This window comes from Amycolatopsis vastitatis, assembly GCF_002234595.1.
GTDB lineage: Bacteria > Actinomycetota > Actinomycetes > Mycobacteriales > Pseudonocardiaceae > Amycolatopsis > Amycolatopsis vastitatis.
The window spans coordinates 56,290-169,191 of the sequence record NZ_NMUL01000031.1 but is presented as its reverse complement, the minus strand read 5'-3'; the positions used below and the strand labels follow the sequence as shown (position 1 = coordinate 169,191).

The 112,902-nt window shown below is 70.9% G+C and carries 99 protein-coding genes and 2 tRNA genes (2 of these 101 cut by a window edge); 39 read left to right on the top strand and 62 right to left on the bottom strand.

Features of this window, described 5'->3' with window-relative positions:
- The 3 genes from CF165_RS29110 to CF165_RS29100 all read right to left on the bottom strand — a co-directional run.
- Window positions 1-311, bottom strand: partial view of a cysteine dioxygenase gene (locus CF165_RS29110; RefSeq protein WP_093950779.1) — the 5' portion only. Its footprint begins 169 nt before the window's first position; 311 of the gene's 480 nt are visible here — the first part of the coding sequence; its start codon is at window positions 309-311; the stop codon falls past the left edge of the window.
- Between the two features lie 201 nt (window positions 312-512).
- Complete coding sequence (locus CF165_RS29105; RefSeq protein WP_093950778.1) at window positions 513-1,529, bottom strand: NAD(P)H-dependent glycerol-3-phosphate dehydrogenase; 1,017 nt, start codon at window positions 1,527-1,529, stop codon at window positions 513-515.
- The gene (locus CF165_RS29100) at window positions 1,529-2,248 is read right to left on the bottom strand and encodes a lysophospholipid acyltransferase family protein (RefSeq protein WP_093950777.1); all 720 of its coding nucleotides are present in this window, start codon (window positions 2,246-2,248) and stop codon (window positions 1,529-1,531) included. Before CF165_RS29100 ends, CF165_RS29105 begins: the two co-directional genes overlap by 1 nt.
- Before the next feature lie 345 nt (window positions 2,249-2,593).
- On the opposite strand from CF165_RS29100, the gene cofC reads away from it, so the two are divergent.
- The 3 genes from cofC to CF165_RS29085 are packed head-to-tail and all read left to right on the top strand — an operon-like array spanning window position 2,594 to window position 6,655.
- Window positions 2,594-3,226 carry a 2-phospho-L-lactate guanylyltransferase gene (gene cofC, locus CF165_RS29095; protein WP_093950776.1) on the top strand — a complete coding sequence of 211 codons (633 nt, stop codon included), beginning with the start codon at window positions 2,594-2,596 and terminating at the stop codon, window positions 3,224-3,226.
- A 55-nt stretch (window positions 3,227-3,281) separates the two neighbouring features.
- A complete protein-coding gene (locus CF165_RS29090; RefSeq protein WP_205661002.1) occupies window positions 3,282-5,705 on the top strand; it encodes an RNA degradosome polyphosphate kinase in 2,424 nt (807 codons plus the stop codon).
- Window positions 5,702-6,655 carry an NUDIX hydrolase gene (locus CF165_RS29085; protein ID WP_093950775.1) on the top strand — a complete coding sequence of 318 codons (954 nt, stop codon included), beginning with the start codon at window positions 5,702-5,704 and terminating at the stop codon, window positions 6,653-6,655. The genes CF165_RS29090 and CF165_RS29085 overlap by 4 nt, the downstream gene beginning before the upstream one ends.
- An 88-nt stretch (window positions 6,656-6,743) precedes the next feature.
- On the opposite strand, the gene CF165_RS29080 is transcribed toward CF165_RS29085, so the two are convergent.
- The 4 genes from CF165_RS29080 to leuC form a co-directional block, all read right to left on the bottom strand.
- Window positions 6,744-9,539 (bottom strand): AfsR/SARP family transcriptional regulator, encoded by a 2,796-nt coding sequence (locus CF165_RS29080; protein WP_240521844.1) that lies wholly within the window; start codon window positions 9,537-9,539, stop codon window positions 6,744-6,746.
- Window positions 9,540-10,089: 550 nt separating this feature from the next.
- Window positions 10,090-10,785 (bottom strand): HU family DNA-binding protein, encoded by a 696-nt coding sequence (locus tag CF165_RS29075; protein WP_093950773.1) that lies wholly within the window; start codon window positions 10,783-10,785, stop codon window positions 10,090-10,092.
- 249 nt (window positions 10,786-11,034) lie between these two features.
- Window positions 11,035-11,637 carry a 3-isopropylmalate dehydratase small subunit gene (leuD, locus tag CF165_RS29070; protein WP_093950772.1) on the bottom strand — a complete coding sequence of 201 codons (603 nt, stop codon included), beginning with the start codon at window positions 11,635-11,637 and terminating at the stop codon, window positions 11,035-11,037.
- A gap of 21 nt (window positions 11,638-11,658) precedes the next feature.
- The gene (gene leuC / locus CF165_RS29065) at window positions 11,659-13,092 is read right to left on the bottom strand and encodes a 3-isopropylmalate dehydratase large subunit (RefSeq protein WP_093950771.1); all 1,434 of its coding nucleotides are present in this window, start codon (window positions 13,090-13,092) and stop codon (window positions 11,659-11,661) included.
- Between the two features lie 142 nt (window positions 13,093-13,234).
- Between leuC and CF165_RS29060 the strand changes: the two genes are divergently transcribed.
- The gene (locus CF165_RS29060; RefSeq protein WP_051183801.1) at window positions 13,235-13,936 is read left to right on the top strand and encodes an IclR family transcriptional regulator; all 702 of its coding nucleotides are present in this window, start codon (window positions 13,235-13,237) and stop codon (window positions 13,934-13,936) included.
- Window positions 13,937-14,058: 122 nt separating this feature from the next.
- Complete coding sequence (locus tag CF165_RS29055; protein WP_093950770.1) at window positions 14,059-14,310, top strand: hypothetical protein; 252 nt, start codon at window positions 14,059-14,061, stop codon at window positions 14,308-14,310.
- Window positions 14,311-14,388: 78 nt separating this feature from the next.
- On the opposite strand, the gene CF165_RS29050 is transcribed toward CF165_RS29055, so the two are convergent.
- A complete protein-coding gene (locus CF165_RS29050; protein WP_093950769.1) occupies window positions 14,389-16,443 on the bottom strand; it encodes a glycoside hydrolase family 3 C-terminal domain-containing protein in 2,055 nt (684 codons plus the stop codon).
- A 153-nt stretch (window positions 16,444-16,596) separates the two neighbouring features.
- On the opposite strand from CF165_RS29050, the gene CF165_RS29045 reads away from it, so the two are divergent.
- Window positions 16,597-17,067 (top strand): hypothetical protein, encoded by a 471-nt coding sequence (locus CF165_RS29045; RefSeq protein WP_093950768.1) that lies wholly within the window; start codon window positions 16,597-16,599, stop codon window positions 17,065-17,067.
- Between the two features lie 127 nt (window positions 17,068-17,194).
- On the opposite strand, the gene CF165_RS29040 is transcribed toward CF165_RS29045, so the two are convergent.
- The 4 genes from CF165_RS29040 to CF165_RS29025 are packed head-to-tail and all read right to left on the bottom strand — an operon-like array spanning window position 17,195 to window position 24,588.
- Window positions 17,195-18,172, bottom strand: a complete 978-nt coding sequence (locus CF165_RS29040) for a hypothetical protein (RefSeq protein ID WP_093950767.1) — start codon at window positions 18,170-18,172, stop codon at window positions 17,195-17,197.
- Window positions 18,169-21,645 (bottom strand): AAA family ATPase, encoded by a 3,477-nt coding sequence (locus tag CF165_RS29035; RefSeq protein WP_143268693.1) that lies wholly within the window; start codon window positions 21,643-21,645, stop codon window positions 18,169-18,171. Before CF165_RS29035 ends, CF165_RS29040 begins: the two co-directional genes overlap by 4 nt.
- A 1-nt stretch (window position 21,646) precedes the next feature.
- Window positions 21,647-22,807, bottom strand: coding sequence for an exonuclease SbcCD subunit D (locus CF165_RS29030; RefSeq protein ID WP_093950766.1), 1,161 nt, complete (start codon window positions 22,805-22,807; stop codon window positions 21,647-21,649).
- A gap of 38 nt (window positions 22,808-22,845) precedes the next feature.
- A complete protein-coding gene (locus CF165_RS29025; RefSeq protein ID WP_093950765.1) occupies window positions 22,846-24,588 on the bottom strand; it encodes an ATP-binding protein in 1,743 nt (580 codons plus the stop codon).
- Window positions 24,589-25,252: 664 nt separating this feature from the next.
- Between CF165_RS29025 and CF165_RS29020 the strand changes: the two genes are divergently transcribed.
- The 3 genes from CF165_RS29020 (at window position 25,253) to CF165_RS29010 (ending at window position 27,266) form a co-directional block, all read left to right on the top strand.
- Window positions 25,253-25,930 (top strand): HU family DNA-binding protein, encoded by a 678-nt coding sequence (locus CF165_RS29020; protein ID WP_093950764.1) that lies wholly within the window; start codon window positions 25,253-25,255, stop codon window positions 25,928-25,930.
- A gap of 535 nt (window positions 25,931-26,465) precedes the next feature.
- Window positions 26,466-26,660, top strand: a complete 195-nt coding sequence (locus CF165_RS29015) for a hypothetical protein (protein WP_093950763.1) — start codon at window positions 26,466-26,468, stop codon at window positions 26,658-26,660.
- 192 nt (window positions 26,661-26,852) lie between these two features.
- Complete coding sequence (locus CF165_RS29010) at window positions 26,853-27,266, top strand: histone-like nucleoid-structuring protein Lsr2 (RefSeq protein WP_093950762.1); 414 nt, start codon at window positions 26,853-26,855, stop codon at window positions 27,264-27,266.
- Between the two features lie 161 nt (window positions 27,267-27,427).
- Here the strand turns inward: CF165_RS29010 and CF165_RS29005 are convergent, their stop codons facing one another.
- The 5 genes from CF165_RS29005 to CF165_RS28985 all read right to left on the bottom strand — a co-directional run bounded on the left by CF165_RS29005 (window position 27,428) and on the right by CF165_RS28985 (window position 31,890).
- Window positions 27,428-28,027 (bottom strand): TetR/AcrR family transcriptional regulator, encoded by a 600-nt coding sequence (locus tag CF165_RS29005; protein WP_093950761.1) that lies wholly within the window; start codon window positions 28,025-28,027, stop codon window positions 27,428-27,430.
- Between the two features lie 28 nt (window positions 28,028-28,055).
- Complete coding sequence (locus CF165_RS29000) at window positions 28,056-29,147, bottom strand: hypothetical protein (protein ID WP_093950760.1); 1,092 nt, start codon at window positions 29,145-29,147, stop codon at window positions 28,056-28,058.
- Window positions 29,144-30,637 (bottom strand): NAD(P)/FAD-dependent oxidoreductase, encoded by a 1,494-nt coding sequence (locus CF165_RS28995; protein WP_093950759.1) that lies wholly within the window; start codon window positions 30,635-30,637, stop codon window positions 29,144-29,146. The genes CF165_RS29000 and CF165_RS28995 overlap by 4 nt, the downstream gene beginning before the upstream one ends.
- Window positions 30,638-30,752: 115 nt before the next feature.
- A complete protein-coding gene (locus tag CF165_RS28990; RefSeq protein WP_093950758.1) occupies window positions 30,753-31,028 on the bottom strand; it encodes a hypothetical protein in 276 nt (91 codons plus the stop codon).
- A gap of 112 nt (window positions 31,029-31,140) precedes the next feature.
- Window positions 31,141-31,890, bottom strand: coding sequence for a hypothetical protein (locus tag CF165_RS28985; RefSeq protein ID WP_093950757.1), 750 nt, complete (start codon window positions 31,888-31,890; stop codon window positions 31,141-31,143).
- A gap of 695 nt (window positions 31,891-32,585) precedes the next feature.
- Between CF165_RS28985 and CF165_RS28980 the strand changes: the two genes are divergently transcribed.
- The 3 genes from CF165_RS28980 (at window position 32,586) to CF165_RS28970 (ending at window position 34,767) form a co-directional block, all read left to right on the top strand.
- Window positions 32,586-32,825 (top strand): DUF397 domain-containing protein, encoded by a 240-nt coding sequence (locus CF165_RS28980; RefSeq protein ID WP_093950756.1) that lies wholly within the window; start codon window positions 32,586-32,588, stop codon window positions 32,823-32,825.
- 114 nt (window positions 32,826-32,939) lie between these two features.
- Complete coding sequence (locus CF165_RS28975) at window positions 32,940-33,821, top strand: helix-turn-helix domain-containing protein (protein ID WP_158226846.1); 882 nt, start codon at window positions 32,940-32,942, stop codon at window positions 33,819-33,821.
- Between the two features lie 67 nt (window positions 33,822-33,888).
- Window positions 33,889-34,767 carry an SAM-dependent methyltransferase gene (locus tag CF165_RS28970; RefSeq protein WP_093950754.1) on the top strand — a complete coding sequence of 293 codons (879 nt, stop codon included), beginning with the start codon at window positions 33,889-33,891 and terminating at the stop codon, window positions 34,765-34,767.
- 39 nt (window positions 34,768-34,806) lie between these two features.
- Here the strand turns inward: CF165_RS28970 and CF165_RS28965 are convergent, their stop codons facing one another.
- Complete coding sequence (locus CF165_RS28965) at window positions 34,807-35,202, bottom strand: RidA family protein (protein WP_093950753.1); 396 nt, start codon at window positions 35,200-35,202, stop codon at window positions 34,807-34,809.
- A 93-nt stretch (window positions 35,203-35,295) separates the two neighbouring features.
- Between CF165_RS28965 and CF165_RS28960 the strand changes: the two genes are divergently transcribed.
- Window positions 35,296-36,273 (top strand): helix-turn-helix transcriptional regulator, encoded by a 978-nt coding sequence (locus CF165_RS28960; RefSeq protein WP_093950752.1) that lies wholly within the window; start codon window positions 35,296-35,298, stop codon window positions 36,271-36,273.
- Between the two features lie 198 nt (window positions 36,274-36,471).
- Complete coding sequence (locus CF165_RS28955; RefSeq protein WP_093950751.1) at window positions 36,472-37,605, top strand: M48 family metalloprotease; 1,134 nt, start codon at window positions 36,472-36,474, stop codon at window positions 37,603-37,605.
- 115 nt (window positions 37,606-37,720) lie between these two features.
- Here the strand turns inward: CF165_RS28955 and CF165_RS28950 are convergent.
- The 3 genes from CF165_RS28950 to CF165_RS28940 form a co-directional block, all read right to left on the bottom strand.
- Window positions 37,721-37,796 (bottom strand) — tRNA-Glu (locus CF165_RS28950).
- Between the two features lie 101 nt (window positions 37,797-37,897).
- Window positions 37,898-37,969 (bottom strand) — tRNA-Gln (locus CF165_RS28945).
- A 49-nt stretch (window positions 37,970-38,018) separates the two neighbouring features.
- Entirely contained in the window at window positions 38,019-38,753 is a 735-nt protein-coding gene (locus CF165_RS28940; protein WP_167441604.1) for an HAD family hydrolase, read from the bottom strand.
- Window positions 38,754-39,317: 564 nt separating this feature from the next.
- Between CF165_RS28940 and CF165_RS28935 the strand changes: the two genes are divergently transcribed.
- Window positions 39,318-40,556 (top strand): FAD-dependent oxidoreductase, encoded by a 1,239-nt coding sequence (locus CF165_RS28935; RefSeq protein WP_240521843.1) that lies wholly within the window; start codon window positions 39,318-39,320, stop codon window positions 40,554-40,556.
- A 54-nt stretch (window positions 40,557-40,610) separates the two neighbouring features.
- Here CF165_RS28935 and CF165_RS28930 read toward each other — a convergent pair whose 3' ends face one another.
- The 4 genes from CF165_RS28930 to CF165_RS28915 all read right to left on the bottom strand — a co-directional run bounded on the left by CF165_RS28930 (window position 40,611) and on the right by CF165_RS28915 (window position 48,035).
- The gene (locus tag CF165_RS28930) at window positions 40,611-41,381 is read right to left on the bottom strand and encodes a fumarylacetoacetate hydrolase family protein (protein ID WP_093950748.1); all 771 of its coding nucleotides are present in this window, start codon (window positions 41,379-41,381) and stop codon (window positions 40,611-40,613) included.
- A 153-nt stretch (window positions 41,382-41,534) separates the two neighbouring features.
- Window positions 41,535-43,139: a citramalate synthase gene (gene cimA / locus CF165_RS28925; RefSeq protein WP_093950747.1), complete on the bottom strand. Its 1,605-nt coding sequence runs from the start codon at window positions 43,137-43,139 to the stop codon at window positions 41,535-41,537.
- 264 nt (window positions 43,140-43,403) lie between these two features.
- A complete protein-coding gene (locus tag CF165_RS28920; RefSeq protein ID WP_093950746.1) occupies window positions 43,404-44,444 on the bottom strand; it encodes a 3-isopropylmalate dehydrogenase in 1,041 nt (346 codons plus the stop codon).
- Window positions 44,445-44,672: 228 nt separating this feature from the next.
- A complete protein-coding gene (locus CF165_RS28915; protein WP_167441596.1) occupies window positions 44,673-48,035 on the bottom strand; it encodes a S8 family serine peptidase in 3,363 nt (1,120 codons plus the stop codon).
- A 199-nt stretch (window positions 48,036-48,234) separates the two neighbouring features.
- On the opposite strand from CF165_RS28915, the gene CF165_RS28910 reads away from it, so the two are divergent.
- Window positions 48,235-48,765, top strand: a complete 531-nt coding sequence (locus tag CF165_RS28910) for a barstar family protein (RefSeq protein WP_093950745.1) — start codon at window positions 48,235-48,237, stop codon at window positions 48,763-48,765.
- 48 nt (window positions 48,766-48,813) lie between these two features.
- On the opposite strand, the gene serA is transcribed toward CF165_RS28910, so the two are convergent.
- Both serA and CF165_RS28900 read right to left on the bottom strand, forming a co-directional pair.
- Window positions 48,814-50,412: a phosphoglycerate dehydrogenase gene (gene serA / locus CF165_RS28905; RefSeq protein WP_093950744.1), complete on the bottom strand. Its 1,599-nt coding sequence runs from the start codon at window positions 50,410-50,412 to the stop codon at window positions 48,814-48,816.
- 125 nt (window positions 50,413-50,537) lie between these two features.
- Window positions 50,538-51,101, bottom strand: coding sequence for a TetR/AcrR family transcriptional regulator (locus CF165_RS28900; RefSeq protein WP_093950885.1), 564 nt, complete (start codon window positions 51,099-51,101; stop codon window positions 50,538-50,540).
- An 87-nt stretch (window positions 51,102-51,188) separates the two neighbouring features.
- On the opposite strand from CF165_RS28900, the gene CF165_RS28895 reads away from it, so the two are divergent.
- The 4 genes from CF165_RS28895 to CF165_RS28880 all read left to right on the top strand — a co-directional run bounded on the left by CF165_RS28895 (window position 51,189) and on the right by CF165_RS28880 (window position 55,468).
- Window positions 51,189-52,088 (top strand): TIGR03620 family F420-dependent LLM class oxidoreductase, encoded by a 900-nt coding sequence (locus CF165_RS28895; RefSeq protein ID WP_093950743.1) that lies wholly within the window; start codon window positions 51,189-51,191, stop codon window positions 52,086-52,088.
- The gene (locus tag CF165_RS28890; RefSeq protein WP_093950742.1) at window positions 52,085-52,909 is read left to right on the top strand and encodes a TIGR03620 family F420-dependent LLM class oxidoreductase; all 825 of its coding nucleotides are present in this window, start codon (window positions 52,085-52,087) and stop codon (window positions 52,907-52,909) included. Before CF165_RS28895 ends, CF165_RS28890 begins: the two co-directional genes overlap by 4 nt.
- Before the next feature lie 278 nt (window positions 52,910-53,187).
- Complete coding sequence (locus tag CF165_RS28885; protein ID WP_093950741.1) at window positions 53,188-54,516, top strand: ankyrin repeat domain-containing protein; 1,329 nt, start codon at window positions 53,188-53,190, stop codon at window positions 54,514-54,516.
- A 70-nt stretch (window positions 54,517-54,586) separates the two neighbouring features.
- A complete protein-coding gene (locus CF165_RS28880) occupies window positions 54,587-55,468 on the top strand; it encodes a nuclear transport factor 2 family protein (RefSeq protein WP_093950740.1) in 882 nt (293 codons plus the stop codon).
- On the opposite strand, the gene CF165_RS28875 is transcribed toward CF165_RS28880, so the two are convergent.
- The 4 genes from CF165_RS28875 to CF165_RS28860 all read right to left on the bottom strand — a co-directional run bounded on the left by CF165_RS28875 (window position 55,465) and on the right by CF165_RS28860 (window position 59,281).
- Window positions 55,465-55,746: a DUF397 domain-containing protein gene (locus CF165_RS28875; protein WP_093950739.1), complete on the bottom strand. Its 282-nt coding sequence runs from the start codon at window positions 55,744-55,746 to the stop codon at window positions 55,465-55,467. The genes CF165_RS28880 and CF165_RS28875 overlap by 4 nt on opposite strands.
- 101 nt (window positions 55,747-55,847) lie before the next feature.
- Window positions 55,848-56,861: a ketol-acid reductoisomerase gene (gene ilvC, locus CF165_RS28870; RefSeq protein WP_013223583.1), complete on the bottom strand. Its 1,014-nt coding sequence runs from the start codon at window positions 56,859-56,861 to the stop codon at window positions 55,848-55,850.
- A 31-nt stretch (window positions 56,862-56,892) separates the two neighbouring features.
- Window positions 56,893-57,399 carry an acetolactate synthase small subunit gene (gene ilvN / locus CF165_RS28865; RefSeq protein ID WP_086842284.1) on the bottom strand — a complete coding sequence of 169 codons (507 nt, stop codon included), beginning with the start codon at window positions 57,397-57,399 and terminating at the stop codon, window positions 56,893-56,895.
- 1 nt (window position 57,400) lies between these two features.
- Entirely contained in the window at window positions 57,401-59,281 is a 1,881-nt protein-coding gene (locus tag CF165_RS28860; RefSeq protein WP_167441595.1) for an acetolactate synthase large subunit, read from the bottom strand.
- A 333-nt stretch (window positions 59,282-59,614) separates the two neighbouring features.
- Here CF165_RS28860 and CF165_RS28855 point away from each other — a divergent pair, with 333 nt between their 5' ends.
- Together CF165_RS28855 and ilvD are read left to right on the top strand one after the other, a co-directional pair.
- Window positions 59,615-60,064 carry a PH domain-containing protein gene (locus tag CF165_RS28855; protein WP_205661001.1) on the top strand — a complete coding sequence of 150 codons (450 nt, stop codon included), beginning with the start codon at window positions 59,615-59,617 and terminating at the stop codon, window positions 60,062-60,064.
- Between the two features lie 82 nt (window positions 60,065-60,146).
- The gene (gene ilvD / locus CF165_RS28850; RefSeq protein WP_093950736.1) at window positions 60,147-61,991 is read left to right on the top strand and encodes a dihydroxy-acid dehydratase; all 1,845 of its coding nucleotides are present in this window, start codon (window positions 60,147-60,149) and stop codon (window positions 61,989-61,991) included.
- 284 nt (window positions 61,992-62,275) lie between these two features.
- Here the strand turns inward: ilvD and CF165_RS28845 are convergent, their stop codons facing one another.
- Window positions 62,276-62,851, bottom strand: a complete 576-nt coding sequence (locus CF165_RS28845) for a DoxX family protein (RefSeq protein WP_093950735.1) — start codon at window positions 62,849-62,851, stop codon at window positions 62,276-62,278.
- 44 nt (window positions 62,852-62,895) lie between these two features.
- Window positions 62,896-63,804 (bottom strand): 2-hydroxyacid dehydrogenase, encoded by a 909-nt coding sequence (locus tag CF165_RS28840; protein ID WP_093950734.1) that lies wholly within the window; start codon window positions 63,802-63,804, stop codon window positions 62,896-62,898.
- 64 nt (window positions 63,805-63,868) lie between these two features.
- On the opposite strand from CF165_RS28840, the gene CF165_RS28835 reads away from it, so the two are divergent.
- Window positions 63,869-65,077: a PQQ-dependent sugar dehydrogenase gene (locus tag CF165_RS28835; protein ID WP_093950733.1), complete on the top strand. Its 1,209-nt coding sequence runs from the start codon at window positions 63,869-63,871 to the stop codon at window positions 65,075-65,077.
- Window positions 65,078-65,419: 342 nt separating this feature from the next.
- On the opposite strand, the gene CF165_RS28830 is transcribed toward CF165_RS28835, so the two are convergent.
- The 8 genes from CF165_RS28830 to gatC form a co-directional block, all read right to left on the bottom strand.
- On the bottom strand, window positions 65,420-66,562 hold the full coding sequence (locus tag CF165_RS28830; protein WP_093950732.1) for a Gfo/Idh/MocA family protein: 1,143 nt from the start codon (window positions 66,560-66,562) through the stop codon (window positions 65,420-65,422).
- On the bottom strand, window positions 66,559-67,314 hold the full coding sequence (locus CF165_RS28825) for a cupin domain-containing protein (RefSeq protein ID WP_093950731.1): 756 nt from the start codon (window positions 67,312-67,314) through the stop codon (window positions 66,559-66,561). The genes CF165_RS28830 and CF165_RS28825 overlap by 4 nt, the downstream gene beginning before the upstream one ends.
- Complete coding sequence (locus CF165_RS28820) at window positions 67,311-68,231, bottom strand: DUF6807 domain-containing protein (RefSeq protein WP_093950730.1); 921 nt, start codon at window positions 68,229-68,231, stop codon at window positions 67,311-67,313. Before CF165_RS28820 ends, CF165_RS28825 begins: the two co-directional genes overlap by 4 nt.
- On the bottom strand, window positions 68,228-69,322 hold the full coding sequence (locus tag CF165_RS28815; protein WP_167441594.1) for a Gfo/Idh/MocA family protein: 1,095 nt from the start codon (window positions 69,320-69,322) through the stop codon (window positions 68,228-68,230). The genes CF165_RS28820 and CF165_RS28815 overlap by 4 nt, the downstream gene beginning before the upstream one ends.
- Window positions 69,323-69,805: 483 nt before the next feature.
- A complete protein-coding gene (locus tag CF165_RS28810; RefSeq protein WP_093950728.1) occupies window positions 69,806-70,336 on the bottom strand; it encodes a hypothetical protein in 531 nt (176 codons plus the stop codon).
- Window positions 70,337-70,339: 3 nt separating this feature from the next.
- Entirely contained in the window at window positions 70,340-71,845 is a 1,506-nt protein-coding gene (gene gatB, locus CF165_RS28805; RefSeq protein ID WP_093950727.1) for an Asp-tRNA(Asn)/Glu-tRNA(Gln) amidotransferase subunit GatB, read from the bottom strand.
- On the bottom strand, window positions 71,842-73,359 hold the full coding sequence (gene gatA, locus CF165_RS28800; RefSeq protein WP_093950726.1) for an Asp-tRNA(Asn)/Glu-tRNA(Gln) amidotransferase subunit GatA: 1,518 nt from the start codon (window positions 73,357-73,359) through the stop codon (window positions 71,842-71,844). Before gatA ends, gatB begins: the two co-directional genes overlap by 4 nt.
- Window positions 73,356-73,655 carry an Asp-tRNA(Asn)/Glu-tRNA(Gln) amidotransferase subunit GatC gene (gatC, locus tag CF165_RS28795; RefSeq protein ID WP_093950725.1) on the bottom strand — a complete coding sequence of 100 codons (300 nt, stop codon included), beginning with the start codon at window positions 73,653-73,655 and terminating at the stop codon, window positions 73,356-73,358. Before gatC ends, gatA begins: the two co-directional genes overlap by 4 nt.
- 236 nt (window positions 73,656-73,891) lie before the next feature.
- On the opposite strand from gatC, the gene CF165_RS28790 reads away from it, so the two are divergent.
- Window positions 73,892-74,545, top strand: a complete 654-nt coding sequence (locus CF165_RS28790; protein ID WP_167441593.1) for an ACT domain-containing protein — start codon at window positions 73,892-73,894, stop codon at window positions 74,543-74,545.
- Between the two features lie 53 nt (window positions 74,546-74,598).
- Here CF165_RS28790 and CF165_RS28785 read toward each other — a convergent pair whose 3' ends face one another.
- The 4 genes from CF165_RS28785 to CF165_RS28770 all read right to left on the bottom strand — a co-directional run bounded on the left by CF165_RS28785 (window position 74,599) and on the right by CF165_RS28770 (window position 79,103).
- The gene (locus CF165_RS28785; protein ID WP_093950723.1) at window positions 74,599-75,093 is read right to left on the bottom strand and encodes a GNAT family N-acetyltransferase; all 495 of its coding nucleotides are present in this window, start codon (window positions 75,091-75,093) and stop codon (window positions 74,599-74,601) included.
- Entirely contained in the window at window positions 75,086-77,266 is a 2,181-nt protein-coding gene (gene ligA, locus CF165_RS28780; protein ID WP_093950722.1) for an NAD-dependent DNA ligase LigA, read from the bottom strand. The genes CF165_RS28785 and ligA overlap by 8 nt, the downstream gene beginning before the upstream one ends.
- Window positions 77,267-77,277: 11 nt before the next feature.
- Window positions 77,278-77,982: a hypothetical protein gene (locus CF165_RS28775; RefSeq protein ID WP_093950721.1), complete on the bottom strand. Its 705-nt coding sequence runs from the start codon at window positions 77,980-77,982 to the stop codon at window positions 77,278-77,280.
- An 83-nt stretch (window positions 77,983-78,065) separates the two neighbouring features.
- Complete coding sequence (locus CF165_RS28770; RefSeq protein WP_093950720.1) at window positions 78,066-79,103, bottom strand: uroporphyrinogen decarboxylase/cobalamine-independent methonine synthase family protein; 1,038 nt, start codon at window positions 79,101-79,103, stop codon at window positions 78,066-78,068.
- Between the two features lie 134 nt (window positions 79,104-79,237).
- Between CF165_RS28770 and CF165_RS28765 the strand changes: the two genes are divergently transcribed.
- From CF165_RS28765 to CF165_RS28745, 5 genes are all read left to right on the top strand, one after another.
- Window positions 79,238-80,062 carry an LURP-one-related family protein gene (locus tag CF165_RS28765; RefSeq protein WP_093950719.1) on the top strand — a complete coding sequence of 275 codons (825 nt, stop codon included), beginning with the start codon at window positions 79,238-79,240 and terminating at the stop codon, window positions 80,060-80,062.
- A 105-nt stretch (window positions 80,063-80,167) separates the two neighbouring features.
- Window positions 80,168-81,211, top strand: coding sequence for an MBL fold metallo-hydrolase (locus CF165_RS28760; protein WP_093950718.1), 1,044 nt, complete (start codon window positions 80,168-80,170; stop codon window positions 81,209-81,211).
- Between the two features lie 76 nt (window positions 81,212-81,287).
- A complete protein-coding gene (locus CF165_RS28755) occupies window positions 81,288-81,689 on the top strand; it encodes a GNAT family N-acetyltransferase (RefSeq protein WP_093950717.1) in 402 nt (133 codons plus the stop codon).
- Between the two features lie 10 nt (window positions 81,690-81,699).
- Window positions 81,700-82,152, top strand: coding sequence for a GNAT family N-acetyltransferase (locus tag CF165_RS28750; protein ID WP_093950716.1), 453 nt, complete (start codon window positions 81,700-81,702; stop codon window positions 82,150-82,152).
- 302 nt (window positions 82,153-82,454) lie between these two features.
- The gene (locus CF165_RS28745) at window positions 82,455-83,654 is read left to right on the top strand and encodes a DUF222 domain-containing protein (protein ID WP_240521842.1); all 1,200 of its coding nucleotides are present in this window, start codon (window positions 82,455-82,457) and stop codon (window positions 83,652-83,654) included.
- 6 nt (window positions 83,655-83,660) lie between these two features.
- On the opposite strand, the gene mnmA is transcribed toward CF165_RS28745, so the two are convergent.
- The 3 genes from mnmA to CF165_RS28730 all read right to left on the bottom strand — a co-directional run bounded on the left by mnmA (window position 83,661) and on the right by CF165_RS28730 (window position 87,385).
- A complete protein-coding gene (gene mnmA, locus CF165_RS28740; RefSeq protein ID WP_093950715.1) occupies window positions 83,661-84,752 on the bottom strand; it encodes a tRNA 2-thiouridine(34) synthase MnmA in 1,092 nt (363 codons plus the stop codon).
- 4 nt (window positions 84,753-84,756) lie between these two features.
- Window positions 84,757-85,953 carry a cysteine desulfurase family protein gene (locus tag CF165_RS28735; protein WP_093950714.1) on the bottom strand — a complete coding sequence of 399 codons (1,197 nt, stop codon included), beginning with the start codon at window positions 85,951-85,953 and terminating at the stop codon, window positions 84,757-84,759.
- A 64-nt stretch (window positions 85,954-86,017) separates the two neighbouring features.
- A complete protein-coding gene (locus CF165_RS28730) occupies window positions 86,018-87,385 on the bottom strand; it encodes an MFS transporter (protein ID WP_093950713.1) in 1,368 nt (455 codons plus the stop codon).
- 240 nt (window positions 87,386-87,625) lie between these two features.
- Between CF165_RS28730 and CF165_RS28725 the strand changes: the two genes are divergently transcribed.
- Window positions 87,626-88,528, top strand: a complete 903-nt coding sequence (locus CF165_RS28725) for an NADP-dependent oxidoreductase (RefSeq protein WP_093950712.1) — start codon at window positions 87,626-87,628, stop codon at window positions 88,526-88,528.
- A 174-nt stretch (window positions 88,529-88,702) separates the two neighbouring features.
- Here CF165_RS28725 and CF165_RS28720 read toward each other — a convergent pair whose 3' ends face one another.
- The 4 genes from CF165_RS28720 to CF165_RS28705 form a co-directional block, all read right to left on the bottom strand.
- Complete coding sequence (locus CF165_RS28720; protein WP_093950711.1) at window positions 88,703-89,587, bottom strand: lysophospholipid acyltransferase family protein; 885 nt, start codon at window positions 89,585-89,587, stop codon at window positions 88,703-88,705.
- Window positions 89,584-90,366, bottom strand: coding sequence for a GNAT family N-acetyltransferase (locus tag CF165_RS28715; protein WP_093950710.1), 783 nt, complete (start codon window positions 90,364-90,366; stop codon window positions 89,584-89,586). Before CF165_RS28715 ends, CF165_RS28720 begins: the two co-directional genes overlap by 4 nt.
- Before the next feature lie 158 nt (window positions 90,367-90,524).
- Entirely contained in the window at window positions 90,525-91,484 is a 960-nt protein-coding gene (locus CF165_RS28710) for an electron transfer flavoprotein subunit alpha/FixB family protein (RefSeq protein ID WP_086846599.1), read from the bottom strand.
- Window positions 91,485-91,513: 29 nt separating this feature from the next.
- The gene (locus CF165_RS28705; RefSeq protein ID WP_093950709.1) at window positions 91,514-92,299 is read right to left on the bottom strand and encodes an electron transfer flavoprotein subunit beta/FixA family protein; all 786 of its coding nucleotides are present in this window, start codon (window positions 92,297-92,299) and stop codon (window positions 91,514-91,516) included.
- A 244-nt stretch (window positions 92,300-92,543) separates the two neighbouring features.
- Between CF165_RS28705 and CF165_RS28700 the strand changes: the two genes are divergently transcribed.
- Window positions 92,544-93,389: a DegV family protein gene (locus tag CF165_RS28700; protein WP_093950708.1), complete on the top strand. Its 846-nt coding sequence runs from the start codon at window positions 92,544-92,546 to the stop codon at window positions 93,387-93,389.
- Here CF165_RS28700 and CF165_RS28695 read toward each other — a convergent pair.
- Entirely contained in the window at window positions 93,367-93,792 is a 426-nt protein-coding gene (locus CF165_RS28695; protein ID WP_167441592.1) for a hypothetical protein, read from the bottom strand. The two genes, CF165_RS28700 and CF165_RS28695, sit on opposite strands and share 23 nt — an antisense overlap.
- Window positions 93,793-93,845: 53 nt before the next feature.
- On the opposite strand from CF165_RS28695, the gene CF165_RS28690 reads away from it, so the two are divergent.
- The 4 genes from CF165_RS28690 (at window position 93,846) to CF165_RS28675 (ending at window position 98,100) form a co-directional block, all read left to right on the top strand.
- Window positions 93,846-94,619, top strand: a complete 774-nt coding sequence (locus CF165_RS28690) for a class I SAM-dependent methyltransferase (RefSeq protein ID WP_093950706.1) — start codon at window positions 93,846-93,848, stop codon at window positions 94,617-94,619.
- Window positions 94,616-96,127, top strand: coding sequence for a 1,4-alpha-glucan branching protein domain-containing protein (locus tag CF165_RS28685; protein ID WP_093950705.1), 1,512 nt, complete (start codon window positions 94,616-94,618; stop codon window positions 96,125-96,127). Before CF165_RS28690 ends, CF165_RS28685 begins: the two co-directional genes overlap by 4 nt.
- A gap of 15 nt (window positions 96,128-96,142) precedes the next feature.
- A complete protein-coding gene (locus tag CF165_RS28680) occupies window positions 96,143-96,631 on the top strand; it encodes a glutathione peroxidase (RefSeq protein WP_093950704.1) in 489 nt (162 codons plus the stop codon).
- 191 nt (window positions 96,632-96,822) lie between these two features.
- Window positions 96,823-98,100 (top strand): glycosyltransferase family 4 protein, encoded by a 1,278-nt coding sequence (locus tag CF165_RS28675; RefSeq protein ID WP_093950703.1) that lies wholly within the window; start codon window positions 96,823-96,825, stop codon window positions 98,098-98,100.
- 7 nt (window positions 98,101-98,107) lie between these two features.
- Here CF165_RS28675 and CF165_RS53485 read toward each other — a convergent pair whose 3' ends face one another.
- The 3 genes from CF165_RS53485 to CF165_RS28665 form a co-directional block, all read right to left on the bottom strand.
- Window positions 98,108-98,236 carry a hypothetical protein gene (locus tag CF165_RS53485; protein WP_276209745.1) on the bottom strand — a complete coding sequence of 43 codons (129 nt, stop codon included), beginning with the start codon at window positions 98,234-98,236 and terminating at the stop codon, window positions 98,108-98,110.
- Between the two features lie 102 nt (window positions 98,237-98,338).
- Window positions 98,339-99,118 carry a class I SAM-dependent methyltransferase gene (locus tag CF165_RS28670; RefSeq protein WP_093950702.1) on the bottom strand — a complete coding sequence of 260 codons (780 nt, stop codon included), beginning with the start codon at window positions 99,116-99,118 and terminating at the stop codon, window positions 98,339-98,341.
- A 55-nt stretch (window positions 99,119-99,173) separates the two neighbouring features.
- Window positions 99,174-99,632, bottom strand: coding sequence for a nuclear transport factor 2 family protein (locus CF165_RS28665; protein WP_093950701.1), 459 nt, complete (start codon window positions 99,630-99,632; stop codon window positions 99,174-99,176).
- 90 nt (window positions 99,633-99,722) lie between these two features.
- On the opposite strand from CF165_RS28665, the gene CF165_RS28660 reads away from it, so the two are divergent.
- Window positions 99,723-100,256: a TetR/AcrR family transcriptional regulator gene (locus CF165_RS28660; protein ID WP_093950700.1), complete on the top strand. Its 534-nt coding sequence runs from the start codon at window positions 99,723-99,725 to the stop codon at window positions 100,254-100,256.
- Here CF165_RS28660 and CF165_RS28655 read toward each other — a convergent pair.
- Window positions 100,247-101,101 (bottom strand): hypothetical protein, encoded by an 855-nt coding sequence (locus CF165_RS28655; RefSeq protein ID WP_093950699.1) that lies wholly within the window; start codon window positions 101,099-101,101, stop codon window positions 100,247-100,249. The genes CF165_RS28660 and CF165_RS28655 overlap by 10 nt on opposite strands.
- A gap of 10 nt (window positions 101,102-101,111) precedes the next feature.
- Window positions 101,112-101,603 carry a SigE family RNA polymerase sigma factor gene (locus CF165_RS28650; RefSeq protein WP_093950698.1) on the bottom strand — a complete coding sequence of 164 codons (492 nt, stop codon included), beginning with the start codon at window positions 101,601-101,603 and terminating at the stop codon, window positions 101,112-101,114.
- A 137-nt stretch (window positions 101,604-101,740) separates the two neighbouring features.
- Between CF165_RS28650 and CF165_RS28645 the strand changes: the two genes are divergently transcribed.
- Window positions 101,741-105,349 (top strand): S8 family serine peptidase, encoded by a 3,609-nt coding sequence (locus CF165_RS28645; RefSeq protein ID WP_093950697.1) that lies wholly within the window; start codon window positions 101,741-101,743, stop codon window positions 105,347-105,349.
- Window positions 105,350-105,472: 123 nt separating this feature from the next.
- On the opposite strand, the gene aceB is transcribed toward CF165_RS28645, so the two are convergent.
- A complete protein-coding gene (gene aceB, locus CF165_RS28640; RefSeq protein WP_093950696.1) occupies window positions 105,473-107,080 on the bottom strand; it encodes a malate synthase A in 1,608 nt (535 codons plus the stop codon).
- A 95-nt stretch (window positions 107,081-107,175) separates the two neighbouring features.
- Entirely contained in the window at window positions 107,176-108,456 is a 1,281-nt protein-coding gene (aceA, locus tag CF165_RS28635; RefSeq protein ID WP_093950695.1) for an isocitrate lyase, read from the bottom strand.
- A 228-nt stretch (window positions 108,457-108,684) separates the two neighbouring features.
- Between aceA and CF165_RS28630 the strand changes: the two genes are divergently transcribed.
- Window positions 108,685-110,109 carry a short-chain fatty acyl-CoA regulator family protein gene (locus tag CF165_RS28630; RefSeq protein ID WP_093950694.1) on the top strand — a complete coding sequence of 475 codons (1,425 nt, stop codon included), beginning with the start codon at window positions 108,685-108,687 and terminating at the stop codon, window positions 110,107-110,109.
- An 8-nt stretch (window positions 110,110-110,117) separates the two neighbouring features.
- Here CF165_RS28630 and CF165_RS28625 read toward each other — a convergent pair whose 3' ends face one another.
- Both CF165_RS28625 and CF165_RS28620 read right to left on the bottom strand, forming a co-directional pair.
- Complete coding sequence (locus CF165_RS28625; RefSeq protein ID WP_093950693.1) at window positions 110,118-111,104, bottom strand: hypothetical protein; 987 nt, start codon at window positions 111,102-111,104, stop codon at window positions 110,118-110,120.
- Entirely contained in the window at window positions 111,101-111,598 is a 498-nt protein-coding gene (locus CF165_RS28620) for a SigE family RNA polymerase sigma factor (RefSeq protein ID WP_093950692.1), read from the bottom strand. Before CF165_RS28620 ends, CF165_RS28625 begins: the two co-directional genes overlap by 4 nt.
- Window positions 111,599-111,685: 87 nt before the next feature.
- Here CF165_RS28620 and ilvA point away from each other — a divergent pair, with 87 nt between their 5' ends.
- Window positions 111,686-112,902 carry the 5' portion of a threonine ammonia-lyase IlvA gene (ilvA, locus tag CF165_RS28615; protein WP_093950691.1) on the top strand. 40 nt of this gene lie beyond the right edge of the window, so the window shows 1,217 of its 1,257 coding nt (coding positions 1-1,217); it begins with the start codon at window positions 111,686-111,688; its stop codon lies off the right edge, out of view.

Below are 112,902 nucleotides of genomic sequence, written 5' to 3'. Positions count from 1 at the left end.
TCGGTGACCGCGCGGCCGCCCGGCGCCCGGCGCGCGACGGCCTCGGTCAGGTGGCCGCTGACCACGGTGAACGCGCCGCTGGCGAACGCGTGGTCGTGCAGGTCGGTGCGCTGGCCGGGCAGCCAGCTCATCAGCCACACCTCCTGCTGCTCGTCCTTCGAGACCAGCGTCGCGAAGCGCCCTTCGGGGTCGTAACGCAGCAGGTGGCGCCAGCGGCCACGGTCGGCGGCGACCTCCAGCGCGACGCGCACCGGGTGGCGCAGCGCGGGGTTCTCGGGACGCAGGAGGGTGTTGTCCGGAACGGCGAACATGAGGGTCCTCACGGAAGGAAAAGGGTGTCGACCTGGGCCGGGGCTGGGTTCACCGACAACAGCGACACGCGCGCACGCTCGAGCCGAGGCCCATGAGGCCCCGAAGCTCAGACATGGCGTACGCGAACATGGCGACCAGAGTCCCAGCGCACCCGGCCCCGGTCAAGCCACTCCCACCATCCGGGCGGTACGGCACCCTCGTCAGGACCACTCGTGTTTCTGCGACCGTCCCAGCAGCTCGGCCCCGGCCCGCCGCGGGTCGACGCCCTCGTGGCAGACGCGGTGCATGGCGTCGGTGATCGGCATGTCGACACCGAGGCTCTGGGCTAGGGCCCGGATCGACGAGCACGACATGACGCCCTCGGCGACCTGCCCGCCGGCCGCCGCCTGCGCTTGTTCGAGGGTCTCGCCGCGGCCGAGGCGCTCGCCGAAGGTGCGGTTGCGCGAAAGCGGCGACGAGCACGTCGCCACCAGGTCGCCGACCCCGGCGAGCCCGGCGAACGTGAGCGGGTCGGCGCCCAGTTTCGCGCCGAGGCGGGCCATCTCGGCCAGGCCGCGGGTGATGAGCGTCGCCATCGTGTTCGTGCCGAGCCCGAGGCCGGCGGCCATCCCGGTGCTGAGCGCGATGACGTTCTTGCACGCGCCGCCGAGCTCGCAGCCGACGACGTCGGTGTTGGTGTACGGGCGGAAGTAGGAGTTGGCGCAGGCGCGCTGGATCGCGACGGCGCGTTCGTGGTCGGCGCAGGCCAGCACGGAAGCGGACGGCTGACCGGCGGCGATCTCCTTGGCCAGGTTCGGCCCGGTGACGACGACGACGTCGCCGGCGTCGATCCCGACGATCTCGCCGATCACCTCGCTCATCCGCATGAGCGTGCCGAGCTCGACGCCCTTGGCGAGGCTGACGAGGATCGCGCCGGGCGGCAGCAGCTCGCGCCACGCCGTCAGGTTCGCCCGCAGGCTCTGGCTGGGCACGGCCAGCACCACGGCTTCGGCGTCGTGCAGGGCCTTCGCGGGATCGCTGGTGGCGGTGATGGTCTCCGGCAGCGCGATCCCGGGCAGGTAGGCGCTGTTGGTGTGCCGCTCCCGGATGTCCTCGGCGACCTGCTCGCGGCGCGCCCACATCGTGACGTCACGGCCGGCGTCGCCGAGCACCTTCGCGAAGGCGGTGCCCCACGAACCGGCCCCGAGCACGGTGACCCGCTGCACGTCGGCGCGCATCAGGCGGTGTCCCCCGGCTTCACCGACGGCGGTTCCTCGTGCCGGATCTCGCCGAGCAGCCGGGTCACGTCGTCCATCATGATCTTGGTGACTTCCCGCAGCTTCGACGCGCTGCGCGTGTTGCCGCCGCGGTAGGCGGACAGGTCGAGCGGGTCGCCGACGGAGTGGGTGATCGTCTTGCGCGGGAAGGGGGTGAACTTCTTCGTGTAGCCGTTGAAGATCTGGCTGGTGCCCCAGCGCGCGATCGGGATGACGGGGACGTCGTTCTGGAGCGCGAGCCGGGCGGCGCCGGTGAAGGACTCCTTCGGCCAGCCGGCCGGGTCCTTGGTGATGGTGCCCTCGGGGTAGATGACGACGATCTTGCCGTCCTGGAGCGCCTCGTGAGCGGCCTTGAGACTGTCCCCGGCGGCGGCCGACCCGCGCGAGACGGGGATCTGCCCGGACCCGGCGACGATCGGGCCGAGGATCGGCGCGCGCATCAGGCTCTCCTTGAAGAGAAACCGCGGAACGCGCTTCTGCCGGTGCACGAAGACGGCGTCCACGGCGGGGTCGAGGTGCGAGATGTGGTTCATGACGAGCAGCGCGGGCCCCTGCCGGGGAATCTTCTCGGCCCCGACGTACACCCGCCGGGCGATCCCCGTCAGCGGATAGAACAGTACGGCGGCGACCCCCACCCAAAAGCCGCCCTTTTCACGCCGGGCCACGATCTCCTCCTCCACAGCTGACGTCCGCCCCAGATCCTGCCGCGCCGGGGTCAGCGCGGTCCAGGGAGGGTCGGTTGAGCCTGGCCAGGAGCGGTCCCGGCCCGATCTCCGAAGGCCCCGCCGGGCCCCTGCGCCGGTCGGGCAAGTCCTCCCGAGGCAGGGTCCGGCATATCGCTACCGCGGTACTCGGCGATCGAAGCTCGCGGCGGGCAGCACCGGCGTGAACGGCACGCTGAGGCATGACCTGCGCCTCACCCAGACCTCCCGCCCCCCGGCTCGAGTTGTCCACAACACCCGTCGCCTGTGGACAACTCCGTCCGGCGGCCGCACCCGTCGCGCCTTTCCGGTAAAGATGGACGGGTGGACGTGGATCTGGTCGTGCCGATGAAACACCCCCGCGACGGCAAGTCGCGGCTGCGTGGTGCCGTCGCGGCGGACCGTCATGCCGGGCTGGTCCTGGCGCTCGCCGCCGACACGCTCGCCGCCGTCGTCTCGGCCGGGCGCGTCCGGCGGGTGCTGCTCGTCGCGGCCGATCCGCTGGCCGTCGCCGAGCTGGGCGAACTCGGGGTCGAGATCGTCGCCGAGTCCGGCGAAAGGACCCTCAACGCCGCCTTCCGCCACGGCGAAGCCCTGCTGAAAGCCGACGATCCGGGCGCCGTCGTGGGCGCGCTCCAGGCCGATCTCCCGGCCCTGCGCGCCGGCGACCTGACGGCCGCCCTGACGGAAGCCGCCGGGCGGCGGGCCTTCGTCGCCGATCGCCAGGGCACCGGCACCACCCTGCTGCTGTCCGCGCCCGGCGAGCCCCTCGCCCCGGATTTCGGGCCCGGCTCGGCGCGGAAGCACGCCGCGTCCGGGGCGATCCCGCTCGGCCAGGCTCTGCCGACCCTGCGCAGTGACGTCGACACCCCGGATGATCTCGCCCACGTCCGCGCGCTCGGTGTCGGAAAACACACCGCCGCCCACCTCGGCGAACCGGACGGGATACCGCGTTGAGCTGTTCATCCGACCTTCACCGCGGCCTGCGCAATCCGGCGTGGCTTAGTGAACAATGGGGGCCGTGAGCACAGACGACGGCAGCACGCCCGCACCGCGGAGGCGACGGAACCCGGCGAACGAATCTTCGGAGACGGCGAAGAAGACGACGGCCCGGGCGAGCACGGCCAAACCGGCCGCCGTCAAACCGGCGGCGGCGAAACCGGCCACGGCCAAGAAGGTCCCGTCGAAGTCGACCGCGCGCGACACCGCCGCCCGTGCCACCGCCGGCAAGGCGAGAACCCGCAAGACCACCGCGGCCGCCGCCACCCCGGCGACGACGCGGCGCCGCAGCTCCACGCAGGGCAACCCGCGCGGCGCCGAGGAGTTCCGCGCCGTGCCGTCGGCGCCGCCCGCGGTCACCGCCGCGCCGACCGCCGTCGAGACGCTGCCGGACGACCGGTACTTCAACCGCGAGCTGTCGTGGCAGGACTTCAACGCCCGCGTGCTCGCGCTGGCCGAGGACGAGTCGCAGCCGCTGCTGGAGCGGACCAAGTTCCTCGCCATCTTCGCGTCCAATCTGGACGAGTTCTACATGGTCCGCGTCGCCGGCCTGAAGCGCCGCGACGAGACCGGCCTGCTGGTGCGCAGCGCGGACGGGCTCACCCCGCGCGAGCAGCTGGACTACATCTCCAAGCGCAACCAGGACCTGGTCGAGCGGCAGACCGGCGCGTTCGAGAAGCACCTGCGCCCGCAGCTGGCCGAGCACGACATCCGGATCGTGGGCTGGACGGACCTGTCCGGCGCCGACCAGCTGCGGCTGTCGAGCTACTTCTCCGAGCAGATCTTCCCGGTGCTGACGCCGCTGGCCGTCGACCCGGCGCACCCGTTCCCCTACATTTCGGGCCTGTCGCTCAACCTCGCGGTCACGGTGCGCGACCCGGAGGGCGGCACCGAGCGCTTCGCCAGGGTCAAGGTGCCGAGCAACGTGCCGCGGCTGATGCGCGTCGAGACCGAGCGCACCAGCCGGACTGCGACGTTCCTGCCGCTCGAAGAGCTCATCTCCGCGCACCTGGGCGAGCTGTTCACCGGGATGGACGTCACCGAGCACCACGTCTTCCGCGTCACCCGCAACGCCGACTTCGAGGTCGACGAGGACCGTGACGAGGACCTCCTGCAGGCCCTCGAGCGCGAGCTGGCGCAGCGCCGGTTCGGCCCGCCGGTGCGCCTCGAGGTCGCGCAGGACATGAGCGAGCACATGCTCGAGCTGCTGCTGCGCGAGCTGGACGTCGACCCGGCCGACGTCGTCGAGGTGCCCGGGCTGCTCGACCTGACCTGCCTGCACCAGCTGTCCGGTGTGGACCGCAAGGAGCTGAAGGACCGGCCGTTCGTGCCGGCGACGCACCCGGCGTTCGGCGAGCGCGAGACGCCGAAGAGCGTCTTCGCGACGCTGCGCGAGGGCGACGTGCTGGTGCACCACCCCTACGACTCGTTCTCGACCAGCGTGCAGCGGTTCATCGAGCAGGCGGCGGCCGACTCGAAGGTCCTCGCGATCAAGCAGACGCTGTACCGGACGTCCGGTGACTCGCCGATCGTCGACGCGCTGATCGACGCCGCCGAGGCGGGCAAGCAGGTCGTCGCGCTGGTCGAGATCAAGGCGCGGTTCGACGAGCAGGCCAACATCACCTGGGCGCGGACGCTGGAGCGCGCGGGCGTGCACGTCGTGTACGGACTGGTCGGGCTGAAGACGCACTGCAAGGTGTCGATGATCGTGCGCCAGGAGGGCTCGACCATCCGCCGGTACTGCCACATCGGCACCGGCAACTACAACCCGAAGACCGCGCGGCTCTACGAGGACATCGGCCTGTTCACCGCCGACCCGAGCATCGGCGCGGACGTCACGGACCTGTTCAACGTGCTGACCGGCTACTCGCGGCAGGACACCTACCGGACGATCCTGACCTCGCCGCACGGGATCCGCCGCGGCATCGTGCGGGCGATCGGCGAGGAGATCGAGCTGGCCAGGGCCGGGCAGCAGGCCGGCATCCGGATCAAGTGCAACTCGCTGGTCGACGAGCAGATCATCGACGCGCTCTACCACGCGTCACAGGCCGGGGTGCCGGTCGAGATCGTGGTGCGCGGAATCTGCACGCTGAAGCCCGGCGTCGAAGGGCTTTCCGAGAACATCCACGTCCGGTCGATCCTGGGCCGGTTCCTGGAGCACTCGCGCGTCTTCCACTTCCGCGCGGGCGGCACGCACTGGATCGGCAGCGCGGACATGATGCACCGGAACCTGGACCGGCGGATCGAGGCGCTGGTGCGGGTGAAGGACCCGAAGCTGACCGCGCAGCTCGACAACATCTTCGACTCGGCGCTGGATCCGGAGACGCGGTGCTGGGTGCTGACCGCGAGCGGCGAATGGGCACCGTTCCCGGCGGGCGGCTCGCGCGTGCGGGACCACCAGGTCGAACTGGCGAAGCTCCACGGGGCCGCCGGATGACCCAGGAGGTACGGGCGGCCGGCGCGGTGCTGTGGCGCCGCGCCGGGCGGGCGACGGAGGTCGCCCTGGTCCACCGCCCGCGGTACGGCGACTGGTCGTTGCCGAAGGGAAAGCTCGACCCGGGCGAGACGATCGCCGAGGCCGCGGTGCGCGAGGTGCGGGAAGAGACCGGGTTCACCGTGGTGCTCGGCCGCTACCTGGCCCGGACGGAGTACCCGGTGCCGTCGCGCCACGGCTCCGGGACGGTGCCGAAGACGGTCGACTACTTCGCCGCGGAAGCGGTCTCCGGCGAGTTCGTGGCGAACGACGAGGTCGACGAGCTGCGCTGGCTGGAGCCCACGGCGGCGGAGAAAGCGCTGACGCGGCCGGAGGACGTGCGGGTGCTGCGGGCCTTCTGCGAGCTGCCGATGGGCCTGACGACGGTGCTGCTGGTGCGGCACGCGAAGGCGGGCAAGCGGGACGCGTGGTCGGGCGACGACGACCTGCGGCCGTTGTCGGAGGCGGGACTGCGGCAGGCGGCGGCGTTGCGGCGGGTGCTGGGGTTGTTCGGACCGGACCGGGTGTTGTCGGCGCCACGGCTACGGTGCGTGCAAACGGTGCACGGCGTCGCGGAGGACGCCGGCGGCGAAGTGCGGCACGAACCGTTGTTGTCGGAAGAAGGCTATTGGCCGGACCCGGTCCTGGGCGTGGCGCGGTTGCTGGCGGTGGCAGGCGACGGCGGGACGCCGGTGGTGTGCAGCCAGGGCGGCGTGATCCCGGACCTGGTGAGCGCTTTGGCGGACCGCGACGGCGTGGAGCTTTCGGCGGCGCGCGGCGGAGTGGTGCCGAGCAAGAAGGGCTCGTTCTGGGTCCTGTCGTTCCGCCCGCCGACGGCCGAGGAAGGCCCGCTGCTCCTGGCCGCGGACTACCACCCGAGCGCGCTCCCGGCCCCCTCCCCCAGCCGCCCCTGAGCGCGGGTCCGCACCCCGCTGTCACGAGACAGCGTCCTGACAGTCGATCTTGGTGTACTTGTTCCGGGTCCCGCCGGGCTGCGCCGGGCTAGGGGTACGGCGCATCCCCGGGCGAGGGCCTTTCTGTCGGCACTGTGGCCAGCAGGGCTTGGATCTCCGTCACGCGGGGGTCTCCGAGGCGCTGGCTGACCGTCAGTGCCTCGGCCCAGTGGCGGCTTGCTTCGGCGAAGCGTCCGGTGCGGTGTTTGAGGCGGCCGAGGGTGATGCGGACGTCGATCGTGCCGTAAGCGGCGTTGAGGTCCTTCAGTTCGGCGAGGGCGTCGCTGCCTGCCTTCTCCGCTTCGTCGTGCCTGCCTGCTCCGGCGAGGGCTTCGGCGACGTTTCCGAGGGCCAGCGCCGCGTGGTAGCGGTCGCCGAGCTCGGCGAAGGCTTCGTGGGCCGCTTGGGCGGCTTCGGCCGCGTGGTCGTAGTCGTGGAGGCCGATGCGGCTGGCGCTGACGTTGAGGAGTGCGTGGGGGACGAACGTGCGCTGGCCGTGGTCGCGGGCGAGGTGGACGGCTTGGAGCGCGTGCCGTTCGGCTTCGGCGTATTCGGCACGGACGTAGTAGGCGCCGGCGAGGTTCGAGAGGATCGCCACCGTCAGCGCGGTTCCTTCGCCGGCCTCGGAGGCGGCGCGGGCTTCCTCGAGCGCTTCGAGTGCCTTGTCGGGCTGGAGGGTGCGCAGGTAGGCGGAGCCGAGGTTGTTGGCGCTGTACTGGAGGCCGGTGCTGTCGCCGGCGTCGCGGGTGGCGGTGACGGCCGTGCGCGCGGTGGTGATCCAGTCGTCGCGGTCGTGGCGTTCGGCGAAGAACCCGCGCAGGAGCCACGCGAGCTTCCAGGCGTGCGCGGTCCAGCCGTGGCCGGCGGCGATGCCGACGAGCGCGGTGAGGGCCGGGCGTTCGGTCGTGTACCAGGCGGTCGTCTGTTCGTGCTGGGTGAACCGGACGGCGGGCAGCGGCGGCGGGTCGAGGGTGATGTCCTCGGTGAGCAGGTCGGGGCGGACGAGCTTGTTCGCTTCGGCGACGCTGGCGAGGTACCAGTCGAGGAGCCGCCGCAAGGCCGCGGCGCGTTCGGCAGGCGTCGTTTCGGTTTCGACCAGCTCGGCGGCGTAGACACGCAGCAGGTCGTGGAACTGGTAGCGGTCGGTGCGGGGCTGGTTGAGCAGGTGCGCGGCGGCGAGCTGGTCGGCGAGTTCGCGGGCCTCGCGCACGTCGACGCCGGCGAGCGCGGCGGCCGAGGACAGGCTGAAGCCGTGCCCGGGGTGGAGGCCGAGCAAGCGGAAGAAGCGAGCCGCGGCCGGGCGCAGTGCCTTGTAGGACCAGGAGAACGCGGCCCGCAGGTCGGTGCCGGCGTCCTCGGGGTCTCGCAAGGTGTCGAGCCGCAGCCGCTGGTCGCGCAGTTCTTCGACGATCCCGGCGAGCGAAACGCCGGAAAACCGGGAGGCGCGTTCCCCGGCGAGGGCCAGCGCCAGCGGCAGCCGGCCGCAGAGCTGGACGAGTTCGGCGACCGCGCCGGGCTCGGCGGCGAGGCGCTGCGGGCCGACACTGCCGGCGAGCAACGCGGTGGCGTCGCGGTCGTCGAAGGAGCGCAAGGCGATGCGGCGGGCGCCGTCGCGGGCGACGAGCCCGCGCAGCTGGTTGCGGCTGGTCACGACGACGAGGTTGCCCGTTCCGGGCAGGAGCGGGCGGACCTGGTCGGCGTCGCGGGCGTTGTCGAGCAGCATCAGGGTGCGGCTGCCGGCCAGCCTGCTGCGCAGCAGCGCCGAGCGTTCCTCCACTGTGGAAGGCACGGAATCGGACGGGACGCCGAGGGCGCGCAGGAAGCCGGCCAGCGCGACGTCCGGCGTGACGGGGGTTTCGGCGGAATGGCCGCGCAGGTCGAGGAACAGCTGGCCGCCGGGGAAGCGGTCGCGGACGCGGTGGGACCAGTGCACGGCCAGCGACGTCTTCCCGACCCCCGCCGTGCCTTCGATGACGACGATGCCGGAGGCCCCGCCCGGCGGCAGCCGGTCCAGTTCGGCGAGTTCCGGGCCGCGGCCGGTGAACCCGGCGACGTCGAAGGGCAGTTGCCGCGGAACGGTGTGGACGGCGGGTTCGGCGTCCACGGCGAGCAGTTCGGCGTGCAGGCGGCGTAACCCTTCGCCCGGCTCGACACCCAGTTCGTCGGCCAGCAACGCGCGAAGCCCGGCGTAGCGGGCCAGCGCTTCGGCGCGGCGCCCGGAGCGGGCGAGGGCCCGGACCAGCCGTTCCCACAACGACTCCCGCAGCGGGTGCTGGGCGACGAGGTCGGTCAGCTCCGCGACGAGCCGCGCGTCGGGGACGAGCCCGGAGTCGAGGTCGATGCGCTGTTCCACGGCGAAGAGGTAGCGCTCGGTCAGCAGCGGTCCCCATTCCGCGGTGAGCGCGGGCGATCCCACGCCTTCGAGAGGAGCGCCGCTCCAAGTGGCGAGCGCGGTGGTGAGCAGATCCCGGCGGCGCGCCGAATCCGTCGTGGCCGCGGCCCGGTCGAGGGTGCGGAGGAACCGCAGGGCGTCCACCCGGGACGGGTCGACGACCAGCCGGTAGCCGTCCGGTTCGGTGACGACGGTGTCTTCGCCGCAGAGCCGGCGCAGCCGCATGACGTAGGTCTGGAGGCTGCCCCGGATGTGCGCGGGCGGCGTTTCGCCCCACACCCCGCGGGCGAGGGCGTCGATCGACACCAGCCGGCCGGCGGCCAACGCGAGGGTCGCGAGCAGCGCGCGCTGACGGGAACTGGTCAGCACGACCGGCGAACCGTCGACGAGCACCTGGAACGGGCCGAGTAGCCGGATGTCGATGGTGGTCGCCCCCAGGTTCGCCTCGCGCACCGCCGGCCCCGCCGGACGCGGGCCCCGAGGAAGGCAGCGTGGCATCACTCGGCCGGGCGCTCAAGCGAGTTCGGGAAATTCGGCGGAACCGCTTTCGGGCGCGGGGTTCCGCCGTGCGGGTGGTATACGGGCGGCGATCCTCGGCCCTCGGTCGTCTCTCCGCGGCGACCGCCGCACGCCCCGGACGGTCGGTTCGCGTACCTGGACGGTCGGTTCGCGCACCGGAAGAGTCGGCTCGCGTATCTGGACGGTCGGTTCGCGAGCCGACCACTCGAGTACGCGAGCCGACCGTCTGGGTACGCGAGTCGACCGCGCAGGTACGCGAACCGACCATACGGGTACGCCGACTGCCGTCTCGGTACGGCTGATCAGGTACGCGGGCGCGAGGAGAACGGGGTCTGCGGATTGCTTCCGGCCCGGAGACGCGGCAGGGCCCCGCGCGACATCCGCGCGGGGCCCTGCCGAAAAACCGCTCGCCTGGCGGCGGGTCGCCCGCCAGGGGGACCCCCGGATTTCACGTTACCGCAGGGGTCCGACAGTTTCGGGCGGGTCAGTCCTTCTTCGCCGCCGTCGAGGTGCGCCTGGCCGGGGCCTTGGCGGTCGTGGTCTTGGCCGCCGTGGTCTTGGCTGCCGTGGTCTTGGCCGCCGTGGTCTTCCGGGCCGTGGTCGTCTTCGCGGCCGTCGGCTTCGCGGCGGTCGTGGCCTTCGCCGCCGTGGTCTTCGCCGCCGTTGTCCTCGGAGCCGCCTTCGCCCGCGTCGTGGTGGACTTCGCCGCCGTGGTCTTCGGGGCCGCCTTGGCCGCCGTCGTCCGCGTGGCCGCGGGCTTTGCCGCCGTCGCGCGGGTGCGCGTCGTCGTCGAGCGCGTGGTCGCGGGCTTGGCCGCGGCCGTGCGGGACGTCGTCGCCGTGGCTGCCGCGGTGCGGGTGCCCGTCGTGGCGCGCTTGACCGGGGTCGCCTTCGGCAGCTTCTTCGCGCCGGAGATCACGTCCTTGAAGGTGGTCCCGGCGCGGAAAGCCGGCACGTTGGTCTTCTTGACCCGCACCGCCTCACCGGTCCGCGGGTTCCGGGCGGTCCGCGCCGCGCGGGCGCGCTTCTCGAACACCCCGAAGCCGGTGATGTTGACCTTTTCGCCCTTGTTGACCGTCCGGATGATGATGTCGACCAGACCGTCGACCGCCTCGGAAGCGGCCTTCTTGTCGCCCAGGCGCTCCGTCAGCGCCTCGATAAGCTGGGCCTTGTTGGCCATTCCAGTCCTCCAAGAAGGAACTACCCGTCCACGGCCGCGTCGGCCGACTTAGCGACACGGTATTACCAAGGCAGCACAAATTCCAAACGGTACGCGGAATCTTTCCCTTGTCCCGGGACGGGTTCCGCCTCGCGAAGGAAGCCTTCGCCAGGACCGTTCGGTGGGTGCCCGCGGCCGCGGACGAGGCCGGTGCGGGGGCGGAACGCCTGATCAGGCAACGGATCCACCCCCGCGCACCGGCGGGCCGGGCTAGCCGGCGGTGATCGGCGTCGTCGTCGGCTTCCAGGACGGGCGGCTCGCCTCGAACGCGTCGATCTCACCGGCATGGCGCAACGTGAGCGCGATGTCGTCGAGACCTTCCAGCAGCCGCCAGCGGACGTAGTCGTCGATCTGGAACGGCGCGGTGAAGTCCTTGGCCCGCACGGTCTTGGTCTCGAGGTCGACCGTGACCTCGGTGCCCGGCTCGTTCTCGAGCAGCTTCCAGAGCAGCTCGACGTCGTGCTGCTCGCACTGGGCGGCCACCAGGCCGCCCTTGCCGGAGTTGCCCCGGAAGATGTCGGCGAACCGGGCGGAGATGACGACCTTGAAGCCGTAGTCCATCAGGGCCCAGACGGCGTGCTCGCGGGAGGAACCGGTTCCGAAGTCCGGCCCCGCCACCAGCACGCTGCCGTTCCGGAACGGCTCCTGGTTGAGGATGAAGTCCTCGTCGCCGCGCCAGGCGGCGAACAGGCCGTCCTCGAAGCCCGTCCGGGTCACCCGCTTGAGGTAGACCGCCGGGATGATCTGGTCGGTGTCCACGTTGGACCGGCGCAGCGGGACGCCGACGCCGGTGTGCTGGGTGAACGGTTCCATGGCAGTAGCTCCTCGGGTGGGTCAGCGGGCGGCGGTCAGCAGGTCTTCCGGGGACGAAAGCGTGCCCCGGACGGCCGTGGCGGCGGCCACGAGCGGCGAGACCAGGTGCGTCCGGCCGCCCTTGCCCTGCCGTCCCTCGAAGTTGCGGTTCGACGTCGACGCGCTGCGCTCGCCCGGCTTCAGCTGGTCCGGGTTCATGCCGAGGCACATCGAGCAGCCGGCCTGGCGCCACTCCGCGCCCGCCTCGGTGAAGACCTGGTCGAGTCCCTCGGCCTCGGCGGCCTTGCGGACCCGCATCGAGCCGGGAACCACCAGCATGCGGACCGAGTCCGCCACTTTCCGACCACGCAGCACCTCGGCCGCGGCACGCAGGTCCTCGATCCGGCCGTTGGTGCAGGAGCCGAGGAAGACGGTGTCGACCGCGATCTCCCGCAGCGGCGTGCCGGGCTTGAGATCCATGTAGGACAGGGCTTTTTCAGCGGCGATGCGGTCGTTCTCGTCCGGGATCGCCTCCGGGTCGGGCACCTCGGCGCCCAGCGGGAGGCCCTGGCCGGGGTTGGTGCCCCAGGTGACGAACGGCGTCAGCTCGCTCGCGTCGAGGTGGACCTCGGCGTCGAACTCGGCGCCGTCGTCGGTGCGCAGCTGCCGCCAGTTTTCGACCGCCGCGTCCCAGTCCGCGCCCTGCGGGGCGTGCGGACGGCCCTTCAGGTACTCGAACGTCGTCTCGTCGGGGGCGATCATCCCGGCGCGGGCGCCGGCCTCGATCGACATGTTGCAGACGGTCATCCGGGCCTCCATCGAGAGGGCCTCGATGGCCTTGCCGCGGTACTCCAGGATGTAGCCCTGGCCGCCGCCGGTGCCGATCTTGGCGATCACCGCGAGGATGACGTCCTTCGCCGTGACGCCGGGGCGCAGCTCGCCGTCGACGGTGATCGCCATCGTCTTGAATGGACGCAGCGGCAGCGTCTGGGTGGCCATGACGTGCTCGACCTCGGACGTGCCGATGCCGAAGGCGATGGCGCCGAACGCGCCGTGCGTCGAGGTGTGGCTGTCGCCGCAGACCACGGTCATGCCGGGCTGGGTCAGGCCGAGCTGCGGGCCGATGACGTGCACGATGCCCTGCTCGGCGTCACCCATCGGGTGCAGCCGGACCCCGAACTCCTTGCAGTTGCGGCGAAGGGTGTCGACCTGGGTGCGCGAGACCGGATCGGCGATGGGGAGCTCGATGTCGACGGTCGGGACGTTGTGGTCCTCGGTCGCGATGGTGAGGTCGGGGCGGCGCAGCGGCCGCCCGGCCAGGCGGAGGCCGTCGAAGGCCTGCGGGCTGGTCACTTCGTGCAGCAGGTGGAGGTCGATGTAGAGCAGGTCCGGTTCGGCGCCTTCGCCTCGGCGCACGAGGTGGCTTTCCCACACCTTCTCCGCCAGCGTGCGGGCCTTGCCGGTCGGGGTGGTCATCTCCGGCTCCTTCCACGGTTCGACGTCGGAACTCGGGCGCGCACCTGCGGAACGGATGCGAGCCGCGAAGGAAGGGCGCAGCTCGAGTTCGGGGTTTCCCAGATGCTGGACTTCCCAAAGTGCGGGACGCTAGTATCGGGTCGTGGGACAGCATAGCGGTATCGGAGTACTGGACAAAGCAGTGGCCGTCCTGCAGGCGGTCGCGGACGACCCCTGCGGCCTCGCGGAACTGTGCACGCGGACCGGCCTGCCCCGGGCCACCGCGCACCGGCTCGCGGTCGGCCTGGAGGTGCACCGGCTGCTGCGCCGCGGTCCGGACGGGCGCTGGCGCCCGGGTACCGCATTGGCCGAGCTGGCGGGCGGCTCGACGGACCCCCTGCTCGACGCGGCCGGGGTCGTGCTGCCCAAGCTGCGCGACGTCACGGGCGAAAGCGTGCAGCTGTACCGGCGTGACGGCGTCCAGCGCGTGTGCGTCGCGACGGCGGAGCCACCGAGCGGGCTGCGCGACACGGTGCCTGTGGGCTCGCGGCTGCCCATGACGGCCGGTTCGGGCGCGAAGGTGCTCGCGGCGTGGGCCGATCCGCACACGCAGCGCACGATCCTGGCGGACGCGGTCTTCGGCGAGCGGACACTCCTGGAAGTGCGGCGGCGCGGCTGGGCGCAGAGCGTCGCCGAGCGCGAGCCGGGCGTGGCGAGCATCTCCGCGCCGGTGCGGGACTCCGCGGGCACGGTCGTGGCGGCGGTGTCGGTGTCGGGCCCGATCGAGCGCATCGGCCGCAAGCCGGGCGCCCGCTGGGCGGCGGACCTCCTCGCCGCGGCGGACGCCCTGCAGGAACGCCTGTGACCCCTGCCTCGTGACCTCGCCGAGGCCGGGGTGCCCCCGTTCGGGGGAACCTCGCGAAAACCGCGTATTCGGTGACGCCGGTCACGTCTCCTAAGGGTCAGCACCAACCGAGGGGGACGACCATGGTGAACCGAAGGGCGATGGCGATGCTGCGGGCGGTCGGCGCCGGACGCGCCGAGCTGACCTGCAGCTGCGAGCCCGACCTGCGAGTCGACGGCCTGCCGTGCTGCGACCAGGCGACGGCACACGAGCTGGCGCGGGCCGGGCTGATCCGGCCGGCGCGGGGAGCGGTCGTGGCCGTCGGGCAATGGACGCGCGCGGAGCTGACCGACGAAGGCCTGCGCGAACTGGGCGGGACGCTCGCGGCGGCTTGAAGACCGGAAAATTCGTGAAGGCCACCTCGAGGAACTCGAAGTTCCTCGAGGTGGCCTTCACGAAGTTCGTTTGGCGGGTCAGCGCCGGACGAGGGGCGCCCGCAGCGGCAGGGACCGCGACGAGTCGCCGACCTGGACCGTGAACCCGCCCCGCACCGGCTGCCACGCGTGGCTCGCCGTGTCCCAGACCGAGAAGTCGCGCGCGTCGAGCCGGATCGTCACCCGCCGGGACTGTCCCGGCGCCAGCTCGACCCGCTCGAAGCCCTTGAGCTGCCGCGGCGGCTCGCCGGCGGCCGCCGGGAAGCCCAGGTAGAGCTGGGCGACCTCGGCCCCCGCCCGGTGGCCGGTGTTGCGCACCGTGAACGTCGCCGTCGCGCCGTCGCCGGTGTTCCGCACCGACAGCCCCGAGAACGCGAACGTCGTGTACGACAAGCCGTGGCCGAACGGGAACAGCGGCGTGCGGCCCTGCGCGTCGAACCACCGGTAGCCGATCTGCAGGCCCTCCGAATACGTGGCGACGCCGTCGACGCCCGGGAACTGCGCCGGCGTGTTGGCCGGGGTGTCCGCGTCCGCCGCCGGGAACGTGATCGGCAGCTTCGCCGACGGGTTGACGTCGCCGAAGAGCACCGCCGCCACCGCCGCGCCGTCCTGCTGGCCGGGGTACCAGGCCTGGAGGATCGCGGGCACGCTCGACGCCCACGGCATGAGCACCGGGCCGCCGCTCTTCACCACGACCACCGTGTGCGGGTTGGCCGCGGCGACCGCGGCCACCAAGGCGTCCTGGTTGCCGTCCAGGGCGAGGCTCGGCCGGTCCTTGCCCTCGGCCTCGTTGTCCCCGACCATCACGACGCTGACGTCCGCGCCCCGCGCCAGCTCGGCCGCCCGCGCCGGGTCACTGCCGTCGTCGAGGGTCACCGAAGCACCGGGAACGCGCTGCCGGAGCCCCGGCAACGGGTCCACTGTGGACGTCGGAATGACGGCCGAGCTGCCCCCGCCGCCGGTCTTGGCCTTGGTGGCGAACGGCCCGATGAGGGCGATCGACCGCACGGCGGGATCGAGCGGGAGCTGGGCGTGTTCGTTGCGCAGCAGCACCATGCCCCGTTCGGCGAACTGCTTCGCCGCGGCGTCGTGCTCGGCGGTCGGCAGCGGAGTGAGCACCGGTGGGTGGTCGAACTGCCCGAAGGCGAACATCGTGCGGAACCGCGGCAGCAGCAGCTGGTCTACGCGCTGTTCGGTCACCTGCCCGGCGAGCACGGCCTGCTTGAGCTTCTCGCCGTACCAGGTGCCGTCGATCATTTCGAGGTTCATGCCCGCGTTCGCCGACCCGACGGTGCTGTGCGCGGCACCCCAGTCGGACTGGACGAACCCCTTGAAGCCCCAGTCGTCGCGCAGCTTGTCCTGCAGCAGCGCGGGGTTCTCGCACGTGAACACGCCGTTGATCTTCGGGTAGGCGCACATCACCGAGCCCGCGCGGCCTTGCACGACCGCCTGCTCGAAGTGCGGCAGGTAGATCTCGTTGAGCGTCCGCTCGTCGATGCGCTCGTCGACGTTGTGGCGGTTCGTCTCCTGGTTGTTCGCCGCGTAGTGCTTGACCTCGGCGATCGTGCCGTTTTCCTGGATGCCGCGGATGTCGGCGGCGGCCAGCGTCCCGGCGAGCACCGGGTCCTCGCCCATCCCCTCGAACGTCCGGCCGTTGCGCGGGACGCGGGCCATGTTGATGTCGGGCCCTTCGGAGACGTTGTGCGCGAGCGCGCGGGTCTCGTCGCCGATCAGGCGGCCGTACCGGCGCGCGAGGCCGGTGTCGAACGTCGACGCCAGCGCCATGGTCGCCGGCAGCGCGGTCGCCGGTTTCTGCGGTTTGTCGTCGGCCGGGCCCATGCCTGCCGGGCCGTTGGCGATCCGGAAGCCGGGCACGCCCAAGCGCGGGATCGGCGGCACGAACCGCTGGTGCTCGGCGTCGGGCTGCAGGTGCAGCTGGGAAATCTTCTCGTCGAGGGTCATCGCCGAGACGAGCTCGGCGGCCCGGCGGTCGGGTGACTGGCGGGCGTCGCGCCAAGGTTGCGCCTCCGCCACCGCCGGTGCCGCCAGCGACAAACCCAAGACCACGACGAGAACCAGGGGGCTGCTGCGCATCGAATCTCCCTCGTCGAAACGGGAGCCCAAGCTAACGCATATGTGACCGTGAAACATAGGCTCGATTGTCGTTCATATTTGTGAATGCAGCGTCCGGACAACCATTTGCCCGGCTCAAGCGTGGAACAGGTACCTGACGAGAGGGGACGGACGATGGTGAAGAAGACCCTGATCGGCCTAATGGCCGCGAGCACGGCGACACTGGCGCTCGCCGCACCGGCGAGCGCGGCCGAGGTCAGCTGGGGCCTGACCCAGCACGTGGAGCCGGGCGGCCAGGTCGACGCGGAGACCCACGCGGCGATCGGCGGCTGTGGCCCGGCGACGCCGGTGACGTCGGCGGGGTTCACGGCTCCGCTGCAGTGGACCGAAGGCGGGAACTATGGCCGCGCCGGCGGCCACACCACGGCGATCAAGAAGCCCGGCCGGTACACCGCGAAGTTCACATGCTCGGACGGGCGCGTGGCCACCGGCTCGTTCGTCATCCTGGGCACCCCGATGCCGTCCAGGACGGCCAAGCCGAAGCCGCCCGCCAGCTCGCGGCCCGCGACGCCGAACCCGGCGAAGCCGCAGGTCGCGGTCAAGCCGGCGGGGGCGCCGCAGACCGGGGACGGCTCGCTGGGCTGACCCTCCACAAAGGACACCGGGTCGGCGGCAGGACCGCGGGCCGCCGTCCCGGGCCCGATGTCATGAACGACTCGTTCATGTCGTCTGACGTCATGAACGAGTCGTTCATGACACCCGGCGCCACAGCTCAGCGCGTCGCGGCCAGGCGCAGGGCCCGGTACACGAACTGCTGGTCCCCCAGCCGGTGCCGCAGGTCGCGCTCCAGCCCGGCGATCGGGTAGAGGTTCTGCGGCGCCCGCGAGTCCTTGTACGGCACCGACGCGAACCGGCCCAGCACGGACTGCGTCAGGTTCGCCAGCGCGGCGACCTCGGGCCGCCCGAGGTGCGGTGCCGCCTCCACCCGCACGACCCCCGACCACGGCGGGCCGCCCGCCGACGGCAGGCGCAGGTACCACGAGTGCCGGACCCACGTCGTGCCCATCAGGAACACCGGGGTGCGCTGGTGCGGGCCGAGCCTGCCGACCAGCGCGTTGAGCTCGCCGGGCAGGTACGTCGTCTGGTGGCTCTTGATGAACCCGACCGCCCGCGGCAGGTGCGTGCGGCCGCTCAGCGGGCCGTCCACGACCAGCAGGTCGTCGCCGGCGTGCCCGGCGATCGCCTTCCGGGCTTCGGTCGCCGTGTCCAGCTCGGTTTCGGCCAGCTGTTCCTGCAACGCCGACGACAGCACCACCGCCAGCGGCTTGTCCTCCTTGGCCGTCGCGCGGAACGCCCGGTAGACGCCCGCCGGGGTCGCGATGTCGTCCGCCTCGGCAGCGACCGTGAACAGCCCGCGCCGGACGTCGGTGCCGACGACGTGCGCCCGGCCCGCGCAGCAGCAGACCACTCCGGCGGCGTAGGACGCGCAGACCCCGATGGACGCGGAGTTCGCCGCGCCCGGGTCGTCGATCCAGACGCGGGCGTCGATCCGGCGGACGCCGTCGACGAACAACACGGCCTCGGGCGGCGAAACCGGCGAAGGGTCGATCGGGGCCCATTCGGCCGCCGGGACCTCGACGTCGAGCTCGACCTCGGCGCCCGACCGCGCCAGCTCCTCGGCCTCCATCGAGCTGCCGTAGCCCGGGTCCCAGGCGTCGATGCTGAAGTGCATCCCGGCGACCGCGGTCACGCGCCCTCCCTGGCGATGTGCGAGCCGGTGCCGTCGCGGGTCACCAGGAACCGCACCGGGACGCGCTCGGCGAGCGCGGGCACGTGCGTGATCACCCCGACCATCCGCGAGCCGGTGGCGGCGAGGTTCTCCAAAGTGGACGCCACGACGTCGAGGGTAGCTTCGTCGAGCGTGCCGAAGCCTTCGTCGAGGAAGATCGACTCCAGGCGTGTCGCGCCCTCCGAGTTCATCCCAGGCATCGCGCCCAGCTGCGACGACAACGCGAGGGCCAGGGCGAGCGACGCCTGGAACGTCTCGCCGCCGGACAGCGTCTTGACCGGGCGGCGGGCGTCGGCCTCGTTGTGGTCCACCACCAGGAAGTCGCCCTTGTCGTGGGTCAGCTCGAACTGGCCGCCCGACAGCTCCAGCAGCGACGCCGACGCTTCGGCGACCAGCGTGTCGAGAGCCCCGGCGATGAGCCACCGCGGGAACTTGTCCGAGCGCAGGAGATCCGCGAGCAGCCGCGCGACCTGCGCTTCGGACTCCGCGGCCGCGATGTCGCCGTGCAGGCCGGCCACGCGCGCCACACGCCTTTTCATCTCCGTGTGGTCGGCTTCCGCGCGGGCCCGCGCGGTGGCGACGGCCACCGGAACCCGGTCTCGCACCGGCCCCGGGTCCAGGGGGACTTCGAGCGCGGTGACGTCGTCGGCGACGGCGCGTTCGGCGGCCCGCAACGCTTCGGCGGCTTCGCTCTCGGCCGTCTTCGCGACGGCCAGGCTCTCGCGGTGGGCGTTCGCCTGCCCGGCCGCCCAGTCCGTCAACGCGATCCAGGCGCCGAGGAGGCTTTCGCCGTCGATCGGTGGGGCGCCGAGGCCGACTAACGGGTCGCGCGCCCGGGACAGCTTCTGGCGTTCGGCGTCGACCTGTTCGGCGATGCGCGCCTGGGCTTCCGTGGCCTGTTTCGCGGCGGCGCGCGCTGTGCGCAGGCTCGCGTCCGCCTTCTTCGCTGCTTCTTCCAGAGAAGCGACCTTCGCAAGCTGCTCGGCGACGGCGTCGGCGGACGGCGCTCCCGCCAAGGTCTTGACCAGTTCGCCGTGGCGGCGCCGGGCCGTCGTCAGCGCGGTGCCCGCCGACTGCTCGGCCAGTCCCGCGTCGACCGCCCGGGTGCGCCGCTGCTCGGCGTTCCGCTCGGCGGCCGCCAGGTCGTCCGCCGCGACGACGGCTTCCTTGCCCGCGGCTTCGGCGGCCGCTTCGAGCGCGGCCAGCGCCGTCCGCCGCTCCTCGAGCGCGGAAGCCGCCCAGGCGGTGAGCCGCTGCCAGCCCGCCGGGACGTCGCCGGTGTCGACCGCCGGCGCGCCCAGCTCCACCAGGGGATCGCGCGCCGCCCGCAGCGCTTCCCGGGCGGCCGCGAACGACTTCTCGACGACGTCGGCCTCGTGCTGGGCCGCCGCACGCTCGGCGCGGGCCGCCGCCAGTTCCTTGTCGGCGGCGTTCGCGGCCTCGGCGACGCTGGTACGGCCGTCGATCGTCGAGGACAGCCACTCGCCGCGCTCGCGCACGGCGGCGACGAGATCCGCGTAGTCCTGTTCGGAGAAGGAAGCCTCGACCGGCCGCCGCAGGGCCGCCGACTCGGGCGGGCCATCGACACCGGCTTTTCGGGGGTCCGGGTGGCGGAGCCCCCGACCCGGGGCGAAGCCCCGGTTGTCACTGACCTCGGCGAGCACCGCACGCAGTTCTTCCGCCTGGGCGGCCGCCGACGCGGCCGAGTCGGCGTCGCGGTCCACGGCCCGTTCCAGCTTGCGCAGCACCGACTCGGCCGCGACGCGGTCGCTCTCGGCCCGTTCGAGGCGTTCGCGGGCCTCGGCCAGGTGGGCGTGCCCGCCCGCGTCGGGCAGCGCCGGAACTTCCTGCTCGCACACCGGGCACGGGTGGCCGACGGCGAGCCCGGCGCGCAGGCTCAGCGCCTGCCCGGCTCGCTCGGCTTCGGTCACCGCGGTCTTCGCGGCGGTGACTTCGCCGTCGGCGCGGGCGAACGCGCTTCGCGCCGCTTCGAGTTCCTTTCGGTGCGCGGCCTGCTCGGGTGCGGCCTTCCGTTGCGCTTCGCACAACGCGTAGAGCGTGCGGGCGTCGGAGCGCGCAGACGCGAGCGGAGCGACGTCCGGTTGGGCCGCCAACGCGGCGCGTGCCCCGGCGTCGGCGGCTTCGGCAGCACCGAGACGGGCGGTTGCGTCCGCCGTGCGCTTCGCCACCCGCGTCGCTTCCGCGGTCAGGTCCCCGAGATCCGACGGCGGCCGCAGCCCGGCCAGCCGGTCGCGGTCCTGACGGGCACGCGCCGCTTCGGCGGTCGCCTCCTCGGCCGCGCGAGCCGTCTTGTCCCGGGTCGCCCGGGCCGTCTCGGCGACGGAAACGGCTTCGGTCACGGCCGCGGCGGTGGCCTCCTTCTCGGCCGACGCCTTCTTCGCCGCTTCTTCCAGCCCCGGGAGGGCCTTCTCGGTTTCGACGAGTTCCGCGCGCGCGGCGCGGATCCGTTCCAGCTCGGCGCGGTCGGGTGCGGCGGCCAGCGCGGCACGGGCCGTTTCGTCCGCCGTTTCGGCTTTTTCCAGCCCTGCCCGCGCGGCCGTCGCCGCGTCCGCCGCGGTCCGGCGCCGGGTTTCCAGGTCTTCGACGCCGTCCGGACGCTTCACCGCGTCGAGGACGCTCAGCTCCTTCGTCAGCGTGGCGACGCGTTGCTGCGCGTCGTCGTACGCGCGCGTGGCGTCGTTCAAGCCCGGCAGGGCCGAGTTCACCCGCGCGTCCAGGTCCGCGAGCGCCGTCATCCGCGCGGCCAGCTCTTCGACGGCTTCCTCGGTGGCGTCGGCGTAGCTGCCGAGCTGTCCGGCGAGGACGCCGGCGCGAAGCTTCTGCTCCTTCGCCGTCGTGTCGGCGCGGCGGCCGACGCGCTCGTAGACCTCGAGGCCCAGCAGCTTGATGAGGATCTTCTGCCGGTCGGCGGCCTTCGCGTGCAGGAACTCCGCGAAGTCGCCCTGGGGCAGCGCGACGCAGGTGCAGAAGTGCTTGAACGTCAACCCGAGCAGGCGTTCGACCGCCGGGGTCACTTCCGAGTCGGCGGCGACCGCCTCGGCGTCGTCGTCGGGACCGCCGAGGGCGGTGGGGTCGGCGAGCCGTTCCAGGCGCACGTTCTTGACGCTGACCGTGGGTTTCTTCCCGCCGCCGCGCCGGACTTCGCGGACGACGTGGTACCGCGCGCCGCCGGCGTCGAAGACCAGCCGCACGGTGGCGCGGTTGGTCGTCGGGGCGAGCGCGGGCGCGACGAGGCCTTCGTGGTCCCAGCGCGCGACAGAGCCGTAGAGGGCGAAGGTGAGCGCGTCGATCACGGTGCTCTTGCCCGCGCCGGTCGGCCCGACGAGCGCGAAGTAGTCCGTGTCCTCGAAGCTGACTTCGGTCTTCTCGCGGAAGGACGCGAAGCCGGTCATCTCCAGCAGCACAGGCCGCATGTCACACCCCGCTCGTCTCTTCGTCGTGCAGCCGCGCGAAGAGCGCCTGCACGCGCTTGTCCTCGACCGTCCGCTCTTCGCAGTAGGCCGCGAACAGCTCCCCCGGCGAACGGTCCGCGACCGCGCGGTCGCCGCCCGACGTCGTCACCGGTGCGGCGAACTCCGGGTCGATGCGGATTTCCAGGGCGTTCGGCAGGGCTTCCTGGATCTCCTCCCGCAGCCCGGCCCTGGTCGCTTCGCGGACGTAGACGCGGAGGTAGTCGTCGCCGAACTCCCCGGCCCGGCCGACGAGTTCCGCCACCGTGCCGTGGACCGTCCGCAGCTTCCGCCCCGCGGTCAGCGGGATCTCGGTGATCTTCGCCGGTGTCGACGGCGTCACCTCCACCGACAGCACGACGCTGGTGTTGTCCTGCTCGCCGAAGTCGACGGCGAACGGCGAACCGCTGTAGTGCACCGGGCACGCGGCGGGCAGCGACTGGCGCCGGTGCAGGTGGCCGAGGGCGACGTAGTGCGGTTCGGCGCCGAACGCCGTCGCAGGCACGTGGTACTCGAAGATGGACTGCGCCGCGCGCTCCCCGCCGCCCATCGTCCCGCCGGTCACCGTCAGGTGGGCCATGACGAGGTTCACCGCGCCGTCGGTGAACCCGGACTTGAGGTGGTCCAGGATGTCCCGCACGCGCTGGTCGTACTGGCCGGCGTTGTCCGCCGGGGTCCCGGTGAGCAGCTCGGCGGCACGCACCGCGTAGCGCTGGGAAAGGAACGGCAGCACGGCGACGTTGACGCGCTCCCCCGTCGAACGCGCGTCGAACGAGTGGACACCGCCGTCGTGCACCGGGCGCGGGTCGCCGGTGAGCTGGATGCCCGCGGCCCTGAGCAGCGGCCGGTACGCCTCGAACGTCGCGGCGTGGTCGTGGTTCCCGGCGATCGCGACGACCTCGGCCCCGGTTTCGCGCAGCGCCATCAGCGCCCGCACCACGAGTTCCTGCGCGGCCGCCGACGGCGCCGACGTCTCGTAGAGGTCGCCCGCGACGAGGATCGCGTCGAAGGCCTCTTCGCGTGCGATCCGGACGATCTCGCCGAGCACGGCCCGCTGCTCGTCGAGGCGGTTGCGCCCTTTGAGCGTCTTGCCGATGTGCCAGTCGGAGGTGTGCAGGAACTTCACGCGGCTTCCTTCCGTTTCGGTAGCGGGCGAAGACGGGCTCAGAACGGAGGCGGGTCGTCGTCGAACGGGTCGGCGCCGCGCGTGGGCAGGCCGGCGAAGGGATCGGCCTTCTTCGACGTGGCGGTGGCAGCCGGGATCTTGCCCGCCTCGGAAAGCCGCGTGGCCCAGGCCGGGAACGGGAAGCCGACGGCGATCGGCACCGGGATCTCCGGCTGGCTCACGAACATCGTGCCCGGCGTGGCGAGCGTCGCGCGGACCCGCTGGCTGGCCGGGAGGAAGCCGTACTCGGGCCGCGAAGCCTCCGCGGCGTCGAGGCGGCCGACGATCCGCACCGAGCTGTTGCTGACGATCCGGCGCTCGACCTCGCTGGCGGTCTGCTGCGCGCCGATCAGGATGACGCCGAGGGAACGGCCGCGCTCGGCGATGTCCAGCAGCACCTCCTTGATGGGGCTGCTGCCTTCGCGCGGCGCGTACTTGTTCAGCTCGTCCAGCATGGTGAACAGCAGCCCGCCCGGCCCGGCCGCTTCCTTGCGCGCGGTCTCCGCGGCGAGCGTGACACCGACGACGAACCGCTGCGCGCGCTCGACGAGGTTGTGGATGTCCACGACGGTCACCTGCTGGTTCTCCGTGGACAGGCTGCGCGCCGGGTGGTCGGCGAGGTCGCCGCGGATGAGGCCGGAAAGCGCGCGCTGGCTCGAGCGCAGGCGGCGGATGAAGGCGTTGACCGTGCCCGCGCCGGTGACCGCACCCGCCCAGCTCGCGCGGGTTTCCTCGTCGGTGACGCGCTCGCAGATGACGTCGACGAGCTCGGCGTAGGTGCGGCACAGGACGCCGTCGACGTTCGCGGCGCCGTCCGTGCCCGCCGGCGTGCTGTCCAGGCGCAGGCGGTTGGCAACTTGGTGGATGACCATCGTGTACTGGTTGCGTTCGTCCTCGGCGTCGGCGAAGACGTACGGCAGCAGGTCCTTGGCGCAGAACTCGGCGATGGTCCACCAGAACGCGCCGACGCCGGAGGTCCGCCCGGTGACGTAAGGCTTCCCCGTGGTGTCCGACGGCGTCGGCGGCGCGTAGAAGCCGACGGAGGCGAACGGCTCGGCGGGCAGGCCCAGCTTGAGGTACTCGCCGGTGAGCTTCTCGTCGAGGTGGACGTTCGGGGTGTCGAGGAACAGCAGGTCCTCGCCCTTGACCGAGAAGACGAGGGCCTTGGCGTTGTGGGCGTTCGGCAGGGCGCCGCCGCGGAAGATCGAGTGCAGCAGGAACAACGCGAACGACGTCTTGGTGGCCACGCCGGAGACCCCGCTGATGCTGACGTGCGCGCCGCGGGTGCCGTCGAGGAAGTCCATGTTGAGGTAGACGGGTTCGCCGTCCCGGCCCAGGCCGACCGCCACCTGGCGGGTCATGTTGTCGAAGTACAGCGCCTGCGCGCGATCCTCTCCCACCGCACGGGACACGACGGCTCCCGGCCGCGGCGGCACGTAGCATTCGGGCTCGACGCGGGTGGTGGCGATCTCGGCGATCTCCTGCACCTGCGCGGGCAGGACGCCGTCGGAGATCAGGAAGACGTCGCTGCCGAAGCTGGCACCCTCGTGCCGCGCGCTCACCTGCGTCACGACGCCGTAGGAGGTGACTTCGCCGAGCCCCGGGAGTTCCCGCCGGGTCACGACGACGTCGTCGAGCTGCAGGTAGGCATCCGGGTCGATGGCCACGCAGAACTGCAGCGGCGTCGAATCCTCCGTGCCCGCCACCCGTCCGACCACGGTGGTGAGCGTCTCCTGGTCCACGGTTCTCCCTGTCCGCCCGGCGCTTCCTCCGGGCCTGCTCCGAGCGGCAGACTAGCCCGCCGGACCGACAGTCCCGCGCCCAACACGGGCGTTGTGGCTGCTGTGACGCCCGGGATTTCGCCGGGCCCCGGCTGCGCCGAACGAGTGAGTTCACCCTTCGGGGAAGATCTTTCCGCCTCGCGCGGGCATTCCGGTGGATCCCCCCGGCGGGCCGCACCGGTTGCGCCACAACGCCGGTCCGGCCGCGCCGGGCCGGCCGCGTCCCGCTTCCTCCTGGCTCCACGGCGAAGCGGCGCAGCCGGCCCCTCCGGGCGGCCCGCGATCCTCCGCCGCCGCGCGGGATCGGGCCCGGGGTGGGTCCGGTCACCCGCTCCGACACCCCGGACCGGCGTGTCGGCCGAAAAGTTCTCGGGAGGAGCCTCGGGTCCTATATGGACGACCACAGTGGACGGCGCAGGCAGTGCGTTTTGCCTGCTCAGAGCCGTGCCAGGGATCCGGCCCGCGTTCCCGCGGGTGTCCCGCGAGGGGCCGCCGGGAGGCGGAACCCGCCCTCGCACAAGGAAATATTTCGACCCCCAGTTGGATTTTGTGCGGTATTGGTAATACCGTGTGCAGTGTCGGCCGAGATGGGCCGTGACTAGTAGTTCCACTATGGAGGACTGGAATGACGAACAAGGCCCAGCTGATCGAGGCGCTGTCGGAGCGCCTGGGCGACAAGAAGGTGGCTTCGCAGGCCGTTGACGGTCTGGTGGACATCATCATCCGGACGGTCAACAAGGGCGAAAAGGTCAACATCACCGGCTTCGGGGTGTTCGAGAAGCGCGCCCGCGCCGCTCGCACCGCGCGCAACCCGCGCACCGGTGAGGCCGTGCGCGTCAAGAAGACCAACGTGCCCGCCTTCCGTGCCGGCACCACGTTCAAGGACGTCATCTCCGGCACCAAGAAGCTGCCCAAGGCCACGCCGGTCAAGCGCGCCACCGCGGCCACCACCAGCACGCGGGCGACGGCCACCAAGACCGCCGCCGCGGCGGCCCCGGCCAAGGCGACCACGACCCGCACCACGCGGGCTGCGGCCGCGAAGCCGGCCACCACGCGTTCGACGACCACGCGGACCCGCGCCACCGCGGCGAAGCCGGCCGCCAAGGCCACCACCGCCACCAAGGCGGCCCCGAAGGCGGCCGCGGCCAAGACCACGGCGGCCAAGGCCACCACGGCGAAGGCGACCACCACGCGGGCCAAGACCGCCGCCGCCAAGCCGGCCGCGACCAAGACCGCCGCCGCCAAGAAGCCGGCCGCCGCCAAGGCCCCGGCCAAGCGCACGTCGGCTGCCAAGAAGAAGTAACACCGTTCCATCTCCCAGAAGGGTCCCGCACCAGGCTTGGTGCGGGACCCTTCGGCATTCCGGGGCTGTCTCGCCCGCAGCGAGACCGACAGCGGTGGCCGGAGCCGCGTGTCTCATGCGCCCCCAATGTGGCGTTGGTTGCGTCCAACGCACCCAATGTGGCGTTCGGTGCGTCCAACGCACCCAACGCCACATTGGGTGCGTCGGCCCACACGCGGCCTCATCGGCGCTGTACGGCCGTTCGCGCCCCCGGTCGACCGGAAGCGCGCTTGAACGCCGTTCTCCGCTCCTCGGCCGCCATAGCGGCCCGGAACCGGTCCCGGCCCGGGTTCCCTCGCGGAAGAATTCCTCCGGCCGCTCCTCAATGGCTCATTCACGGCGCCCACTCATTGGGGTGAACACAGCCCGGCCCGTTTCCGCCGGGAATCACCGGCCGGGCCTCACCCCGCACCGGGGGACGGACGGTTGCGTTCCCGCCTTCCGGGGTAGCCGTTCCTGTGAGAAAGCTGTGTGACGACCTCGGCAAGGAGTGGCGATGACCGCGAACGAAAACTCCCCGGAAGGCCCCGAAGCGGAACTCGCCAGGAGCCGGCAGCAGATCAAGGAGGCGAAAGAGGCGGCGAAGGACGCCGATCTGCGCGATCCCGTCGAAGGCGACGACGGCGAGGTGCCGGTCACGGATCCGCCCTACCACCACGGCGAGCAGGGCTCCACGCCGTCGGGGACCTGAGCCGCGTTTACGCCTTTTACGGCCGCCGGCCGGTCCTTTCCGGACCGTCCGGGCCACCGGCCGTTCCGCGAGACCGGTGGGAAATTGCCGTACCTATCCTCGGGTGGATACACTCCACCGAAGAACGCCGACCATTGTGCAACTTGTCACACGTCGCGTTCCCGGACGCACATCCAACTGAGGAGCATTCACGTGGCCCAGAAAGTCCTCGTCGAGATCCTGGACGACATCGACGGCAGCACCGCCGCCCAGACCGTTCAGTTCGGTCTCGACGGCGTCACCTACGAAATCGACCTCTCGGACGAGAACGCCAGTGCCCTGCGCGACGAACTGGCCCGCTTCATCGCGGCCGGCCGGCGCATCGGTGGCCGCAAGGTCCGGGTCGCGACCGGGCAGTCCACCACGACCAGCACGACCGACCGCGAGCGCAACCAGCAGATCCGTGCCTGGGCCAACGCGAACGGCTACGAGGTCTCCGAGCGGGGACGCCTTTCCTCCGAGGTGATCGCGGCCTACGAGCAGGCCCAGGTCGAGGAAGCCGAAGCGCCCGCCGCCGCGCCGCGCAAGCGGGCCCCGCGCAAGAAGGTCGCCGCAGCGAAGAAGTAACGCGGTGGCCGGAAGATCGCTGGGGAAGATCACGGCAGCCGGTCCGTTGGCGGCCAGGGCCGAACACCCTCGCCGCCAACGGAGGCCGGTGCCTTCGTGCCCGACATCACAACCGTCGTCCGCCTCCGCGAGGTTCGCGAAGATTCCCGCGCGCGGCGGAATCACCCGCGCAGGGCGGGTCCGATCCACCGGCGGACGAGGGCTCGCAGCCCGTCATCGGTGAGCGCGTGCGCCGACGGGTACTGCAGGAACGACATGAACAGCCGCATCAGGACTTCGGCGAGTCCCCGCAGGTCGTCCTCGGTCGTGATGCCGGCGCCCGCCCAGTCGACCGGCACGTTGCGGAGGATCCGCGCGCCGAACGAAAAGGCCAGGGGCGAAATGACGCCGTCGGTGAAGAAGTCGGCTTCGCCCGCCTGCAGCAGAAGTCCCAGGTGGGGCTCACCGGGGACCGTCCGGACGGCGTACACCACGGACTCGACCGCGGCTTCGGCCGCGCTGCCGAACGTGGCCAGGTGGCGTTCCATCCGCCCGGCGAACTCTTCGACACCGGCCAGCGCGACGGCGCGGAGGATGTCTTTCAGGCTCGGGAAGTAGCGGTAGACGGTCTGCCGGGTCACGCCGGCCTCGGCGGCGACGTCGGACAGGCTGGTCTTGGCCAGGCCGGCGCGGTCGAGGCACGCCGTCGCCGCGTCGACGATCCGGCGGCGTGCCTCGTCTTCCGTGCCGGGCGGGTTGCCCTGCCATCCGTGGTGCCCCATGCGCTCCATCTTCCCCGAGCACGGCCGTTCAGGCCGGAGCAGGGGCCTTGGCGTGGTGCTCGCGGTACAGCGCGACCAGCAGCAGACCGGCCCCGGCGAAGCAGGCGAGCGCGTAGAGCCCGCTTCCGGTCGGGGTGCCGTCGCCGGTGACGCCGTCGTGGGCGGCGAAGTACGCCGGGAGGGTGCCGATCCAGAACACCGCCATCCCGCCGAGGTAGCCGGCCGGGTAGAACCGGGCGAAGGCGGACAACGGCTCGCCCGGCCCGTGGTCCGGGGACCGCAGGTGCGAGACGACGATCGCGGCGCCGGCCAGCCAGACCAAAGCCAGTTCGACGCCGAGGATCCAGGCCCGCGCCGTGGTGTTCGTACCCGCCAAGCTCGACGGGATGCCGGCGACCGCCATGGCGAGCGGGGTGAGGACGCCGGCCGCCAATGTCCGCCACACCAGCGGCCACCCTCGGCGCCAACCACGGGTCAGGCGCACGACCAGGTATGTCATGGCCGCCATCGAAACGGACGCGAACAGCAGCATGCTGGTCATCGGCACCGAGGCCAGCGCGGGGTGGTTGACGACGTCGTTGCCCGGGTTCCAGGCCCACCACTTCAGCTGCGGGCCGAGCTGGTCGAAGACCTCGTAGAACACCTGGCAGGCGAACGCGACGGCGACCGAGCCCGCCAGCGCGCCACGGCGCCGGAAGATCCCGAGCGACCGCACGAGCTCGTAGACGAGCTGGCTGAACGCCGGGTAGAACGCCACGATGTAGAGCGGCAGCCGGTCCCCCATGAACTGCACGGTGAACCGGTTGTGGGCGAAGATGAAGCCGTACAGCCGGTCGAGGCCGAACCACTCCGGGAAGTACAGCGGCGGTTCGGTGACGAAGAGGTAGACCAGCGAGGCGAACCACAGCGCCAGGTTGACCGGGTCGCCCGCGCGGTACCGGCGAAGGGCGTGCACCAGCGCGAAAACCGCGCCGCCGACGACGAGCACCTCCAGCAGCGGCATCGTCCAGTGGGCGAGAGCCCACGGCGGGCGGACGGACACCACCGGCGCGACGTCGTGGCAGTCGAAGCCAAGTCCGCGGGTGACGGCGTCGGCCTCCGGTCCGCAGCCGGCGCTCACCTCGCCACCGCTGTCGTCACGCTGCTTTCGCGGGCGCCGGGTGAGTAGTCGGTGGCCGGCGGTTCGGCCTGCGGGTCGAACCCGAAGGGCACGCGGTGCTTGCCCAGTGCCGCCCGGACGCGGTAGCGCACGAGCCCGGCGAGCACGCGCGGGTTGCGCATCATCTCGCCCAGCGACTCGTCGAGGTTGAACACCTTGGCGAAGTGCTCGTCGACCACGTCGTACTCCCGCGCGGCCCCCACGATGAGACTGAACGCCGGGGCGGACACGGCCGCGACGATGCGGCGCCGCCACTCCGGCAGCTGCTCGGTGCCCACCGCGCACGCGTACCCCTGGTCCCTGGCCATCGCCAAGCGCCACGGCACGCGGAGCAGCTTGCGCTGCGCGGCGAGGAACCGCGCGGAGAACTTGTCGTCGAGCCGCCCCGCGCGGGCGAGGTGGCCGCGCAGCAACAGGGCCGAAGCCGCCGCCGAGCTGATCCCCTGTGCGTAGAACGGGTTGAACGCGCAGATCGAGTCGCCGACGAACACAAGGCCGGCCGGCGGGGTGCGCAGGCGGTCGTAGCGCCGCCACTTGTTGCCGGTCGACCGGGTCAGGTGGACTTCCGAGACGGGCTCGCACCGATCCATCGCGGCGGCGAACAACGGCGTTCGCACCCGGCGCGCCGTCTCGACGAACGCTTCGGTGTTGCGAGGCATTTCGAGACCCCACGAGCCCATGCACGCGATGACGCGGTTGCCTTCGATCGGGAAGAAGTTGACCAGGAACTCGTGCTCGGCGGGGTGTTCGCCCTTGTCCGGGGTCGGCATGATCACCAGGTGCTGCCACCACCAGGACGCGGGCCGCGGCGCGGGCAGGTCGTACCAGCGCGAGGTGTAGGTCACCTTCGCGTCGAGGGTTTGGATTTCGGGCCGCGACCAGCCCGCGGCCGCCAGCCAGTCGCCCACCGAAGAGCCGCGGCCCAGCGCGTCCACGACGAGGTCGGCCTCGACGTGCTCGTCGCCGGTGGAAGCGGTGAACTCGACCCCGGTGACGCCGCCGCCCGCCGTGCCGCCGCCCCGCGTGGACAGGCCGGTGACCGTGACCCCTTCGCGGACAGTCACGTTGGCCAGCTCCCGCACCTTGTCCCGCAGCACCCGCTCGATGAGGATCCGCGAGCCGTAGACCATGGTCATCGACCCGCGCTTGCGGGCCGACCACCCCTCGCCGTCGAGGTAGGCGGCGTCCATGGACGGCATCAGATGCAGCCCGCCGGCGGCGATGAGGTCGTCCTCGAACCCGGGGAAGAGCGCCCCGATCGCGCGCCGTCCCGAGTTCAGCAGGAAGTGCGGGTGCTTGCTCTGCGGCACGCCGCGGCGGTGCTCGGCGCCGGCCGGAAGCTCGTCGCGTTCCAGGACCAGCACCCGGTCGAAGCGCCCGGCGAGCGCCCCGGCGGCGCACAGACCGGCGGCACTGCCCCCGAGGACGACGGCGGTCTTGCCGAGCCGCATGCGGACCAACTCCCCACGTCATTCATACAAAGAGACACTGAATGTATGAATGACAAGGGTCGCGTGTCAAGGACCGGTCGCGGCCGGCGGCCAAACCGTCCACAGTGGAGTGTTGTCAGGGAGCCCCGGCGTCCGCCGCCGGCGGCACCGATGCCAGGCAGCGGACACAGGGCATTCCCGCGACGGAGTCGAGCAGATCCGTCGCCTCCCGGGCCAGCGGATCCCCGCACAGGGTTCTCAGCACCAGCGGAACCGGCTTGTCCGCGGGCAACGCGACGAAATGGACCTGCCGGTCGCGTTCTCCCACCCGGCGTCCGTCGGCGCGGGGAACGCCGAGCCGGATCCGGGCGGCGACGACGCGGCAGTTTCGGGCGCGGTGTTCGGCGGGCATGACGTTCTCATTCCTCGATAGGTATCCGGGCACTTCCGTTTCACTGGTCGGCGGCTATTGCGCTCCCGAATCGCGCATCAGTGTCTTTCACTCCCTTCACAGGTCACGGGGATCACCCGTGCAACGTCCGGGGATGGGGCGGGTCGGCGGTGATGACGGCGCGAAGCCGTTCGTCGATCAGCTGCCGGACCGTGTCCGCGGAAGCGCCGGGATACTTTTCCCGCAGCAGTTGCTCGAGCAGGCTCCGCAGCCGCTGGTTCTCCGACCGGAACTTCCAGTTGTCGGCCCGTTCCGCGTCGAGGGCCGTGTTGAGCTCCTCGAGCTTGCCGTCGAGTTCACAAGCCACCTCCGGGCCGGTCTCGATGCCGTCCCGGATCATTTCGACGGTGACCACCGGCTCGTCGATCCAGGGCGGCACCGAGAACGGCCCGTCGTAGTCGCGGACCGGCCGCTCCTCCCCGGCGATCCGCGCGGACAAGGCCGCGGCCTGGCCCAGCACGACCGCCCGGCGCGCCGCCGGCACCGCGACGTTGACGATGTCGGCGACCCGGTCCCACGGCGGCGGGTTCGCCGCCGCCTGCCCGAGGGACTTGGCCAGCAGGTGCAGCAGCGCGTCCGGGGTCTTGCCGGCGCACCAATGCCCCTCCCGTTCCCCGTAGGCGTCGACGAGACGCCGCCGCGTCCTGGCGAGGCTCTCGCGGTCGTCGGCCAGGGCGACCAGCAGGAACAGCACCAGCTTGCGTTCGTCGGGGGTGAGCGGGGACTTCTTCTCGGCGGTGTCGAACTCCGCGGTCGACGGAAGTCTCCCCAGTGCGGTCCGCCCCCTGGTGCGGCGGGATCGCCGCGGTCCGCGGGAACTCACAAGCTGCCCTTCCGGGGGTTCGGGCGCGCCGGCGCCGGGCGCCGGCCGGCGCACAAGTGGTTCGCCTTGCTTCTGCGTGTCCGCGTGGTCGCTCGCCCGCGACGGCGAGTTCCGCGGCTTTCCGCCCGCCGGTCAGCCCCGCGGCTTCCCGGCACCGATCCGGACAGGACCCGGCAGGTCGGGCGGAAGAATGAATCGCATGTCGGGCACTCCGGGGAAAGAGGAACGGGGGTGCGCGACCGGCGCGCGTGAAATCCCAACTTAGCGGTTCGATCAGGGCGATGCGCACGGCACGGCCGCGCGGTCCGGCACCTCCGGACCTCACCCGAAAGCACCAAGGTGTCACACTTTCGCGACGGTGACCTGCACCGTTGGCCCACCGCGCCACCACCATCGGTGCCACCCGGCGGACACGCGGCTCACCACAACGGCGTAGCGACCACTACTCCCCCGGCAGCACTCGGCCGAAAACGGGAAATATTCAGATCCACGGCGGAATATGCAGACCGCACCGGCAGACCCATCGGCATCTGCACACGCACGTGCAGCTTCGCGCGCAACGCGCCATTCGAGTGAAACTTTCCCACGTCCCGGCAGCAATTCCGCCCGCTCGCTTGCCATCGGAATATGCGGGATCCAAGACTGAATAAGTCCCATATTCGAACCTGCCACTTCCGCTTGACACAGGGGGAGACATGGACATCCGCAGCTACGACCCGATGGCCGCCGGGGCCGCGTTCGACACGGCCGGCTGGCAGCGGAGCGCGCTGTGCGGCCCCGACCAGGGCGACTGCGTCGAGCTCAACTTCAGCAGGCCCGGCCTGGTCGCGCTCAGGGACACGAAACTGGACGGCGGCCCGGTCCTCGTGTTCACCACGGCCGAGTGGGACGCCTTCACCCGCGGCCTGGACCGAGGCGGCTTCCGGCGCGGGTGATCCCCGCCGGGTCCCCTCTCGGCGGGGTGGCCGCGCGGTCAGCTCACCGTGCTTCTCCGGTGGCCCAGCCCCCTATCATCGGGGGCACCATCCCTCCCGATTGGACGACCTGAAGTGGCGCGGGCGCCCTCCTCCTCACCGGACGACAACGAGCTGCGCCGGCAGCTCGGTCTCAAGGTCCGCATCCTGCGCCGCCGGGCCGGGCTGACCCAGACCGAGCTGGCCGAGCGGATCAAGTACCACCAGACCGTGATCTCCCGGCTGGAGAAGGGGTACAACCTCAGCGCGAGCGTCCTCGAGAAGGTGCTGACGGCCCTCGGTGCCACTCCCGCGGAGGAAGCCGAGCTCCGCCGGATGAACGCCGTCAACGAGCGCGGGCGGGAGGAACGCGACCGGCACCTGATCGAGTCCGGCGCGCCGTGGTTCCGCCGGATCCTGAGGTACGAACCGTCCGCGACCGCGATCCTGAGCTGGACCGGCGAGCGCCTGAAGGGCCTCCTGCAGGCCGAGAGCTACATGATCGCGCAGTTCGCCGAACACGACGTCGACGACATCGCCAACGCGGTCACCGAACGGGCGGCGCGCACGATCAGGGCGTTCACGGAGAATCCCGGCTGCCGGTACGAATTCCTGATCAGCGAAAGCGCGGTCGAACGGCTCGTCCAGTGCGAAACCGTGAACAAGTACGTCGCCGTCGACCAGCTGAAGCATCTCCTCGCGCTTTCCGACCGGAATCCGAACATCGACGTCCGCGTGGTCCCGTACGCGCACCGCCTGCACGTCAACCCCGATTTCACGATCATGGAGTTCGCGGAACCGGAACCGCCGCTCGGTTACAGCGATCTCCTGCGCACATTGGTGACGACCGATCCGGGCGGATTGGACATCGACCACCTCTACGAGTGCTGGAACCGCCTGCGCGAATCCGCGCTCGGAACCGAGCAGACACGCGAAGTCCTCGAAAAAGCACTCGACCGGTGCCAGGGGTCACCCTGATGCCGCCTGCACCGGGCAAACGGCCCGAATAAGATGATCCGACCACACACGCCACGGGAGCGGAAAAGTGACGACTGCGGACAGCGAACCATTTCCCCCGGCCGGCGTCGACCTCAGCCAGCCCAGCGTCGCCCGGATCTACGACTACTTCCTCGGCGGCGACACCAACTGGGAAATCGATCGCCGGTTCGCCGAACAACTGCTCGGCAAGTTCCCGATCCTGCGCCCGATCGCCCGGTCCAACCGGCTGTTCCTCCACCGGCTCGTCCGGCACCTGACGAAACGGGGGATCCGGCAGTTCGTCGACCTCGGGTCGGGCGTGCCGACGATGGGGCACGCCCATGAAGTCGCCGACCAGGTGGCTCCCGGCGAGGTGCGCGTCGCCTACGTCGACCACGAACCGGTCGCCGTCGCGCACTCCCGCAGCCTGCTGCGCCAGTACGGCGACGAAGAGCGGCACACCGCCATCCACGGGGACCTGCGCGATCCCGGACGCCTGTGGGAAAGGATCGCGGAAACCGGTGTCATCGACCTGGACCGGCCGGTCGCGCTCCTGATGATCGCGGTGCTCCACATCCAGCAGCTGCCGTCCCCGGACAGCCCTGAATCCGCCGACCTCGGGCCCCAGCTCGTCGCCACCTACCGCGACCTGCTGGCCCCCGGCTCGTACCTGGGCATTTCGCACGTCACCGGCGAAGGAATACCGGACGAGTTCGCCGGCATGCTGGAGGACATCAAAACGATGTACGACGGCGCGGGCAACCCGGTCATCTGGCGGACGCGGCAGCAGATCCGGGAACTGTTCGGGGACTTCCGGATGATCGAGCCCGGCCTGACCTGGACACCGCTGTGGCACCCCGAAGAAGCGACGGTCACCGACGAGACGCCGGATCTCGGCGAGGCGAGCGAATCCATCGTCCTCGCCGGGGTGGCGCAGAAGGAATAAGGCCTCGCCGCCCGCGCCGGCACGGGCGGCGAGGCCGTCTCACGCGACGGCGGTTCCCTCCAGCTCGACCAGCTGGCCGGGGATCGCCAGCCGGGTCACCCCGAGCAACGTCGTGGCGGGGGCCACCCCGGCGGCGCCCAGCCGCGACGCCAGCACGCCGTAGTGCGGGAACAGCAGGTCGACGTCGGTGGTGTAGACGTTCAGCCGGACGAGGTTCGCCAGCGACATGCCGGCCTCGCCGAGCACGGCCTCGAGGTTGTCGAGGCTCAGCGCCAGCTGGGCGGCCGGGTCGCCGTCGTGCTCGGGCTTGCCGTCGCCGTTCATCGCGGTCTGCCCCGAGCAGTACAGGGTCCGCGTGTGCCCGGAGACGAGTTCACCCTGGTTGAACCCCATCTCCAGCGACCACGTCACCGGGTTGACCGCGGTTCGTTCCACTGCCACTTCAGCTCCATTCGGTTCGTCGAGTACCTGCGGGAGCCTCTCGGTGAATCACGACATCCTGTGTCGGGTATTCGCTAGGGTTTCGCCATGCGCGCCGACCGGCTGGTTTCGCTGGTGCTCCTGCTGCGTCAGCGTGGCCGGCTGACCGCGGACGCGCTGGCCCGCGAACTGGAGGTGTCCACGCGGACCGTGCTTCGCGACATCGAGGCGCTGTCCGCGGCGGGCGTCCCGGTCTACGCCGAACGCGGCAGGCACGGCGGTTTCGCGTTGCTGCCGGGGTTCCGGACCGAGCTCACCGGGCTGAACCACGACGAGGCGCTGGCCTTGCTGGCCGCCGGATCCGGGCGTGGCGAGCAGGTGTTCGGCCTCGGCCCGGCGCTCGCTTCGGCCAGGCGCAAGGTGGTCGACGCGCTGCCGGAAAGCCACCGGGCCACGGCGAACGACGCGGCCCAGCGGTTCCTCGTCGAGCCGGAGACCGACCTGCTCTCCCGCCGCGCGGTCACCGAAGAGCTGCCCGGCACGACGATGCCGGCGGTCCGGCGCGCGGTGCTCGCCGGGCAGAAGCTGCGCATCCACTACGCCGCCACGGACCAGGCACCCCGGTGGCGCACGGTGGACCCGATCGGCCTGGTCACCGTCCGGGACCGGACGTACCTGCTGGCCACGAGATCCGGCGCGGACCGCACCTACCGGCTGTCACGGGTGCTGGCCGCCGAAGACCTCCCCGAACCGGCCGAGCGGCCGAACCGGGTCGACCTGGCCCGGATCTGGCGTCAGCGCTGCGCGCGGTTCCTTTCCGACGGCCACCTCACCGTGCTGGTCCGGGTGCGCCCGGCCCGGCGGGAGGACTTGCTGAACACCGCGGTGGCCGTCCGCGCCGAGGAACCGGACGCGGACGGCCGGCTGCGGTTGGAGGTGACGTTCCAGGACTCCCGGCACGCCGAGTGGGCGCTGTGGCAGCTCGGCACGGACGCGGAAGCCCTGGCCCCGCCGTCGTTGCGCACCGCCCTGCGCGACCGGGCCACCGCGATCGCCGCCCGTTACGAGGATTCACCTCGAGGCTGAGTCCATAAAGGACAGACCGGTTACGAGCCTCCGACAGGGCAGCTCCTAGTACTTTCGGCCGATGCCCGCACGGTGAAAACCCTCCGAAAGACGTGGGCCATCTCGGGGTTCTCGTCCCGGCGCCGGTTTCACCGTCAAGAACCGCCCTACTGTGGGGTGTTTCGTGATCTTGAACCGGGACAGAAGAGGGGAACCACCTTGCCCAACCGGACCAGATTCCTCGGCAAAACGTTCGCGGCAGCGGGCACCGTGGCGGCGCTGGCGCTCGCCACGGCCGTTCCCGCGGCCGCGGCCGCGCCATCCACCGTCGAACAGGACGTCGCGCAGCTGTACCAGTACGTCAGCGACCTCTACAACGGCCTGCCCGCGGACGCGCTGCGCGGCGTCGACCGGCTCATCGAGTCGCCGATCCCGCAGATCGGCCCGCGGAGCCGGGCCGCGCAGGACCCGATCCCGGGCTGCACCGAGGGTTCGCTGCTGACCTACGCGAACAAGCTCGCCGCACAGCTCACGCCGCTCGAGAACCAGGCGATGAGCGCGCTGTCGGGGCTCAGCCAGCTCTACGTCCAGGGCGTCGCGACCGACAAGGCCCCGCAGGTCTTCGGCACCGACGGCCAGTACACGGCGCGCGCCACCGACACCATCCGCAAGCTGCGCGACTTCTGGGACATCGAGAGCTGGAACATCCAGCTCGTCGCCTGGAAGGGCACCGATCTCGGCAGCCAGGCGAAGATGGCGCAGACCTTCAGCCTCGGCCTCGCGCCGGCGAAGGTGAAGAACGCCGCCACGCTCGCGACCAAGGTGCTCTACGAAGTGCCGGCCCTGCAGGGCGGCCGCCACCCGCTGCTCAGCCTGAACGCGTTCTCCGCACCGGCCGACAGCCTCGGCGGCAAGCGCGTGGCGCTCGGTGACGGCCTGCTCGACACGGTCGACTTCCTCGGGTTCGACGACGTCTCGGTGGAGGCTGTCGTGGGCCACGAGTACGGCCACCAGGTCGATTTCGCCCACGAAAACCACCCACGCAACGAGTCTTCGGAGATGGGCCCCGACGCCTATGGCGGCTACTTCGTGGCGCACCCCAAGGGCTTCGGGTGGGACTCCCGCACCCAGCAGGAGGTCACCTACCTGGACGCCTCCGTCGGTGACTGCTACCACAGCCACGGAACTCCGGACCAGCGCAAGGCCGCCGGCGCCTGGGGCGAGAAGCAGGCAACGAGCCAGGGCAACCCGAACCGGATCATCCCGTCCGCCACGATGATCCGGAAATTCCAGGAGGAATACCCGAAACTGATGCCCCCGGCCGCGGCCACGGTGGCCGCGGCTCGCGGTTGAGCATCGGTTACCCGAAAACGGGCCGTCTCCCCGAAGCAAGGGAGACGGCCCGCTCCGGCCGACCAAAGCAAAAAGCCCGGCTGACCTGGGTCAGCCGAGCTTGGGTGGTAACTGCTGGTACCCCCGATGGGATTCGAACCCACGCTACCGGCGTGAGAGGCCGGCGTCCTAGGCCGCTAGACGACGGGGGCTTAGGATCTTTCCCTGGTTTCCCAGGGGCTTTTCTGTTTTCTTGCTGGAGAGAACTTACCAGAGGCGATTTCTCGCCCCGCAGGGGGGTCACTCTCCGCAGCTGGGGTACCAGGACTCGAACCTAGACTAACTGGACCAGAACCAGTCGTGCTGCCAATTACACCATACCCCAGTGAGGTACTGCTCCGGCTGGCCGGTTCAGCGCCGCACGAGGAGAAATACTAGAGCACGCCGTTCCGGACGGTGAACGCGGGGGTGCCCGTGCTGCGCTGAGCGGGGACCCCGATCGTGGCGTACTCCGAAACCAGCAGCTCAGGCAGCTCAGCGAGGCCGGCGACCGTGTGGACACCTTCGGGCGCGCGCTCGCCGATGCCGTCGCGGTCGAGCCACACCGCTCCGAGGCCCGCGTCGCGGGCGCCGATCGCGTCGGTGTCCAGCTTGTCCCCCACGTGGACCGCCTGGGCGGGGGCGCAGCCCAGGCCCAGGCAGACCGTGTGGAACATCACCGGGTCGGGCTTCGCCACCCCCAGCTCGCCGGCGATGGCGACGTGGTCGAAGAACGGCGCCAGGCCCAGGTCGGCGATCTTCTTCCGCTGGTGGACACCCGAGGCGTTCGTCACAGCAGCCAGGGTCAGCCCGGCGGCGCGCAGCCACTCCAGGCACGGGACGACGTCGTCGAACAGTTGCCAGGAGTGGTCGAGCAGCTCTCTTCGGCGACGCTCGAAGGAGCTGACCTGCTCGGCGTCGGCGAGGATGCCGATCTCGGCGAGGAAGCAGTCGGTGCGCCGCTGATGCATGGTCGCGTAGTCGAGCTCTCCCGCGACGACCAGGGCGACGTGCTCCTCGGTGATCAAGTCCCACAGCGGCCACAGGTCGCCCCGCCCGGTGAGGATGTGGAGGCTGCGGCGGATCGCGGCGGTGCAGTCGATCAAGGTGTCGTCGATGTCCAGGCACACCAGCCGGAGCTCGGGCGGCGCCCAGGGCTCGGACGCCACCGCGGCGGGCGGGGCGGTTCGCGAAGGGGTCCGGGGTGCCAGGGCGAAATCCACCCAGTGAGGCTAGGGCAACCGCCGCGTTCGCGACGCTGCCAAAGAGGTGATTGCCACTCGCCTGTTCCGGCGCATCGGCTCTACTCCCAGTTGGCGGACCGTCTTCTTTCGGTTATCCGGCCACGGCGCGACTCCTCGGCGCGCACCCCGACGGACGGGCAGCCGAAGACACGCTCTGAACAAAAAGTGTTGCAGCCCAACGGAAATCGTTCTGTCCACAAGGGTCCGTCGGCGACTCGGGACGACGCCGCACCCACAGTGGTTGACGAGATCCGGCAAACGGTCGCGTTTGGACGGTTTCTCGCGCCGTCCCTCCCCGAAACGCGGATGAAACACCCCGGACACGGACGGACCACCGCCGCCCCGTCCGTCGCCCGATCAGCGTATCCCTCGCCACATCGCTTGACGCCGGCCTCGTGGAGGTGCATTCTCAGGTTATTCAACAAGCGATGAATAAGGGAGATGGTCGAGATGGCCGAACGCACGACCTGCGTCGTCATCGGTGGCGGGCCGGCCGGGATGGTCGCGGGGCTTCTGCTGGCCCGGGCCGGCGTCGAGGTGACGGTGCTGGAGAAGCACGCCGACTTCCTGCGCGACTTCCGCGGCGACACGGTGCACCCCTCGACGCTCACCCTGCTCGACGAGCTGGGCCTCGGCGAGAAGTTCCACGCCCTGCCGCACAGCGAGCTGACCGCGGCGGGCTTCCCGATGGAGGACGGCACGCTGATGAAACTCGCGGACTTCACCCGCCTGCGGGTGCCGCACCCCTACATCGCGATGGTGCCGCAGTGGGACTTCCTCGACCTGCTCGCCGAGAGCGCGCGGAAGGAGCCGACCTTCGTCCTGCGGACGGAGACCGAGTGCACCGGCCTGGTCCGCGAGCACGGCCGGGTCGCCGGCATCACCTACCGCACGGCGGACGGCGAAACCGGTGAACTGCGCGCCGACCTGGTCATCGCCGCGGACGGCCGGTGGTCGCTGGCGCGGCGTGAAGCCGGTCTCGTGCCGCACGAGTACGACTGCCCGTTCGACGTCTGGTGGTTCCGGCTCTCGCGGCACGAGAACGAGGAGGGCGGCATGCTGATGCCGAGGATGCGGGACCGCCGGTTCGCGGTGCCGCTCCCCCGCCCCGGCTTCTTCCAGATCGCCTACCTCAGCCCCAAGGGCGAGGACCTGGGCAAGCAGGGCATCGAGGCGTTCCGCCACAACGTCACGCAGATCTGCCCCGAGTTCGCCGACCGCGTGCACGAACTGGAGTCGATGGACGACGTCAAGATGCTCGACGTGCGGCTCAACCTGCTGCGCAAGTGGCACGTCGACGGGCTGCTCTGCATCGGCGACGCGGCGCACGCGATGTCGCCGATCGGCGGCGTCGGTATCAACCTGGCGGTGCAGGACGCGGTCGCGGCGACGACGCTGCTGGCTGAGCCGCTGCTCCGGGGCCGTCCTTCGGAGGCGGACCTGGCGAAGGTGCGTTCGCGCCGGCTGGCGCCGACGCTGCTGGTGCAGGGCCTGCAGCGAGTGCTGCACCGGACCGTGATGCGCGCGGTGATGGCGGGCAAGCGCAACGGCCCGCCGGCACCGATGATCAAGCTGTTCGCACGGTTCCCCCGGCTGTCGTACCTCCCGGCGCGGCTGCTGGGCCTGGGCCTGCGGCCGGAGCACGCGCCGGCCTTCGCCCGCCGCCCGATGGAGCCGGTGGGCCGCTGAAAAGCGTGAAGGCCACCTCGAGTTCGCCGAGGTGGCCTTCACACGGACTTCGGGTCAGACGTTTTCGACCGGGTTGGTGAGGGTGCCGATGCCTTCGATGGTGATCGAGACGCTCTGGCCGCCCTCGATCGGGCCGACGCCCTCCGGGGTGCCGGTGAGGATGACGTCGCCGGGCAGCAGCGTCATGACCCCGGAGACGAACTCGACGAGCTCAGGGATCTTGTGGACGAGGTCCGAGGTACGGCCGTCCTGCTTGAGCTCGCCGTCGACCTCGGACTTCAGCGCCAGGTCGGACGCGTCGAGCGACGTCTCGATCCACGGCCCGAGCGGGCAGAAGGTGTCGAAGCCCTTCGCGCGGCCCCACTGGCCGTCGGACTTCTGCAGGTCGCGGGCACTGACGTCGTTGGCGACGGTGTAGCCGAGGATCGCGCTCGCGGCGCGGGCCGCGGGCACGTTCTTGACCGGCTGGCCGATCACGATGGCGAGCTCGCCTTCGAAGTCGACGCGGCCGACGCCGGACGGGCGGCGGATGGCCGCGTTCGGGCCGATGACCGTGGTCGACGGCTTGAGGAACAGCATCGGCGCGGCGGGCACCTCGTTGCCGAACTCGGCCGCGTGCTTGGCGTAGTTGCGGCCGACGGCGATCACTTTGGACGGCAGGATCGGCGCGAGCAGCCGGACGTCGGCCAGCGGCCACCGCTTGCCGGTGAAGTTGGGCTGGCCGAACGGGTGCTCGGCGATCTCCAGGACCTGGGCGTCGTCACCGTCCCCTTCGACCGAAGCGAACGCGACACCACCGGGATGAGCAATTCGGGCTAGGCGCACGCGGCCAGTCTACGTGCGCCCGCCCAACAGCCTGCGGGGGTTCCGGGTGGCGGAGCCCCCGGCCCGGGCCAAAGGCCCGGATGTCACAGCCTGCGGGGGTTCCGGGTGGCGGAGCCCCCCGGCCCGGGCCGAAGGCCCGGATGTCACCGTGACTCAGGCCACGGTGGTGCTCTTGTGCACGAGCGCGTCGCACAGGGCGAGCCAGCTGGCCTCGACGATGTTGCCGTGCACGCCGACGGTGGTCCACTCGCGTTCGCCGTCGGTGCTCTCGACCAGCACGCGCGTCACCGCGTCGGTGCCCGGGTGGCCCTGGAGGATCCGGACCTTGTAGTCGGCCAGCTCCACACTGTCCAACCAGGACAGGTGCGGGGACAGCGCCTTCCGCAGGGCGGCGTCGAGGGCGTGCACCGGGCCGATGCCCTCGGCGGTGGCGATGACGCGTTGCCCGCCGACGTGCACCTTGACCGTCGCCTCGGCCATGACCTCGCCGTCCGGGCGGTGGTCGAGCACCACGCGGTAGGACTCGAGCTCGAACGGCGCCTCGGCCGGGACGTCGGCTTCCTGGCGCAGCAGGAGTTCGAGGGAGGCGTCGGCGGCCTCGAAGGACCAGCCTTCCGCCTCGAGCCGCTTGACCTTCGTGATCGCGCTCGTCAGCGCCTCGGGCCGGCCGGCAAGGTCGACCCCGAGCTCACGTCCCTTGAGCTCGAGGCTGGCCCTGCCGGCCATCTCGGTGACCAGTACCCGCATGTCATTGCCGACGGAAGACGGATCGATGTGGTTGTACAGCAACGGATCCACCTTGATCGCGCTCGCGTGCAGTCCCGCCTTGTGGGCGAAAGCCGACGCCCCTACGTAAGCCTGGTGGGTGTAGGGGGCGAGGTTGGCGATTTCGGCAAGGGCATGGGAGACCCGGGTGAGTTCGGCGGCGCCTCCGGTCGGGAGGACGTCCATGCCGAGCTTGGTCACCAGATTTCCCGTCACGGCGAAGAGGTCGGCGTTGCCGGCCCGCTCCCCGTAACCGTTGGCGGTGCACTGGACGTGCGTGGCGCCGGCCTGCACCGCGGCGACGGAGTTCGCCACGGCGCAGGAAGTGTCGTCCTGACAGTGGATCCCGAGGCGGAACCCGGTCTTTTCCTTGACGCTCCCGACGGTTTCGGCGAGGCCGAGCGGCAGCTGGCCGCCGTTGGTGTCGCAGAGCACGAGGACGTCGGCGCCCGCGTGGGCGGCCGCGTCGAGGACCTTCAGCGACGTGCCGGGGGAAAACGCGTAGCCGTCGAAGAAGTGCTCGGCGTCGAGGAAGACCCGCCGGCCTTCTTTCGTCAGGAATTCGACGGTGTCCCGGACCATGGCACAGGCCTCGTCGACGTCGACGCGGAGCGCGCGTTCGATGTGCCTGAGGTCGGACTTGGCGACGAGGGTGATGACGGGCGCCTCGCTGTCGAGCAGCGCCCGGACCTGCGGATCGACGTCGGCGGTGGTGCCGGCCTTGCGCGTCGCCCCGAAGGCGACGAGGGCCGCGTGCTTCAGGTTGAGTTCGCCCTTCGCGGCGCGGGCGAAGAACTCCGTGTCCTTGGGGAGCGCCCCGGGCCAGCCGCCTTCGATGAACCCGACGCCGAGCTCGTCCAGCAGCCGCGCGACGGCGAGCTTGTCCTGGACGGAGTAGGAGATGCCCTCTCGCTGCGCACCGTCGCGCAGGGTGGTGTCGTAGAGGTGGAAGGCATCGCCGAGCGGGGTATCGGCGGGCTCCTTGCGGGTCACGATGGTCTCCTGGGGGCGAAGCGGCGTTTCGGGGCAACAAAAAAACCTCCCGCGTGGGTGCGAGAGGTTGCGCGCCGGGGGCTCTTGTGGAGCTATCGTCCGGCGCGCTCGTCGATAATGATCGCGAAGCTGGTCACGCTCGCATCATGCCACAGGCTCCCGGAAGAGTCCACAAGCTGGGCCAAGCTCCCACCATCCGGGAAACGCTGCCCCGAGCATGAAAAAGCCCCGCACCCGGCAAGGGCACGGGGCTTCCCCGAAAAATCAGCCTGCCGTCCGCACGTTGGACGAAACCAGCGCCGCGAGCCGGTCCCCGATCGCCTGGGTGGCGCCCGGCGAAGACTGGTCCCGCGTCGCGAGGTCGAACGCCACCGAAGCCTCGATCCGCCGCGCCGGTTCCTTCTGTCCCAGGTGGTCCAGCAGCAGCGCCACCGACAGCACCGCGGCCGTCGGGTCCGCGAGCCCCTGGCCCGCGATGTCCGGCGCCGACCCGTGGACCGGCTCGAACATGCTCGGGTTGCGCCGCGTGATGTCCAGGTTGCCGCTGGCCGCGAGGCCGATTCCGCCGGTCACCGCCGCGGCCAGGTCCGTGATGATGTCGCCGAACAGGTTGTCCGTCACGATCACGTCGAAGCGGGACGGGTCCGTCACCATGTGGATGGTCGCCGCGTCCACGTGGGAGTACGCGACCGTCACCTCCGGGTGCTCCAGCGAGACCTCTTCGACGATCCGCGACCACAGCGAACCGGCGTACTCGAGCACGTTGGTCTTGTGCACCAGCGTCAGGTGCTTGCGCGGGCGGGCCTCGGCGCGGTTGAACGCGTCCGCGACCACGCGGCGGACGCCGAACGCCGTGTTGACGCTGACCTCCGTCGCGATCTCGTGCTCGGTGTCCTTGCGCAGCAGACCACCAGTGCCCGCGTACGGGCCTTCGGTGCCTTCGCGCACGACGACCATGTCGACGTCGCCCGCGTCGGCGAGCGGGCCCCGGACACCCGGGTACAGCCGCGCCGGGCGCAGGTTGACGTGGTGGTCCATTTCGAACCGCAGGCGCAGCAGCAGGCCGCGCTCGAGGATTCCGCTCGGCACCGTCGGGTCGCCGACCGCGCCCAGCAGGATCGCGTCGTGCTGGCGGAGCTCGCCGAGGACCGACTCGGGGAGCAGCTCGCCGGTCGAGTGCCATCGCGCGGCGCCGAGGTCGTAGTTCGTAGTCTCCGCCGTCGGTGCTACCTCGCCGAGCACCTTCAGCGCCTCGGAGACCACCTCGGGCCCGATCCCGTCACCTGGGATCACCGCGAGCCGCATCCACACACCTCCGTCGACCGGACCACCGACCGCACCGATGGCCCACCGCAACAAAACGCCAGCAGCCGGAAGGTTACCGGCCGTAGACAAACGGCCGTAGCCGCACCACCCTTATGCCGCATCCTCCCGCAGGGTGAGACACCCGATCGGGGGAACGTGAAAGGGGCGCTCCCCGCGGAAACCCGCGAAGAGCGCCCCTGGTCCTGCGTCAATCGATCTTGCCGCCCGTCAGCGGTGACCAGCCCCGATCGGCTGACGGTCGTTCCCCGGCCGGGCGCCCTGCGTCGCGTCCACCTTGACCACGTTCGCCCGGTTGCCCGCGGCGTTGTGGTGCTCGATGGCCAGCAGCCCGAGGGCGTTGTCGGCCGCGGCCGACGCCGCGTTCCGGGTGACGACCAGCGCCGTTCCCGGCTTCGCGACGTAGCCCAGTGCGGCGTCGCCGCCACCCTGCACCGCGTAGCCAGGCGCGAGCGCGTCGAACGAAAGCGGCGTGCCGACGTAGTCGATCAGCCCGTTCGTCGTGCCCGGCGCGACGTAGAAGCCGCTGACGCCCACCGTGTAGGAGATCCGGTGGCTGTCGGCGCTCGCGTCGATGCCCAGCGCGGAGAGCGAAACCGGCAACGTGATCACGTTCGTGTCGAACACGTTCGTGTCGACGTCGCCGAGCTGGCCGTTGACCGCCTGGACGTCGACGGTCGGGAAGCCCGCCGTCAGCGCGACCGTGGTGGCCAGCAGCACGTCGGTCGACGTCGCCTTGGTCACGTAGGTCTCGAAGTCCGGCTTGCCGTCCCCGGTGGTGTCGATGTCGACGAACGGCGAGGTGTTGCTGCCGATGTTCGCCCAGTCGCTCCAGGTGGACAGGCCGAACGCGAGCATCGCGTTCTCCGGCTCACCCTGCGCCTTCGCCAGCGGAGCGGTCGACGCCGCCCCGACGTAACGGAGGTCGCCGCCCTTGGCCGTCTTGTTCAACGTGCAGTCGGTGACCACGTCCGCGTCGCACTCGGGCAGCTGCGGGGACTCCGCCTGCAGCTCGAGCACGCTGATCAGCGAGCGGTACCGCTGGGCGCCGGCACCCTGGTCGACGCCCTTGCCGCCGAGGTTCAGCACGGCCTGGGTCGCGTCCGCGCCGAACTTCACCGACGCCGGCGTCGAAATCGTCGAAACCGGCTTGGGCGCGGAGTAGACCGAAACCCGCAGCGGCACCGTCGCCCCGCTCTTCGGGGTGAAGGCGACGCGGCCGGAAGCGTCCGCGACGAACTGCCGGGCCAGGCCGGCCTGGGTGGCCGACATGGTCGGGTCCATGACCTTGCGCAGCGCCTTCGGGTCGGTGATCTTCAGCGTCACCTTCACCTTGGCCGTGCCGCGCGGGGTCAGCTTCACCGACTGCTTGTCCACTGTGTACTCGACACCCGGCAGCGCGTTGACCGCCTGGTAGGCCACGGTGTACTCGGCGGGCGTGACACCCTTGTTGACCAGCTTGATCGTCTTGGACAGGGTCACCGGCCCGGCCGCCTCGACCGTGCCGAAGCTGACGCTCACCGCGCCCGGGTCGTCCACGACGTAGGCGAGCACCTGGTTGTCCAGCGCGGCCTTCGCGTCGATCCGGCCGCTGCCGACGCGCTGCGGCGCGTAGGTGTGGCCCTTGCCGTCGGAGACGTCGTGGCCGGCGGTGTCGATGACCGACGCCTTGACCTCCTCGACCGACCAGTCCGGGTGGGACTGGCGAACCAGCGCCGTGATGCCCGCGGTGTGCGGGGCGGCCATCGACGTGCCCGACAGCACGGTCCGGCCGTTGCCGCTGCCGCGGAACGCCGAGGTGATCGTGTCACCGGGCGCGGCGACGTCCGGCTTGAGCGCCGGGCCGCGGGTGCCGCGCGAGGTGAACGAGCTCGGGGTGTCGACGATCGTCTTGTCGTAGGTCTGGATCGACGCGCGGCCGGCGCCGAAGAGCCGGACCTGCAGCGTGCCGGCGGTCAGCGCCGCGCGCAGCGACGCGGTCGCGGAGCCGGTGAACTGGAACATCGGGATCGCCGCGTTGCCCGCGATGCCGGCGCTGAAGTGCTCCAAAGTGGACGACAGCAGCGCGCCCTTCGCCCCGGCGGCCTGCGCGTTGTTGGCGCGGGCGGCCGAACCGCATGCGCGGGTCGAGTCGTTGTCGTCCCATTCCAGCCAGACGAACTTGCCGGCGGCCTTCGCCTTGTCCGCGGCCGAGTACGGCGCACAGCCGGCGGCGTTCGCCGCCGACAGGGCGACGACCGGCGCGGCCAGGTCGAGGGTGTCGTAGCCGGTGTAGTTCTGGCTGTACTGGCCGGTCTTCTGGCCGGCGGCGCCCGTGGGTGCCTTGACCTCGGCGGCGTCGCGCAGGACACCCGCGTCCCGTGTGCTGGCCACGGTCAGCGCCTCGGGGGTGTTGCCCGGGGAGCCGGCGATGTCGTTGATGTCGCCGCCGTTGCCCGCCGAGATCACCGGCAGCACGTTGTTCGCGGCGAGCTTGCGCACGAACAGCGAGTCCGGGTCGTCCGGCGCGCCGAAGTCCGAGCCGAGCGAGAGGTTGACGATGTCGAGGTGGTCGGTGAAGTCGCCGTCGCCGTCCGGGTCGAGCGCCCAGTCCAGGGCCTGCGAGGTGACGTTCGTCGAGCCCGTGCAGCCGAACACCTTGATGGCGTACAGCAGCGACTTCGGCGCCGTGCCCGGGCCGATCTTCATCGCGTCGACCTTCTTGGCGTCGAGCTTCTTGTAGTCGCCCTTGAAGGTCTTGCCGTCGGCGGTGACGCCGAAGCCGCCGATGGTGCCGGCCACGTGCGTGCCGTGCTCGCCGCAGGCGAGCGGGTTCGGGTCCGGCTTCGGAGTGGTCTTGCCCGCCGTCGCGGCGTCGTAGTCGTTGCCGACGAGGTCGGTGCCGCCGACGACCTTGGCGCTCGGGAACAGCGGCGTCGGCTTGGTGCTGTCGACGCCCTGGTATGCGGCCTGCGTGCCGGGACCGCCGAAGTCGGCGTGGGTGTAGTCGATGCCGTCGTCGATGACGCCGACGCGGACGCCGTCGCCGAACTTGCCGGTCTGCTGCCACGCGGCGAGGGTGTTGGTCAGCTGCTCGGCGCTGGCGTTGGTGCGGGTCTTCGGCACGACCGTGCGCACCGCGACGACGTCCGCCCGCTTCGCGACTTCGCGCAGCTTCGCGGCGTCGGCGGTGACGACCACACCGGGAACGGCGTTGGCGGTCTGGGTGACGACCTGCGGCTTGGCGTCGGCCGCGCGCAGCTGGCCGACGACGGAGTCGACCGCGGCGGCGGTGTCGGCCTTCGCGGCGCGGGCGGCCCGCTTCGCCTGGTCCTTGCCCTGCGGCTCCGCGGCGGTGAACGCGTCGACGGCCGGCTTCTTGGCCAGTTCGACGAACGCGGTGACCCGGCCCTGCGCGGCCCCCAGACGCGGCGACAGCTTGCCCTGCAGCAGCGCGTCGGCGATCTTGGCCGGTGCGACGCCGTCGGCGAGCGGAGCATCCGCCGCGCTCGCGACCGGCGCCCCGAGCGCGGCCGCCAGAACGACGGCGAAGGCCGCCGTCGTGGCGCGCGCGGGGAGGCGGGATCTGTTCATGAGTCGGCCCCTTACTCGAGGTCTGGACCCGAACCTGCCTGCCGCTCCTGACACCCCCGACGGTGAAGCGCGGCACAGCGCCGTGCCCTCGACGACGCGTGGTTCGACCTCGCGGAGAGAACCTAATGCCCCAAAACACCTACTTAGGTAGGCAAAGAAGTCCGTTATGTGAATGTGATTGCCGCTAACCTCACGTTCCGTGCACCGATACGAGCCGCGCGACGACCTCGCGTTCCGCCTGCTCCGCAGCGGTCCAGTCACCTTGTTCTGGCGCGCCCGGCTCGCGGCCGAAGCGGCGGAATGGCTGGACGAGCACGGCTACCAGGTCATCCCCCTGGCCGCGCGCGAGTGGACGTCCGATGACGACATGCACACCGCGGTCGCCGCGGCGCTGGACTTCCCGGCCTACTACGGGCGCAACCTCGACGCGCTCAACGACTGCCTGCGTGACGTCGTCAGCCACGACTACGGGTGGTCGCCGGACTCGGCCGGCCTGGCGATCGTCTTCACCGGCTACGACGCCTACGCCACGCGCAGCCCGCGGTCGGCCCAGATCGTGCTGGACATCCTCGCCGATCACTCGCGCGTGGCGATGCTCTTCGGCCGTCCGCTCGTGGTCCTGGTCCAGAGCGACGATCCCGATATCCGGTTCGAACCGGTCGGTGCCTCGGCGGTGCACTGGAACGAGGCCGAGTGGGCCGACGCCGGCCGACGGCCCGGAAAAGCGTGAAGGCCGCACCGGGGAGGTTCCCCCGGTGCGGCCTTCACGGCGATCACGTCAGTTGAAGTCCACCGCGCGGATCGTGTGCGCCCCGACCGAAGCGCCGATCGGGTCCAGCAGGTGGGCGTCGATGTGGCGGTCGACGCGCAGCAGCATCACCGCGTCGGAGCCGTCGGTGGTCTGGCTGATCTGCGCGGCCTCGATGTTGATGCCCGCTTCGCCGAGCAGCGTCCCGACGCGGCCCATCACGCCCGGACGGTCCGCGTACTCGACCAGCAGCACGGTGCCCTCGGCGCGCAGGTCGAACCCGCGGCCGTTGACCTCGACCAGCTTCTCGACCTCGTCCAGGCCGGTGACCGAACCGGACACGGTGAGCACCGCGCCGTCGGCGTGCACCGCACGAACGGTGACCAGGCTGCGGAACTTCGGGCTTTCCGGCTCGGTCTCCAGCTCGACCTGCACGCCCAGCTTCTCCGCCAGCTGCGGCGCGTTGACGAACGTGACCTGGTCCTCGACCACGCCGGTGAACACCCCGCGCAGCGCCGCCAGCTGCAGCACGCCGGTGTCCTCGCTGGAGATCTCGCCCTTGACCTGCACGGTGACCGACGTCGGCGACGTCGGGTTGAGTGCGGTCAGCAGCTGGCCGAGCTTCTGGACCAGCGACAGGTACGGGCGGACGTGCTCGCCCACCGCGCCGCCGCCGGAGACGTTCACCGCGTCCGGCACGAAGTCGCCGCGCAGGGCCAGCAGCACCGACTTCGCGACGTCGGTGCCGGCGCGGTCCTGCGCCTCGGCCGTCGAGGCGCCCAGGTGCGGCGTCACGACGACGTTCTCCAGCTCGAACAGTGGGCTGGAGGTCGTCGGCTCGGACTCGAACACGTCGATGCCGGCACCGCCGACGTGGCCCGAGCGCAGCGCGTCGGCCAGGTCCTGCTCGACGATCAGCCCGCCGCGGGCGGCGTTCACGATGATGACGCCCGGCTTGGTCTTCTTCAGCGCCTCGGCGTCGATGAGGCCCTTGGTCTCCGGCGTCTTCGGCAGGTGGATGGAGATGGCGTCGGCGCGGCGGAGCAGCTCGTCGAGGGTGACGAGCTCGATGCCGAGCTGCGCGGCACGCGCGGCCGACACGTAGGGGTCGTAGGCGATGAGGTGCGTGTCGAAGGCGGCGAGGCGCTGGGCGAACAGCTGCCCGATCTTGCCGAGGCCGACGACACCGACCGTCTTGCCCTGCAGCTCGACGCCGGAGAAGGAGCTGCGCTTCCACTCGCCGCCGCGGAGGCTCTGGTCGGCGGCCGGGACCCGGCGCGCGACCGACAGCAGCAGGGCGACGGCGTGCTCGGCGGCGGAGACGATGTTCGACGTCGGGGCGTTGACGACCAGGACACCGCGCTCGGTGGCGGCGGGCACCACGACGTTGTCCAGCCCGACGCCGGCGCGGGCGACGACCTTGAGCTGGGTCGTGGCGCCGAGGACCTCGGCGTCGACCTGGGTGGCGGAGCGGACCAGGAGCGCGTCGGCGCTCTTCACCGCCTCCAGCAGCGCGGACCGGTCCGTGCCGTCGACGTGCCGGACCTCCACCTCGTCACCGAAGACACTCAGCACGGAGGGGGCGAGCTTCTCCGCGATGAGGACGACGGGCTTGCTGGGCTTGCTCACGATGCGGCTCCCACTATCTGGTCATTTCCAGGACGCTCTGTGTCGTCAAACGGTCTCTGCACGTCGTTGTGCCCCGGTCGTCGCGGAGTTTAACGCGCAGGAGTGCCCGTTGGCGTCCCCCGGTGTTAACTCGCCCGTAATCCCTCGAAAACAAGAGCGAGGAGGCGGTGCATGCCCCCTTCTCCCGGCAGGTGGCGCCCCGCCCAGGATGCCGCGTGCAGCAACAAAAGCAGCTCCTGCGCGGTGACGTCTCCGCGGAGCTCCCCCGCCACTTTCGCACGTTCCACCAGATGGGAACCGGCCTCGCGCATCGCGTGGCAGGACGCATACAAACGGGATGATTCGTCGTTCAACGCGTCGGCGGTCAGCTCCACCAGGCCGCGGAACGTGCCGGTCGCGTCGCCGATCCCGGCCAGCCACGCCTGCAGCGCGTTCAGCGGCTCGGGGTGCGCGAGCAGTTCGCGCGCCCGCTCGGCCTGGGCGTCGAACCGGGCCCGCAGCAGCGTCTCGAGCAGCGCGTCGCGCGTCGGGAAGTGCCGGTAGAGCGTGCCGATCCCGACTCCGGCGCGGCGCGCGATGTCTTCCAGGGACGCCTCGACGCCGTGTTCGGCGAAGGCGCGTTGCGCCACTTCGAGGAGGCGCTCGTAGTTGCGGCGGGCGTCCGCGCGCATCGGTTTGACGTCGGTCATCGCACTCCCGACCATACCGGGTAGCCAATCGGAGGCTGCCTCCGTATATTAACCGGAGGCAGCCTCAGCTTACTGGAGGGAACGAGGATGACCATGATCGAAGACACGCGTGCCCGGCTCGGCGCCATCGGCGCCTGGCTGCCGAGCGCGCCCATGCAGCCACCCCCGGACGTCGAGCGCGCGGCGACGCGCCGGCTGGCCGGACTCGGCCACCGCTCGGTGTGGAGCGGCGAAGGACCCGGCACGCGGGAGGTGTTCGCCCACTTCGGCGACCTCCTGGCCTCGGTACCGGACGTCGTGCTCGGCACCGGCATCGCGAACCTGTTGGCCCGCCGCGGGGCGACCGCACACAAGGGCGGCGCGACGCTCGCGCAGGCCCACCCCGGCCGGTTCGTCCTCGGTATCGGCGCCGGGCACGCGTTCCAAGCGGCGAAGCTCGGCGAGGACTACCGCCCGATCGACCGCATGCGGGCCTATCTGTCCGAAATGGACGCGGCGGAAGCCGAAAACCCCTCGCCCGTGGCGTTTCCGCGAGTGCTGGCCGCCGTCGGACCGCGGATGCTGGAGCTCTCGCGCGACCACGCCGACGGCGCGCACCCGTTCGCCCAACCGGTCTCGCACACGCCGTACGCCCGCGAAATCCTCGGGCCGGACAAGCTGCTGATCCCGCAGCAGACCGTGCTGCTCGGCAGCCGGGAGGATGCTCGCGCGAGCGTCCGGCGCCGGGTGGCGCAGTCACGCGAGTACCAGGTGACGGCCTACCTCGCGGGCTGGAAACGGCTCGGGTACACCGAAACCGACATCGCCGGGCCGAGCGACCGGTTCGTCGACGACCTGGTGATCTGGGGCGACGCCGCGACGATCGCGAAACGCGTCGGCGAGGTGCTCGACGCGGGCGCGGACCACGTGCTGCTGACGCCATCCGCGACCTCGTTCGAATCCACTGTGGACATTCTGGCCGAGCTGGCCCCGGAGGTGCTTCGATGAGCGTCGGGATCTGGCGGTTCTTCGACGGTGCCCCGATCGGCGTCGTCCGCGAGACGGCCGCCGAGGTGGAGGAGCTGGGCTTCGACGCGCTCTGGTTCGGCGAATACGCCGGCCGGGACGCGTTCACGCAGGCAGCCCTGATCCTGGCGGCGACCTCCCGGCTCACCGTCGCCACGGGCATCGCGCGGTTCGACCGCCGCGCGCCGATCACGGCGGAGGCGGCGACCCGGGCGCTCGGCGAGGCGTACCCGGGCCGGTTCACCGTCGGCCTCGGCGGGCACTTCCCCGGCGCGCGGCCCATCGCCGCGATGCGCGAATACCTCGGCGGCATGGACGAAGCCGACCTGCCGGGCCTGCCGCCGCCATCACCACGGCCGCGACGGCTGATCGCGGCGCTCGGTCCCCGCGCGCTGGACCTGGCGGCCGAACGGGCCGACGGCGCGCACCCGTACTTCGTCCCGCCGGAGCACACGGCGATGGCCCGCGAACGGCTCGGCCCGGGCAAGTACCTGGCCGTCGAGCAAGGGGTGATCCTGGACGCTTCGCCCGACGCCGCTCGCGAAGCAGCACAGGAGCACGTAGGCCTGTACGTCCGGCAGGCCCCGCACCACCAGGCGAACCTGCGCCGCCTCGGCTTCACCGACGAGGACCTCGCCGACGGCGGCAGCGACCGCCTGGTCGACGCCATCGTCGCGACCGGCGAGCAGGCCGCCGCCGACCGGATCCGGGCCCACCTCGACGCGGGCGCCGACCACGTCTGCGTCCAGGTCCTGGCCCGCACGGAGAAGTCCTACCGCCTCCTGGCCGACCTCCTCCCGTGAGCGTCGCGTGATCAGGAAGCCGACTCGCGTGATTGAAGCGACGACACGGCGACGAGCCCAAGCTTCGCCGTGTCGACCTGCCAATCACGCGAGTCGACCCTCCAATCACGTGTGATGCCCTTTCCTTCACGGCGGCGGTAGGGTGGCGGGACGCGGTGAGGGCCGCGTCCCGTCCGCGGAAAGGGCCGAGCCCACCCCTGCAGCACCGCACCACCAGCTCCGCACCTTCTTTCCTGCCCGGTGCCGGCGGACCACGGGCGACGAGGGAAGGAGGCACCATGGGCACGTTGCCCGCGAAACCCAGCCTGGACCAGCTGCGCAAGCGCGCGAAGGACCTCGCGCGCGCCGAAGCCGTGAAGCTGTCCGAAGCGCAGTTCCGGATCGCCCGCGAACACGGCTTCCCGAGCTGGCCGAAGCTTCAGGCGTACGTCCGGCGCGTCACCGAGCACGGCGAAAACCTGCAGCACCCGTACCACCAGGACGTCGGGTACTACGCCGGGCGCGCGCTCGGGCTGCTCGCCTCCGCCGAGGACGGGACGCCCGGCGCGCGCGAGCCGTTCGACCGCTGGGGGCAGCCGCTCACCCGGGACGGCGCCCGCGCGGTCGTCGCCCGGGAACACGGTTTCGGCTCCTGGAAAGGACTTCGCGACCACGTCAAGTCCCTTGAGGACAGTGGTGAGCCGTTCGCCCGCGCGTACCGGGCCGTCGAAGACCGGGACCCGGCCGCACTCGAGTCGCTGCTCGACGAGTTCCCCGGGCTGGTCGCCGCCCGCGGCACCAACGGCAACGACCTGCTCGGCATGGCCGGCGCGACCTGCGACGAACGGCTCAGCCGGATCCTGCTCGACCACGGCGCCGACCCGTCGCGCGGCAACGTCCACGGCTGGACGCCCCTGCACCAGGCCGCCTACAGCAACCTGCCGCTCCTGCTCGACCTGCTCCTCGAAGCGGGCGCCCCGGTCGACGTCTCCGCCCGGGGCGACGGCGGCACTCCCCTGGTCGTCGCCCTCTTCTGGGGTCACCGCGAAGCGGCGGAGAAGCTGGCGGGACACAGCCGGGCGCCGGGCAACCTGCGTGTCGCGGCCGGGCTCGGCGACGCGGACCTCCTCGACGAGCTGCTCCGGCCGGGTCACCCGGCCGCCGGCGCGCACCGCGGTTTCTACCGGCCCCACAGCGGTTTCCCGCGCTGGCAGCCGACGGACGACCCCGCCGAAGTCAAGAACGAAGCCCTGTCGTGGGCGGCGCGCAACGACCGCGTCGACGCGCTGAGAACCCTCGTCGCCCGGGGCGCCGAGGTGGACGCCGACGTCTACCGCGGCACCGCGCTGACGTGGGCGGCCGCGCAGGGCAAGCTCGACGCCGTCCGGACGCTCCTCGACCTCGGCGCCGACGTGAACCACCCCGGCACGTTCGGCGGCCCGAACCACGGCGAAGGCGCCACGGCCCTGCACCTGGCCGCGCAGTCCGGGCACCTCGACGTCATCCGCACCCTCGTCGAAAACGGCGCCGACCGCGAAGCGCGGGACAGGCTCTTCGACGGCACCCCCGAGACCTGGGCCGACGTGTGCGAGCAGCCGGCCGCCCGAGACCTCCTGCGAACCCTGTAGACAACCGGAGTCTGTAGTCCGTATCGTCGAAGACGGACTACAGACTCCGCTTTGCCCACTGGGAGGATCCATGACTTCACCCCGCGACGTGTTCGCCGCGCTGTCCGACGGCATCAGCGAAGGACGCTGGGACGAGCTTTCCGCGCTCTACGCCGAAGACGCCGTCGTCGAACACCCCCAGGCCGTGCCGCGGCCGGGCCGCATCACCGGCCGCGCCACCGTGCACGAACGGTTCACCGGCGCGCTCGCCACCAGCCTGCGGCTCAAGCGCAGGAACGTCGTCGTCCACGAGACGACCGACCCCGAGGTGATCGTCGCCGAATACGACTACGACGCCGAGTCGGTGGCGACCGGCCGGACGTTCACGGCGGCCAACATCCAGGTGCTGCGCGTCCGCGACGGCCTCATCGTCCATTCCCGCGACTACCACGACTACCTGCGGCTCGCCGCCATCCGCGACGGCGTCGACGACCTGGTCAAGGCCTACGAGCAGGCGCCGCCCCGCGAGTTGTCGCCGATCGGACCGCGAACGTCGAGCGACCCGAACAGCCGGCGCGGGGTGTTCGAGCGGCTCGTCTACGGCGTGTGCGACAAGGCCGGACCGCACCTGGCGGAGCTGTACGCCGAGCCGACCCACGTCACGCACCCGTTCCTGCCGGGTTCGGCCGTCGTGCGCACGCGCGAGGAGCTACGGACGCACTTCGGGCAGGCCGCGGCCATGGGCGTCGACTTCGAGGTCGCCGATCTCGTCACCTACGAGGGCACGGACCCGGAGATCCTGATCGCCGAGTTCGCCTACCAGGGCAGCTACGGCGGCCACCCGGTCCGGATCGCGAACATCTTCGCCATGCGGATCTCGGGCGGCCTGGTCGTCGAATCCCGCGACTACGGCGACCACCTCGGCATCGCCGGCGACCTCGGCAAGATCCCCGAACTGGCCGCGAAGCTCTAAGCCTCCGCGGCGAGGTCCTCGGGCAGGTCGAACTCGCCGTCGCGGACGCCCTTCACGAACGCGTCCCACTCCGACGGGGTGAAGACCAGGATCACGCCGTCCGGCTTCGACGACTGCCGCATCGCGGTGTAGGTGACACCGTCGGTGTGCTCGATGAAGGCGTACTCGACGCAGTCTTCGAGGGTGACGCCCTCAGGCTCGGCCCGGATCCACTCGGCCTTGGTGAAGTCCAGGTGGTGCCGGATGTGCGCCTTGTCGTCGACCGGCTGATCGCTCATGTCACCAGCGTAGCGACCCGGCCACCGAACGCACTGAAGGGGACGCCCGCGACGGGCGTCCCCTTCAGCGTTCACCGGAAAAGCTGTCCTGCCGAAAAGACTCAGGCGGTCTCGGTGATCGGCCGGTCCACCCACGACATCAGGTCGCGCAGCTTCTTGCCGGTCGCCTCGATCGGGTGCTGGTTGCCCTGCTCCTCGAGCTTGGTGAAGTTCGGCCGGCCGGCCTCGTCCTCGGCGACCCATTCGCGGGCGAACGTGCCGTCCTGGATCTCGCCGAGGATCTTCTTCATCTCTTCCTTGACCGCCGGCGAGATGACGCGCGGGCCGCGGGTCAGGTCGCCGTACTCGGCGGTGTCGGAGATCGAGTAGCGCTGGCGGGCGATGCCGCCCTCGTACATGAGGTCGACGATCAGCTTCAGCTCGTGCAGCACCTCGAAGTAGGCGATCTCCGGGGCGTAGCCGGCCTCGGTGAGCACCTCGAAACCGGTCTGCACCAGCGCGGAGGCGCCACCGCAGAGCACGGCCTGCTCGCCGAAGAGGTCGGTCTCGGTCTCCTCGGTGAACGTCGTCTTGATGACGCCGGCGCGGGCGCCACCGATGGCGGCCGCGTAGGAGAGGGCGAGCGCCTGGGCGTTGCCGGAGGCGTCCTGCTCCACGGCGATGAGCGCCGGGACGCCCTTGCCGTCGACGAACTGGCGGCGGACCAGGTGGCCCGGGCCCTTCGGGGCGACCATCGCGACGTCGACGTTCGCCGGCGGCTTGATCAGGTCGTAGCGGATGTTGAAGCCGTGCCCGAAGAAGATCGCGTCGCCGTCCTTGAGGTTCGGCGCGATGTCCTGCTCGTAGATGAAGCGCTGCTTGGTGTCCGGCGCCAGGATCATGATCAGGTCGGCTTCGGCCGACGCCTCGGCCGGGGTGAGCACGCGCAGGCCCTGCTCCTCGGCCTTCGCCCGCGACTTGGACCCCTCGGGCAGGCCGATGCGGACGTCGACGCCGGAGTCGCGCAGGCTCAGCGAGTGGGCGTGGCCCTGGCTGCCGTAGCCGATGACAGCGACCTTGCGCCCCTGGATGATCGAGAGGTCGGCGTCGTCGTCGTAGAAAATTTCCACTGCCATGGGGGTACTGCTTCCTTTCCTGACTTACTTCTCAACGCGGTGATGTAGCGGTGATCGAACGGGCGCCGCGACCCACCGCGACCATGCCGGACTGCACGAGTTCACGGATGCCATACGGCTCCAGCATCCGCAGCAACGCACCGATCTTGTCGGACGTCCCGGTGGCCTCGACGGTGAGTGCCTCAGGAGAGACGTCCACCACCTTGGCCCGGAAGAGCTGGACGGTTTCGAGGACCTGGCTGCGCACGGTGTTGTCGGCGCGAACCTTCACGAGCAGCAGTTCACGCTGCACGGCGGTCGACTGCTCCAGCTCGACGATCTTGATCACGTTGACCAGCTTGTTGAGCTGCTTCGTCACCTGTTCGAGCGGTAGCTCTTCCACGGCGACCACGATCGTCATGCGGGACACCTCGGGGTTTTCCGTGGGCCCGACGGCGAGGGACTCGATGTTGAACCCGCGGCGGGAGAACAGGCCCGAAACGCGCGCGAGCACACCGGGCTTGTTCTCGACCAGGACACTCAGCGTGTGAACGGTCATCTCAGTGCTCGCCTTCCGCGGCGGAGTCGGCTGCTTCCACCGAAACCTCGTCGTCGTCGAACAGCGGCCGGATGCCCCGGACCGCCATGATCTCGTCGTTGCCGGTGCCGGCCGCGACCATCGGCCACACCTGGGCATCCTTCCCCACGACGAAGTCGATCACGACGGGGCGGTCGTTGATTTCCATCGCGCGGCGGATGGTGGCGTCGACGTCTTCCTTCGTTTCGCACCGCAGGCCGGCGCAGCCCAGCGCCTCGGCCAGCAGGACGAAGTCCGGGATGCGGTGCTTGTGCGTCCCGAGGTCGGTGTTGGAGTACCGCTCCGAGTAGAACAGGTTCTGCCACTGGCGGACCATGCCCAGGTTGCCGTTGTTGATCACGGCGACCTTGATCGGCGCACCCTCGATGGCGCAGGTGGCCAGCTCCTGGTTGGTCATCTGGAAGCAGCCGTCGCCGTCGATCGCCCACACGGCCTTGTCCGGGACGCCGAACTGCGCGCCCATCGCCGCGGGCACCGCGTACCCCATGGTGCCGAGGCCGCCGGAGTTGATCCAGGTGCGCGGGTTCTCGTACTTGACGAACTGCGCGGCCCACATCTGGTGCTGGCCGACACCGGCGGTGTACACCGCGTCCGGGCCGACGAGCTCCCCGATCCGCTGGATGACGTACTGCGGTGACAGCGAACCGTCGTCCGGCCACTCGTAGCCAGCCGGGTAGGTCTTGCGCCAGTCGTCGGCCTGGGTCCACCAGTCGGACAGGTCCGGCGTGCCGCCGTGGTCGAACTCCGCCTTCACGGCGGTGATCAGCTCGCCGATGATCTCCTTGCAGTCGCCCACGATCGGGACGTCGGCCTTGCGGTTCTTGGAGATCTCGGCCGGGTCGATGTCGGCGTGCACGACCGCGGCGTCCGGCGCGAACGACTCCAGCTGGCCGGTGACGCGGTCGTCGAACCGGGCACCGAGGGCGATCAGCAGGTCGGCGCGCTGCATCGCGGCGACCGCGGCGACCGAGCCGTGCATGCCCGGCATGCCGAGGTGCTGCGGGTGCGAGTCGGGGAACGCGCCGCGCGCCATCAGCGTGGTGACGACGGGGATGTTCGTCAGCTCGGCGAGCTGCTTCAGCTGCTCGTGCGCCTCGGCCTTGATCACGCCGCCGCCGACGTAGAGCACCGGGCGCCGCGACTTCGCGATCAGCTTCGCCGCTTCGCGGACCTGCTTGCCGTGCGGGCGCAGCGTGGGGCGGTAGCCCGGCAGCCGCAGCTCGGTCGGCCAGGAGAACGAGGTCATCTCCTGCAGCACGTCCTTGGGGATGTCCACCAGGACCGGGCCAGGTCGGCCCGTGGACGCCAGGTGGAACGCCTCGGCGATGGTCCGCGGGATGTCCGCGGGGTCCGTGACGAGGAAGTTGTGCTTGGTGATCGGCATGGTGATGCCGCAGATGTCGGCTTCCTGGAACGCGTCGGTGCCGATCAGCGCACGGGACTGCTGCCCGGTGATGGCCACGACCGGGACCGAGTCCATGTTCGCGTCGGCGAGCGGGGTGACCAGGTTGGTCGCGCCCGGGCCGGAGGTGGCCATGCAGACGCCGACCTTGCCGGTGGCCTGCGCGTAGCCGGTGGCCGCGTGGCCGGCGCCCTGTTCGTGGCGGACCAGGACGTGGCGGACCTTCGTCGAGTCGAGCAGGGGGTCGTAGGCGGGCAGGATCGTGCCGCCCGGAATCCCGAAGACCACCTCGGCGCCGACCGCCTCGAGCGAGCGCACGAGGGACTGCGCGCCGGTGACGCGCACCGGCGTTCCCGCGGGTGGCGCCGGCTTCGGACGTGCTCCGGGCGTTCCGGGCGTCGGCCCGGGTTTCGCGTCGCTGCGCGACGTGGCACTGGTCATCGGTTCTGCCTCGTCAGTCTCGGTGTCACTCGTTCGGGTCGGTTTTGTGCGGTGGGGCGGGGAATCGCTTCCTAGGGCAACAAAAAACCCTCGCCGACCGTAAGGTCGCACGAGGGTCGCGCGTCGACGCAGCGGAAAGTCTTCCCTAAGCGTCGACGCGCTTGGGAAGTACGAGGCCGGTCAGCGGTGTCACGGCGATGACGCTAGACCGAACGCCGCTCGGGTGTCAACTCTGCGGGACGGCGCGTCCGCATGCTGGACGCCGCCGCGGCGCACGTCACTGGCGTCCGACCCGGCTCCGGGCCGGTCCGCGCGGCGGTGCACCATTTCCGCGTGGCCGAAAAACAGCAGGACGAAGGCCGGAAGGCCGTCTTCCGCATCCCCCGCACGTCGTTCATGGCGATCGCCCTCCTGACGATCTGCGTGACGCCGATCGCGCTCGGGGAGATCCCGTACCTCGAGTGGCTCTACCTCTTCCCGATCGCGCTGGCGGTGTACGTGGTCCGCACCCGCACCGTCGCCACCCGCGACGGGCTGGCGATCCGCACGATGTTCGGCAAGCGGGACGTGCCGTGGTCGGCGTTGAAGGGGCTGGCGATCACCAAGAGGGCGCGCGTGCAGGCGGTGCTGAAGGACGACACGAAGGTGCCGCTGCCGACCGTGCGGACCCGGCACCTGCCGGTGCTGTCGCTGGTGAGCGAGGGCCTGGTAGCGGACCCGAGCGGGCAGCTGAAGGCCGAGGACATCAAGGCCGCCGAGCCCAAGGCGTCGCCCGGCGAGTGACCCCCGTCGCGGCCGAGCGGCCCCCCGCGGTCTAAATTGGTAGGACCAGTTTCGCCGGCCACCCTTTGACCTGGGAGTTCCCGTGCCGTCTCTCCGTTCCCGGACCACCACCCACGGCCGCAACGCGGCGGGCGCGCGCTCGCTCTGGCGCGCCACCGGCATGACCGACAGCGACTTCGGCAAGCCGATCGTGGCGATCGCCAACTCCTACACCCAGTTCGTGCCCGGCCACGTGCACCTGAAGGACCTCGGCGAGATCGTCGCGGGCGCGGTCAAGGAAGCCGGCGGCGTCGCGCGCGAGTTCCACACCATCGCGGTCGACGACGGCATCGCGATGGGTCACTCCGGCATGCTCTACTCGCTGCCTTCGCGCGAGATCATCGCCGACTCGGTGGAGTACATGGTCAACGCGCACCAGGCCGACGCGCTGGTGTGCATCTCCAACTGCGACAAGATCACCCCGGGCATGCTGAACGCGGCGATGCGGCTGAACATCCCGGTCGTGTTCGTCTCCGGCGGGCCGATGGAGGCGGGCAAGGCGGTCGTGGTCGGCGGCGTCGCCCAGGCCCCGACCGACCTGATCACGGCGATCGCGGCGTCGGCGAGCACCGAGGTCGACGACGACGGCCTCGACGTCGTCGAGCGCTCGGCCTGCCCGACCTGCGGTTCGTGCTCCGGGATGTTCACCGCGAACTCGATGAACTGCCTCACCGAGGCACTGGGTCTCTCGCTGCCGGGCAACGGTTCGACGCTGGCGACGCACGCGGCGCGCCAGGCGCTGTTCGAGGAGGCCGGGCGGACGGTCGTCGAACTGTGCCGCCGCTGGTACGAGGAGGACGACGCCTCGGCCCTGCCGCGCTCGATCGCGTCGAAGGCGGCGTTCGAAAACGCGATGGCCCTGGACATGGCGATGGGCGGCTCGACGAACACGGTGCTGCACATCCTCGCCGCGGCACAGGAGGGCGAGGTCGACTTCACGATCGCCGACATCGACGCGATCGGCCGCCGCGTGCCGTGCCTGTCCAAGGTCGCGCCGAACTCCGACTACCACATGGAGGACGTCCACCGCGCCGGCGGCATCCCCGCCATCCTCGGCGAGCTGTACCGCGGCGGGCTGCTGAACACCGACGTGTGGTCCGTGCACTCGCGCGATCTGGAGTCGTGGCTCGGTTCCTGGGACATCCGGGCCGCCTCGCCTTCTTCCACGGCTGTCGAACTGTTCCACGCGGCGCCGGGCGGAGTTCGCACGACGCAGGCGTTCTCGACGTCGAACCGCTGGTCCTCTTTGGACACCGACGCGGCGGGCGGCTGCATCCGCGACGTCGAGCACGCGTACACGAAGGACGGCGGCCTGGCGATCCTGCGCGGCAACCTCGCGGAGAACGGCGCGGTGATCAAGGCCGCGGGCATCGACGAGGACCTGTGGCACTTCGAGGGCCCGGCGCGGGTGCTGGAGAGCCAGGAGGAGGCGGTGTCGGCGATCCTCAAGAAGGAGATCCAGCCGGGCGAGGTGCTGGTGATCCGCTACGAGGGTCCGGCGGGCGGCCCGGGCATGCAGGAGATGCTGCACCCGACGGCGTTCCTCAAGGGTTCGGGCCTGGGCAAGAAGTGCGCGCTGATCACCGACGGCCGCTTCTCGGGCGGCTCGTCCGGAATCTCGGTGGGCCACATCTCCCCCGAGGCGGCGGCGGGCGGCCTGATCGGCCTGGTGGAGAACGGCGACCGCATCCTGCTGGACATCCACGAGCGGCGCCTGGAACTGCTGGTGGAGCCGGAAGTCCTGGCCGAGCGCCGCGCGAAGATGGAGGCGTCCGAGCGGCCGTGGCAGCCGAAGGACCGCCAGCGCCCGGTGACAGCGGCGCTGCGGGCCTACGCCCGGATGGCGACGTCGGCGGACACCGGCGCGGTCCGTGATGTGAACAAGTAGCCCGGAAAACGCCTGAAGGCCGTCCCGTTTCCGGGGCGGCCTTCACGGCTTTCGGGGCCCTGGCCGTGAGGGGACCCCCGATTTCAACGTTACCGGCAGCCACCGACAGTTCCGGTCCGGCGAGCACGAGTTGTCCCCAGCCCCGCGAAGTTCCGGAACGAACTTTCCCCCCGCGCGTTAGGGGGACCCCCGGTTTCAACGCTACCCGAAGCCACCGACAATTCCGCTCCACGCAAGCGAGTTGTCCACAGGCCGCGGCCGGACGGCGAAGTTGTCCCCAGGCTCTAACGCGTCAGAACGATGACCACCACCGCGGCCGCCGCGGCCAGCAGCAGTGACACCAGACCCAACGGCAGCGGCCGCCTCCGCCAGGGCGTGTTCCGCTCCAGCGAGATCGGCCCGGCGCCGGTGAACAGCAGGCTCAGCGCCGACGCCGCGACCAGCAGCTCGAACTCGAAACCCTGCCCCTGCCCCTCGAAGAACCCGCCGTGGAACTTCGCGTACACGGCGTTGGCGGCGACCCCGAGCAGGCCCGCCGCCGCCAGTGGCGTGAACAGCCCGACGATCACCAGGATTCCGCCGCCGAGTTCGGTGATGCCGGTGATCCACGACAGCAGCGTCGTCTGTTTGTGGTAGCCGAACGTCTCCAGCATCCGCGCGAACCCGCCGATGCCCGGCCCGCCGAACAGGCCGAACAGATGCTGGAGACCGTGTGCGCCCATGGTCGCGCCGAGCGCCAGCCGCAGGATCAGCAGGCCGAGGCCGAGCCCGCCCTGGCGCGGGGAGTCGTCCGACCGATCGTCCTCGACGCCCGACAGGAGGCTGGTGGGCTGCTGCGAAAAGTCGTCTCCACTGCTCACGGGCGAAGGGTAGGGGATACGGGCTGACCTGGCGAGCCGCCGCGCTAGTACTCCCCGTGCACCAGGTTGTCCGGCAGCTCGCCACCGGCGTACCGGGCGATTTCCGCCGCCGCGACGGCGTACGAACGGCTTCGCGCCCCGCGTACGGCCCCGCCGACGTGCGGCGTCAGGACCAGGCCCGGCACGGTCCACAGCGGGTGCCCGGGAGGGAGGGGTTCCGGGTCGGTGACGTCGAGCGCGGCGCGCAGCCGGCCCGTGGTCAGTTCGGCGACCAGGGCGTCGGTGGACACGACGGCGCCACGCGAAGCGTTGACCAGGACCGCGCCGTCGCGCATCTCGGTCAGGAACGCCGCGTCGACCATCCCGCGGGTGCGCGAGGTCAGCGGCACCATCAGCACCACGACGTCATGCAGGCCCAGCAGCCCGGACAGCTCGCGCACGCCGTGCACGCCTTCCCGCGCGGTCATGGCCACCATCGTGCACCGTGCTTCGAACGGTTCGAGCCGGCGCCGCAGGTGCTGCCCGAGGTCGCCGGCGCCGATGACGAGCACCCGCTTGCCCTGCAGTGTGTCCGCCGTCTGCCGCTCCCACCGGCCTTCGCGCTGCGCCGCGGCGAAGACGTCCAGCTTCCGGTACAGCGACAGCAGCGCCGCGACGACCCACTCGGCGGTGCTCCCACCCTGCGCGCCCCGGCAGGTGGACAGCAGGACGCCGTCGGGCACCTTGCCGACCCAGTCGTCGGCGCCGGCGGCCAGCAGCTGGATCAGCTTGAGGTTCGGCAGAGTGCGCCACAGCTGTTCGCCCGGCGGGTGCTTGCCGGGGATGAGCACCTCGGCCTTCGATGCCTCCGCCGGCACCGGCTCGCCCCACTGGTAGCGCACCGGCAGGACCCGCGGGACCTCGGCGAGCACGGTCATGCCCTCGTCGTCGGGCACCAGCACGGTCAGCGTCATGATCCCAACGTAATCGAGGAGTACTCACCCATGGTTCACGCACCGGCCCCTAGGCTGGGGGATCATGCGTACTCGGTACCGCTCGGCCCTGCTGGCGATCCTGGCCTGCGGCGTCCTGCTGCCCGCGGGGTGCGCGCGGTTCGACGACACCGCGGCGGGCCAGACGTTCAGTCCCGCCCCCGTGCCGAGCCCCGAGTCACCGCCCGAGGTCCGGGGTCCCGGCGAGGACTCCGGCGGCGACGGCAAGCAGGTGCAGCCCGGGGCCCCGGCCACGCCGGTGCCGCCGCCCCAGGGCTGCAAGGACTTCAACCAGTCGGTGATCGCGACCTGCCTGGACACCGTCGCGGCGGTGGCCGGCCTGCCGGGCGACGGCTCGACGCCGAGCGCACTGGCCGGCGAGCGCAAGAGCGGCCGGGTCCTGCTCGCGACCGCGGGCAAGGACGCGACGGACTTCGCGAGGCTCGACGTCCAGGCGGCCGGAGACGGCGGGCTGACCGGGCTCGCGCTTTCGCCGTCGTACGTCGAGGACCAGCTGGTGTTCGCCTACGTGACGACGGCGACGGACAACCGGGTCGTGCGGTTCGCCAAGGGCCAGCCCGCGAAGCCGGTGCTCACCGGCATCCCGAAGGGCGCGACCGGCAACCGCGGCACGATCAGCACCGACAACCGCGGTGCACTGCTCGTCGCGACCGGCGACGCGGGCAACCCGAACGCCGCCGCGGACCCGAACTCGCTCGCCGGGAAGGTGCTGCGGATCGACACGTCCGGCAAGGCCGCCGCGGGCAACCCGAACGGCGCTCTGGTGGTGGCGGCCGGGCTGCACGCTCCGGGCGGGCTGTGCGCGTCGGCCGACGGCGGCCGCGTCTGGGTCACCGACCGGCTCGCCGACAAGGACGCCCTCTACCGGGTGCAGGTGGGCCAGCCGCTGGCGGCGCCGGCGTGGACGTGGCCGGACAAACCGGGCGTCGCGGGCTGCGCCGACTTCGTCGACGCGAACGGCTCGCTCTCGGTCGGCACGTCGCTGGCCGGGAACCTGCAGAACCTGCCGGTGACGGCGGAAGGCGCGATCAGCGGCAAGCCGACGGTGAGCCTCGACGGCAAGACCGGCAAGCCACCGGCGACGTTCGGGCGGCTCGCCGGGATGAGCATGATCAACCCGCAGGTGGCGGTGGCCGGCACGGTCAACAAGGACGGCGGCACCCCGATCTCGAGCGACGACCGGGTGGTGCTGATCACCCCGGCCACCTCCGGCGGCGGCAACGGCAAAGACTGACCCGGCCGCCACCCGGCTTGCCGGATAGCGGGATTGCCCTGCTCCGCCACCTTCTCGCGGCGGTTCCACACCCAGCGTTGTCGATCGCCGACCACGCCTGCAGCAGGTTGCCACCGCGGCCCGCTCGCCCGAAAGCAGCCCGGATCCGCCCAGCACCCCTTCGGGCCGTGGTCCCCATCCGCGACAGACACGCGGTGGCTTCACCGACCCGAGCCCGGGATGCGGTCGAATTCGTCCGATCATCCCCTTCACCCCGGGCGGTCTCGACCCGCGCAGCGGTTCACCTGCCCTGGCCAGGGGATGGTCGAAATTCGTCCGACCATCCCCTCTTTCGCTCAGCCGTCAGCTCAGCGGCTTCAGTTCCACGCGGCGCCCCTCCGCCGACGACATCAGCCCGGCCTCCGCGAGCTGCAGCCCCCGAGCGGCCGAGAAGAAGTCGTAGCGGTGTTGCCGTCCGGCGACCACGTCCCGCACGAACTCCTCCCACTGCGCCTTGAAGCCGTTGTCGAACTCGGTGTTGTCCGGGACTTCCTGCCACTGGTCGCGGAACGGCTCGGTCGCCGGCAGGTCCGGGTTCCACACCGGCTTCGGCGTCGCCGAGCGGTGCTGGACCCGGCAGCGCCGCAACCCGGCGACCGCGCTGCCTTCGGTGCCGTCGACCTGGAACTCGACCAGCTCGTCGCGGAAGACCCGCGTCGACCACGACGAGTTGATCTGCGCGATCGCCCCCGACTCCAGTTCGAAGATGCCGTACGCGGCGTCGTCCGCCGTCGCCGCGTACGCCTCGCCCTGTTCGTCCCACCGGCGCGGGATGTGCGTCACCGCCTTCGCCGTCACCGCCGAGACGCGGCCGAAGAGGTTCTCGAGCACGTAGTTCCAGTGGCAGAACATGTCGAGCACGATCCCGCCGCCGTCCTCGGCGCGGTAGTTCCAGCTCGGGCGCTGCGCCTCCTGCCAGTCCCCCTCGAACACCCAGTAGCCGAACTCGCCGCGCACCGACAGGATCCGGCCGAAGAACCCGCCGTCGATCAGGCGCCGCAGCTTCCGCAGCCCGGGCAGGAACAGCTTGTCGTGCACGACGCCGTGACAGATCCCGGCGTCCCGCGCGAGCCCGGCCAGCTCCAGCGCCGCCGGCAGCGTCTCGGAGAGGGGCTTTTCGGCGTAGACGTGCTTGCCCGCGGCGATCGCCGCCCGCACCGACGGCTCGCGCGCCGACGTCAGCTGCGCGTCGAAGTAGATCTGGACGTCGGACAGCGCGGAGCCGGCGTCGGTGGTCCACGCCGTCAGGCCGTGCCGGTCGGCGAGTTCCTTGAGCTTCCCGGCGTTGCGCCCGGCGAGGACCGGTTCGAGCTGCACGCGGCTGCCGTCCGGGAGGAGGACGCCACCCTGCTCGCGGATCGCCAGGACCGACCGGAGCAGGTGCTGCCGGTAGCCCATCCGGCCCGTCACCCCGTTGAGCAACACCCCGATGCTGGACTGGTTCATCTCTGGCGGCCTTCCTGATCGATGGTTCGTGCCTCGCCGGGTGGTGAGACCACACCCGGGATGTCGTATTCCGCGCGGTATCCGCACATGCCGTAGCCGTCCGGGTTCGACGGCGTCGCGACCCGGACGCCGGACTGCTCGAGATGGCTCCCGTCGCCGTCGGCGAGTGCCTTGAGGTGCGCACCGGTCAGTTCGGCGGCCCGCAGTGCCCCGGCCCGCCAGCGCGGTACCCACTCTGCGACCTTCGGCGCGACGAGCGCGACGGCCGCGCGGTGGAATGTCCGCAGCGGTTCGGGATCGCCGTCGCGCAAGGCGTCGCGCAGCGGCAGGTACCCGCGAACGGCCAGGTCACGGCGGTGCCGCGCGGCGTCGTCGGTTTTCGGCAACGCCGAGGCCTCGGCGTAAGCGGCGGCGTCGGCGAGCACGTCGGGCGGGAACGTGAAGACGGCGTCCCCGGCCTCCGGCAGCCCGCTGTTCTGCATGAGGACGGTGACGCGCAGGCCGTCGTCCTGGACCATCCGGTGCACGGTGCCGGGCGCGAACCACGCGATCACGCCGGCTTCCAGGGGCGTCTCCGCATAGCCGCCGACACTCAGCGTCTGGACGGCACCCCGGCCGCCGGTGACGACGTAGGCCTCGGTGCAGGCGAGGTGGACATGCGGGCTGCCGCCGCAGACGCCGTCCTCCGCCGTCCAGTCGTAGGCGCGCAGGTGCGAGACGCCGACGCCACCCGGAAGAGGGAATTCGTTCATGACCATCCGTGCCCGTCGAGGTAGCGGGTCACCCGGTCGCGGTCCCAGGCTCCGTCGGCGACGACGATCCGATAGCGGTAGGTGAAGCTCTCCCCCGGCGGCAGGGCGAACTCTTCGAAGAACGCCCACGAGAAGGCGACCATGGGCGTGTCCTGGGAACGGACGAACCAGTGCGACTCGTGGATCGCCTTGTCGTTCTCGGGCGCGTGCGCGAAAACGAGCGTCGAATGCGCGTCGACGTCGTCGTGCTCGCCGACGAACGCCAGCCACGGCGCCTGCGCGCCCATCATCTCCTCGCCCTCGAGGTCGCCGGGCCCGAGTACCCGGCCACCGCCGAAGTCCCGGGGCCCACGCCAGTGCAGGCCGGTGTACCCGGCCAGTTCGCGGCCGGCGGTGGTCGGGCTGCCGAACTCGAGCGGGGTGTCGCGGGTGTTGGTCAGCTCGATCCCCCAGTCGAGCGTCCAGGCCCCGTTGTCCGGGTCGACCGAGTGGACGGCGATGTCGCGCCGCTCCCGCGCCCACTCGTCGCCGCCGTTGGCGACCCAGGTCAGCAGTTCGGTGAAGCCCAGACGGTCGCGTCCGACGGCGAAGTCGGCGAACTCGTCGTGCCGCATCGAGCCGATGCGGTCGGGCAGCTCCCGGTACCAGTCGCCGGGGACGTAGGTGTGGCCGCCCCAGAAGTTCTGGCCCGACAGGTGGCTCGACGTCATCTGCAGGCCCTTGTGCCACCGGTGGTCGGAAGGCCGGTAACCGCTGACGTGCCGGCCGCCGAGCGTGCGGAGGGGGTGGACGTAGGGCTTGCGCGACTCGTAGGCCACCGGATCGGGCTTGTACACATAGGACATCAGCCGGACACCGCCCGCCTCGACGGCCACGTGTTCGCCGTGCCGGTGGGTCACCGTGATCTCCGCGCTCACGCTCCTGCTCCCGTCCCGGCGCCGGCCATGGACCGGTAGAAGGCGTCGCCCGGGCCGATCTCCCCGCGGCGCACGCCGACGCCGGTGAACGCGGACTTGTAGAGCGCGGCGACGAACTCCAGCACCCGCCGCCCGTCGTCCCCGCTGCACGGCGGCCGTCGCCCGGCCCGGTAGGCGGCGAGGACCGGCGTGAACGCGGCAGCGTGGGAGCTGGGGACGTCGTCCGGTGGTGTGTGCCACCGCGCCGCCGCACCTTCGGCGACCTGCGGCGCGGGGGTATAGCGCCAGTCCTTGACGCCGTACCCGTAGAGGTGGGTCAGCTCGGCGGTGGCCTGCTCGCAGTCGATCCGGATGCGGCTCACCTCGTCCGGCGACAGGACACTGTTGACGACGGTCGCGAGCGCCCCCGACTCGAACCGGACGACCGCGGTGGAGACGTCCTCGGTCTCGACGTCGTGCATCAGCCGCGCGGTCATGGCGCGCACCTCGGCCCACTCGCCGAGCAGGTGGAGCAGCAGATCCATCTGGTGGATGCCGTGGCCCATGGCCGGGCCGCCGCCCTCGGTCTCCCACCGCCCCCGCCACGGGACGGCGTAGTAGGCGGCATCGCGGTACCAAGTGGTCTGACAGTGCGCGACGAGCGGGCGACCGAGCTCCCCGTCCGCGAGCAAGCTCCGGAAGTGCGTGGCGGCGGACCCGAACCGCTGCTGGAACACAAAGGACGCGTACGGCCCGCCCTCCCGTTCGGCGGCGGCCATCTCGTCGTATTCGGCGAGTGACCGGCACGGCGGCTTCTCGCACCACACCCAGGCACCGCTCTCGAGCACCTTCTTGGTCTGCTCGACGTGCAGGCCGGGCGGCGTGCAGATCGAGACGAGGTCCGGTTCCTGCTCGGCGAGCAGGGTGTCGAGATCGCGGTAGGGCTTGGCGTGCCCGGTCCCGGCACAGAACGCCCGCACGCGGGTCTCGTCGACATCCGCGGCGGCCACGATGTCGACGTCCTCGCGGTGGGCCTGGTAAGCGGTCCGGTGACTGTCCGCGATAGCCCCGGTTCCGACGACGGCGACCCGCAAGGGCTTTCCCTGAGCCAACCCGGCTCTCCTTCCTCGGCGACGACGGCCCCGCAACGGCGAGCGACGCCCCGCCTCCACCTCGCACGACGGCGAACCACGTGGCGAGCCGCGCCACTCCGACCGTTCCAGAAAGCGCTTTCTCACGCAACGGCCACGAGGATGACAACGTTGTCAGCGGCGTCGATCAACCGGACGGACGACTCGGCCGCCCCGGTAACCGGCACAACGGGGAGTCACCATCCGGCGCCGACGCGGCCGGCCGCAGATCGTTGCCCAACGTTCGGCCTTCGCGACAAGCCCACCTGCTCCGCGATCGGGGTGCGAGCCGCCGAACAGGCAATCGGAGTTCTGCACGGCCAGGTTTTCCGCGTCCAGCTCCGCAATGTCCGAACTTCACCCAGGCTCGCCGTGCTCGGCCTGCCCGTACCGGTCGCCGGGAACTCACGAGCGGTAAGCCCTTACCGAACTCGGCGCCGAGCGCACCGGCCAACGGCCCGGCGATCAGCGGCTCTTGCTGCGGGGTGCCCGTTTCCGCGGCTCCCGGCTTTCGGCACGCGCTGCCCGCATGTCCAGGAAAGCGGCAACAGCCGACACGAGGGCGGCGAGCACCCCGAGAAACCGGCCGAAGCCGGGCTCGACGGCGATCGCGGCGGCCTCGAAGATGCCGCGCTGGTCGGCGTCGAACTCCCAGTCGAGGGTCACCCAGCCCAGCACCAGCAGCAGCAGCGACGCCGCGGCGACCACCAGCCACAGGTGCGGCAGGCCGCTGGCCCGCAGCTTCCGGATTCGCCCGAAGACGACCACGACGAGCCCGGCCAGCAGCAACGGCAGCGGCGGGCACCACGCGAAGAAGCTCGCGTGCCACGCGTCGCGGACGACGTCACTGTGCGGCAACGTCGAGAGGACGAGCTCGATGTCCGCCTTGTTGGTGCTCAGCGTGGTCCACGGCAGGAACGTGGAACCCAGCGCGAGCAGCCCGGCCGCCAGGCCGAGCCACTCGCGCCAGGTGACGCTTTTGACAGAGAAAGACACCGGTCAGGAACCGACGCGCTCGATGATCAGCTCGCGGACCCGCTTGGCGTCGGCTTGCCCCTTGGTCGCCTTCATGACCGCGCCGACGATGGCGCCGGCCGCGGCCACCTTGCCGCCGCGGATCTTCTCCGCGACGTCCGGCTGCGCCGCCAGGGCCTCGTCGATCGCCGCGAGCAGCGCCGAGTCGTCCGAGACGACCTTCAGCCCTCGCTTCTCGACGACCTCACGCGGCTCGCCCTCGCCGGCGAGCACCCCCTGGACGACTTCCTTCGCCAGCTTGTTCGTCAGCTCGCCGGAGCTGACCAGCCCGATCACCTCGGCGACCTGCGCCGGGGTGATCGCCAGCTCGGCCAGCTCGACCTCGCGGGCGTTGGCCTCCTGGGCGAGGGTGTTGACCCACCACCCACGGGCCTCGTCCGGTGACGCGCCGGCCTCGACCGTGGCCGCGACGAGGTCGACGGCACCGACGTTCAGCAGGTCACGCAGGGCTTCGTCGGAAAGCGACCACTCCTGCTGGATCCGCTTCCGCCGTTCCGACGGCATCTCCGGCAGCGTCCCGCGCAGCTCCTCGACCCATTCGCGCGACGGCGCGATCGGGACCAGGTCGGGCTCCGGGAAGTACCGGTAGTCCTCCGCGGTCTCCTTCGTCCGGCCCGACGACGTCGTGCCGTCGGCCTCCTGGAAGTGCCGCGTCTCCTGCTTGATCGAACCGCCCTCGGCGAGGATCGCCGCCTGCCGCGTCATCTCGTAGCGGACGGCGCGCTCGACGCTGCGCAGCGAGTTGACGTTCTTCGTCTCGGTGCGGGTGCCGAACTCGGTCGCGTCCTTCGCCATCAGCGAAACGTTGGCGTCGCACCGCAGCGACCCCTGGTCCATCCGGACGTCGGACACGTCGAGCGCGCGCAGCAGGTCCCGCAGCGCGCTCACGTACGCCCGCGCGACCTCGGGGGCTCGCTCGCCGGTGCCCTCGATCGGCTTCGTCACGATTTCGATCAGCGGCACGCCGGCCCGGTTGTAGTCGAGCAGCGAGTGCTCGGCGCCGTGGATCCGGCCGGTGGCGCCACCGACGTGCAGCGACTTTCCGGTGTCCTCCTCCATGTGCGCGCGCTCGATCTCCACGCGCACGATCTCGCCGTCGTCGAGCGTGACGTCGAGGTAGCCGTTGAAGGCGATCGGCTCGTCGTACTGCGAGGTCTGGAAGTTCTTCGGCATGTCCGGGTAGAAGTAGTTCTTCCGGGCGAACCGGCACCACTCGGCGATCTCGCAGTTCAGCGCGAGCCCGATCCGGATCGCGCCCTCGACGGCCTTGCCGTTGAGGGCCGGCAGCGCGCCGGGCAGGCCCAGGCAGGTCGGGCACACCTTCGTGTTCGGCTCGCCGCCGAACTCGTTGGCGCAGCCGCAGAACATCTTGGTGTTCGTGTTCAGCTCGACGTGGACCTCGAGCCCGAGCACGGGGTTGAACCGCTCGACGACGTCGGCGTAGTCCATCAACTCGGCCACGGCAGTCACTTCGTTCCTCCCAGCTCCGGGACCTTGTGGATGAGAGCCCCACCGGCGGCGGCGTCGCGGGCGGCCTCGTAGGCGGCGCCGACCCGGTAGAGCCGGTCGTCGGCCAGCGCCGGGGCCATGATCTGCAGGCCGACCGGCAGCCCGTCCTCGTCGGACAAGCCGCTCGGCACGCTCATCGCGGCGTTGCCAGCCAGGTTCGACGGGATCGTGCACAGGTCGGCGAGGTACATCGCCATCGGGTCGTCGACGCGCTCGCCGATCTTGAACGCCGTGGTGGGCGTCGTCGGCGACACGAGGACGTCGACCTGCTGGAAAGCGGCGTCGAAGTCGCGCGTGATCAGCGTGCGCACCTTCTGCGCCGAGCCGTAGTAGGCGTCGTAGTAGCCGGACGACAACGCGTACGTGCCGAGCATGATGCGCCGCTTGACCTCGGCGCCGAAGCCCTTCTCCCGCGTCAGCGACATGACCTCTTCGGCGCTGTGCGTGCCGTCGTCGGCGACGCGCAGGCCGTAGCGCATGGCGTCGAACCGCGCGAGGTTCGACGAGCACTCGCTCGGCGCGATCAGGTAGTACGCGGGCAGCGCGTAGACGAAGTTCGGACAAGACACCTCGACGACGTCCGCGCCGAGCGCCCGCAGCTGCTCGACCGCGGCCTGGAACGACCGCAGCACGCCCGGCTGGTAGCCGTCGCCGCCGAACTCCTTCACGACGCCGACCTTGACACCCTTGAGGTCACCGGTCATGCCCTGACGGGCGGCGGCGACCACGGGCGGCACCGGCGCGTCGATGGAGGTCGAGTCCCGCGGGTCGTACCCGGCGATGACCTCGTGCAGCAGGGCGGCGTCGAGCACCGTCCGCGCGCAGGGCCCGGCCTGGTCGAGTGAGGACGAAAAAGCGACAAGGCCGTAGCGCGACACCCCGCCGTAGGTCGGCTTGACCCCGACGGTCCCGGTGACCGACCCGGGCTGCCGGATCGACCCGCCGGTGTCGGTACCGATGGCGATGGCCGCTTCGAACGCCGCGATCGACGCCGACGAGCCACCACCCGACCCGCCCGGGATGCGGGCGTGGTCCCACGGGTTGTGCGTCGGGCCGTACGCCGAGTTCTCGGTCGACGAGCCCATGGCGAACTCGTCCATGTTCGTCTTGCCGAGGATGACGACACCGGCCTCGCGCAGCTTGCGCGTCACGGTCGCGTCGTACGGCGGGATCCAGCCTTCGAGCGTTTTCGAACCACAGGTCGTCGGCACGCCCTCGGTGGTCAGGACGTCCTTGAGCGCGAGCGGCACACCAGCGAGCGCCGACGCGGGCGCGTTGCCGTCGGCGAGACCCTCGTCGACGGCCTTGGCGGCGGCCAGCGCGCCCTCGGTGTCGACGTGCAGGAACGCGTGGATGTGGTCGTCGACCTCGGCGATCCGGTCCAGGTGCGCCTGCGTGACCTCGACCGCGGACACCTCGCGCGCGTGGATCTTCTCCGCCAGCTCCGCGGCGGTCAGCTTGATGAGTTCGGTCACTGCTCTTCCCCCAGGATCCGCGGCACCCGGAACCGGCCGTCTTCGGCGGCCGGCGCCCCGGCCAGCGCCTGCTGCTGCGAGAGCCCGGGGACGACGACGTCCTGTCGGAAGACGTTCGTCAGCGGCACGGCGTGCGACGTCGGCGGCACCTCGTCGGCGGCGACCTCGCTTACCTTGGCCACCGAGTCCAGGATCTGGTCGAGCTGGCCGGCGAAGACGTCGAGCTCGTCGTCGGTCACGGCCAGCCTGGCCAGCTTCGCGAGGTGCGCGACCTCGTCTCGGGAAATGTTGGGCACGCGGGTGACTCCCGGGTTGTGCTGTGCGGGTTGTCTCGGAAGCTGCAAGTCTATGGTGGCGATGCGGGCGGACTCGACTGGGTTACGCCCGGCGCAGGCCGGCTGCCGTCCGGCGACGCTCGCGTCCCGCCCGGCGGACAGCGGGTCCCGCGAGCCGGGTGGGTCTGTCACAATCGGCGACCGGCATCGAGCGTCCCACGGCAAGGCTGGGACGCCAGAGGTGAGAGGGGCGCGTGGTGTCGTTCCTGATCCGGGTCATCCTTCCGGACAGCCCGGGGACCCTCGGCGCGGTCGCCACGGCCCTCGGCACGGTAGGCGCCGACATCCTCAGCGTGGACGTCGTCGAACGCGGCACGGGCGTCGCCGTCGACGACCTGGTGGTCGAGCTGCCGTCGGGACGCTTGCCCGACGCGCTGATCACGGCGGCGGAGAGTGTCGAAGGCGTCGAAGTGGACGCGGTCCGTCCCTACGCGGGCGTGCTCGACACGCATCGTGAGCTCGAACTCGTGGAGGAAATCGCCGCGCAGCCGAAGAGCGGCCTCGACATCCTGGCGGAGGGCGTTCCGCGGATCGTGCGGGCCGGTTGGGCGATGATCGTCGAACACTCCGAAACCGGCGCGGTCCGGCTGGCTTCGTCCAGCGCGGCACCGGAGACGCCGATCACCGACCTGCCCTGGCTGCCGCTCGAACGCGCGACGGTCCTCGACGGCGAGGAAGCCTGGATCCCGGAGACGTGGAAAGAGCTCGGCACGGAGCTGGCCGCGACCCCGCTCGGCAAACCGGGCAAAGCACTCCTGGTCGCTCGTCCCGGCGGCCCGGCCTTCCGCGCGGCCGAGGTCGCCCGGCTCGCCCACCTGGCCGGGATCGTCGCGGTCGTCCTCGACGGCTGACACGTTGCCGGGCAAGGGGACGAGGTCGTCCCCTTGCCCGGACCGATCCCAGGTCAGACGTCGATCTGGTAGGCGATCAGGGTGACCTGCGGAGACACCTGCCAGTCCCGCTCGGCCAGGCGCGCGAAGCCGAGCCGCTCGTAGAGCCGGTGCGCGCTGCGCATCCCTTCCTGGCTGCTCAGCACGACCTTGCGCGCGCCCAGCTCCCGTGCGCGGTCGAGCACGGCCCTGGTCAGGGCCTCACCGATGCCACGTCCGCGCGCCGACGGCGCTACCGCGAGCATCCGGAACTCCAGCTCGCCCGGCCGCGACACCTCGGCGTAGTCGGATTCCGGACGCACGACGGTCACGGTGCCGAGCACCTCCCCCGTGTCGTCGACGGCAACGAGCACCTCGGCCTGTCGGACCCGCCGCGCGACGTCGCGCAGCTCTACGTCGTACCCCATGCCGGCGACCAAGTGACCGTCGGTGTCGTAGGCCTGCACGGTGACCTCACCCGCCGCGGCGTACTCCTCCGGCCGGGGCGGCCGGATCTCGACATCAGCCATTCGTTCCCCCGGGTTCTTCTTCGGCGCTCTCGTCGCCGGTCGGCAGCGCCACTTCCCGCGCCGCCTCGGGGCCCTGCTCCAGCAGGACGCGGAAGCCGGCTTCGTCGAGCACCGGCACCTTGAGCTGCACCGCCTTGTCGTACTTCGAACCAGGCGAGTCCCCGACGACGACGAACGCGGTCTTCTTCGAGACCGACCCCGCGGCCTTGCCGCCGCGGGCCATGATGACCTCCTTGGCTTCGTCGCGGGAGAAGCCGTCGAGCGAGCCCGTCACCACGATCGAGAGCCCTTCGAGGTTGCGCGGGATCGAATGATCGCGCTCCTCTTCCATCCGGACGCCGGTGCGCCGCCACTTTTCGACGATCTCCCGGTGCCAGCCGACCTCGAACCACTCCTGCGTCGCGCGGGCGATGGTCGGGCCGACGCCGTCGACGTCGGCCAGCTCTTCCTCGGTGGCCTGCTCGATCCGCTCGATCGAGCCGAACTCCCTGGCCAGCGCCTGTGCCGCGGTCGGCCCGACGTGCCGGATCGACAGGGCGACCAGCACCTTCCACAGCGGCCGGTCCTTGGCCACGTCGAGGTTGGCGAGCAGTTTTCGCGCGTTCGCCGACAACTCGCCCGCCTTGGTGCGGAACAGCTCGACCTCGGCGAGGCTGTCCTCGTTCAGGTCGAAGACGTCGCCCTCGTCGGCGACCACCCGCGCGTCGAGCAGCGCGACAGCCGCCTCGTACCCGAGGACCTCGATGTCGAAGGCGCCACGCCCGGCCAGGTGAAAGAGCCGCTCCCGCAGCTGCGCGGGACAGAACCGGGTGTTCGGGCAGCGGATGTCCTTGTCGCCTTCCTTCTGGTAGGCGAGCTCCGTGCCGCATTCCGGGCAGTGGGTGGGCATGACGAACTCGCGTTCGTCGCCGGTGCGCGCGTCCACCACCGGCCCGAGGACCTCGGGGATGACGTCGCCGGCCTTCCGGATGACGATCCGGTCGCCGATGAGCACGCCCTTGCGCTTGACCTCCTCCTGGTTGTGGAGGGTGGCCCGGGCCACCGTCGACCCCGCGACCTTGACCGGCTCGGTGACCGCGAACGGTGTCACCCGTCCGGTGCGCCCGACACCGACCTGGATGTCCAGCAGCTTGGTGACCGCCTCCTCCGGCGGGTACTTGTAGGCAATCGCCCACCGCGGCGCGCGCGACGTCGTGCCCAGCCGCCGCTGCAGCGTCACCTGGTCGACCTTGATGACCACGCCGTCGATCTCGTGCTCGGCGTCGTGCCGGTGCTCGCCCCAGTAGGCGATGTGGCCGGTGAGCTCGTCGGCCGACGTCAGGACCTTGCTGTGCGGCGACACCGGCAGCCCCCACGCGGCCAGCGCGTCGTAAGCCTCCGATTGGCGCTGCGGTTCGAAGCCCTCGCGCTTGCCGAGCCCGTGGCAGATCAGCCGCAGCCGCCGCTCGCGGGTGATCTTGGGGTCCTTCTGGCGCAGGGACCCGGCCGCGGTGTTGCGCGGGTTCGCATACGGCGGCTTGCCGGCTTCGACCATCTTCGCGTTCAGCTCGAGGAAGTCCTCGACGCGGAAATAGACCTCGCCCCGCACCTCCACCAGGGCGGGCACCGGAAACTGGGCGGTGCCGGTCAGCGTCTGCGGTACCTGGTCGAGGGTGCGGACGTTGAGCGTGACGTCCTCCCCCGTCCGGCCATCACCCCGGGTGAGCGCCCGGGTGAGGTGACCGTTCTCGTAGAGGAGGTTGATCGCCAAGCCGTCGATCTTCAGCTCGGCGAGGAACTCGGTCCGCCCGACCTCCTTCTCGACGCGCTCCACCCAGGCCAGGAACGCGTCCTGGTCGAAGACGTTGTCCAGGCTGAGCATGCGCTCGAGGTGGTCGTGCGCGGTGAACTCGGTCGAGAACGTGCCCCCGACGCGCTGGGTCGGCGAATCGGGCGTGACCAGCGCCGGGTGCGCTTCCTCCAAGCGCTGCAGCTCACCGAGCAGCTCGTCGAACTGCCCGTCGGAGATGATCGGCGAGTCCAGGACGTAGTAGCGGAACTGGTGGTCACGCAGTTCCTCAGCGAGGGCGCTGTGCCTCTCACGAACGTCGGCCGGGACGTCGGTGACGTCCTCGGCGGCGACCGGGGCGTCGACCGCCGCGACCTGGTCCTGGGGAAGTTCGGTGCTGCTCACGGGTGGTAACCCTAGCCGGAGGCACCGACATTTTCGGCCGGTCCGCTGCCCAGTCCGCGGACCAGGTCACGGAACTCCAGAAGAGTGATCGCACCGGCGGGCTCGGCCTCGGCGGTCTCGACGCGCCGTAACCGTTCGGCGGCGAGCCGTTCACCCAATGTCGCGTCGAGAGGCAGGAACGTCATGGTTTGCCGGGTGGCTTCGTCGAGGTCGCCGAACCCCGGGTGGAAGACGGCGACGTCGACGACCTGCTCGGCGTCGTCCACCTGGACGACGACCCGGACATCGGCCAGCGCGATCCGGTGCTCGCCGAGGTTCACCGTGACCTCGGTCGGATCGGGCACGGGCGGGACCGAGTCGTGGTACTCCCAGATGGCGTCGTCCGGCGGGGCGGCAGCCCGCCACGCGTCGGTGAACGGCCGCAGGTCCGGATCCTCCTGGCCAGTCACGACCAGGGCGTAGATCGCCTGGCGGCCACGCTCGAGCGAGAAGTGCAACCGCGGGTGCAGCGCCTCGACGAGCCGGCAGAGCTCGTGCTCGACGCGATGGGGCTCGCCCTCGCCCAGCGCCGCGCTGACCATCGGGAGCAGGTCGAACCAGCCGTGCCAGAACGCCTCCGCGGCGGCCGCCGGGTCCTCCGGCACGTGCTGCTCGGGCCACGCCGTCCGTGGGTCGGGCGGGTCGGCGACGGTGTTCTTGCGGCGGAACAGGCGCATGGTCAGGAAAGGTCCTCGTTCGGTCGGCTACCCGACACGCTACTGGCCGGCCGGGACGGACGTCGGCCGTTGCCGGATTTCCGTCACCAGCCTTCCGGCGGCTCCACGAAGGCTTTGCCGAGATCACGGGTCAACGCGAGCGCACGGCGCATCCAGTCCGGCGTCGCGCCCGCGAGGCCGCAGGTGGGGGTGGGCACCGCCCGCTCGGCGAGGACACTGCGGTTGAAGCCGAGCCGGTCGGCCAGCCGGAATGCCGGCTCGCCGATGTCCTTCAAGCTCGGCGGAGACCCGGGAGCCGTCGTCGGAACTGCGCCCAGGAACAGCGTCGCCCCGCTGTCCCACACTTCGCCGATCTCGTCGAGGAAGGCGGCGGACGCACCACCGAGCGCGGCGAGATCGAACGCCAGGGCATCCGCGCCCGCCTCGCGCAGCAGTCCGAGTGGCGGTTTCGCGGCGCAGCAATGCAGGATCACCGGCTGGTCTGTGATCCGCCGGGCGCCCTCGATCACGGTGGTGAGCAGGTGACGGGCCTCAGGCGCCGGAACCGCCGCGACGTTCCCGTAGCCGGACGGCGTCGACAGAGCACCGGCCAGCACCGCGGGCAACGACGGCTCGTCGAACTGGACGACCACCGGCGCTCCGATCCTCGCCCGCACTTCCGCGACGTGTTCGGCGAGGCCGTCCAAGAGGGACGACGTGAAGTCTCGCAACGCGCCACGATCGGTCAGCACCCGATGGCCACGGGGCAGCTCGATCCCGGCACCGAGCGTCCACGGTCCCGCCAGCTGAATCTTGAAGACCGGAGGCGTGACGCCGGCTTTTTCCCGCGCCTCCTGCAGCGCGTCGAGATCCCAGCGAAGGAGGTCGACGGCCCGGCGGTGCTCGTGGCCGGCCCGGTCCGCGACGCGATAACCGCTGGGCACGACGTCGACGGCCAGGTCGACCAGCAGCGCGGCGGTCCGGCCGAGCATGTCCGCCCCGACGCCGCGGGCCGGTAGCTCGGGCAGATGGGGGAAGTCGGGCAGCTCGCCGAACACGACCGCCGCCGCCTCCGCGGGATCGGTACCCGGCATCGAACCGATCGCCGTCGCGGCACCGTTGGGCCAAAGTCGCTCACTCACGACCGCCGATTCTGGTCGACCGGCCGCGGACGACGGTGACCGGGCTGCCGCACCAGGCCGCCGGGATGCGGACATTCACCGCATTTCCGTTCGGGGCCACCACGAACAGGTCTCCGCCGATAGGCTGATCGGCCATGACGAGTTCGCCACCGCAACCGGGCTGGTATCCCGACGCGCGGGACCCCCGTCTGCACCGCTGGTGGGACGGCCAGGCCTGGACGGCCAACACCCGGCCGGTCCACCAGTCCCCACCACCGAGCGACTCCGAGCCGATCGAGCTGGACATCGAGCGCCCTCACGACCCGGCCCGGATCCAGGACCAGGTCAACCGCGCGACGCGTGGCCGAGGTGGTGCGCGCAACGGCGGCGGAACTCTGTTCACCGAGCCGGTCCTGGTGGTCAACCAGCGCGCCAAGCTGATCGAGATGGCCAACGAGTTCGGCGTCTTCGACCAGCACGGCAACCGGCTGGGAGGGGTCGTCGAGGTCGGCCAGAGCACGCTGAAGAAGGCGATTCGGCTCCTCACCAACTACGACCAGTTCCTGACCCACAAGTTCGAGGTCCGCGACGCCAACCACAGCACCGTCCTCAAGGTCACCCGGCCAGCGAAGGTGTTCAAGTCGCGGTTCCTCGTCACGAGGGCCGACGAGACCCCGATCGGCGAAATCGTCCAGGAGAACGTCTTCGGGAAGATCCGGTTCGGCTTCGTCGTCGACGGCCGCTCGGTCGGCGGCATCTTCGCCGAGAACTGGCGTGCCTGGAACTTCTCGATTCGCGACCACGCCGGCACCGAGGTCGCCCGGGTGACCAAGACGTGGGGCGGATTCCTCAAAGCCGCCTTCACCACGGCCGACAACTACGTCGTGGAGATCCCCAACCCGCTTCCGGATCCGCTCGCCAGCATGGTGGTCGCCGCAGCCCTCACGATCGACACTGCCTTGAAGCAGGACACCGACTGATCGAGTGACCGGCGTCTCATCTTCTCCAGGTGGACAGCGGGCCCGGCACGGCTCAGGGTGAAGAAGAGGCCGGGACGCCGCAGTCTCGCCGGGACGGAGGTCACCGTGGAACCGTTGCCGGAAAGCAGCGACAGGAACTGGACCGAGCCCGGGATCTACGAGGTCTCCGCCGGCGTCTACCGGATTCCGTTGCCCTTGCCCAACGACGGCCTGCGCGCGGTCAACGTCTACGCAGTCACCGACGGCGAGAAGCTGGTCCTCGTCGACTCCGGCTGGGCGCTGGCTGTGGCCCGGCAGCAGCTCGCGAACGCTCTCGGCGGGATCGGCGCCGAACTCGCCGACGTCAGCGAGTTCCTGGTCACCCACGTGCACCGTGACCACTATTCGCAGGCTGTGGTCCTTCGTCGCGAATTCGGCTCGAAGATCGCCCTCGGCCAGGACGAAGAGCCGTCTCTCAAAGCCTCGGGAAATCCCGACCGCCTGCCCATGGAGGCACAGGTCGATCTGTTGTTCCAGGCCGGCGCCGGCGACGTCGTCGAAGCGCTGGCTCGCGAGTTCGGCACGAACCGGCGGCACACGGAAGCCGACCTCTGGGAAGCGCCCGACGAATGGCTGACATCGGGCCGGCGGCCGATCCTGCCCGGCCGTGAGTTCGAGGTCGTCGCCACGCCCGGACACACCGCGGGACATGTCGTCTTCGTCGACGACACCGCCGAGCTGTTGTTCTCCGGTGACCACGTACTGCCGCACATCACGCCTTCGATCGGGTTCCAGCCGGTGCCGGCCGAGTTGCCGCTCAACGACTTCATCGAGTCGCTGCGCCTGGTGCGCGCCATGCCGGATCGTCGGCTGCTTCCCGCGCACGGACCAGTGGCCGAAAGTGTCCACACCCGGGTCGACGAGCTGCTGGAACATCATCGGCAACGTCTCGAGACGACGGGCTCGCAGATCGCGGCCGGTGCGAGCACCGCGTACGAAGTCGCGCACCGGATCGGCTGGACGCGCCGCAATCGCAAGCTGTCCGAAATGGACTCGTTCAACCAGATGCTGGCGGTGCTCGAAACCGCGGCGCACCTCGACCTGCTGGTCGCACAAGGCAAACTGAACGCCCAGGTCGTCGACAGAATTCGGCATTACACGATGGTCTGAAGGACACAAGTGGGCACCGTGGGCAGCAGCTCGCGGTAGTTACGATCGTCGCCCAGCTTCCTGCATACTGGGCGCAATGGATGTCATCAGACGTGCCCGGGCAACGGACATCGAGGCGCTCGTGCGCCTGTTCGGCGCACCGGGTGAGCCGCTGGCAGCCGCGCTCAACGAGCTCATGAACACCCCTCACGTGACGCTCGTCGTAGCCGAGGACGACAACGGCGTCGCCGGAACCGCACAACTGACCGTGTTGCGAGGGCTCGCCTGGGAAGGCGCCACCCGTGGACTGCTGGAGGGCATCCGCGCCGCCCGGCGCGGCGTGACGAGCGCGCTCCTGACGTGGGGGATCGACGAAGCCCGCCGGCGAGGTTGCACCCGCCTGCACCTGGATTCCGGCTTTACCCGCGGCGACCTGCGAGACTTCTACGCACGCTTCGGATTCGAACACAGCTACCAAGGATTCACCCGAGCCCTGTGATACTGGCGCCGTGACCGACTACACCATCCGCAGGGCACGGCGTCACGACATCGGTGCGATCGTGCACATGTTGGCAGACGACCAACTCGGCGCGACCCGGGACGACCCCGGCAACCTCGATCCGTACCTGCGCGCCTTCGACGATATTGACGCGGACCCGAATCAGCTCCTGGTGGTTGCCGTCGCCGAGGGCGAGCCAGTCGGGACCTTGCAGCTGACGATCATTCCCGGCCTGGCCCGACGTGGCTCGCTGCGCGGGCAGATCGAGGCCGTGCGGATCCGTGCCGATCACCGCGGTTCCGGGCTCGGCACCGGCATCATGGAGTGGGCGATCGACGAGTCACGACGACGCGGGTGCTCCCTCGTGCAACTCACGTCGGACATCTCCAGGACGGAAGCGCACCGATTCTACGAGCGGCTCGGATTCACACCGAGCCACACGGGGTTCAAGTTCAAGCTCTGAGTAGCGATATCGCCGACTCACAGCCGGATCAAGTCTGTCCACTTCAGACATCTCTCGTCAAACCTCCTACCGGGACAGCAACGCGGACGCCCACGCACGCGAACGATTCACAATCAATTGGAGTACGTCAAGTCCCGATGGGCGCGAACGGACCGTTCGCTCCCTTCTACCACCCTTTCCATCGAATCCCGGTGACTTTCCTCGTGGGCCGTCGTACGGTCGGACTCATGGCACCTTCACAACCAGTCCACGAGCTTTCCCCTGCGACTGAACTCCAGAACACCGACGACAAGCTCCCATTCATGCTGCAATCGGTCCGGTCCGAGCCGGATACGTTGCAGCGCATGAAAGACGACCAGCTCATCGATCTCATCCGCGATACCGACGCCGAAATTTCCAAGCTGCAAGCCCTTCAGCTGAGAGCGATCGCCGACCTCAGCGTGCGCCGGAGACGGGCGCCCAGCGCGTCTTCGGAAGTCGCGTTGGCCTTGTCGATAACGGAACACCGCGCCAGTGCGATTGTTTCCGCGGCCAACGCCCTGATCGCCCGTCTCCCGCGCATGCTCAATCTCATGGACGACGGCAGACTCGACCTCTATCGCGCCATGAAGGTCACGGATGCGACAGCCTGGCTGTCAGGAGATCATGTAAGCGTCGTCGACGCGGCGCTCGAGGACCGGGTTCCGGGCCGGAACGCCACCCAGGTCCGCCGGGCCGCGGCTTACGCGGCCGCGAAGGTCGATCCGGAAGGGGCCGCGCTCCGCACTGAGCGCAAGTTCGTCGAACGGCGATTCGCCTTGCACCACCAGGACACCGGCGTGACCCATTTGTCGGTCAACAACGCACCCACCGAGAAGGCGACCGCCGCCTACGCTCGCATCGACCGGGCCGCTCGAGCGCTGAAAACTGCGGACGAGCCCCGAACGCTGGATCAGCTCCGGGCGGACGTGGCCATGGATCTGCTGCTCAGTGGGACAGGTGGGCCGAGTGAGCGCACCGAGGTGTTCCTGCACGTCGATCTAGAGACCTACCTCAACCTCAACGAATCCCCGGCAGCCTTGGCCGGCCGCGGCCCCATCGCGGCTTCAGTGGCCCGCCACATCATCGGCGGACCCGACACGACGCTGCGACGGGTCCTCACCGACCCACGCACTGGTCAGGCGGTCGAGCTTTCCCCGACGCGCTACCCGCTCAAGGGGGACGAGTTCATCCGGGTCCGGGACCAGGAGTGCCGGCAACCCGGCTGCACGCGGCCCGCGCAGAATTGCGGGATCGAAGCGACTCGCACGAAGGGCAAGGCCGAAGGAGCCGCAGATCAGCCGATCACCTACTGCTCGCGGCACCGCAGGCTGAAGGGGCAGCCCGGCTGGGACTACGAGGTCACCTCAAACGGCACTGTGAACGTCGCGACACCTGCCGGACAGGTGCATTCGACAACGCCACCGTCGCTGAACCCAGGTCGCCGTCGGCCGAACCGAATCCTCAAGAAGCCGCTGAATTGACCGTGGTCAGCGGGTACCGGAGATCTTCGCACTGCCTAAGACGACGTCCCCGCCCTCGGGATCCGGGCGATAGAGCACGACGACCTGGCCCGGGGCGACCCCCCGGAGCGGCTCACGCAGGTGCACCGTCATGGTGTCGGAGTCCACGTCGGCGACCGCGTCGGTGATGCCGCCGTGGGCCCTGACCTGCACGACGCACTCGGTCGGCTCGGTCAGGGGGCGTCCGCTGGGCCAGATCGCGCGATCAGCCTCGATCATCTTGACGCCGAGCCCGGCCACGGAGCCGACCTTTACCGAACCCGACACCGGTTCGAGTGACAGGACGTACCGGGGACGGCCATCGGGCGCCGGAGCGTCGATCCCCAGGCCCTTGCGCTGACCAACCGTGAATCCGTGCACGCCGGTGTGCCGCCCGAGAACCGCACCAGTCTCGGCGTCCACGAGCTCGCCCGGGCGCTGTCCGAGCCGGTTCTCCAGGAACTTCTTGGTGTCGCCGTCGGGGATGAAGCAGATGTCATGACTGTCCGGCTTGTTGGCGACGGAAAGGCCTCGTCGCTCCGCTTCGGCCCGCACGTCGGTCTTCCACGAGTCACCGAGGGGGAACATGGCGTGACTGAGCTGCTCCGCCGTGAGAGAGGCGAGGACGTAGGACTGATCCTTGCCGCTGTCCGCACTGCGACGCAGCTCAGGCACGCCGTCTACCACGGAGAGGCGCGCATAATGGCCTGTCGCGACGGCGTCGAATCCGAGCGCCATCGCCTTTTCGAGAAGTGCTTCAAACTTGATCTTCTCGTTGCAGGTGACGCACGGGTTAGGGGTGCGTCCGGCGGCGTACTCGCCGACGAAGGTCTCGACGACCTCTTCGGTGAAGCGCTCGGCGAAATCCCAGATGTAGAAAGGAATCCCGAGGATGTCAGCCGCCCGCCGGGCGTCGTGGGAGTCTTCGATCGTGCAGCATCCGCGTGAGCCGGTCCGCAAGGTTCCTGGTTTGGCCGACAGCGCCAAGTGCACGCCGACGACGTCGTGCCCAGCGTCGACCGCCCGTGCCGCGGCAACCGCCGAGTCGACTCCTCCGCTCATCGCGGCCAAAACCCGCATTGCCTTACACCTCTTGCTTCTGGGTCTGCTTGCGCATTCCGGCAAGTCCGGCCTGCCTGGCGCGCATGACGACGCCGCCGATCTCGGCTGCCACTGCCGCAACGTCCTCGGCGGTGGACGTGTGGCCGAGAGAAAAACGAAGGGAGCCCCGGGCCGCTGCCGGGTCGGCACCCATGGCGAGCAGTACGTGGCTCGGCTCGGCGACACCTGCCGTGCAGGCGGACCCGGTCGAACACTCGATGCCCTTGGCATCGAGCAGCATCAGCAGGCTGTCGCCGGCACACCCGGGGAATGTGAAGTGGGCGTGGCTGGGCAGCCGCTCGCCAGCTCCACCATTGAGAACGGCGTCGGGTACTTCGCGCTGGATGACCTCGATGAGCCCATCTCGGAGATCCTCGACGCGCTTCGCGTATTCAGCACGAGCCGCGACGCTGGTTCGGAAAGCAGTCGCGAAACCCACGATCGCCGGGACGTCCAGGGTGCCCGACCGGACGTTGCGTTCCTGACCTCCGCCGTGCAAAAGGGGCACGCATGTCACGTCGCGTCCCAGCAAAAGTGCGCCCACCCCGAATGGGCCACCGAGCTTGTGTCCGGTGAGGGTGAGCGCAGCGGCGCCGCTGGCCGCAAAGTCGACCGGGATGGCACCGACGGCCTGGACCGCGTCGGTGTGGAACGGGACATCGAACTCCGCGCAGACCGCGGCCAGGTCAGCGATCGGATTGATCGTGCCGACCTCGTTGTTCGCCCACATCACGGTCGCCAGCGCCACGGTTTCGGGATCCGCCGCGATGGCGGCACGGAGAACATCAGGCGAGACCCGCCCCGCACCGTCCACTTCGAGGAGAACGACCTCGGCACCGCAGTGAGCTTCAAGCCATTCGACGGTGTCGAGCACAGCGTGGTGCTCCGCGGCACCGCACAGAATGCGACGACGCTGTTCCTGCTGCTCTTGGCGGGCCCAGTAGATGCCCTTGATCGCGAGGTTGTCGCTCTCCGTGCCGCCGCCGGTGAAGATCACTTCGGAGGGGCGAGCGCCAAGGGCTTCAGCGATGGTCTCGCGAGCTTCTTCGACCATCCGCCGAGCCCGGCGGCCCGAAGAATGCAAGGCGGAGGCGTTGCCCACGGTGGACAGCGCCTCGGTCATCGCCGCTATGGCTTCCGGCAACATCGGAGTGGTCGCCGCGTGGTCGAGATAGGTCATCGCCTCTTCAGGGTAGTCCGCTCCGGCGCGTGACGAAGCCCACCCTGGTCGTCGAAGTGGGCTGTCACACCTTTGACGGCCACCGTCCGGTCAGCCGGACACCCAGCAGCGCGAGCGCGACCAAAGCCATCGTGAGCAGGGCCATCGCCGGTGAGGGATCGAGAACCGAGCCGACTGCACCGAGCAGGACACCGCCCAAGCCGATGAGCAGGGCCGAGCCCACCCAGTCCGCGAGCTGCATTGCCGAGGTGTTGAACCCGCGCTCACCTTCCGGTGAGTAGCGGAGCAGCAGGACGGAGGTCGCGGGCATCGCGATGCCCATGCCTGCGCCGCCGACGACGCAGGCCACGAACGCCGGCCAGCCAGGGAACCACGGTTGCGACACCAAGCCGAAGCAGACGAGACCCGTCGCGACCAGCCAGAACCCGGTGCGCAGCGATGCCTCTCTCGACCAGCTGAGGTAGCGCCCTTGCGCTGCTGAGGCCGCGGACCAGCCCAAAGCCGTGATCGTCAGCGGCAGACCGGCAAGAGCCGGGCTGTAGCCGTGGACCGCGCTCATCGTCAGAGGGAGGTACGCCTCCATCCCGGCGTAGGCCCCGGCGATCAGAGCACGGGCGGCTACGACCGTCGGCAGGCCGGGACGGGAGGTCAACGTCCCGGCCGGCAGCAGCGCCCGCAGGGCGTACCCCAGAGCCACGAGCCCGACCGTGCCGTAGCCGAGGGCCAGGAGCGACTGGTGCTGGGCCGCCCATGTCAATGCCGCGACTCCGAGCGCGGCGATGATCGCTTGGGGGACGCTCGCGCGGCGACCGCCCGTGGCGGGCGTATGGGTAGGCAAGCGCCGGACGACCACCACCAGCATGATCACGCCGACGGCCACGAGCGGGACCAGGCCGAGGAAGACCCACCGCCAGCCGGCACTGACCGTCACGACTCCGGCGACCGAAGGCCCGATGACCGCGGGCAGGACCCAGGCGGCGGCGTTCGCTGCGTAGATCACCGGGCGTTCGTGGTCGGTGAACGTGAGTGCGATCAGGAGCGCGACGGAAACCAGGAGCAGCCCGGAGCCGAAGCCCTGCAGCGCGCGACCGAGGAGGAAGACCGGCATTCCACCCGCCGTCCCGGCGACGACCAGGCCGGCCGCGAACAGCACGGGTCCCGCCAGCAGTGCCGGCGCAGGGCCGCGGCGGTCGCCGATCCGGCCGGAAAGTACCGTCGCCACGACGCTGGAAATCAGGAAGATCGTGAACGGCCACGCATAAAGTGATAGCCCGTGGAGGTCGGCGACCAGGGTCGGCATCGCCGTCGCGACGCCCATGTTCTCGAACGCGACCAACGTGACCACGAGCAGCAGCGCGATCGTGGTCAGCCGGTGTTCCGCACTCCAGAGCACGCTCCGTCGACGAGGTGCCGAGTCGATCGTCGAGGCCATGATGTGCAGCCTGCAATCTCCAGCACAGTGGAGGTCAAGCAGGTCAGGCGGAGCGGCGCGGGCCCAGCTCGGCGAAGAACCGGCTGAGCAACTGGGTGGGGATCCATGATCCGGTGGCCTGCTCGTCCGGCCGGTGAACACCGCTCGTCCGGGCGGTTCGGCGGGGCCGCCGGGCGAGTTGACTCCGCGGGGAGGACATTCGACCATGCAAGGTCCCATACGAAGGAGCGCAGAGAAATCATGCGAGCGATCACCTTTTCCACCTACGGCGGACCGGACGTCCTGCAGCTGTCCGACGTGCCGGTACCGGAGCCCGGCCCCGGGCAGGTGCGGCTGAGCGTCCGGGTCGCCGGGGTCAACCCGATCGACTGGAAGATCCGCAGCGGTGCCATGCGGCAGAACTTCGAGGTGCCCTTCCCGCACATCCCCGGTCTCGAGGTCGCCGGGGTCGTCGACGCCGTCGGTGAAGGCGCGGACTTCGCCGTGGGCGACGAGGTGTTCGGCTGGTCCGAGAGCGGCGCCTACGCCGAGTACGCGTTGGCGAAGACGGTCGCGCCGAAACCGGCGGCTCTTTCCTGGGCGGACGCGGCGGCGGTGCCGGTCGCCGGGGAGACAGCGCTTCGCGCTCTCGGACTGCTCGGTGTCCGCGAGGGCGAAACGCTGCTGATTCACGGCGCCAGCGGCACGGTGGGCCGGTTCGCCGCTCAGGTCGCCGTTGCTCGGGGCCTTACCGTCATCGGCACCGGTGGGAGCCGGAGCCTCGACGACCTGAAGTCGTTGGGCGTCGTTCCCGTGCTCTACGGCGATGGCTGGCTGGAACGCGTCCGCGAGGTCGTGTCCGGGCCGGTCGACGCCGTGTTCGACGCCGCCGGCCACGGGGTGCTGCCGGCGTCGGTCGAGCTGCGGGGCACGAAGGACCGGATCCTCACCATCGCCGACGGCGCCGCGTTCGAGCTGGGCATCCCGTTCACCAGCATGGGTGAGCAGACGCGCGAAGTGCTGACCGAAATCGCCGGCTGGGTCACCGAGCGTGGGGTCCGCGTCGCGCAAGGCCGGAGCTATCCGCTCGCCGAGGCGGCCGCGGCGCAGATCGAGAGCGAGGGCGGGCACCCCGGCGGGAAGCTGACGATCGCCGTCGGCTGAACGTCGCGAATGTTCCGCGGGACTCGGGCCGGGCAGGAGGGGCTTCCGGATTCGGCGGGCTGAACGGTGAACGGGACCCGTCGCCGGATGGGCAAACGGGTCCCGAACCCACCGCCGAGAACCAGCCGACAGTCAACCCGGGCCTGTCGCCGGATCGCGGCGACAGGGCCCGGATCACTTCGCGGGAGGCGAAGCCAGTGGCGCCTTCTGCCCGCGTGGGGCCCGGCGTCGTTGCTGGACCGGGATCTGCACCGTGCCCAGCGCGGAGTGGACAGCCGCCTCGGCGAGGGCGGCCAGTTCGCGGCGGGTCTCCGCGCGGCCCGGGGCGATCTCCGGGCAGATGTGGACCTCCAGCACCAGGCGACGCAAAGCCGCGACCCGGCGCAGCGAAGCGATCAGCGACTCCGGGCCGATGAACGCCGGGCGGCTCGTCTCGCGGCCGTCGGCGAGGCGATACCTCAGCGCGATGGGGCGTACCGGGACGCCGCCGTCGATGGCCGCCTGGAACGTCGCCGTCGTGAAGCGGCCCGACGCCAGGCCGCACCACGTCGTGCCCTCCGGCGTCACGCTCACCAGCGAACCCGTGCGCAGCGCCGTGGCCAGCTCGGCCATCGTGGCGGGCAGCGTCGTCAGGCGCTCCCGGTCGAGGAAGATGCTGCCGCCGCGGCGGACCAGGCCGCCCAGCACCGGCCAGCCCGCGATCTCCTTCTTCGCCAGCGCGCGCATCGGGCGGAGCGCGTTGATCGCCACGATGTCCAGCCACGAGATGTGGTTGTTGACCACCAGGGCACCACGGCCGGCCGGGGCGGTCAGGAAGTCGGCGCCACCCCGGATGTCCAACCGGACGCCGAACGCGCGCAGCACGCCGCGGAAGATCAGCCGGAGCAGCCGGTCCCGGCCCGGCGCCACCAGCAGCAACGGCGTCGAGAGCAGCGCCGAAAGGACGGCGAAGATCCCCGCGGCGAAACGCAGGATCCGGCGGGGGACGCCGACCACCGGGTCGTCGGCGGTGAGGCAGCCGTCGCCGCACGGCGAGGATGGCATCCAGGCGTGGCTCATACCTGGACCCCGAGGAAGAACTTCAGGTACCGCTCGTCGACGTTGTGCAGGTCCAGCACGACGAAGAAGTCCGCGACGCCGAAGTCGGCGTCGAGCGCCGGTGGTCCGTAGGCCTTGGCGCCGAGCCGGACGTACCCCTTGATCAGCGGCGGCAACGCGGCTCGTGCCGGACGCTCGATGCCGGACGAGTCCCACGGGATCAGGGGCGAGACGCGCGTGGCCTCGTCCGAGTAGTGCTTGGTGCGCAGGATGTCCCACACGCCGGCGGCGACGGAACCGCCGTCCACCAGGGGGACGGAGGCGCAGCCGGCGAGGTAGCGGTGGCCGGAAAGCAGCATGTAGCGGGCGATCCCGGCCCAGACCAGGCTGACGACGGCGCCGCTGCGGTGGTCCGGGTGCACGCACGACCGGCCGGTTTCGACCAGCGACGAGCGCAGGCCGTCGAGCGCGGTCAGGTCGAATTCGCTGTCGGCGTACAGCTTCCCGGCCTGGGCGGCGCGCTCCGGTGGCAGCATCCGGTAGCAGCCGACGATGTCGCCGGTGTTGTCGTCCCGGACCACGAGGTGGTCGCAGAACTCGTCGAACTCGTCGACGTCGAGGCCGGGGGTGAGGGAGTGCAGGCGTGCGCCCATCTCCTCGGCGAAAACCCGGTGGCGCAGTTTTTGCGCGGCGACCACTTCTTCGTTCGCGTGGGCGACGAGAAGGGAGTACCGGGCAGCGTCCGTGGCGGGCTCGGCGCCCGCCTGATCAGTGCTGACGAGGAGCTGTGACGTCGTCATGGTCAAGGTTTACCTGCGCGGAGGAAGCCGCGGAGAGTGCCATCCGATGACCGATTAGTGCACGTTCAGTTAATGGCGGGTTCTCAGGCTCCTCTCAGGTGCCGGAAACGCGCGAAGGGCCTTCCGGGACGTCCCGGAAGGCCCTTCGGGCTCGAAGATCAGCCCTTGCGCTTCTCGACCGCTTCGGTCAGCTGCGGCGCGACGTTGAACAGGTCGCCGACGATGCCGAAGTCGGCGATCTCGAAGATCGGCGCCTCCGGGTCCTTGTTGACGGCGATGATCGTCTTCGACGTCTGCATGCCGGCGCGGTGCTGGATCGCGCCGGAGATGCCCAGCGCGATGTACAGCTGCGGCGACACGGTCTTGCCGGTCTGGCCGACCTGGAACTGCGCCGGGTAGTAGCCGGAGTCGACGGCGGCGCGCGAGGCGCCGACAGCCGCGCCGAGCGAGTCGGCCAGCTTCTCGACGACGTCGAACTTCTCCGCCGAGCCCACGCCGCGGCCACCGGAGACCACGATCGAGGCCTCGGTCAGCTCGGGGCGGTCACCGCCGGTCACCGGCTCGACGCCGGTGATGCGCGTGGCCTTCGCCGCGTCGACGGCGGGGAGCTCAACGGTCTCCTCGGCCGCCGCGCCCTCGGCGGGCTCGGCCTCGACCGCGCCCGGGCGGATGGAGACGACCGGCGCGCCCTTCGCGGACTTGGACTTGACCGAGAACGCGCCACCGAAGATGGACTGGTCGATGACGCCGTCGCCGTTGACGCCCACGGCGTCGTAGATCAGGCCGGAGCCCAGGCGCACGGCCAGGCGGGCCGCCACCTCCTTGCCTTCGCCGCTGGCGGTGACCAGGACGGCGGCCGGGGACGCCTGCTGCGCCAGCGCGGCGAGCACGTCCACCTTCGGCGTGACCAGGTAGTTCGCGGCGTCGTCGCCTTCGGCGACATACACCTTGGCGGCGCCGTGCGAAGCCAGCGCCTGCTTCGCCTTGGCGGCGGTGCCGGTCGGGCCGACGACGACGGCCGACGGCTCACCGAGCGCGCGGGCGGCGGTCAGCAGTTCGAGCGTGACCTTCTTGACCTCACCGTCGACGTGGTCGACGAGGACGAGTACTTCAGCCATGTTCTTGATTCCTCCTCGAAGAGCCGTTGTCAGATGAGCTTCTGGCCGACCAGGTACTCGGCGACCTTGGTGCCGCCGTCGCCCTCGTCTTCGACCTTCTCACCGGCGGTGCGCGGCGGCTTCGGCGAGGATTCGGTCACGGCGGACCATGCGTTGGCGAGGCCGACCTCGCCCGCGTCGATGCCCAGGTCGGCGATGGTGAACGTCTCGACCGGCTTCTTCTTCGCGGCCATGATGCCCTTGAAGGACGGGTAACGCGGCTCGTTGATCTTCTCGCCGACGCTCACCACCGCGGGCAGGGTCGCCTCGAGGCGGGTGAGGCCGTCCTCGGTCTCGCGGACGGCCTTGATGGTCGTCCCGTCGACCGTGACCTCGCGGGCGTAGGTGACCTGCGGCAGGCCGAGCAGCTCGGCGAGGATCGCGGGGACGGCGCCGCCGCGGCCGTCTGAGGACTCGTTTCCGGCGATGATCAGGTCGAAGTCTTCGACCTTCGCGATCGCGGCGGCGAGCACCTTCGCGGTGGCGATCGCGTCGGAGCCGTGCAGTGCCTCGTCGGAGACGTGGATGGCCTTGTCGGCGCCCATGGACAGGGCCTTGCGGATGGCGTCGGTCGCGCGGTCCGGGCCCACCGAGATCACGATGACCTCGCCCTCGCCGGCTTCCTTGATCTTCAGCGCCTCTTCGACGGCCTTCTCGTTGATCTCGTCGAGCACGGCGTCGGCGGATTCGCGGTCAAGGGTGTGGTCGGACCCGTTGAGCTTCCGCTCCGAGTAGGTGTCCGGTACCTGCTTGACCAGGACGACGATGTTGGTCATGGGTCTGCTTCGACCTCCCGGTTCGTGGCCCGCGGTCGACCACGGGACAGTGCTCTACTGGCCGGTAGATTAGGGCCATTCGGGGCGCGCGACCCGTCGAGGTGACGCCATTCACCTGGATGCGCAATTTACCGGGACGATCGTCCCGACAGTTGACCGGTTACCTCTCCCGAAAGGCCGTTCGTCCGATCGGACCAACCACGGCCTACTCCCGGTAGGTCGACAAGGGTTAATCTCCGACACCATGCCCGCGCGCATCGCCGTCGTCACCGACTCGAGCTCCTGCCTTCCCGGCCCCGTCGCCGCCCGCTGGGCCATCGGGGTCGTCCAGATCCAGCTGAACCTGGGCAGCCACTTCGACGACGAAAACCGGTTCGACCGCGGCGAGGTGATCGACGCGATGAGAGCGGGGCAAGTGATCACCACGGCGCCCCCGGACCCGGGGGCGTTCTTCTGGACCTACCAGGAAGCGGTGGCCGCGGGCGCGACCGCCATCGTCAGCGTCCACATCTCCGGCCGCATGTCCGACACCGTCCGCGCGGCGCGGGAGGCCGCCCAGCAGGTCCGCATCCCGGTGCACATCCTGGACAGCCGCACCACCGGGATGAGCCTGGGCTTCGCCGCGGTGTCCGCGGCGCGAGCGGCCGCCGCCGGCGCGGACGCCGGGCGCGTCATCGAAGCCGCCGAACGTCGCTGCACCACGAGCACCGAGTTCATCTACGTCGACACGCTGGAGTACCTCCGGCGGGGCGGCCGGATCGGCGCCGCGCAGGCGATGCTCGGCAGCGCGTTTTCGATCAAGCCGCTGCTCACGGTCAAGGACGGCGAGGTCGCGCCGCTGGCCCGCGTCCCCGGCACGCGACGGGCGCTGGCCAAGATGGTGGACCTCGCGGTGAAGAAGTCCGGCGGTTTCCGCGCCGACATCGCCGTGACCCGGTTCGGCGCCAGCGACCACGACCTCGAGATCGGCAGGCAGATCGAACGCCGGGTGCCCGCCATGGTCGAGAGCATGGTCGTCGAGGCGAGCACGGTCATCGGCGCCCACCTCGGCCCCGGTTCGCTCGGCATCACGGTGTCGCCGGTGGGCTGACCCGCCGCCCGGGAAGCAGCAGGAGCACGAGCGGCACCACTACGCCGAGCCCGGTCGTCGCGACGATGAGGACCTGGTCGATCCGGTCGAAGTGGCCGACGTGGCCGAGGTGGTAGAGGAAGTGCGGCACGCCGAACAGCAGTGCCGAGACGGCGGCGAGCCGCGCGACCGCTGTGGTGCCGATCACGGCGGCTCCGATCAGCAGGGCCGCGAGCGCGAGGTTGAGGCCGCCGAAGTCACGGAGAAGGTGTTCGTTGAACGCGCCGTCCATGGCCACCCAGCCCGCGCGGAAGCCGGGAAAGTCCTGGTAGAAGCCGGTGGGCGACACCAGTGGCCAAATTCCGACCACGGCCTCGACCAAGCCGAAGACGACGAGCAGTACGCGGGTGATGGTCCGTTGCATGACCACGGAACGACACAGCGGGGCCGGGCGTGACACCCGCTAGGGTCGCGGAGGTGACCACCCCAGCCACCCGGGCCGAGGCGCTGCACCTGACCGGCGAACGAACCGTCCCCGGCATCGCCGAGGAGAACTACTGGTTCCGTCGTCACGAAGCCGCGTACCTCGCCCTGCTCCCCCACTGCGCGGACGCGACGGTGCTCGAAGCCGGCTGCGGCGAGGGCTACGGCGCCGGGCTCCTGGCCACCACGGCCCGCCGGGTGCTCGCGCTGGACTACGACGTCCCGACCACCGAGCACGTCGCCCGCCGCTACCCCGAAATCGACGTCGCGCGGGCGAACCTCGCGTTCCTCCCGGTGCGGGACGGCGTGGTCGACGTCGTGGCCAACTTCCAGGTCATCGAGCATTTGTGGGATCAGGCCGGCTTCCTCGCGGAGTGCCACCGGGTGCTGAAGCCGGGTGGTCGCCTTTTGGTCACGACGCCGAACCGGCTGACCTTCACCCCGGACAGCGACGCGCCGCTGAACCCGTTCCACACCCGCGAGCTGGCGCCGTCGGAGCTGGCGGAGCTGCTCACCGACGCCGGCTTCGACGTGGAGACCTTGCACGGGCTGCACCACGGCGACGCCGTGCGGGCGCTCGACGAGCGGTACGGCGGTTCGATCATCGACGCCCAGCTCGACGTCGTCATGGGCGAGCTGCCCGGGCAGGCCGTCTGGCCGGCGGCGCTGCTCGCCGACGTCGCCGCGATCGAGGCCACGGGGTTCGAGATCCACGGCGACGACCTCGACGCGAGCCTCGACCTGGTCGCCGTGGCGGTGCGCCGGTGACCGACTACGAGGGGACGTTCTGCGTCGTCCTGCACAGCCACCTGCCGTGGCTGCCGCACCACGGCAGCTGGCCGGTCGGCGAGGAATGGCTCTACCAGGCGTGGGCGCATTCCTACCTGCCGATGGTCGACCTCCTCGAGCGGTTCGCCGCCGAAGGCCGCCGCGACGTGCTGACGCTCGGCGTGACGCCGGTGCTCGCCGCGCAGCTCGACGACCCGTACAGCATCCGCGCCTTCCACGACTGGCTCGGCCACTGGCAGCTGCGCGCCCAGCACGCGTCGACGTTGTGGCGCGGTGACCCGATCCTGCGCGAACTCGCCGCGGCCGAACACCGGACGGCGGTCCGCGCGGCCGAAGAACTCGGCAGCCGGTGGCGGCACGGCTTCTCCCCCATCCTGCGGTCGCTGGTCGACAAATCGACGATCGAGCTGCTCGGCGGCCCGCTGGCGCACCCGTTCCAGCCGCTGCTCGACCCGCGGGTGCGCGAGTTCGCGCTGAACGCGGGCCTCTCCGACACGGCGCTGCGGCTGGGGTCACGGCCCGAGGGAATCTGGGCGCCGGAGTGCGGCTACGCGCCTGGCATGGAAAACGACTACGCGGCCGCGGGCGTGCGGCGGTTCCTGGTCGACGGCCCGTCGCTGCGCGGGGCGACCTGGGCCGCGCGACCGGTCGGCGGCACTGACGTCCTCGCCTTCGGCCGGGACCTCGAGGTCACCTACCGCGTGTGGTCGCCGAAGGCCGGTTATCCCGGTCACGCCGCGTACCGCGACTTCCACACCTGGGCGCACGAGGTCGGGCTCAAGGCGTCGCGGGTCACCGGCAAGACCGTCGAACCGCAGGACAAGGCGCCCTACGACCCGGCGCTCGCCGCGGACGTGCTGGGGCTGCACGTCAAGGACTTCGTCGAAACCGTCGTGACGCGGTTGCGGTCGTTGAAGGCCCACCATGGCCGTGAGGCGCTCGTGGTCGCCGCTTACGACACGGAACTGTTCGGGCACTGGTGGCACGAAGGACCGGCCTGGCTGGAAGGCGTGCTGCGCGCGCTGCCCGAAGCCGGGGTGCGGGTCACGACCCTGAAGGGCGCGGTGGAGGCCGGCCACGTCGGTGAGCCGATCGACCTGCCTTCGTCGTCGTGGGGCTCGGGCAAGGACTGGCGTGTCTGGGACGGCGAGCAGGTCAAGGACATGGTCGACGCCAACGCCGCGTTGCAGGAACGGCTCCTCGGCCTCGTCGCCGGATTGGACACCACGGCGCGAGACACCGTCGCCGACCAGGCCGTGGCCGAAGCGATGCTGGCGCTGGAGAGCGACTGGGCCTTCATGGTCACGAAGGACTCCGCCGCGGACTACGCGCGCCGCCGCGCCCAGGTGCACACCGAGCGGTTCGACGCGCTGGCCGGGCTGCTGCGCCGCGGCGACCGCGCGCGAGCCGAAGAACTCGCCGCCGCCTACCGCGCCGACGACGGACCGTTCGGGCACCTCGACGCCCGGGCGCTGAAGCACGACTGAAAGGGGACGGACCTCATGGGGATCCACGAAATCCCGGTCAAGACGCTCGACGGGCAGGACAGCTCGCTGGGTTCGCTGGCCGGCCAGGCGCTGCTCGTGGTCAATGTCGCGTCGAAATGCGGCCTGACCCCGCAGTATTCCGGCCTCGAGCGGCTGCAGGAACGCTTCGGCGGCCAGGGTTTCTCCGTCGTCGGATTTCCGTGCAACCAGTTCGCCGGGCAGGAACCGGGCAGTGCGGAGGAGATCCAGACGTTCTGCTCGACGACCTACGGCGTCACGTTCCCGCTGTTCGAGAAGATCGACGTCAACGGCGAAGGCCGGCACCCGCTCTACGCGGAGCTGACCAAGACGGCCGACGCCGAGGGCGCCGCGGGCGACGTCCAGTGGAACTTCGAGAAGTTCCTCGTCGGCGCCGACGGCGAGGTCCTGGCGCGGTTCCGGCCGCGCACCGAACCGGAGGACGAGGCGGTCGTCAAGGCCATCGAAGCCGCGCTGCCGTCCTGACCCGGGACCTCGGGACCTCGGGATTCGACCGACGAGAGACCGATCGCCGGGGTGGCTCGGACCGCCCCGGCGCGTTCCGGAGAAGAGATGCTGACGACCCGCTGGTGATCAGCATCACATTCGGCCGGGATCTTCGCAGTCGGCCACCACGGGCCCGTCGACCTTTTGCGACTCGCGAGTAACCTCTGCCCATGCGTGTGCTGATGCTGTCCTGGGAGTACCCGCCAGTGGCCATCGGTGGCCTGGCCCGGCACGTGCACGCGCTCGCCACCCACCTGGCCCGCCAGGGCCACGAGGTCGTGGTGCTCTGCCGGCACGCGGCGGGCACCGACGCCGGGACGCACCCGCGCACCGACCGCGTCGTCGAGGGCGTGCGGATCATCCGGGTCGCCGAGGACCCGATGCACGTCACGTTCGAACGCGATCTCGTCGCCTGGACGCTGGCCATGGGGCACGCCATGATCCGCGCCGCGCAGGACCTGCTGCGCACCTGGCAGCCCGACGTCGTCCACGCGCACGACTGGCTCGTCGCCCATCCGGCCATCGCGATCGCCGAGGCCGCGCGGGTGCCGCTCGTCGGCACGATCCACGCGACCGAGGCGGGACGGCACTCCGGCTGGCTGTCGCACCCGCTGAACCAGCAGGTTCACTCGGTCGAGTGGTGGCTGGCGAACCGCGCCGACGCGCTGATCACCTGCTCGCAGGCCATGCGCCGCGAGGTCGCGCACCTCTTCGAGGTCGACGCCGAGGACGTCACGGTGATCCACAACGGCATCGAGGAACGCGGCTGGCAGGTGCCGGCCGACGAGATCGCCCACGCCCGCGAGGCCTACAGCCCGGCCGGGGCGCCGCTGTTGCTCTATTTCGGACGGCTCGAGTGGGAGAAGGGCGTGCAGGACCTGCTGGCCGCGCTCCCCCGCATCCGGCGCCGTCATCCCGGCACGCGCGTGGTCGTCGCCGGAAAAGGACGACACTTCGACGAGCTCGTCGAGCAGTCGCGGAAGCTGCGGGTGCGGCGCGCCGTCGACTTCGTCGGGCACCTGTCCGATCGCGACCTGCGGGCGGCGCTGGCCGCGGCCGACGCCGTGGTGCTGCCCAGCCGGTACGAGCCGTTCGGGATCGTCGCGCTGGAGGCCGCGGCGGCGAAGGCGCCCCTCGTGGCGTCGACGGCCGGCGGGCTCGGCGAGGTCGTGGTCCACGGCGAGACAGGCCTGGCGTTCAGCCCCGGCGATGTCGCGGAATTGGCCAACGCTGTGACGGCAGTGCTCAGCGACGCCGACGCCGCGGCGAAGCGCGCGAAGGCCGCGCAGTCGCGGCTGGCCGCGGACTTCGACTGGGGCCGGATCGCCGAGGCGACCGCCGCGGTCTACCGGCGGGCGAAGCCGGGGGAACCGGTCGAGCTGCCCCGGCCCAAGATCGCCACCGGCAACGCCTTCGAACCGGTCCCGGCCGAAATCCCGGAAGTGTAGGCGCCGCTCAGAAATGGCAGGGACGGACGCAGTCCGGACCGGCCGAGACGGTCGTGATCGTGATTCCGTCCACGGCGAACGCGAGCGACAACACGACGAAGAGGGTGACGACGGCAGCTCTCAACCTGCTGGTCATGGGGACTCCTCGGGAAGTGGTACCTCGCAGCGAGCATCCGCGCCGCGCCCCGGGGAAACAACAGGCGGAACAGTAAGGGTGAGTACGTATTCGCCGTCCGCTTCACCGCGTGCCGGTCAGGAGGCGGACCCGGATCCGTTCGCGCAGCGGTCCGTGCGGGGCGACCGCCTCCCGGACGCGTTCGGTGAATTCCGGCCTCGCCTCCGGCGCGGGCAGCCGGTCCGGGCTCATCGCCGAAAAAACGCCACCGACGATCTCCTCGACGGTCAGCGGCGCGGAGTATTCGACGACGCGCGCGGCCACGGCGTACCCGGCGGCGGCCAGGGCGTCCGCGTAGCGCTTCTGGCTCGCCTCGTCCGTGCCGCAGGTCCGGTGGACCGGGGTGCCGAGGTAGGCGGCGAGGACCTCCCGCAGCGCGGCCGACCACGCGCTGCTCTGCAGCCACAGCGGCTCGCCGTTGGTCACCACCGCGACACCGCCGCCGGGACGCAGCAGCGGGCGGACCGCCGCGAACAACCGCTCGTGGTCCATCCAGTGCAACGCCTGCGCCACCGTCACCGCGGCCAGCCGCCCAGGCCCCAGGACCGCGGCGAGCGCGCCGACGTCGGAGTCCGCGCCGAGCAGCCAGCTGACGTTCGGCTCGTCGGTCGCGAGACGGGCTTGGGCGAGCATCGCCGGTTCCGGGTCCATGCCGAGCACCGCTCCGGCGCGGGGCGCGAGCACCCGGGTGAGCTGGCCGGTGCCGCAGCCGAGGTCGAGCACGACGTCGTCGCGGGTCAGCGCGAACGCCGCGGCCAGCTCGCGCGCCACTTCGGGCGGGTAGCCGCGCCGGAACTTCTGGTAGTACTCGCTCACTTCGCCGCCGAACGCCGCTGCCGTCATCCCGCGAGCCTGCCCACGGCGCACCACGGCCGGGGTGGTTCCGCCGAGAGCGGACTCAGAAGATCGGCAGCAGGACGCCGTGTTCGGACTCCGGGCGCGGGCCGAAGATCCGGCGGTCGGCTTCGTTGATCGGGACGTCGTTGATGCTCGCCTCGCGACGGCGCATCAGGCCTTCGTCGCTGAACTCCCACAGTTCGTTGCCGTAGCTGCGGAACCACTGCCCGCCGGCGGTCCGGGACTCGTACTGGAACCGGACACCGATGCGGTTGCCGCGAAAGCCCCACAGTTCCTTGCGCAGCGCGTAGTCCAGCTCGCGCGCCCACTTCCCGGTCAGGAACTCGACGATCTGCGCGCGCCCGACGATGTGACGGTCGCGGTTCCGCCACACCGAATCCTCCGTGTACGCGAGCGAGACGCGCTCGGGGTCGCGCGTGTTCCACGCGTCTTCGGCGGCCTGGACCTTCTGGCGGGCGGTGTCTTCGTCGAACGGCGGGAACGGCGGGCGCGGGGTCATGGCGGCTCCTTCCGGACGCGGAGAACGTGCGTTCTCCACTGCTGCCGCTAGACTAGAGAACGATCATTCTCAGCGCCAGGGGCAGGTGACATGAATTCCACCGAGGCGACCGGCCGGCTGCTGGAGGCCGCCGAAGAGCTCTTCTACGCCCACGGCGTGCAAGCGATCGGGATGGACGCCGTCCGCGAACGCTCCGGCGTCTCCCTCAAGCGGCTCTACCAGTGCTTCCCGGCGAAGAACGACCTGGTCGAGGCCTACCTCCTGCGCCGGGACGAGCGCTGGCGCCGGTCGTTGCGCGAATTCGTCCACGCCCGCGGCGACGACCCGCTCACCGTGTTCGACTGGCTGAAGAGCTGGTTCGCCGAGCCGGGCTTCCGCGGCTGCGCGTTCATCAACTCCTTCGGCGAGTTCGGCGAGCCCGCACCGGGCATCGCCGCCGCGATCCGCAAGCACAAGGACGAGGTCCGCGCCTACCTACGTGGTCTCGTTTCCGGCCAGAACCTCGCCGACCAGCTGTTCGCCCTCGTGGAGGGCGCGACCGTGCTCGCCGCGATCACCGGCAACCCCGGCGAAGCCGACACGGCCCGCGAAGCCGCGAAGGTCCTGCTGGCCGCTCAGGGGTAGAGCGTCAGCCCCGGATCGAGCCCGACCTCGGCCAGCTGGGCGAGGCTCAAGGGCGGCGACGGCATGTCCGGCGCATCGCCCTGGTTCGCGTCCCGGGCGGTGTTCTGGGCCTCGACGAGGACGCCTGTGCCGTCGGGCTTGGTGACGTTCACCCGGTTGACCGTCGGGCCGCCCGGCATGGTGAACGTCTCCTCGACGATCGTCTCGCCGTGTGGTCCGGTCCGGCGGTGGCACGAGCCCTCGGTCCGCTCGGGCGGCGGGCTGCACTCGGACGCCGGGGTGGCGTTGCCGCCGAGCCGGGTGACGACGGCCCAGACGTTGCCCTTGTGCGCTTTCTCCGTCGTCGAGGCCGCGGCCATGAAGTAGTCCTCGCCGCCGCTGCACGTGCTGTCCTTGGCCACCGTCGCGGAAAAGACGTGGAAGAAGGCCAGCGGTGGGTGCTGGGTGCCCTTCGGGTACTGCCCCAGCGTGTGGACGCCCAGCGTCGTGCCCGCGGCGACGCGCTGCCGGACGGCGTCGGTGAGCACCGTCGTCAGCCGGTCCGCCACCACCGTCGCCTTCTCACGGAGCGGAGCCGTGGTCGGCCGGGGGGCGAGCCGGCACGGGTCGGACGACGAGGGTGGCGCGGCCGCTCCGGGCTGCACCACGCTCGGCGCGGGATCGCCCGGAGCGAGGACGAGCACCGCGCCGGCGGCCACCGCCGCGACGCCCGCGCCCGCGGCGGTCCACGGGTTCGCCACGCGGCGCACCCGCGCCCGGCGGCGTTCGCGATCCAGCACCGCCTCTACGTCCACTGTGGACGGCGGGACGGCGCCGATCGCCGCGTCGAACTGTTCCCTGCTCATTTTCCCTCCATCAGCTCTGGCTCGCGGCGACGAGCGCGCGCAGCGAGTCGAGCCCGCGCGCGGTCTGGCTCTTCACGGTTCCGGGTGAACACTCGAGGATCTCGGCCGTCTCCTCGATCGAAAGGTCGCAGTAATAGCGCAGCACCACCGCGGCCCGGCGCCGCGGCGGCAGCGCGTCGAGCAGTTCCAGCAGGCCGAGCCGTTCGACGACGTCGTCGGCGGGCAGCACCGCCGGCTCCGGCAGCGTCTCCGCCGGTTCCTCCCGCCGCCATGCCCTGGCCTTCTCGTCCAGCCACGTCCGCACGAGGATCCGGCGGACGTAGGCGTCGAGGTGCTCCACCTGCCGGGCGCGCGGCCAGTGCCGGTACAGCTTGCCGATCGTGATCGACACCAGGTCGTCGGCGAGGTGCCAGTCCCGGCACAGGAGGTAGGCGGTGCGGCGCATGACTTCCATCCGGGTCGTGACGTAGTCGCGGTACCCCGCCTCTTCCGACCGTTTCACCAGTTCCTCCTCGTCGCCCTCACCTGTCGAACGGGACCGGCGGGCGCGGGGGTTGCCCGGAGATCGAAATCCGGGCAACCCGCCGCCGCGCGGAGCCCGTTCCACGAACCGGGGGACCCGACAGTGAGGAACATTCCATGAGGAAACCGATCACCGCGGTCATCGCGGTGACCTTGGCCGCGGGCGTGCTGACCGCACCCGTCGCCGCGGCCGCCCCGGCGGGCACACCGGCCGCGGCACCGAGCCGGATCACGCTGGTCACCGGCGACCAGGTGCTGGTCAGCGGCGCCGACGCGCGGGTGCTGCCCGCCCGCCGGGACCGGCCCGTGCCGTTCCAGCAGTACGTCCGGCGCGGCGACCGTTACGTCTTGCCCGGCGACGCCGCCGCGCTGGTCCGGGCCGGGCGGCTCGACGAGCAGCTGTTCAACGTCACCGGTCTGCTGCGCCAGGGCTACGACGACGCCCGCACGCCGCACGTGCCGCTGCTGGTCCGGCAGGCGGGCCCGGCGGTCGCCGCCCGGACCGGCGTGGCCGCCCGGCCGGCCGCGCTCGGCTACACCGCGCTCGACGAGCCCAAGTCCGGCGCCGCGGCGTTCTGGAACCGGCTCACCACGCAACCCGCCACGCTCGCGGCGGGCACCGCGAAGGTGTGGCTCAACGCGAAGGTGCAGGCGAGCCTCGACCAGAGCGTGCCGCAGATCGGCGCGCCCACGGCGTGGCAGGCGGGCCTCACCGGCCGCGGCGTGACCGTCGCGGTGCTCGACACCGGCATCGCCACCGCCCACCCGGACTTCACCGGCCGCGTGGGCCCGGGCAAGGATTTCACCGGCAAGGGCAGCATCGAGGACGGCGCCGGGCACGGCACGCACGTCGCTTCGACGGTCGCCGGCTCCGGCGCGGCGTCCGGCGGGAAGTACCGGGGGGTGGCACCCGACGCGACCCTGGCCGTCGGCAAGGTCCTCGACGACTCCGGCCACGGCACCTTCGACAGCGTCCTGGCCGGCATGCAGTGGGCGGTGACCGAGGCGCACGCCCGCGTGGTGAACATGAGCCTCGGCAGCAGCCCGTCGGACGGGACCGATCCGGTGTCCGAAGCCTTGAACACCCTGACCCGCGACTACGGCACGCTGTTCGTCGTCGCCGCGGGCAACTCGGGCCAGGACGAGACCGTCGAGAGCCCGGCGGCGGCCGACGCGGCGCTCGCCGTGGCCAGCGTGTCCAAAAAGGACGTCCTGAGCGCGTTCTCCAGCCGCGGCCCCCGGCCCGGCGACGGTGCGGCCAAGCCGGACGTCGCGGCCCCCGGCGAGTCGATCACCGCGGCACGCCCGGCCGGGATCCCGCCCGCGGGCGAACCCGTCGGCGACGGCTACCAGACGCTGAACGGCACGTCGATGGCGACGCCGCACGTCGCGGGCTCGGCGGCGATCCTGGCCCAGCAGCACGCCGACTGGCCGGCCGAGCGGCTCAAGGCCGCCCTGACCAGCAGCGCCACGCCCATCGACGCCGGGCCGGCCGCGGTCGGCACCGGCCGCGTCGACGTCGCCCGCGCGACAACCTCACCGGTCACGGCCACCGGCGGAGCGTCGGCGTTCCTCCCATGGCCCAATCATGGGATGACCAAGAAGGCGACGGTCACCTGGTACAACTCCGGCGCCACGCCGGTCACGCTGACGCTCGCCAGTGACCTCGGCGGCCTGGTCACCTTCCCGGCGGCCGTGACGGTGCCCGCGGGCGGCAGCACCCCGGTGGAGCTCACCTTCACCGCCCAGGACGGCGCGCCGGGCACCCACGGCGGCATCCTCACCGCGCGCGGTGACGGCGTCAGCACCCGGACCGCGCTGTCGGTCCGGCAGGAGGGGGAGATGTACGACCTGACCATCGGCCTGGTCGACCGCGACGGCAAGCCGTGGACGCCGACCGGCTACCCGCCGGTGGCAATCATCGACCTCGACACCGGCTCGTTCACCGACGCCGGACCGGGCACCTACCGGCTGCCGCGCGGCCGGTACGCCGTGCACAGCATCATCGAGACGCCGCGGCCCGGTCAGGAGCCGTCGTTCAGCTTCATCAGCCTGCCGGAACTGGTGCTCGACCACGACGTCACGCAGAATTTCGACGCGCGCGACGGCAAGCCGATGTCACTGGAGCCGGACAACCCAGCGGCGCGCGGCGGCACTCACCACGTTGAGCTGCTCAGCCGGATCACCGCCTGCGCCTGCGTCTTCGCGGACCTCACCGACCTCGACCCCCGCTTCCACGAAGCGTTCGCGGCTACGGTGCCGGGGACCTCGTCGGCCGCCTTCGCCTTCAGCCAGCTGCGCCGGGCCACCGAACCCGACCTCGAGCTGACCGCGGACGACGGGAAGCCGTTCGCGGTCCGGGGCATGTGGCTGGAGTCCGCCGCGCCGGCCGGCAGCAGCACGCTGCCGATCGTGTCCGGTGGTGCCGGCACCCCCGAGGACCTGGCCGGGATCGACGCCCGCGGCAAGCTCGTGGTCATCGAGTTACCCATGGGCACGGAGATCACCGAGGCGTACCAGCGGCTCTCGAACGTCGAGCACGCGGGGGCGAAGCTCGGCCTGGTCTCCATGGCCGGCGACGCGGCCGCGGCCACGGTGCTCGGCGGCAGCATCCCGGCACTGACCATGCCGACGATCTGGAGCGGGAGGTCGGTGACCGGACAGCGTCTGGCGGAACTGGCGAAGAAGGGCGGCGCCTCGGCGACGGTGGTCAGCCGTCCGTCGCCGAATTTCCGCTACGAACTCACCGACGGCGTCGAGCGGGCCGTGACGGCCGCCCGCGTGCAGCGGCCGAAGACGCGTGACCTCGCCGAGGTGCGCACCGCCTACTACGACAACGTCCCCTCGACCATCCGTTACGTCGCCGGGTACGAGTTCTTCGGCCGGATGGGCGGCTATGGCTACACCGAACCCGTGGCCGACCAGCAAGAACGCACCGAGTACTACTCCCCCGGCCGGTGGGAAACGGTGTGGACCGCCAGTTACTTCAGGGAGCTGACGGAAAAGCTCGACCTCGCCGCGGGCAGCAAGCACCAGCTCGCGTGGAACAAGGCCGTGGCCGGCCCGACGTTGCGCGGGCTGACCGTGACCCACTCCGGCGAGCAGCCGCGGCCGTGGGCGTGGCGCAAGGACGGCGTCTTCGACATGCGGCTGCCGCTCTTCGGCGACGCCGCCGGACGGCCGCGCACGCCCGAGCCGGCCGCCGGGGACACCGGTTCGGTGAGCCTCTCGAAGGACGGCGTCGCGATTCCCGTGCCTCCGGCAGGGCCGGGCTGGGCCACGATCCCGGTGCCGGACGCCGACGGCGCGTACCGGCTCTCCGCGGACGTCCACCGGCACACCGACTGGTGGCCACTGTGGACGGACGTGTCGGCGGAGTGGGGCTTCCGCTCGTCGGCCGCCGCGGACGGCCAGGCCCTGCCGCTGCTCACCGCGCGGTTCGACCCGGCGGTCGACCTCCGCAACCGCGCACCGGGCGGCCGGGTCTTCACGTTCCCGGCGTTCGTCGAACGGCAAGGCGGCGGGGCCGGGACGAAGCTGGCCGTCGAGACGTCCACGGACGACGGACGCACTTGGCAGCCCGCGGTCACCCTGCGGACCGGGGATCACTGGACCGTCGTGGCGCGGAATCCGAAGAGCGGTTTCGTCTCGCTGCGGGCGAGCGCGTCGGACGACAGCGGGAACACCGTGCGGCAGACGGTGATCCGGGCGTACGCGATCTCCTGACGGCGGAAATGAACCGGTCCCGGTGGCGGGGAGCCGCCGCCACCGGGACCGGTCCGGACCACACCATCCCAATCAGTGTGGATCCGGCTTCCCCTCGTCAGGTAGGGGAAGCCGGGGCCCCTGCTACCGGGCGTCCGTGAGGTACCGCGCGTAGGCACCCGTGGTGAGGAAGCTCGGCAGCTTCTCGCCCAGCGCGGTTTCGGTGAAGATCTCGTACGCGTCGTCGAGGCGGTTGCCCGCACCGAGGTCGGCGCGCACCGAGGCCAGCTCGTCGTTCAGGAACTCGACCGCCAGCTCGCGGGTCAGGGCGGTGCCGTCCTCGAGCTTCGTGCCGTTGCGGATCCACTGCCAGACCTGGCAGCGCGCGATCTCCGCGGTGGCCGCGTCCTCCATCAGGTTGTGGATCGCCGCCGCGCCGGTGCCGCGCAGCCACGCGTCGACGTACCGCAGCGCGACGTTGATGTTCGCGCGCACGCCCGCCTCGGTGACCTCGCCGCCGGCGCTGGCCACGTCCAGGAGGTCCTCCGCGGTGACGTGGACGTCCTCGCGCAGCTTGCCGAGCTGGTTCGGCCAGCCGCCCAGCACGCCGTCGAAGACCTCGCGGCAGACCGGGACCAGGCCGGGGTGCGCGACCCACGAACCGTCGAAACCGTCGCCTGCCTCGCGTTCCTTGTCGGCACGGACCTTCTCGAGCGCGGTCGCGTTGATCTCGGGGTCCTTGCTCGGGATGAACGCGGCCATGCCGCCGATGGCGTGCGCGCCGCGCCGGTGGCAGGTGCGCACGAGCAGTTCGGTGTAGGCCCGCATGAACGGCACGGTCATCGTCACCTGCGCGCGGTCCGGCAGCACGAAGTCGGCGCCGTGCGCGGCGAAGTTCTTGATCATGCTGAAGATGTAGTCCCAGCGACCGGCGTTCAACCCCGCGGCGTGCTCACGCAGCTCGTAGAGGATTTCGTCCATTTCGAACGCGGCGGTGATCGTCTCGATCAGCACGGTCGCGCGGATGGTGCCGCGCGGGATGCCCAGTTCGCGCTGTGCCAGCAGGAAGACGTCGTTCCACAAACGCGCTTCGAGGTGGTTCTCCAGCTTCGGCAGGTAGAAGTACGGGCCGACGCCGCGAGCGAGCAGCTGGCGCGCGTTGTGGAAGAAGTACAGGCCGAAGTCGACCAGGCTCGCCGACACCGGACGGCCGTCGATGCGGATGTGCTTCTCCACCAGGTGCCAGCCGCGCGGGCGCGCCACGATCGTCGCCGGGTCCTCGCCGATCGTGTAGCGCTTCCCCGCTTCCGTCGTGAAGTCGATGTTGCGGCGGATCGCGTCGTAGAGGTTGATCTGGCCGTCGATGACGTTGTGCCACGTCGGCGACGTCGCGTCCTCGAAGTCCGCCAGCCACACCTTGGCGCCGGAGTTCAGCGCGTTGACCGTCATCTTGCGGTCGGTCGGGCCGGTGATCTCGACGCGGCGGTCCTCCAGGCCCGGCGCGGTCGGGGCGACGTGCCACGACTCGTCGTCGCGGATCGAGCGGGTCTCCGGCAGGAAGCCGAGCGGCTTCTCCCCGGACTGCAGTTCCTCGCGCCGCACGCGGCGGGCGTCGAGCAGCTCGCGCCGGCGGCCGGCGAACGTGTTGTCCAGCTTGGCCAGGAAGTCGAGTGCCGCCGGGGTCAGGATCTCCGCGAACCGGCCCTCGACCGGGCCGGTGACCTCGATGCGGTAGTTCAGCCGATCAACCATGGGGTGCCTCCGCGAGCTGTGGGCGGGGAAGGAAGAAGGGGAAGGTCGCGGCCTGACGGCGGAGGGGGGATGCCGTCGTCAGGCCGCGGCCGGGATCAGTGGAACTGGGCTTCCTCGGTGGAGCCCTTGAGCGCGGTGGTCGAGCTCTGCGGGTTCAGCGCCGTGGCGATCTGGTCGAAGTAGCCGGTGCCGACCTCGCGCTGGTGCTTGGTCGCGGTGTAGCCACGGCTCTCCGAAGCGAACTCGCGCTCCTGCAGGTCGACGTAGGCGGTCATGCCCTCGCGGGCGTAGCCGTGCGCCAGGTCGAACATCGAGTAGTTCAGCGCGTGGAAGCCGGCCAGCGTGATGAACTGGAACTTGTAGCCCATGTGGCCGAGCTCGCGCTGGAACTTCGCGATCGTCGCGTCGTCCAGGTGCTTCTTCCAGTTGAACGACGGCGAGCAGTTGTAGGCCAGCATCTGGTCCGGGAACTTCGCCTTGATGGCCTCGGCGTACTTGCGCGCCACCTCGAGGTCCGGCTCGGAGGTCTCCATCCAGAGCAGGTCGGCGTACTGGGCGTAGGCCAGGCCGCGCTCGATGCACGGCTCGATGCCGTTGGTGACCTCGTAGAAGCCCTCGGCGGTGCGGCCGCCGGTGAGGAACTGCTGGTCGCGCTCGTCGACGTCGCTGGTCAGCAGTGTCGCGGCCTGGGCGTCGGTGCGGGCGACGATCAGCGACGGCACGTTGAGCACGTCCGCGGCGAGGCGGGCGGCGTTCAGCGTGCGCTCGTGCTGCTTGGTCGGGATCAGCACCTTGCCGCCGAGGTGACCACACTTCTTCTCGGACGCGAGCTGGTCCTCCCAGTGCACACCCGCGGCACCGGCCGCGATCATGCCCTTCATCAGCTCGAACGCGTTCAGCGGGCCACCGAACCCGGCTTCGGCGTCAGCGACGATCGGGGCGTACCAGTCGATGTCGGTGTTGCCCTCCGCCCAGCTGATCTGGTCGGCGCGGCCCAGCGCGTTGTTGATGCGGCGGACCACGGCCGGCACCGAGTTGGCCGGGTACAGGCTCTGGTCGGGGTAGGTCTGACCCGACAGGTTGGCGTCGGCCGCGACCTGCCAGCCGGACAGGTAGATCGCCTGCAGGCCCGCCCGGACCTGCTGGACGGCCTGGTTGCCGGTGAGCGCGCCGAGCGCGTGGATGTAGTCCTCGGTGTGCAGCAGGCCCCACAGCTTCTCCGCGCCACGGCGGGCCAGGGTGTGCTCCTCGACGACACTGCCGCGCAGCTTGATCACGTCTTCGGCCGAGTAGGAGCGCTGCACGCCCGCCCAGCGGGGGTCGCTCGCCCACTGCGCGGCCAGCTCCGCGGCCGCCTGCTTGGCCTGTTCCGTCATCGGATCTCCCGGTGTTGCGAAGTTTGCGATTGCTCGCTTTGCTTGCTCAGACCCTGACACGCCAGGGAAAACCGGGTCCAGTCGTCCAATTTGCCAATTTGTGCGAAGGTTCCGTACGCTCTTTGCAAAGGTTGCGAATCGGCCGGTTCGCAAGTGCGCGAAAATCCGCGTTCTTGACCGGTCACGTAACCGTTCAGGACCGGAAACCTTCCGGAAAGGAGGGCACGAATGGAGAAGACTTTCGCCGGCGCCCGGTTGCGCCACCTTCGCGAAAGCCGGTCGATGAGCCAGGCCGACCTCGCCCGTGTGCTCGAGATCTCACCCAGTTACCTCAACCAGATCGAGCACAACTCGCGTCCGCTGACCGTCCCGGTGCTGCTGCGGATCACGCAGGCGTTCGGGGTCGACACCGAGTTCTTCGCCAACAACGACACGTCCCGCCTGGTCGCCGACGTCAAGGAAGCGCTGCTCGACGAGGCCCTCGGCATCGACGTCACGATGAGCGAGCTCAACGAGCTGGCCACGAACCTGCCGGCGATCGCGCAGGCACTGGTCAAGCTGCACCGCAGCTACCGCAACGCCGTCGAGAACACCGCCGCGCTGACCACGGAAAACGGCCTGGGCCTGCACGGCAGCGCCGCCGCGCCGCTGCCGCACGAGGAGGTCCGCGACTTCTTCTACGAGCGCGAGAACTATGTCGCGGAACTGGACGAACGCGCCGAGAAGATGGCGGCCGACATCCCGCTGCAGCGCGGCCAGGTGCTGAGCGCGCTGAAGGAACGCCTTTCCCAGCGCTACGGCGTCGAGGTGACCAGCGAGGGCATCGACGAATCCGCCGGCCAGCAGCACCGCTACGAGCCGGTCACCCGCGTGCTGCGGCTGGCGCCGAGCCTGCGGGTCGGGCAGCAGGCGTTCCGGATGGCCTCCCAGATCGCGCTGCTGGAGTACGACGACCTGATCACCGAGCTCGCCGACTCGTGGGCGTTCTCCGGGCCGGCCGCCCGGTCGCTCGCCCGCGTCGGCCTGGCGAACTACTTCGCGGGGGCGCTGATCCTCCCCTACGGCCCGTTCCTCGCCACGGCCGAGCGGTTCCGCTACGACATCGAGCGGCTGTGCGACCACTTCGGCGTCGGCTTCGAGACGGTCTGCCACCGGCTGTCCACCCTGCAGCGGCCGAAGCAGCGCGGGGTGCCGTTCTCCTTCGTGCGGGTGGACCGGGCCGGGAACATGTCGAAGCGGCAGTCCGCGGCCGGGTTCCACTTCTCCCGCGTGGGCGGCGCCTGTCCACTGTGGAACATCTACGAGGCGTTCACCCAGCCGGGCAAGATCCTCACCCAGATCGCCACCCTGCCCGACGGCAAGAGCTACTTCTGGGTCGCGCGCACGGTGTCGCGCAACATCGGCGGCTACGGCAGCCCCGGCAAGACGTTCACCGTCGGCCTGGGGTGCGAGCTGCGGCACGCCGGGCGGCTCGTCTACTCGACCGGTCTCGACCTGGACGAGCCCGCCGCGGCGACCCCGATCGGCATGGGCTGCAAAGTCTGCGAACGCCCGGCGTGCTCCCAGCGCGCGTTCCCGACCATCGGCAAGCAGCTCACCGTCGACGAGAACACCAGCACCTTCGTCCCCTACCCGGCGGTGCCGAAGGGCTGATCATCCCCTCATTCGATCACGTGCGTGGTCCACTTCGTCTCGTCCGGGCCGAGCAGGGTGACGCGGTCGAGCAAGCCCTGCGCGTCGATGCCCGCGGCCTGCGGGTGGTCGATCGCGACGCACGCCCGCAGCCCGTTCTTCGTCGTGCACCGCGGGTCGCCGAGGCCGTACGTGCGGCGGGCGCCCGGCGGTGAGACGTTGATCGTCACCAAAGCGCCGTTCGACGAGTACTGCAGCACCAGCTGCCAGGGGACGCCGTCGGTGTCCGGACGGCGCGACGTGGAGGCGTCGGACAGGCGGAACGACGGCGGGAGGCTGCTGATGCGCAGCGGCAGGGGCACCGCCCGGGGCCCGAAGGTCACCTCGCCCGCGACCCGCACCAGCGCCTGCTGCAGGTCGGGCCGGGCGAGGTAGTACGTGTGCAGCTGGGCCCACCGGCCGTCCGGGGTCGGCCAGCGCAAGTAGCTGTCGCCGTGGTTGAGAGGGTCGTTCACGTCGGTCGTGATCCAGTGGCCGTCGCGGCCGCCGACCTTCTGCGGGACCTGCTTCGGCGTGCCGCTCAGGTCGCGTGGGGGGCCCGGTTCGCGGTCGTCGACCGAGAGCCAGATCATCGGGGCCAGGTCGCCGCGGCCGATGGCCAAGACAGTGTCGCCGTGTCCGCCGGCGGCGTATTCGATGCCCTTGATCTCCTCCGGGAGCCAGCCGAAGCTCGCCTTCGCCACCAGCGGGTTGTCGGTGGGCGCCGGCGCGACGGACACGGGGCGGGGTGCGGGCGCCACGGCCACCGGCGCAGGTGCCGGGGACGGCCGGAACACCGAAACCGCCACCACCCCGCCGGCCGCGACCACCGCGGCAGAGCCCACGACCAGCGCGGTGGTCCGCACACGACGACGGCGTCCCCCGATGTGGCGCGCGCGGCCGACGTCGATCCGGGGCGGCGGCGCGGGCGCGTCGGCCAGTTCCTTCAACATCGTGGTCAGTTCGTGGTCGGTCATGGTCGTCCCTCCGGAATGCTGACGGGCTCGCGCAGCAGCTCGCGCAGCGTGTCGACGGCCTTCGCGGTCTGGCTCTTGACGGTGCCTTCGGAGCAGCCCAGCGCCCGCGCGGTGTCCGCGACCGGCAGGTCGCAGAAGTACCGCAGGACGACCGTGGCGCGCTGCCGCGCCGGCAGACGTTCCAGCGCGGCGCGCAGGTCAAGGGCCATTTCGACGTCCGAGCCGGGGACGGGCGGGTCCTGGTCGTCTTGGCGCAGCTCGACCCGCCGCCACCACGATGTCCGCTGCTCCGCCAGGAACGTGTTGACCAGCGTGCGGCGGGCGTACCCGTCCAGGTTGTCCGCCCGCCCGGCGCGGTGCCAGTTCGTGTAGAGGCGGGTGATCGCGGACTGGACCAGGTCGTCGGCCCGGTGCCAGTCGCCGCAGAGCAAGTACGCGACCTTGCGCAGCCAAGCCGCCCGCGTGGTCGCGTACTCGGTGAAGCCGCCGTCCATCGGCGCCCCCCATCTTGTCGTCACCCCTTTGATGCGCCCGGGAGCCCGGGCGGTTGCCCCCGGCGCCCGAGTCGTAGATTCACCGGGGTGCACGACATCGACACGGTGACCGCGGCGACCATCGAAAAGGCCGCCGAGCGGCTGGCCGGGGTGGTGACCCGGACGCCGCTGGAACCGAGCGCCCGGCTGTCGGCCCGCGTGGACGCCCGGGTCTGGGTGAAGCGCGAGGACCTCCAGACAGTCCGGTCGTACAAGATCCGCGGGGCCTACAACTTCATCGTCCAGCTCGACGAGCCGACCCGCGAGCTCGGCGTGGTCTGCGCCAGCGCGGGCAACCACGCCCAGGGCGTCGCGTACGCGTGCCGGCGGCTCGGCGCGAACGGCCGCGTGTACGTCCCCGGCACGACGCCGCGGCAGAAGCGGGAACGCATCGCCACGCTCGGTGGCCCGCACATCGAGGTCATCGTCGTCGGCGAAACGTACGAAGACGCCTTCGCCGCGGCCAACGAGGACGCCCAGCGCACCGGCGCGACGCTGGTCCCCGCGTTCGACGACGTCCGCACGGTCGCCGGCCAGGGCACGGTCGCCCTGGAAGTCGTCGAGCAGCTGGGGTTCGTCCCGGACGTCGTGGTCGTCCCGGTCGGCGGCGGCGGGCTGCTCGCCGGGGTCGGCAGCTGGCTGCGCGAGCGGCACCCGGGCGTCCGGATCGTCGGCGTCGAACCCGCGGGCGCGGCCTGCCTGGCCGCGGCGCTGGCGGCCGGGCACCCGGTGCGGCTGCCGGAGCTCGACTCGTTCGTCGACGGCGCCGCCGTGCGCGAGGCCGGTGCGGTGACCTATCCGCTGATCCGCGAGAGCGGCGCCGAACTGACCGCGGTCGCCGAGGGCGCGGTGTGCACCGAGATGCTGGCGATGTACCAGTCCGACGGGATCATCGCCGAGCCGGCGGGCGCGCTCGCGGCGGCGGCGCTCGGCACGGTCGTCGACGTCGAGCCCGGCCAGACCGTCGTCTGCCTGATCTCCGGCGGCAACAACGACGTCAGCCGCTACAGCGAGATCCTCGAACGCTCGCTGATGCACGAAGGGCTGAAGCACTACTTCCTGGTCGGCTTCCCGCAGGAGCCGGGGGCGCTGCGGCGGTTCCTCGAGCAGGTGCTCGGGCCCGAGGACGACATCACCCGCTTCGAGTACGTCAAGCGCACCAACCGCGAGATGGGCCCGGCGCTGGTCGGCGTGGAGATCGCCCGATCATCCGACCTTCCGGGACTGCTGGCCCGGATGGACGCGAGCCCCCTGCAGGTCGAGCG

What these genes read in the sequence shown, in the direction of transcription:
- CF165_RS29105 (WP_093950778.1), bottom strand. Translation starts at nt 1,529, where the DNA reads ATGCGCGCCGACGTGCAGCGGGTCACCGTGCTCGGGGCCGGTTCGTGG.
- CF165_RS29090 (WP_205661002.1), top strand. Translation starts at nt 3,282, where the DNA reads ATGGGGGCCGTGAGCACAGACGACGGCAGCACGCCCGCACCGCGGAGG.
- CF165_RS29085 (WP_093950775.1), top strand. Translation starts at nt 5,702, where the DNA reads ATGACCCAGGAGGTACGGGCGGCCGGCGCGGTGCTGTGGCGCCGCGCC.
- CF165_RS29075 (WP_093950773.1), bottom strand. Translation starts at nt 10,785, where the DNA reads ATGGCCAACAAGGCCCAGCTTATCGAGGCGCTGACGGAGCGCCTGGGC.
- leuD (WP_093950772.1), bottom strand. Translation starts at nt 11,637, where the DNA reads ATGGAACCGTTCACCCAGCACACCGGCGTCGGCGTCCCGCTGCGCCGG.
- leuC (WP_093950771.1), bottom strand. Translation starts at nt 13,092, where the DNA reads ATGACCACCCCGACCGGCAAGGCCCGCACGCTGGCGGAGAAGGTGTGG.
- CF165_RS29055 (WP_093950770.1), top strand. Translation starts at nt 14,059, where the DNA reads ATGGTGAACCGAAGGGCGATGGCGATGCTGCGGGCGGTCGGCGCCGGA.
- CF165_RS29050 (WP_093950769.1), bottom strand. Translation starts at nt 16,443, where the DNA reads ATGCGCAGCAGCCCCCTGGTTCTCGTCGTGGTCTTGGGTTTGTCGCTG.
- CF165_RS29045 (WP_093950768.1), top strand. Translation starts at nt 16,597, where the DNA reads ATGGTGAAGAAGACCCTGATCGGCCTAATGGCCGCGAGCACGGCGACA.
- CF165_RS29035 (WP_143268693.1), bottom strand. Translation starts at nt 21,645, where the DNA reads ATGCGGCCTGTGCTGCTGGAGATGACCGGCTTCGCGTCCTTCCGCGAG.
- CF165_RS29020 (WP_093950764.1), top strand. Translation starts at nt 25,253, where the DNA reads ATGACGAACAAGGCCCAGCTGATCGAGGCGCTGTCGGAGCGCCTGGGC.
- CF165_RS29015 (WP_093950763.1), top strand. Translation starts at nt 26,466, where the DNA reads ATGACCGCGAACGAAAACTCCCCGGAAGGCCCCGAAGCGGAACTCGCC.
- CF165_RS29005 (WP_093950761.1), bottom strand. Translation starts at nt 28,027, where the DNA reads ATGGGGCACCACGGATGGCAGGGCAACCCGCCCGGCACGGAAGACGAG.
- CF165_RS28995 (WP_093950759.1), bottom strand. Translation starts at nt 30,637, where the DNA reads ATGCGGCTCGGCAAGACCGCCGTCGTCCTCGGGGGCAGTGCCGCCGGT.
- CF165_RS28990 (WP_093950758.1), bottom strand. Translation starts at nt 31,028, where the DNA reads ATGCCCGCCGAACACCGCGCCCGAAACTGCCGCGTCGTCGCCGCCCGG.
- CF165_RS28980 (WP_093950756.1), top strand. Translation starts at nt 32,586, where the DNA reads ATGGACATCCGCAGCTACGACCCGATGGCCGCCGGGGCCGCGTTCGAC.
- CF165_RS28960 (WP_093950752.1), top strand. Translation starts at nt 35,296, where the DNA reads ATGCGCGCCGACCGGCTGGTTTCGCTGGTGCTCCTGCTGCGTCAGCGT.
- CF165_RS28935 (WP_240521843.1), top strand. Translation starts at nt 39,318, where the DNA reads ATGGCCGAACGCACGACCTGCGTCGTCATCGGTGGCGGGCCGGCCGGG.
- CF165_RS28920 (WP_093950746.1), bottom strand. Translation starts at nt 44,444, where the DNA reads ATGCGGCTCGCGGTGATCCCAGGTGACGGGATCGGGCCCGAGGTGGTC.
- CF165_RS28915 (WP_167441596.1), bottom strand. Translation starts at nt 48,035, where the DNA reads ATGAACAGATCCCGCCTCCCCGCGCGCGCCACGACGGCGGCCTTCGCC.
- CF165_RS28900 (WP_093950885.1), bottom strand. Translation starts at nt 51,101, where the DNA reads ATGACCGACGTCAAACCGATGCGCGCGGACGCCCGCCGCAACTACGAG.
- CF165_RS28895 (WP_093950743.1), top strand. Translation starts at nt 51,189, where the DNA reads ATGACCATGATCGAAGACACGCGTGCCCGGCTCGGCGCCATCGGCGCC.
- CF165_RS28890 (WP_093950742.1), top strand. Translation starts at nt 52,085, where the DNA reads ATGAGCGTCGGGATCTGGCGGTTCTTCGACGGTGCCCCGATCGGCGTC.
- CF165_RS28885 (WP_093950741.1), top strand. Translation starts at nt 53,188, where the DNA reads ATGGGCACGTTGCCCGCGAAACCCAGCCTGGACCAGCTGCGCAAGCGC.
- CF165_RS28880 (WP_093950740.1), top strand. Translation starts at nt 54,587, where the DNA reads ATGACTTCACCCCGCGACGTGTTCGCCGCGCTGTCCGACGGCATCAGC.
- CF165_RS28875 (WP_093950739.1), bottom strand. Translation starts at nt 55,746, where the DNA reads ATGAGCGATCAGCCGGTCGACGACAAGGCGCACATCCGGCACCACCTG.
- ilvC (WP_013223583.1), bottom strand. Translation starts at nt 56,861, where the DNA reads ATGGCAGTGGAAATTTTCTACGACGACGACGCCGACCTCTCGATCATC.
- ilvN (WP_086842284.1), bottom strand. Translation starts at nt 57,399, where the DNA reads ATGACCGTTCACACGCTGAGTGTCCTGGTCGAGAACAAGCCCGGTGTG.
- CF165_RS28860 (WP_167441595.1), bottom strand. Translation starts at nt 59,281, where the DNA reads ATGACCAGTGCCACGTCGCGCAGCGACGCGAAACCCGGGCCGACGCCC.
- CF165_RS28840 (WP_093950734.1), bottom strand. Translation starts at nt 63,804, where the DNA reads ATGACGCTGACCGTGCTGGTGCCCGACGACGAGGGCATGACCGTGCTC.
- CF165_RS28835 (WP_093950733.1), top strand. Translation starts at nt 63,869, where the DNA reads ATGCGTACTCGGTACCGCTCGGCCCTGCTGGCGATCCTGGCCTGCGGC.
- CF165_RS28830 (WP_093950732.1), bottom strand. Translation starts at nt 66,562, where the DNA reads ATGAACCAGTCCAGCATCGGGGTGTTGCTCAACGGGGTGACGGGCCGG.
- CF165_RS28825 (WP_093950731.1), bottom strand. Translation starts at nt 67,314, where the DNA reads ATGAACGAATTCCCTCTTCCGGGTGGCGTCGGCGTCTCGCACCTGCGC.
- CF165_RS28785 (WP_093950723.1), bottom strand. Translation starts at nt 75,093, where the DNA reads ATGGCTGATGTCGAGATCCGGCCGCCCCGGCCGGAGGAGTACGCCGCG.
- CF165_RS28775 (WP_093950721.1), bottom strand. Translation starts at nt 77,982, where the DNA reads ATGCGCCTGTTCCGCCGCAAGAACACCGTCGCCGACCCGCCCGACCCA.
- CF165_RS28765 (WP_093950719.1), top strand. Translation starts at nt 79,238, where the DNA reads ATGACGAGTTCGCCACCGCAACCGGGCTGGTATCCCGACGCGCGGGAC.
- CF165_RS28755 (WP_093950717.1), top strand. Translation starts at nt 81,288, where the DNA reads ATGGATGTCATCAGACGTGCCCGGGCAACGGACATCGAGGCGCTCGTG.
- CF165_RS28745 (WP_240521842.1), top strand. Translation starts at nt 82,455, where the DNA reads ATGCTGCAATCGGTCCGGTCCGAGCCGGATACGTTGCAGCGCATGAAA.
- mnmA (WP_093950715.1), bottom strand. Translation starts at nt 84,752, where the DNA reads ATGCGGGTTTTGGCCGCGATGAGCGGAGGAGTCGACTCGGCGGTTGCC.
- CF165_RS28735 (WP_093950714.1), bottom strand. Translation starts at nt 85,953, where the DNA reads ATGACCTATCTCGACCACGCGGCGACCACTCCGATGTTGCCGGAAGCC.
- CF165_RS28730 (WP_093950713.1), bottom strand. Translation starts at nt 87,385, where the DNA reads ATGGCCTCGACGATCGACTCGGCACCTCGTCGACGGAGCGTGCTCTGG.
- CF165_RS28725 (WP_093950712.1), top strand. Translation starts at nt 87,626, where the DNA reads ATGCGAGCGATCACCTTTTCCACCTACGGCGGACCGGACGTCCTGCAG.
- CF165_RS28720 (WP_093950711.1), bottom strand. Translation starts at nt 89,587, where the DNA reads ATGAGCCACGCCTGGATGCCATCCTCGCCGTGCGGCGACGGCTGCCTC.
- CF165_RS28715 (WP_093950710.1), bottom strand. Translation starts at nt 90,366, where the DNA reads ATGACGACGTCACAGCTCCTCGTCAGCACTGATCAGGCGGGCGCCGAG.
- CF165_RS28710 (WP_086846599.1), bottom strand. Translation starts at nt 91,484, where the DNA reads ATGGCTGAAGTACTCGTCCTCGTCGACCACGTCGACGGTGAGGTCAAG.
- CF165_RS28705 (WP_093950709.1), bottom strand. Translation starts at nt 92,299, where the DNA reads ATGACCAACATCGTCGTCCTGGTCAAGCAGGTACCGGACACCTACTCG.
- CF165_RS28700 (WP_093950708.1), top strand. Translation starts at nt 92,544, where the DNA reads ATGCCCGCGCGCATCGCCGTCGTCACCGACTCGAGCTCCTGCCTTCCC.
- CF165_RS28695 (WP_167441592.1), bottom strand. Translation starts at nt 93,792, where the DNA reads ATGCAACGGACCATCACCCGCGTACTGCTCGTCGTCTTCGGCTTGGTC.
- CF165_RS28680 (WP_093950704.1), top strand. Translation starts at nt 96,143, where the DNA reads ATGGGGATCCACGAAATCCCGGTCAAGACGCTCGACGGGCAGGACAGC.
- CF165_RS28675 (WP_093950703.1), top strand. Translation starts at nt 96,823, where the DNA reads ATGCGTGTGCTGATGCTGTCCTGGGAGTACCCGCCAGTGGCCATCGGT.
- CF165_RS53485 (WP_276209745.1), bottom strand. Translation starts at nt 98,236, where the DNA reads ATGACCAGCAGGTTGAGAGCTGCCGTCGTCACCCTCTTCGTCGTGTTG.
- CF165_RS28670 (WP_093950702.1), bottom strand. Translation starts at nt 99,118, where the DNA reads ATGACGGCAGCGGCGTTCGGCGGCGAAGTGAGCGAGTACTACCAGAAG.
- CF165_RS28665 (WP_093950701.1), bottom strand. Translation starts at nt 99,632, where the DNA reads ATGACCCCGCGCCCGCCGTTCCCGCCGTTCGACGAAGACACCGCCCGC.
- CF165_RS28660 (WP_093950700.1), top strand. Translation starts at nt 99,723, where the DNA reads ATGAATTCCACCGAGGCGACCGGCCGGCTGCTGGAGGCCGCCGAAGAG.
- CF165_RS28655 (WP_093950699.1), bottom strand. Translation starts at nt 101,101, where the DNA reads ATGAGCAGGGAACAGTTCGACGCGGCGATCGGCGCCGTCCCGCCGTCC.
- CF165_RS28645 (WP_093950697.1), top strand. Translation starts at nt 101,741, where the DNA reads ATGAGGAAACCGATCACCGCGGTCATCGCGGTGACCTTGGCCGCGGGC.
- aceB (WP_093950696.1), bottom strand. Translation starts at nt 107,080, where the DNA reads ATGGTTGATCGGCTGAACTACCGCATCGAGGTCACCGGCCCGGTCGAG.
- aceA (WP_093950695.1), bottom strand. Translation starts at nt 108,456, where the DNA reads ATGACGGAACAGGCCAAGCAGGCGGCCGCGGAGCTGGCCGCGCAGTGG.
- CF165_RS28630 (WP_093950694.1), top strand. Translation starts at nt 108,685, where the DNA reads ATGGAGAAGACTTTCGCCGGCGCCCGGTTGCGCCACCTTCGCGAAAGC.
- CF165_RS28625 (WP_093950693.1), bottom strand. Translation starts at nt 111,104, where the DNA reads ATGACCGACCACGAACTGACCACGATGTTGAAGGAACTGGCCGACGCG.
- CF165_RS28620 (WP_093950692.1), bottom strand. Translation starts at nt 111,598, where the DNA reads ATGGACGGCGGCTTCACCGAGTACGCGACCACGCGGGCGGCTTGGCTG.